The organism is Roseomonas nitratireducens (assembly GCF_017813355.1).
Classification (GTDB): domain Bacteria; phylum Pseudomonadota; class Alphaproteobacteria; order Acetobacterales; family Acetobacteraceae; genus Neoroseomonas; species Neoroseomonas nitratireducens.
The window spans coordinates 1-112,738 of the sequence record NZ_JAGIYZ010000002.1; the positions used below are offsets into that span (position 1 = coordinate 1).

Consider the following 112,738-nt stretch of genomic DNA (forward strand, 5'->3'; position numbering starts at 1 on the left):
CCCCCGCCGCCGCGCCAGCCGGACCCGCCGCCCGAGCCGCCCCGGCCCGAAGAGCCGCTGCCCCTGCCGCCGCCCGAGCCGCCCCCGCCGCCGCCCGAGCGCCCGCCCCAGCCGCCGCCCGGCACCGAGCCCTGCAACGTGGACACCCAGTCCGGTGGGGCGGGGGAGACGCGGACGCGCCACTTCCTTGGCCCGACGCGCGGCCCCGTGTCGCTCGACTACGACACCCAGACGGTGCCGGACCGGATCGAGGTGCGCTATCGCGGTCGCGTGATCGCCTCGACCCCCGGCATGGTCAGCGGCCGCGGGCGGATCGGCTTCGACTGGCAGCCCCAGGGCAACGACTACGTGGTCGAGGTGGTGGTGATCGGCCCCTTCTCGAACACTCGCTGGCGCTATCGCCTGAACTGCCCCAACTGATGTCGCGCGCAGCGATTCCCGTCGGCTTGGCGCGGCACGTTGCGCTGCGGCACAATCCGGCGCACGGAAAGCCATGTCCATGAGCGCGACCTCCGCCGGCCTCGTCAGCCTGGTGCCATCCTCCGGCATCCAGTTCCTCGACATCGACTTCGACATGGACCGGCTGCCGCGCGGCGCCCGGTCCTTCTGGGAGGAGACGCTGCGTGAGCAGGTGGACCATGAGGGCAAGTCCCCCACCATCCTGCGCATGCTGGAACAGGATGCGGACGGCAACCTGGCCGACCCGGTCACGCGCCAGGTGCCGCCATCGGACGAGACCTACGCCGTCTCCCGCGCCCAGGCGCTGGAGCCCTTCCTGAACAAATGGGTACCGCTGCCCTATTTCCGCGTCCATGCCCGCGGGGCGGACGGGAAGGAGGTGTACGACCGCGGCCCGTCCAACTGGGCGCGCGCCTATGTCGCCGAGAAGCCGGCGCGGGATGCGGAGGGGCGGTCGCACCGCCTCGTTCTCGCCTTCGACACGGCGCTGATGCCGCGCGTGGCCGAGCGCCCCTATGTCGCGCCGGCGCCCGAGGACAGCGCCCGGCAGCAGGAATTCGCGCCGGTCTGCGGCCATGCCGAGAATGCCTGGTTCCTCAACGAATCCTGGGTCGGGCAGTGGCTCGAGGAAGGGTTCCGCGAATTGCGGCAGGCGCAGCGCGGCGGGCGCCCGCTGCGGCCGGAGGACTTCCCCCATGCCTGCGAGCATTGGGCGCGCTACCTGACCTTCCTCGGCCTGATCGAGGGCATCGGCATCCTGCCCCGCGTGCGGCTGGTCGACGTGGTGTCCGACAACCGCGGCTATGCGCCGATCAACGTCGACCTCGTGCTCGACATCGGCAATTCGCGCACCTGCGGCGTGCTGGTGGAGGAAGGGCAGGACGCTCCTTCGCTCAACAACTCGCAGGTGCTGGCGCTGCGCGACCTGTCGCGGCCGGAGGAGACATATGCGCGGCCCTTCGAGAGCCGCGTCGAATTCGCCGTCGGCGCCTTCGGGCGGGACGCCATCTCCCGCCGCTCGGGCCGCGCGAACGCCTTCCGCTGGCCATCGCCGGTGCGCGTGGGGCCGGAGGCGATGCGCCTTGCCGCCGCGACGCAGGGCAATGAAGGGGCGACGGGCATATCGAGCCCGAAGCGATACCTGTGGGACCGGCGGCCGAACGTGCAGGGCTGGCGCTTCAACGGCCGCGCATCGGATGGCGTGACGACCGAGCCGCCCGTCTCCGGCCCCTTCATGGCGCATGTGACGGAAACCGGGGAATCGCTGCGCATGATGCGCGGCCGCGGGCAGCCCGCGGTGCGCGCGCGCTTCTCCCGATCCTCGATGTTCACCTTCCTGCTGACCGAGCTGCTCATGCAGGCGGTCAGCCAGATCAACGCGCCGGCGACGCGCGCGGCGCGCCGCTTCGCCGACGTTCCGCGCCGGCTGCGGCGCGTGATCCTGACCCTGCCGCCGGCCATGCCGCTCGCCGAGCAGAAGATCCTGCGCGAGCGGGCCGAGGGCGCGGTGAAGCTCGCCTGGGACCTGCTCGGCTGGACCGAGGCCGGCGGGGCGGCGCCGCCCGAACCGCGCGTGCTGCTGAACCTGGATGAGGCGACGGCGACGCAGGTGGTCTGGCTCTACACCGAGATCACGCAGCGCCTGCAGGGCGATGCGCAGGGGATGTTCGAACTGGCTGGCCGCGTGCGGCCGGAACGCGGGCCGAATCCCTGCCTGCGCGTGGCTTCCATCGACATCGGCGGCGGCACGACGGACCTGATGGTCGTCACCTGGTCGGTCGAGAACCGCGATACGATCGTCCCCCGCCAGGAATTCCGCGAAGGCTTCAAGATCGCGGGCGACGAGGTGCTGGAGGGGCTGATCACGCATCTGGTCCTGCCGCAGGTCGCCGATGCGCTGCGCGCTGCCGGCATGGCGGACCCGCAGGCCTTCCTGCGCCAGACGCTTGGCGGGGATCGCGGCGGGCAGAGCGAGGTGGAACGCCATCTCCGCCGGCAATTCGTCGCGCAGGTGCTGGAACCGGCCGGGCTCGCGGTGCTGCACGCCTATGAGCGGATCGAGGGCCGCGACATGGGCGAGGTGTTCCGCGCCACCATCGGCGCGGTCCTCGGCGCCGCGCCGCAGCCGCCGAACCCGCGCGCCGTCGCCTTCTTCGAAACCGCGGCGCGCCAGGCCGGCGCCCGCGGCTTCGCCATCGCCGATGTCGAGATCGCCGCCGATGCAAGGCGCGTGGAGGCGGTGGTGCAGGCCACGCTCGGGCCCGTGCTCGCCGATCTCTGCGAGGTTGTCTGGCACTACGATTGCGACGTGCTGCTGCTGTCCGGCCGGCCGTCGCGGCTGCGTGCGGTGACCGACATCGTGCTGGCCAAGTCGCCCGTGCCGCCGCACCGGATGGTGGGCATGCATCGCTACGCGGTGGGCGGCTGGTACCCCTTCCGCGACGCCAATGCGCGGATCGAGGACCCGAAGACCAGTGCCGCGGTGGGCGCGATGCTGTGCGCGCTGGCGGAAGGGCGGCTCGAATCCTTCCTGATGCGCACGAGCCAATTGTCCATGCGCTCCACCGCGCGCTTCATCGGGCGGATGGAGATCTCCGGCCAGATCCGCGAGCAGGGCGTGCTGCTGTCGGAAGTGGACCTTGAGAAGCGCCCCAACCCGGGCGACGAGGTCGCCTTCACCATGAGCTTCGCCGCGCCGACCTTCCTCGGCTTCCGGCAATTGCCGATCGAGCGCTGGCCCGCGACCGCGCTCTACGCGCTGGAATTCGCCAATCCCGAAAGCGTGCCGCGCATGGCGCTGCCGCTGCGCGTCAAGATCCGGCGCGCGGACATGGACCCCGACGCGCCGGGGCAGGAGGAGAAGCGCGAGGATTTCCGCGTCGAGGAGATCGAGGATGCGGAAGGCACCGCGCTCCGGCGCACCGATGTCGAGATCAGGCTGCAGACGATGAAGAGCGAAGCCGGATACTGGCGCGACACCGGCGTGGTGGGGCTGGCATGAGGCTTGATTCCAGCAGCGATGCGAGCCTGGCCGCCGCGGCGCGCAACACCGCGGAAGCCGCCGCCGAGGCGGTCGGCTGGCTCGGTGACAACCGCGCCAAGGTGCGCGAGGAAGCCCAGGCGATCGCGCGCGACTTCCGCAAGTTCGCCCGCCGCGCCCGCAAGCTGGAGGCCGCCGCCGAGCGGCCGATGTGCGTGGCGGTCTTCGGGCCCTCGCAATCCGGCAAATCCTACCTGATCAGCGCGCTGGCGCGGCGCGGGCAGGAACCGGTGACGGCGCTGTTCGAAGGCCGCGCGCTGGATTTCGTCCGCGACATCAACCCCGAAGGCGGGCAGGAGGCGACCGGCCTCGTCACGCGCTTCACGCTGCGCCCGCCCTCGGCGCTGCCGGGGCATCCCGTCGCGCTGCGCCTGCTGTCGCAGACGGATGTCATCAAGATCCTCGGCAACACCTTCCTCGAGGATTTCGACCCGGCCGAGGTCGACATCCCGTCGCCGGAGCTGGTCCAGTCCCATTGCGCGCGCTTCGCCGCGCGCGCCGGTGCGGAGCCCATCGACCGCCTGACCGAGGACGATGTCGACGACCTGCGGGAGTATTTCGAGGGGCTGTTCCGCGGCCATCCGCTGGTCCCCGGCCTCGGTTCTGCCTTCTGGATCCAGGCGGCGAACATCGCGCCGCGCCTGCCGGTCGCCGAGCGCGCCGCCTTCTTCTCGATCCTGTGGAACGGGCATGAGGCCTTCACCGGCGCCGGGCGGGAGTTGCTCGCGGCGCTCGCCGCGCTCGACTTCCCGGACGAGGCCTTCGCGCCGCTCGAGGCGCTGTCGCCGCGCGAGACGTCGATCATCGACGTGCGCACGCTGTTCGCGCTGGGCGATCCGTCGGACGGCAAGCTCGCGGTGCGCACGCGCGCCGGGCGGCAGGCGATGCTGCCGCGCGCGGCGCTCGCCGCGCTGGTCGCGGAGCTGACCATCGCGCTGCGCGACAAGCCCTGGGATTTCTTCGACGTCACCGACCTGCTCGACTTCCCCGGCGCGCGGTCGCGCGAGAAGCTGACGCAGCCGGGCCGGTTCCTGGCGGAAAAGGGCAAGCTTCCGGGCCTCTTCCTCCGCGGCAAGGTCGCCTACCTCTATCAGCGCTACTGCGCGGAGCAGGAGATCACCTCCATGCTCCTGTGCATCGGGCCGTCCAACCAGGAAGTCCGCACCCTGCCGCGCATGATCAAGGACTGGGTGGACGGCACGCTCGGCGCGACGCCGGAGGAACGCGCGCGCCACCGGAACGCGCTGTTCCTGGTGCTGACCAAGTTCGACACCGAGTTCGAGGAGAAGAAGGGCGCGACGGAGGGCACGGGCAGCCGCTGGACCATCCGGCTCAACGCCTCGCTGCTCGACTTCTTCGGCAAGGAGCATGACTGGCCGCGCAACTGGGCCGCCGGCGCGCCTTTCGCGAACACCTACTGGCTGCGCAATCCGAACGTCGCGGCGAAGCACATCCTCGACTATGACGAGCATGGCCGGGAGGCCGCGCTGCGCCCTTCGGAATCCGCGCGCATCGCGCGGCTGCGCGACGAGTTCCTGGCCAACGAGGACGGCCGGCGCCACTTCGCCGACCCCGCCCGCGCCTGGGACGCGGCGATGACGCTGAACGACGGCGGCATCTCCCACCTCGCGGAAAGCCTGCGTCCGGTCTGCGACCCCGCGATCAAGCGCGGGCAGATCGTCGCGCGGCTGGAAGCGCTGCGCGCCGACATGGCGGTGCGCCTGACGCCCTATTTCCACTCGGGCGACCTCGCCGCGGAACTGGCGAAGCGGCGGGAGGAAGCGCGCGTGGTCAGCCGGGCGCTCGTCGCCTGCGCCGCCGCGCAGGGTTTCGGGCGTCTGATCCGCAGCCTGCAGGTGACGCCGGAGGAACTGACCTCCGCCTGGTGGCGCATGCAGACGGAGCCGGCCGAGGAAGCCCCCGTCGGCGCCAGGGCGGGGGAGGAGGACTACCTTGCCGAGCTCGGCGACCTTGTCGCGCCCGCGGCCGGGGGCGAGCACCGCGCGCGCGACGCCTTCGAGCGCTACGCCGACATGGCCGTCGCGGAGTGGATGGAGAAGATGCATCGCGCGGCCGCCGAGCCCGAGACCGCCGAGCAGCTGAAGCTGCCGCGGGAGGCAGCGAACGTGCTGGTCGCGCAGATTGGCGCCGGCGCTCGGCGCACCGCCCTGTCCGCGCGCATCGCTCAGCGGCTGCGCGAGGCGGCGTCCTATCGCCAGAAGCTGTCCGAGAGCGCGAGCAAGCCCGTGCTGGTCGCCGAAGGGATGGTGAACCGCTACGTCCACACGCTCGGCTATGCGGAATTGCCGCCTGAGCAGCGCCCGCGCGCTGGGCGCACCGACCGGCCCGTCTTCGCCCCGCGCCCGCCGGTCAACGGCATGCCGCATCTCGGCCCGCAGCCGGAATCCTACGACAAGCAGTTCCATGTCGACTGGATCAGCGCCTTCGCGCGGCTGGTGGAGGAGAATGCCAGCGCGCCCGGTGGGCAGGAGGTGGATGTCGCGCAGAATGCGCGGCTGGCGAAGATCCTGACGGCGCTCGGCCAGGCCGCATGACGGAGGTGCTCGCCGCCGCCGATCCCGCGCATCCGGAAGGCGGCCATGCCGTGCTTCTGCTGCGCGGCGTGGCCGAACTGCCCGCCGACCCGCGCTTCCGCATCCTGCGCGAAGGCTGGACCAAGGGCACGCTGGGCCCGGAAGGCTGGCAGGTGGGCGACGCGCTGCTGAGCCCGGATCGCGTCGAGACCTCGCCGCAGGGCGTGCGGCTCTATCTCGGCCCGCATGTCGTGGATTGGCTGGAAGCCGGGCCGGTGCAGTTCCGCCTGCCCGCCGCGCGGATCGAGGCGCCGGTCTTCTGGCCGGACATCGCGCCGCTGCATGGCGGCAGCGGGAACGCCATCGCGGGGCCGCCGCCCGCGCCGCGCGCCGCGCCGCCACCGCCCCCTCCGCCGCCGCCGCCCCTGCCGGGCATGGACACGGACGCGACGGTGATGATGGCGCCGCGCGCCGCGCCGCCGCCGCCCCCGCTGTCCGTGCCGCAGCCGGCGGCGCCGGCGAAGGGTGGCTCGGCGCTGCCCTGGATCCTGTTGCTGCTTCTGCTGGTGGTGGGTGCCGGCGGCGGTGGTGCCTATTGGTGGTTCGTGCTGCGGGACCAGGCGCCGGTCGTGGCCGAGGCGCCGCCGCCCCCGCCTGCAACGCCCACGGCGCCGCCGGTCGCGCCACCCGCGCCCGAACCGCCCCGCGCCCCGGAAGCGCCGCTGCCGCCCGTGCGGCCGCAGCCCGTGCCGGCCGCGCCTGCGTCGCTCGACAGCCTCTCGGTGCCGGAGGTGATCGCCCGCGCCCCGTCCCCCACGGCGATCGCCGCGGAAGCCGCGCGCCGCTTCGAAGCGGGTCGCCATGACGATGCGCTGCTGCTGTGGGAAGCGGCGGCGCGCGCGGGGCACGCGGCCTCGATCACGCGGCTCGCGGGCCTGTACGACCCGGTCGGCTTCCAGCCCGGCCGGCCCTTCCGCGACCCCGATCCGCGCCAGGCGGCACGCCACTACCGCGACGCGATCGCGGCCGGCGACGCCGCCGCGGCCGAACCGCGCGCGCGCCTGCGCCGCTGGCTCGAGGACCGGGCGCGGGAAGGGGACATCAACGCGCCGCTCACGCTTCGGGATTTCTGGCAATGACGCCGCGCCGCCTTCTGCTTCTCGCCTCCGTCGCCCTGCTGCCCTTGGCGGCGGAGGCGCAGACCGCCGATACGCGGGCGGTGCGCCCAGGCACGCGCCAGCCGCTGCTGATCCCCGGCAAGACGACGCTGTTCCAGCGCGTGATCCTTCGCCCCGGCGCGACGCTGCATGCCCAGCCCGGTGCGGCGCAGGGCCGCCCGCTCGCCGGCTTCTCCGTCGCGCATGTCTATGCGCGACGCGATGGCTGGATCGAGATCGGGCGCGAGGCCGATGGCCGCGTCGATGGCTGGGTGAGGGAGGATCGCGCGATCGACTGGCGCCACGCCATGGTCGGCGCCTTCACCAACCCCGCGGGGCGGGAGCGGGCTATGTTCCTGCGCGACGCGGCGAGCCTGCGCGGCCTGCTCACCTCCCCGCAGATCGGCCCCGAGGCGGCGGCGCTGCGGGCCGCGGCCGGCCAGCCCGGCAGCCCGGTGCTGGCGATGGAGCCCGAGACCTTCATCGACATCCAGCGCAACTTCTACCTGCTGCCGATCCTCGAGGCGGAGACCGTCCAGCGCCGCGACGGGACGCAGATGCGGATGCTCGAGGTGATCTCCGCCCCGGCGGAACTGCGCCAGGCGCCGCAGCAGGCGGACCCGGCGCGGCTGCGCGACTTCCGCGGGGCGATCGTGTTCGTGGTGGACACCACGATCTCCATGCAGCCCTACATCGACCGGACGCGCGATGCGATCCGCCGCATCGTCGGGCGCATCGGCGACACGGCGGTGCGCGACAATTTCCGCTTCGGAATGGTAGCCTACCGGGCCGACATATCCGCCCGCCCGCAACTGGAATACGTCACGCGGCTGGTCGCGGCGCCCGACCTTTCCCGCCCGCCGGCGGCGATCCTGCCGGCGCTGGAAGGCGTGCGCGCGGCCACCGTCTCGACCGAGCAGTTCGACGAGGACGCGATCGCCGGCCTTCGCGTCGGGCTCGATCAGGTGGACTGGCCGCAATTCGGCGGCCGCTACATGGTGCTCATCACCGATGCCGGCGCGCTGGATGCGACCGACCCCAAATCCCAGACACGGCTCGGCATTCCGGAAATCCGCGCCCTTGCCGATGCCCGCGGCGTGGCGCTGTTCACCATCCACCTGCTGACGCCCGAAGGGCGCGCGAACCATGCCCAGGCGCGCGCGCAGTACACCGAATTGACGCGCGCGGGGGCCGCGGGCTCGCTCTACTTCCCCGTGGAAGGCGGCAGCCCGCAGGCCTTCGAGCGCGTGGTGAACGGCCTGACCAACGCGCTGTTCCGCCAGGTGGCGGACACCGTCGGGCGCCCGGTCGGCGGCGTGGAGCCCGCCCGCACGCCGGAGGCCGAGCGCATCGCCCAGCAGGTCGAGATCGTCGCGACGGCGATGCGGCTTGCCTATCTCGGACGGGAAGGGGGCACGACGGCGCCCGACGTGGTGCGCTCCTTCGTGACGGATCGCGACCTCGCGGATCCGACGCTCGCCGCGCTCGATGTGCGCGTGCTGCTGACGCGCAACCAACTGTCCGACCTGTCGCAGGCGCTGACGCGCATCCTCGATGCGGGGCTCGCGGGGCGGACCGATCCGCGTTCCTTCTTCGGCCAGCTGCGCGCGGCCTTCGCGGCGACGGCGCGGGACCCGCAGCGGCTGGGCAACCTCGCGCGCGTGGGCCAGGCACTTGGCGAATACCTGGATGGACTGCCCTACCAGAGCCAGGTGATGGAACTGACCGAGCAGGAATGGCTCGCCATGGGTGCTGCCGCGCAGCGGGAACTGATCAACGGTATCGAGGCCAAGCTGCGCCTGTACCAGGAATTCGCCGCGCGGCCGGACCTGTGGGTGACGCTCGACGGGCGGCCGGGGGGCGAGGCCTTCTTCCCGGTGCCGCTCGAAGCCTTGCCGTGAGATTTTGCCCGCCTCAGGCGCCGGCGCAGCTTTGCCCGCCTCAGGCGCCGGCGCCGCCATCCGGCGGCCTGGCTTGCGCGCCGGGCGCTGGAGCGTTGGGCGCGGCGTTTGGTCTGGGCGCGGTCGCGCTGTGCGCTCCCGGATCGAGGCGCGGCCTCGATCCGCTTCTCGTTGCGCCCCGGGCGCCGGACGAGGGCGGTGTGGGCGCGTCGGTTGGTCTGCCGCGCGCGCCCGCGTCGCGGCTGCGCGTCAATTCGCTTGCATCGCGCAAAGCGGCGTCGTGCAGGCGATGACCGCGCTCCTCTCCCTGCGCGGCGCGCGCAAGGCCTATCGCGGGGATGCGGCGCCCTTCGCGCTGGAGGTGCCGGCGTTCGACCTCGCGGAAGGGGAGGCGCTCGCCATCGCCGGGCCGTCGGGCAGCGGCAAGTCCACGCTGCTGATGATGCTGGCACTCGCCGCACCGCCGGACGCGGCGGAGGTCTTCCGCTTCGCCGGCCAGGACATCGCGGCGCATTGGCGCGCCGGGCGGCGGGATGCGCTGGCCGATCTCCGCGCGCGGCGCATCGGCGTGGTGCCGCAGACCGGCGGGCTGCTGCCCTACCTCACCGTCGGGGGGAACATCGCCCTGCCGCAGCGCATCGCCGGCCGCCCGGATCCGGCGCGGGCGCGCGCACTGGCGGAGGAACTCGGCATCGGCGCGCATTGGGCGAAGCGGCCGGCGGAACTTTCGGTGGGCCAGCGGCAGCGCGTGGCGATCGCCCGCGCGCTCGCCCATCGCCCCGCGCTGGTGCTGGCGGATGAACCGACCGCCTCGGTGCACCCGGAACTCGCCGATGCGGTGCTCGCGCTGCTCAAGCGCGAATGCGCCGCCGCGGGTGCGGCGCTGATCGTCGCGACGCATGATCCCGACCGCGCCATCCGCGCCGGCTACCCGGTGCTGGCCTGCGAGACGCATGCGCCGGGCGCGGATGGCGTCGCGCGGTCGGTCTTCGCGCGCGCCATGGCGGCGGAGGCCGCCTGACCATGCTGCGCCTGGCACTCGCCGACCTGTGGCACGAAAGGGTGCTGTTCCTCTGCTCCGCGCTCGGCTGCGCCGCGGTGCTCGCGCCGCTGATCGTGCTGTTCGGGCTGCGCCAGGGCGTCGTCGCCGGGCTGCGCGCCGAATTGCTGGAAGACCCCCGCGCGCGGGAAGTGGTCTCGATCGTCAACCGCACGCTGGAACCCGCGGTGTTCGAACGCCTCGGCGCCGATCCGCGCATCGCCTTCATCGTGCCGCGCACCCGCGCGCTGTCCGCCACCATCGTGCTGGAGAACCCGGATCGCCAGGGCGGGGGATCGCGCGTGGAATTGCTGCCGACGGGCGAGGGCGATCCGCTGCTGCCGGGGCTCGGCGCCATGGAAGCGGACGCGCTGGTGCTGTCCGCCGCGGCGCAGCAACGGCTCGGGCTGCAGGTGGGCGGGCGCGTGCTGGCGTCCGTCGCGCGCAGCCGCGACGGGCAGCGGGAGATCCTAACCCTGCCGATGCGCGTCGCCGCCGCCGCGCCGCTGTCGGCCGCCACGCGCGAAGCCGCCTTCGCGACCCTGCCGGTGCTGCTGCTGGTGGAGGATTTCCTCGATGGCAGAGCGGCGCCGGATGCGCGCCCGGGCGATGCGATGGCGGCGCGCGCGCGCCCCTTCGCCGGCTTCCGCCTGCATGCCGCGCGGCTCGAGGATGTGCCCGCGCTCGATGCCGAGCTGCGCCTCGCCGGCATCGAGGTCGCCTCGCGCGCCGAGGCGGTGGCGGGGCTGCTGCGGCTCGACCGGAACCTGGCGCTGCTGTTCCTGGCGATCGCCGGCGCGGGCGGGGCGGGGTATCTCGTAAGCCTCGGCGTCGGACTCTGGGCGCAGGTGGAACGCAAGCGGCGGGACCTGGCGCTGCTGTCCCTGCTGGGAATGAAGCGTCGCGCGCTGCTGGCGCTGCCCATCATCCAGGCGGCGGCGGTGGCGCTGGCTGGCGCCGCGATGGCGTTCCTTGTGGCGGCGGCGGTCGCGCATGTGCTGAATGGCGCCTTCGCGGGCACCGTCACCGGCGATCGGCCGGTCTGCCTGCTGACCGCGCGCATGGGGCTCGCGGCGGCGGGCGTGACGCTGGCGGGCGCGGTGCTCGCGGCGGTGCTGGCCGGGTTGCGCGCGGCATCTGTGCCGCCCGCGCAGGGCCTGGCGGAGGGCTGAAGGATGCGTGCCGCGACACTTGCGATGCTGGTGCTGCTCGCCGCGCCGGCGGCCGCGCAGGCCCCCTGGCCCGAGGATTTCTCAAACCCCCGCGCCGCGGATGGCGACCTTGTGCTGCCCATGCCTTGCGGCGGTGCGATGGCCTTCCGCCCCGTCGCGACACCCTCCGGTCCCGGCGCGCTGGATGACCGGCCGGTCACGCTCGGCACCACCGACCCCGCCGGCGGCATCGCCGAATTCGCGCGGCGGGAGGCCGTGGCCGGCCCCTTCGCCGCCGAGGGCCGGGAGGGTGCGATCTTCTGGATCGGCAAGTACGAGGTGACGCGCGACCAATACGCCGCGGTGATGGAGGAGACCTGCCCGGCGCCGTCCGCCGCCGGCCGGCTGCCGGCCGCGACGCTGTCCTGGTTCGACGCCGTCGCCTTTTCCCAGCGCTACACTACCTGGCTGATGCGCAACGCCGCGCCGCGGCTGCCGCGCGCCGACGGCACGCCCGCCTTCGTCCGCCTGCCGACCGAGGAGGAATGGGAATACGCCGCGCGCGGCGGTGCCGCGGTCAGCGAGCTCGACTTCCTCGCGCGCACCTTCCCGATGCCGGAGGGCACGGCACGCTACGCCTGGTTCCAGGGGCCGCGATCGGCCTCGGGCCGCGCCCAGCCGGTGGGGATGCTGGAGCCCAATCCGCTCGGCCTGCACGACATGCTGGGGAATGTGGGCGAGATGGTGCTGGAACCCTTCCGCGCGGTGCGCGTCGGGCGGCTGCACGGGCAGGCGGGCGGCGTGGTGGTGAAGGGTGGCGACTACCGCACGCCGGAAGCCGCGCTGCGGTCATCGCTCCGCATCGAGATCCCGCCCTATGACGCGACGGACGGGCAGCCGACGCGGCTCGCCTCGGTCGGCTTCCGCCTCGTCCTCGCATCCCATGTGACGACGAGCCTGCGGCGGGCCGAGGCGCTGAACCGCGCCTTCGAGGAGGAAAGCCGCGCCAGCGGCACGGAAGCCGAGCAGGTGCGGCGGCAGATCGCCTCCCTCCGCGAAGGGGCCGATGCATCTTTGCGCCAGCGCCTGGACAGGCTCGAGGCCGGGCTGATGGCCACGGAGCGCGCGCGGCTGGAGCAGGAACGCGCCGGCGTGCGCGCGCAGCTGGAAGGGGCCGCCGTGCTGGGGCGGTCCGCCGTGCTGTCGCAGCGGCGGCTCGATGGTTTCCAGGCGTTGCTCGATGGCGGCGACGTGGTGCAGGCAAGCCCCGAGATGCGCGCCAACTGGGCGCGTGCAGCCGAGGGGCTGCGCATCGAGCGTGAACTGGCGCTGGATGGCTATGCGCGCATCGTCGCCGATCTGGGGCGCGGCGCCGACCGCGCGACGCTGACGACCGAGGCCGGCGTCGTGGCGCGGGAGACGGAGGCGCGCGGCGTGCCGGAACTGCGGCCCTACCTGGATGTCGCGACGCGGCACGCGGCGGATTCGCGCGACCGGGGCATGCCTCCGCGCGAGCGGATGCGGGAGGAGGTACTGGCGGCTGGGCGCGGCATGCAGCCGCCCGCGGCCCAGGCCGCCGCGCCGCCGGCCGCGGCCACGCCCCCTGCGCAGCAACGCCCGCCGCAGGCTGCACCCGCCACGCCGACGCCCGCGCCCGTTGCCGCGGCGCCCGCCGCGCGCCCGCCCGTCGCAACGCCGCCGCCCGTCGTGTCCGTCGTGCCGCCGGTCCCGCCGCCCACGCGACCGCCCGTGACAGCGGACCCAGAGCCGCCCGTCGCGGCGCGCCCCTCCCAGGCCGCGCAATCGCCGCGCCCCGCCGCGCCGCCGCCTGCCCAGCCCTTCCGCGAAGGGCCGGGGGCGAGCGTCAAGCCGCCGATCCAGCGCGGCGGGCCGCCGCCGGGCTTCGACCCGGGGAAGCCGCCCGGCCTGCGCTGATCACTCGTCGTCGGAGCGCGAGGGCGGGCCGGCGAGCACGCCGCCATCGATCACGATCGTCTGCCCCGTCATGAACGACCCGGCGGCGGAGGCGAGGAAGACCGCCGCACCCGCGATCTCGTCCGGTTCGCCGATGCGCTTCAGCGGCGTGTCCTTGGTGCGCTTCTTGTAGATCCCCGGATCCTCCCAAAGCGCGCGGGCGAAGTCGGTGCGGATCAGGCCCGGCGCGATGGCGTTGGCGCGCACGTTCCGCGGCCCCCATTCGACGGCCAGGTTGCGCACCAGCTGCATGTCGGCGGCCTTGGAGATGGCATAGGCGCCGAGCACGGGCGATCCGCGGAAGCCGCCGATCGAGGAGACGACGATGATCGAGCCGCCGCCGCGCTCGGCCATCCCCGGCGCGGTCATGTGCGCGAGCCAGAGGTTCGACTTGATGTTGGACGCCATGATCTTGTCGAAGATCTCGTCCGGCATCGTCACGGCAGGCCCGAAATGCGGGTTGATCGCCGCGTTGCAGACCATGACGTCCACCTGGCCCCAGGCGGCGATGGTCGCATCGACCAGCGCCTGGCATTCGTTCTTGCGGCCGATGTTGCAGGCGACGGCCATGGCGGTGCCGCCCTTGGCCGTGATGGCGTCCACCACCTCCTGGCAGGCATCGACCTTGCGGGAGGAGACGACGACCTTCGCCCCGTGTTCCGCCATGCGTTCGCATATGGCGCGGCCGATGCCGCGGCTGCCGCCGGTGACGATGGCGACCTTGCCGGCGAGGTCGAAGAGGGACATGCGCGTTTCTCCCAATGGTCTGCGTTGGGCGCAGGGCAGCATGGGAGGCCGGGGACGGCAACGGGGCGCGGCGCGCTTGCCCCGGGGCCGGTTCTGCCGGACACTCCGGCCCCAAGAAGGGCCGGGCAGGCCCGTGAATGAGGTGAGGGAGTGACGCCCGTGTCCGACTTCGTCCAGCACGCCACGCATGGCGACGTGCATGTGCTCCGGCTGAACAATCCCCCGGTGAATACGCTGCGGACGGAGATCCGCGCCGGGCTGCTCGCCGGCATGAACGCGGCCAAGGCCGGGGGCGCCAAGGCGGTGGTGCTGATCGGCACGGGGCGCATGTTCTGCGCCGGGGCGGAAATGACCGAGTTCGGCAAGCCGCGCGTGCCGCCCTCGCTGCCCGACGTGTTCGACGCGATCGAGGGCTTTCCCGGCATCGTGGTGGCGGCGATCCACGGATCGGCGCTGGGCGGCGGGCTGGAACTCGCGCTCGCCTGCCATGCGCGCGTGGCGGTGGCGGATGCGCAGGTCGGGCTGCCGGAGGTCAAGCGCGGCTTCGTCCCCGGCGCGGGCGGCACGCAGCGCCTGCCGCGCATGATCGGGCCGGAGGCGGCGGCGAAGATCATCGTCTCGGGCGATCCGATCAAGGCGAGCGAGGCGCATCGGCTCGGCTTCGTCGACGCGATCATCGCGGGCGACCTCGAGGCCGGCGCCGTTGCCTGGGCGCGGGCGAATATCGGCAAGTCCTTCACGCTGGCGCGGAACCGGACGGACCGGATCGCGGGCCAGGATGCGGCGGCCTATGACGCCGTGATCGCCGGGCTGCTGAAGCGCACGCGCGGGCAGGAGAGCCCCAAGGGCTGCGCCGAGGCGGTGCGTGCCTCCTTCACCGTGCCGTTCGAGGACGGGCTGAAGAAGGAGCGCGAGCTGTTCTCGACCCTGGTGGCGGGCGAGCAGTCCAAGGCGCTGCGGCACATCTTCTTCGGCGAGCGCGAGGTGCTGCGCATTCCCGGCATGCCCGCCGATGCGAAGTCGCTGCCGGTGGAGCGGCTGGTCGTGATCGGCGGCGGCACGATGGGTGGCGGGATCGCCATGTCGGCCGCCAATTTCGGCGTGCCGGTGACGATCGTGGAGATGAGCGAGGAGGCGCTGCAGAAGGGCCTCGCGCGCTGCCATGCGAACTGGGAGCGGACCGTCGCCTCGGGCCGGCTTTCGCAGGCCGAGTACGAGAAGCGCAAGGCCCTGCTCACCGGCAGCACGGATTTCGAGGGCACGGTCGCCAAGGCCGACCTGGTGATCGAGGCCGTCTTCGAGAACATGGAGGTGAAGAAGCAGGTCTTCGCCCGGCTCGACAAGGCGGCGCGGCCGGGCGTGGTGCTCGCCTCCAACACCTCGACGCTGTCGATCGACGAGATCGCGAGCGCGACCTCGCGGCCGGAACTCGTGGTCGGGATGCACTTCTTCTCGCCGGCGAACGTCATGCGGCTGCTCGAGAATGTGCGCGGCGCCAAATCCTCCTGGCCGGCGATCGCCACCGCGACGGAATTCGGCAAGCGGATCGGCAAGCTGCCGGTGCTGGTCGGCAATTGCGACGGCTTCGTGGGCAACCGCATGACCGGCAAGCGCACGCCGCAGGTGGAGAAGCTGCTGCTGGAAGGCTGCCTGCCCGCCGACATCGACAAGGTGATGGAAGCCTACGGCATGGCGATGGGGCCGCTCGCGACGGGCGACCTTGCCGGGCTCGACATCGGTGCGGCGGTGCGCAAGGCGCGCGGGACGGTCGCACCCGTGGCCGACGCCATCGTCGCGCAGGGGCGCTTCGGGCAGAAGACCGGCAAGGGCTGGTACATGTACGACGAGAAGCGCAACCGCCTGGTCGATCCCGAGGTCGAGCGCATCATCCTCGACGTCGCGGAGAAGATGCAGGTGCGGCGGCGGAAGATCTCGGACGAGGAGATCCTCGAGCGGCTGCTGCTGCCGATGGTGAACGAGGGCGCGCGGATCCTCGAGGAAGGCGTCGCCTACCGCCCCATCGACATCGACGTCATCTTCATCAACGGCTTCGGCTGGCCGGCCTTCCGCGGCGGACCGATGTTCTGGGCCGACACGCAGGGCCTGAAGAACGTGCGCGACAAGCTCGCGCGCTATGCCGAGTCGACGGGCGACGCGAACCTGAAGCCGACGGCGCTGATCGAGAAGCTGGCGGCGGAGGGCGGGACCTTCGCGGCCATGGGCGCGGCCGCCAAGGCCGCCTGAGACATCGAACGGGAGAGAACGGGATGGACCTCCGCTTCACCGACGAGGAGCGCGCCTTCCGCGAGGAAGTCCGCGCCTGGATCGACGCCAACCTGCCGGCCGAGCCGCGCGAGCGCATGGCGTCGGGCCGCACGCCGACCAAGGCGATGCAGGTCGACTGGCAGAAGCGCCTCTACGCCAAGGGCTGGGCGGTGCCGCACTGGCCCGTCGAATGGGGCGGCCAGCCCTGGAGCGCCATCAAGCGCTTCATCCTGAGCGAGGAGATCCAGTCGACGCCGGCGCCATCCCCGCTTGGCTTCAACTGCAACATGCTCGGGCCCGTGCTGATCGCCTTCGGGACGGAGGAGCAGAAGACGTTCTTCCTGCCCAAGCTCGCGAGCCTCGACCTGTGGTTCTGCCAGGGCTTCTCCGAGCCCGGCGCGGGGTCGGACCTCGCCAGCCTGAAATGCGCGGCGAAGCGCGAGGGCGACCACTACATCGTCAACGGGCAGAAGACCTGGACGACGCTCGCCCAGCATGCCGACTGGATCTTCCTGCTGGTGCGCACCGACCCGGGTGCGGCGAAGCAGCAGGAGGGCATCTCCTTCCTGCTGGTCGACATGAAGACGCCGGGCATCACGGTCCGCCCGATCATCACCGTCGACGGCGCGCATGAGGTGAACGAGGTCTTCTTCGACGACGTGAAGGTGCCGGTCGCGAACCTGGTCGGCACCGAGAACCGCGGCTGGGATTGCGCGAAGTTCCTGCTTTCGAACGAGCGCACCGGCCAGGCGCGCGTCGGCGCATCCAAGGAACGCATCCGCCGGCTGAAGCTGATCGCCAAGGAAGCGCCGGGCGGCGCGCGGCCGGTGATGGAGGATCCGCGCTTCCGCTCCCGCCTGACCGAGGTGGAGGTGCAGCTCAAGGCGCTGGAGATGACGACGCTGCGCGTGCTGGCGGACGAGAACCGCGCGCTCAGCCAGCGGAAGCCGAACCCGGCGTCGTCGGTGCTGAAGATCCGCGGGACGGAGCTGCAGCAGGCGATCAGCGAATTGTACGTGATGGCGGCGGGCCCCTACGGCCTCGTCTCGGCCGATCCGGAAGCCGATCGCTGGAACGAGCCCGAGGTGGCGCAGGACTGGCAGACGCTCGCGCAGGCGACCTACTTCAACTGGCGCAAGCAGAGCATCTACGGCGGATCGACCGAGATCCAGAAGAACATCATGGCCAAAGCGTTCCTGGGGCTCTGAACGAAGATGGATTTCGATCTCTCCGAAGACCAGCGGCTCCTGCAGGACAGCCTGGGGAAGCTGCTGAAGGACAAGTACGGGTTCGAACAGCGCAAGGCGATCATCAAGTCCGGCGCGGGCTGGTCGCGCGAGGTGTGGGCGGCCTATGCCGAGCTTGGACTGCTCGGGATGCCCTTCGCCGAGGAGGATGGCGGCCTGGGCTACGGCGCCGTCGAGACGATGATCGTGATGGAGCAGATGGGCCGGGCGCTGACCCTCGAACCCTTCCTGACCACCGTCGTGATCGGCGGCGGCTTCCTGCGCCATGGCGCGACGGCCGCGCAGCGCGGGGCGATGGTGCCTGAGATCGCGGCCGGCAACCTGCTGCTGGCCTTCGCACATACGGAACCGCAGTCGCGCTTCGACCTGCATGACGTCGCGACGACCGCGAAGAAGGACGGCGGGGGCTGGGTGATCGAAGGCCGCAAGGGCGTCGTCGTGCATGGCGACACGGCGGACCAACTGATCGTGACCGCGCGCATCTCCGGCGCACGGCGCGACCGCGACGGCATCGGCGTCTTTCTCGTGCCGGCGACGGCGCAGGGCGTCACGCGCCGCGGCTTCGGCACGACGGACGGGCAGCGCGCGGCCGACATCACCTTCGACGCGGTGAAGGTCGGCGCCGATGCGCTGCTGGATGGCGGCTTGGCGCTGGTGGAACGCGTCGTGGACGAGTGCATGGCGGCGCTGGCGGCCGAGGCGATCGGCTGCATGGAGGCGGCGAAGGACCTCACGGTCGACTACCTTAAGACCCGCAAGCAGTTCGGCCGGCCGATCGGGTCCTTCCAGTCGCTGCAGCATCGCGCGGCGGAGATGATGGTCTGCCTCGAGCAGGCGCGCTCGATGGCCATGCTGGCGGCGATGATGGCGGCGGAACCGGATGCCGCCGAGCGCCGCCGCCAGATGCGCGCGGTGAAGATCGAGGTCGGCCGCAATGCCCGCTTCGTCGGCCAGCAGACGGTCCAGATGCATGGCGGCATCGCCATGACGATGGAGTATGCGGGCGGGCACTACCTCAAGCGCCTGACTGTCATCGAGAACATGTTCGGCGACATCGACCACCACCTCGCGGCGCTGAGCGAGGAAGGCGGGGTGTTCGTCGCGGCCTGAGGGCCGGGGCGGGGGCGCTTCGCGCTTCCGCCCGCCACTGGTAGGGAGCGCGCCATGAAGGTTGCCGTGATGGGGGCCGGCGCGATCGGCTGCTTCTATGGCGGTCTGCTGGCGCGGGCCGGGGCGTCCGTCACGCTGGTCGGGCGGGCGCAGCACGTCGATGCCATCCGCGCGCGCGGCCTGCTGCTCGAGATGGGTGGCGAGACGCACGGCGTGGCGGTGGCAGGCGCCGTCACCGCGGATGGCGTCGCCGGCGCGGAGCTCGTGCTGTTCTGCGTGAAGTCGGGTGATACGGAGCAGGTGGGGCGGGAGATGGCGCCGCATCTGCGGCCGGATGCCGTGGTCCTGTGCCTGCAGAACGGCGTCGACAACGCCGATCGCCTGTCCGCCGTGCTGGGCCGTCCTGTGGTGCCGGTGGCCGTCTATGTGGCGACCGAGATGGCCGGCCCCGGCCATGTCCGCCACCACGGCCGCGGGGAGTTGCTGATCGGCCCGACGGGGCGGGACGAGGCGATCCTCGCGCTGTTCGCCGCCGCCGGGATTTCAGCGCGCGTGTCGGCGGATGCGATCGGCGCGCTGTGGGGCAAGCTGGTCGTCAATTGCGCCTACAATGCCCTGTCGGCGCTGACCGGGCTGCCCTATGGCCGGATGATCCGCGTGCCGGGGGTCGAGGCCGCGATGCGCGACGTGGTCGCCGAATGCACCGCCGTCGCCCAGGCATCCGGCATCGCGCTGCCCGAGGGCATCCTCGACGCGGTGCTGGGCCTGGCCGCCAGCATGCCCGCGCAATTCTCCTCGACCGCCCAGGACCTGCGCCGTGGCCGGCCAACGGAGATCGATCACCTGAACGGCTTTGTGGTCGCGCGCGGCGAGCAGTTGGGCATCCCCACCCCCGTCAACCGCCTGCTCCAGACGCTGGTCCGCGCCGCCGAAACAGCGAAAGAAGGTTGAGGGGGGCAGGGGAGAGAAGTTCCCTTCTCCCCCCTTCTTTTTCCCCTATGCGTGAATCGCCGCCCAGACGCGCTCCGGCGTCGCCGGCATGTCGATATGCCGTCCGCCCAGCGCATCGGAAATCGCGTTCATCACCGCCGGCAGCGACCCGGCGCAGCCCGCTTCGCCGCATCCCTTGGCGCCGATGGGGTTGGTGAGGCACGGGCTCGGCGCGCTCTCGAAGCCGAAGGATGGCAGGTCGTCCGCGCGCGGCAGGCCGTAATCCATGTAGGAGCCGGTCAGGAGCTGTCCGTCCTCGGAATAGGCGACGTGCTCGATCAGCGCCTGGCCGATGCCCTGCACGATGCCGCCATGCGCCTGCCCCTCGACGAGAAGCGGGTTTACGATGACGCCGAAGTCGTTCACCGAGACGTAGCGGTCGATCCTCACATGGCCGGTGTCGGGGTCGATCTCGACCTCGCAGACATGGCAGCCGTTCGGAAAGGCCATCGGCGCCTGGTCGTAGACGGTGCGGCTGTCGAGCGTGTTGGGCACGTCCTGCGGCAGGGGGCCCATCGCGTGGAGCCTGGCCGCGAGGTCCATGATGCCGATGGCGCGGTCCGTGCCGGCGATGGCGAAGCGGCCATTCGCGAACTCGATGTCCTCGGCCGCCGCTTCCAGCACGTATCCCGCCGCCTTGCGCCCCTTCTCGATCACGATGTCTGCCGCCTGCAGGATCGCGGCGCCGGAGGCCATGAGCGACTTCGATCCGCCCGTGCCGCCGCCGGCGACCAGCCGATCGGAATCGCCCTGCACGAGGCGGATCTTCTCGAAGGGCACGCCGAGCTTCTGGTGCAGCACCTGGGCGAAGGGCGTCCAGTGGCCCTGGCCGTAGTCGAGCGTGCCGGTGACGATGGTGACGGTGCCGTCGGCCTCGAATACCAGCTCGCCCTGTTCCTTCATGGGCGGGGCGGTGCATTCGAGGAAGTTGCCGAGCCCGCGTCCGCGCAGCATGCCGCGCGCCGCGCTTTCGGCCTTGCGCGCTTCGAAGCCGTTCCAGTCCGCGGCTTCCAGCGCCTTGTCCAGCAGCGCGGAGAAATCGCCGGAATCGTAGACGGAACCTGAGGGCGCGCTGAAGGGGAACTGCTCCGGCCGGATGTGGTTCAGCTTGCGCAGCGCGATCGGGTCGCGGCCGGTCTCGCGCGCCGCCGTCTCGATCAGCCGCTCCATGAAGTAGTTGCCCTCGGGCCGGCCGGCGCCGCGATAGGCCGAGACGGGCGTGGTGTTGGTGACGACGTTCTTCGTCTCCACCAGTAGCAGCGGCGTCGCGTAGTTGGACTGGATGTTCTTCGAGAAGTTGCCGGTGCCCATCAGGTTGCCGACGGTCGACAGATACGCCCCCATGTTGCCGTAGGAGACGAGCTTCACCGCGAGGAAGCGGCCCTCGGCGTCGAGGGCGAGGGAGGCCGTCGTCTCGTGGTCCCGCCCATGGCAGTCGGAGAGGAAGGCGCCGGTGCGCTCATCCGTCCACTTCACCGGCCGGCCGAGCATCTTCGCCGCGTGCAGGATGCATGTGTATTCGGGATAGGCGCTCGCCTTCATGCCGAAGGACCCGCCGACATTGCCGGTCAGGATGCGGACCTTCTCGACCGGCACCTTGAGGATGTCGTTCGCCATCTGGTTGCGCAGGCCGAAGACGCCCTGGCTGCCGACGCGCAGGATGTAGCGGCCCTCGGCCGCGTCCCATTCGCCGATGGCGCTGCGCGGTTCCATCGCGCAGACGACGATCCGGTTGTTGCGGATGGACAGCGTGGTGACGTGCGAGGCCCGGGCGAAGGCGTCCTCGACCTTCGCCGCATCGCCGTAGCGGAAGTCGAGCACGACGTTGCCCGGCACGTGGTCGTAGAGCTGCGGCGCGCCGGGGGCCGCGGCGGCGGAGGCCTCCGTCACCGCGGGCAGCATGTCGATGTCCATCTCGACCGCCTCGGCGGCGTCCTTCGCCTGGGCCTTGGTCTCGGCCACCACGAAGGCGACCGGGTCGCCCACGAAGCGCACGCGGTCGGCGGCGAGCGGCCCGCGCTCGATGTTGATCAGCGGGCTGCCGTCCTTGTTCTTGAGCGGCAGGACCGACCGCATCGGCCCGTATTCCGCCATGTCGGCGGCGGTGTAGACACCGAGCACGCCCGGCATGGCGCTGGCCGCATCCGTGCCGATGCCGCGGATGACGCCATGGGCGTAGGGGCTGCGGACCATGACGCACCAGACCTGTCCGGCGACCGCGATGTCGTCGGTGTAGCGGCCCTGGCCCTGGAGGAGGATCGGGTCCTCCTGCCGCGGGACGGGCTGGCCGACACCGAATTTCAGCGAGGTGGGATCGGCCAGGTTCGTGTCGGGCATGGGGACCTCGGGGATGCTTCGGGGTCTTAGGTTAGGGGCGCTTTGCTGCACCGCAACCCGGGCCGCGCCGCTTGACCCTGGCCGCCGCGCGCGGGAGCGTCCGGCGCATGGCCCGCCTGCTCGTCATCGGCTCCTACAACCGCGACACGGTGCTGCGCGTCGCACGCTTCCCGAAGCCCGGGGAAACGCTGGCGGCGACGGGCATGGACCGCTTCCATGGCGGCAAGGGCAGCAATCAGGCCGTCGCGGCCGCGCGGGCGGGGGCGGAGGTGACCTTCGCCGCCGCGGTCGGGGCAGATGCGGCGGGGGTGGCGGCGCGGGATCTCTGGGCGGCCGAGGGGATCGCGCCCGCGCCCATCCCGCCGCGGGACGGCACCCCGACGGGGGAGGCGCTGATTCTGCTCGACGCCGCCGGGGAGAACGAGATCGTCATCGTGGCCGGCGCGAACGGAACGCTCACGCCCATGGAAGCCCTGGCCGGGCTGCCCGGCGCGGCGATCGTCCTGGCGCAGCTGGAAACGCCGGTCGAGGCGACGCTCGCCGCCTTCGAGGCCGCGCGCAGGGCGGGCGCGCGCACGCTGCTGAACGCGGCGCCGGCCCAGACGCTGCCGCCGGCGCTGCTGGCCGCGACCGACATCCTGATCGTGAACGAGACGGAGGCCGAGCGCCTCGCCGGCCGGGGCGGCACGCCGGAGGCGCTGGCCGCCGTGCTTCTTCCGCTGGTCGCGGAGGGCGTGGTTCTGACGGCGGGTGCGACGGGCGCCCATTGGGCGGGCCGCGACGGATCGCGGCTGCATGCCGCGCCACCGCCGGTCAGCGTGCGGGACAGCACCGGCGCGGGGGACGCCTTCACCGGCGCCTTCGCCGCGGCGCTGGCGGAAGGGATGGGCATCCCGGCAGCGCTGCGGCGCGGCGTGGTCGCGGGCGCGCTCGCCTGCCGCGTGCTGGGCGCCGTGCCGTCCCTGCCACGCCGGGCGGAGATCCTCGCGGCCGGCGGCTAGCGGTCAGTAGCGGTAGGCGTAGGGGTCCGGCGGAGGATAGCCGCCCTGGTAGGGCTGCGGCTGCCAGTAGGATCCGGGCGGCTGCTGGTAGGGCTGCTGGTAGGGTTGCTGGTACGGCTGCTGATAGGGCTGCTGCATCGGATAGGGCGCGCTGACATATCCGCCGCCCTGCGGGGCGTAATAGGGCTGCGGGCCGCCCTGCGGCGCGTAGTAGGGCTGGGGCTGCTGCTGCGGGTAGTAGCCCTGGCCGCTGCCATAGCCACCGTAGCCGCCATATTGCTGCGGCGGCGGGGTCGGCGTGGTCGCGGCGCCGATCGCCGCGCCGCCGAGACCGCCGGCCAGCGCGCCGAACGCCGCGCCGCCGCGCCCGCCTGCCGCGCCGCCGATCACCGCGCCGGTGCCGGCGCCGATCAGCCCGCCGCCGAGCGCGCGCTGCGTCGGGTCGTAGGGGTTGGTGCAGCCGGCTGCGAGGAGCACCGCCAGCATCGCGAGAAGTCCCTTGCGGGCCATGGTCCGTTCCCGTCCGAGAAAGGGCGCCGCGCGACTCGCGCCGTGCCTAAGGTCATCATCGCGCGCCAGCGTGGCGGGGCTGTGGCACGTCGATGCGCTGGGGAAACGCGCGGCACCGCGCGCCTCGTCCCTCACCAGCCGCGCGGGCGGCCATAGGTCGGCGGTGGCGGGGCGCTCGGCGGACGGCCGACATAGGAGCCTTCGGGCAGCGGTCGTTCGAAATACCCGTTGCGGGGGGAGACGTAGGGCGCGGTGTCCTGCGGCGGGCCGGGCCGGCGCCAGGCGGGCGGCGCGCGGTCCCAATAGGGCGGCGCGCCCCAATAGGCCTGCGGCGGGATGTAGGCCGGCCCCGATTGGTAGGTGAGGCTGCCCTGCGGCGCCGCGGGCGGCGGCAGCGCTCGCGGCGGCAGCGGCGCGGGCGCCGGGGCCGCGCGGCGCTGCTCCGGCTCCGGTCCCGGTGCGCCGTAGAGCACCTGGGGCAGCGGCGTGCCGTACTGCACGCTCGGCAGGCGCTGGTCCTGCGCCGCCGCCGCGCAGGGCAGGGCGAGGATCAGGGCGGCGAGCAGGCGGCGCGGCGCGGTCATGGCCCGCGCATCCTAGCCGCTTTCGTGGCGGCCGTGGGGCGTCGCGTCAGACCGGGCGGTCGCCCTTCTCGACCTTCAGCGTGCGGTTGTCGACGCCGGGCAGCATCCGCGCCGGATCGCGCGTGACGATCACGTCGAGGATGGTGGGGGATGAGGTGTTCTCCAGCCCTTCCCGGATCGCGCCGGCGAGCTTCGCCGGGTCCTCCACGCGCACGCCGTGGCAGCCGAAGGCGCGGGCCGCGGCGGCGTAGTCCGTCTCGGCCAATTCGGAGGACTGGTAGTTGCCCGGCCCGTAGACCGCGTGCTGCAGCGCCTTCACGTAGCCCGAGGCCGCGTTGTTGAAGACGCAGAGCACGTAGTTCGCCCCCGCGCGCCGCGCCGTCTCGATCTCCCCGATCGTCATGTTGAAGCCGCCATCGCCGGTCAGGCCGACGACGCGCCGCTTCGGTCCGGCCGCCATCTGCGCGCCCATCGCCCCCGGCGCGCCATAGCCGATGGAGGCGAAGCCGCGATCGGCGATGAAGTGGCGGCCTTCCTTCTTGGTGTCGAACAGCAGCCCGCCCCAATGGCCCGCGAAGCCGCCATCGGCGACGAGGATGTCCTCCTCCCCCATCGCCAGGTTCAGCTCGTTGATCAGGCGGCCGACATTGATCGGCGTCTCGTTCGATTCCAGCCGGTCCGCCGCCCCCGCGCGCCAGGCGGCCATGCGCGGGGCGATCGCCGCGGCGAAGTCCGCGCGGCCTTCGGGCAGCGGGCCCGGCGGCAGCGCGGCGAGCAGGTCCTCGAGCGCGAGGCGCGCATCCGCCGCCATCGCGACATCGGCGCGGGTGGTGCGGCCGATCTCCTCCGGCACGATCTCGATGTGGATCAGCGGCACGCCGGCGGGCATCAGGGAAAAGCGCTTCGTCGCGATCTCGCCCAGCTTGCAGCCGACCACGATCAGCAGGTCCGCTTCCGCGATGAAGTCGTTGGCGATGCGCGAATAGCGCCCGAAGACGCCGAGGGAGAGCGGATGGGTGCAGGCGATGGCACCCTTGCCCGACATGGTGTGCGCGACGGGGATGGCGTGCGCCTCGGCCAGCGCGCGCAGCGCGGCATGCGCGCCGGAGACATGGATGCCGCCGCCCACCAGCAGCAGCGGCCGCTTCGCCCTGGCGAGCAGCGCGGCGGCACGGTCGAGTTCCCGCCCATCGGGGCGCGTGCGCCGCGCCTGGGCCATCAGCGTGCCGGGGTCGGCCCAGATCTCATCTGCGCCGAATTCGTGCTCGCCATGCGCGACATCCTCCGGCACGTCGAGCACCACGGGGCCGGGGCGGCCGGAGGTGGCGACGGCGAAGGCGCGGCGGACGAATTCCGGAATCCGCTTGGTGCTCTCGACGCGCAGCAATTCCTTGCAGGCGGGGCGCAGGATCTCCACCTGCCGCGCTTCCTGCGTCATGTTCTTCCAGGCGTGGTCGCGGTTGGCGTCGCCGGTGATCGCCACCAGCGGGATGCCGGCATTCAGCGATTCCACCAGTCCCGTGACGAGGTTCGTCGCCCCCGGCCCGAGCGTCGCATCCACCACGCCCGGCCGGTTCGTCACCCGCGCCCAGGCATCGGCGGCGAAGGTGCCGCAGCGCTCGTCGTTGATCAGGTAGTGCTTCAGGCCGAGCGCGCGCACGGCCTCGTAGAAGGGCAGCAGCTGGAAGCCGCCCATGCCGAACATCGGGCCGACCTGGTGCGCCTGCAGCATGCGCGCCAGCGCCTCGCCGCCGGTGATCTTCAGGGTGGTGTTGGAACTGGTCACGCGCGTCGGTCCTTTTCGATCGCCTCGGCGAGGATGGTGATGGCGGCCCGCACCGTGCCGCCGGGTGCGACGCCGAGCGCGGCCGCGCGGGCGTTCACGGCGCTGACGATGCCGGTCTCGACGGCGGAGCGGCCATCGCCGATCCGCGCCGTCCAGGCGGAATAGGTGGCCGCAGCGATGCCGCGCGCATCGAGCGCGGCCAGGCGCGTGAAGCCGGCGCCGTCGATCCCGCCATCGGCGTCGTTGTAGAGCGCGGCGAAGACATTCGCGCGCGCCGCCGTCTCCGGCCGGCCGCCGAGCAGCGCGCCGTGGCTGCCGGTGACGACGATGGTGCCGTCGTCGTCCGGACCCATCAGGGAATTGGAATCGATCGCGCTGGCGCGGGCCCGGCCCGCCACCTCGATGGGAAAGCGGCTTTCCGCGCTCTCGGGCGGATCGGCGGGCGTGAGCGGCGCGGCGGCCAGGCGGCGGGCTGCCTCCCGGCACCACATGCCTGGCTCGATGCCGAGCGCCGCGGCGGCGCGGTTCGCATGGCTGATTATGCCGCGGCCGAGCAGGTCGAAGCCGTCGCCGATGCGCGCGCTGCGGTGGGAACAGCAGGCGGCCGGCACGCGGAGCGGGTCGAGCCAGGCGAGCCCCGCGATGCCGGCCCCGTCGAGACCGATCCCCGCATCGTTGAGCAGCACCCCCGCGACGCGCGCCTTCGCCGCGAGGTAGGCCGCGTAGATCCCGCCATGGGACCCGCCGACGATGACGCGCCCTTGCGCCTCCGGCCCCAGCCGGGTGACGCTGTCCACCACGATCAGCCGGTCCAGCATGGCGTTCCTTCTCCCTCGCCGGGAGTAGAGCGCGCCCGGGGGGCTGGCAACAGGGGGAGGGGACCCGCATGTCGGGCACGTCCAACGAGACGGCGCGGCGCATGGCCATGCTGCGCGACATGGCGCGCATCCGCGCCTTTGAGCGCGAGGCCGTCGCCGCGATGCGGGAAGGCAAGGCGCCAGGCGTGGTGCATCCTTCCATCGGGCAGGAAGCGGTCGCCGTCGGCGTCTGCGCGAACCTGCGGCGCGCGGACCGCATCACCAGCACCCATCGCGGCCATGGGCACGCCATCGCCAAGGGCGCCGATGCGCGGGCGATGATGCTGGAACTGCACGGCCGCGCGGGTGGGTCCTGCGGCGGCAAGGGCGGGTCGATGCACATCGCGGATTTTGCGGTGGGTATGCTCGGCGCGAATGGCGTGGTCGGCGCGGGCATCCCCATCGCCTGCGGCGCGGCGCAGGCGATCCGCCTGACGAAGGAGGACGCGATCGTCGCCTGCTTCTTCGGCGACGGGGCGGTGAATCGCGGCCCCTTTCTCGAGGGGATGAACTGGGCGGCGCTCTATCGCCTCCCGGTGCTATTCGTCTGCGAGGACAACGGCTTCGCCGCCTTCACGCGCAACAGCGCGGTGACGGCCGGCGGCGGCCCGGCCGTGCGCGCCGAGGCCTGCGGCGTGCCGGCGACGGGCGTGGACGGGGAGGATGCGATGGCGGTCGATGCCGTCGCGGCGGAACTCGTCGCGCGCATCCGCGCCGGCGCGGGCCCACAATTCCTGCACGCGAAATGCTACCGCTGGGAAGGGCATACGGGGACCGATGCCGCCGCCTATCGCCCCGCCGAGGAAGCGGCCGTGGCGCGGCAGCGCGACTGCATCCGGCGCCTCGCCGCCCTGCTGGAAGGGGCGGGTGTGACGGCGGGCGAGATCGCCGCGCTGGAAGCCGAGGCGGCGGCCGAGATGGCCGGCCACCGCGCCGCGGCGATGGCCGCGCCCTGGCCGGATCCGGGCGCGGCCTTCACGGATGTCCAGGATGCGGGGGCGCCGGCATGACCCGCATGAGCTTCGCCGAGGCGACGCGCCGCGCGCTCGCCGACGAGATGCGCCGCGATCCGCTGGTCTGGGCGCTGGGCGAGGATTTGGTGCAGGGCGGCATCTTCGGCCAGTACAAGGGGCTGGCGGAGGAGTTCGGCCCGGACCGCATCGTCTCCACGCCCATCAGCGAGAGCACGATCATGGGCGCGGGGCTCGGCGCTGCGCTGTGCGGCACGCGGCCGATCGTGGAGATGCGTATCGCCGACTTCACGCTCTGCGCCATGGACGAGCTGGTCAGCCAGATCGCCAAGGTCCGCTACATGTTCGGTGGGCAGGGGCGCGCCGCGCTGGTGGTGCGCATGCCGCAGGGGATGTGGCGCAATTCCGCGGCCCAGCACAGCCAGTGCCTGGAAGCGTGGCTGACGCACATACCGGGCTTGGTCGTCGCGGCCCCCGGCACGCCGGCGGATGCGGCCGGGCTGCTGAAGGCCGCGATCCGCAGCGACGATCCGGTCGTGCTGATGGAACCCAAGAACCTTTGGACCTCGGAAGGCGAGGTGGCGGAGGAGATCGCGCCGATCCCGTTCGGCGTGGCGCGCCACGCCGCCGCGGGCGACGCGGCGACGGTGGTCACCTGGTCCGCGACGGTGCCGGTGGTGGAGCAGGGGGCGCGGGAGAGCGGCATCGCCTGCGACGTGTTCGACCTGCGCAGCCTCTGGCCCTGGGACGAGGCGGCGGTCATCGCCTCGGCGCGCCGCACGCGGCGCCTGCTGGTGGTGCATGAGGCGGTGACGGTCTCGGGCTTCGGGGCGGAAGTGGTCGCGCGGGTGGTGGAGGCGCTGGGGCCTGCCGGCCTGGCGGCGGTGGAACGGCTCGGCGCACCGCGCGCGCCCGTGCCCTTCAGCCCGCCGCTCGAGGACAGCCTGCGCATCACACCCACACGCGTCGCGGATGCGATCCGGCGCCTGGCGGCGCGGTAGCAGATTCTTTCCGCGCGGCACGTGAGGCGGAGAATCCGGCGCTCGTTCCGCATCCGCGCGCGGCGAGCGGAACCTTCTGCTTGCGGCGGGCGTGCGCGCGTGGTCGCCTCCGCGCCTACTCGGTAGGGAGACACCGCCATGAGCATCCAGATCGGCCAGGCCGCGCCCGATTTCGAGGCCGACACGACCCAGGGCCGCATCCGCTTCCATGAATGGATCGGCGATGGCTGGGCGATTCTGTTCAGCCACCCGAAGGACTTCACGCCCGTCTGCACGACGGAACTCGGCACCATGGCCGGGCTGAAGCCGGAATTCGACAAGCGCAACTGCAAGATCATCGGCCTGTCCGTCGATCCGGTCGAAAGCCACCATCGCTGGGAAGGCGACATCGCCGAGGTGACCGGCCATGCGGTGACCTATCCGATGATCGGCGACCCGACGCTGCAGGTCTCGAAGCTGTACGGGATGCTGCCGGCCGATGCCGGCGCCACCTCGGAAGGCCGCACGGCGGCGGCGAACCAGACGGTGCGCGTCGTCGTCTTCATCGGGCCGGACAAGCAGGTGAAGGCCTATCTCGCCTATCCGATGACGGCGGGGCGGAACTTCGACGAGGTCCTGCGCCTGCTCGACAGCCTGCAGCTGACGGCGAAGCACAAGGTGGCGACGCCGGCCAACTGGACCCGCGGGCAGGACGTGATCATCGCCGGCTCGGTGTCCAACGAGGACGCCAAGGCGCTGTTCCCGCAGGGCTGGAAGGAACCCAAGCCCTATATCCGGATCGTGCCGCAGCCCGGCGGCTGAACGACCGGGGCCGGGGGCGCCGAATTCGCTGCCCCCGGCCGGCAAGGCGTTGCTAGGCTTCCCCCAACAAGACTGGGAGGAAGCCGATGTCCGGAGCGTTCACCACGCCTCGTCGCCTTCTGCTGGCGGGCGCCTCGGCGCTTCTGGTCCGACCGTCGCTCGCGCAGGGGCGCTATCCCGACCGCGCCATCCGCGTGCTCGTGCCCTGGACGCCGGGCGGGGCGACCGACATCCAGATGCGATCCTTGTGCGAGCAGGCGGCGCGGCGGCTCGGCCAGCCGGTGATCGTGGAGAACAAGCCCGGCGCCTCCGGCACCCTCGGCGCGCTGCACATGGCGCGGGAAGCGCGGCCGGATGGCTACACGCTCGGCCAGATGCCCAACGGCGTGTTCCGCATGCCGGCGATGCAGGAACGCCCGCAATGGGACCCAACGCGGGACTTCTCCTGGATCATCCGCCTGGTCGGCTACATGGGCGGCGTGGTGGTGCGGCCCGACGCGCCCTGGCGTACGATGCAGGAGCTGGTCGCCCATGCCCGCGCCCATCCGGGCCGGCTGAACTACGGCACGCCCGGGGCGAACACGACCGACATCCAGATGACGCGCCTTGCGCGGCTGGCCGGCATCGACTGGCAGGCGGTGCCCTTCCGCGGCGCGGCGCCGAACCTGCAGGCGCTGCTGTCGGGCGACATCCACTTCTCGGCGGAGACCAGCGCCTGGGCGGACATGGCGCTGGAAGGGCGCGTCCGGCCGCTCGGCGTCTGGATGAGCGAGCGCGCGCGCCGCTTCCCCGACGTGCCGACCTTCCGGGAGGCGGGCTACGACGTGCTCGGCGAAAGCACCTATGGCATCGCGGGGCCGCGCGGGATGGACCCGCAGGTGGTGCGCATCCTGCACGACGCCTTCAGGGAGGCGCTGTTCGACCCCGTGCATCTGGCCACCGTCGCGCGCTTCGACATGCCGGTGCGCTACCTGAACACCGAGGACTACGCCACGGCGGCGATGATGCAGAACGAGGAGGAACGGCGCACCGTGCGGGAGCTCGGCTTGCGGCTCTCCTAGCCGAGGCCCATCACGCGGGGCAGCCACAGGGCGATGTCGGGGAACACCACGACGAGCGCCAGCGCCACGAACATCGCGAGGATCATCCACACCACCCAGGGGATGGTCGATTCCATGCTGACGCCGGCGATGCGGCAGGAAACCATGAGGTTCACGGCCATCGGCGGCGTGAACTGGCCGATCGCGATCTTCATGGTCAGGATCACGCCGAACCATGTCAGGTCCCAGTTGAAGGAATTCGCGATCGGGATCAGCACGGGCAGCAGGATGAGGAAGGTCGAGACGCCATCGAGGAACATCCCGATGACGATGAGCACCAGCATCAGCAGCCCGATGGTGCCGTATTCGCCGAGCCCGAGGCCCACGACCCAGGCGGCGATCGGCTGCACGATGCCGAGCGTCGAGGTCGACCAGGCGAAGACGCTGGCCAGTGCGACGACGATCAGGATGATGGCCGAGAGTTCCCCCGCCTCCACCAGCATTTCGTAGACGTCGCGCAGCGTCAGGCTGCGATAGACGACGAAGCCCACGAACAGCCCGTAGGCGACGGCGAGCACTGCTGCCTCGGTCGGCGTGACGAAGCCCGACCGCATGGCGCCGAGGATGACGACGGGCGCCATCAGGCCCCAGATCGCCTCCTTGAAGGTCTGCCAGACGCGCAGGCGTTCCTCGGCGCGCGCCTTGCCGCCGAAATCCTTGATCATCGAGATGACGACGATCGGGACGATGATGGCCAGCCCCGCCAGGATTCCCGGGAACATCCCCGCCATGAAGATCGCCGGCACCGAGACGCCGGGGACCAGCACCGCGTAGATGATGAAGGCGATGGAGGGCGGGATCAGGATGTCCGTCGCCGCCGCGGCGCCCACGGTTGCCGCGATGAAGGGCCGCGGATAGCCATCCGCCACCATGCTGCGCGTCACCACTTGGCCGACCGCGGCCGAGGTGGCGGGGCCGGAGCCCGAGATGCCGCCGATGACCATGGCCACCAGCACCGCGACCGAGGCGAGCGCCCCGCGCCCGGCGCCCACGAGCGCGGTCGCGAAGCGCACCAGCCGCAGCGCCACGCCGGTGCGGTCGAAGACGCTGCCCACCAGGACGAACATCGGGATCGCGATCAGCGGATATTTCGCGATGCCGGCATAGACATTGGTCGGCATGGCGAACAGCGACTGGTCGGCCAGGACGATCGCCGCCGCGCCGGCGAGGCCGAGCGCGATCGCGATCGGCACCGCGCCGAGCAGCATCAAGGTGAACAGCGCGAAGAGCACGACCCCGATCATGTGCCTACCATTCCCCGCCGCGCAGCACGCGCGCGAGCCGCCCGGCCGCGCGCGCGATCACCACGAGCGAGAGAAGTGGCAGCCAGCCCGTGTAGATCCAGTTCGGGTGGCCGAGGCCGTTCGAGAGGACCTCGAAGCGGTATTCGTCCCAGGTCAGCCGCGCGCCGTACCAGGCGAGCAGCCCGAAGCACAGAATGGTCAGCACCATCGCCGCCGCCTCCGCCATTCGGCGATGGGCGGGCGAGAGCCCGTCGACCAGGACCCCGATGCGGATGTGCCGGCCGGTTGCGGTGGCGAGGGCCGTGCCGAGCAGTGCCACCACCACCATCAGCGCCACCGAGTATTCCTCGGTGAAGGCGAGGGAGACGTTGCTCAGGTACCGCGTCACCACGTTGGCCGCGGTGATCAGCGCCATCGCGGCCATGGCGGCCGCAATGAGCACTTCCTCGATCCGCAGCGGCACCAGCGTCCGCGGATTGGTCCTCTCGAGCGTCGGGTCGGGCTCGGCGCTCACTGTCAGGCGACCGCGCGTGCGACCGCAGCCTCGGCCTTCTGGACCAGCGCCGTGCCCACGGTCTGCGCCCACTTGTCGTAGACCGGGCGGGTGACGCGGGCGAAGGCCTCCTTCTCGGCGGGCGTCAGCTCGGCCACCGTGACGCCGCGGCGCGCGCATTCCTCGAGCGCGGAGCGATCGCCGCCGATGCCGATGCCCTTGCGGCTCTCGGCGATCTGCTTCTGGGCGGCTTCCCGCGCGCAGGCGATGACCAGGTCGCGGTCCGCCGGCGCGAAGCTGTCCATCACCGACTTGGCGACGACGAAGGCGCCCGCATCGGCGACGTAGTTCCAGATGGTCAGGTGCTTCTGCGCCAGCGTGTCCATGCGGAAGGCGAGGAAGAGGTTGACCGGGTTCTCCTGCCCGTCGACCGCGCCGGTGGATAGCGCCGGCTGCAGGTCGGCGAAGGACATCTGCAGCGGGTTCGCGCCCATGGCGGTGAAGATCTCGCTGAAGATGGCGCCGGCGGCAAAGCGGATCTTCATGCCGCGCAGATCCTCGGGGCGGCGGACGTCGCGCCGCGAGTTCGAGAGCTCACGGAAGCCGTTCTCGCCCCAGGCAACGGGCACGACGTCGCGCGCCGCGAGGGTGCGGAACAGGTCCTGCCCGACCTCCCCGTTGATGATGGCGTCGAAGCCGCGATGGTCGCGCAGCAGGAAGGGCAGGGAGAAGATGTTCATCTCGCGGATCTGCGGCGAGATGTTGATGGTGCTGAACACCGCCATGTCGATCACGCCCTGGCGCATGGCGACGAGTTCGCGCGTCTGGTCGCCGCCGACCAGCTGGCTGCCCGGATAGACCTTCATGTTGATGCGCCCGCCCGAGCGCTGGGTGACCATGTCCGCCCAGTCGAAGGCACCGCCCGAGAGCGGGATGGGCCGGTTGCCGACGACCGAGACCTTGTACTCAGGCCGGTACTGCTGCTGCGCCCGGACGCGCAGCGGCATGCCGAGGACGGTGCCCGCGGCCGCGAGCAGGAGCGTGCGGCGCGAGCCGCGGAGGCGGGTTTCGGTCATCTGGCGAATCTCCCTGACGGATCGTTCATCTGCGCGCCCTGGCGGCGCTTGGTTGCAGGATTGCCCGGGCGCGGGCCCCGCCGCAAGCGCCGGCATGCTTGCGGGGTGGCGCGGGGCGCGGCAGACCAAGGGGCGGAGGAAGCGCCAATGATCCCGACCTCGAACCTCGCGAGCCCGTTGTTGCAGACGGCGCGGCGGCTGCCGGACCATCCCGCGCTGGTCTGGCGCGAGCGGACCTGGACCTGGGCCGAGGTCGCGACGCGCGTGACGGCGGCCGCGGCGGGCCTTCGCGCGCGCGGCATCGGCGCGGGCGACCGGGTCCTCGTTCATGCCCGCAACGGCAACGCCATCTTCGAATCCTGCTGGGCCTGCTGGTTGATCGGCGCCGTCTGGGTGCCGACGAATTTCCGGCTGAGCCCGCCGGAGGTCGCCTTCCTCGCGGCCAATGCCGGCTGCCGGGCGCATCTCTTCGACACAGGCTTCCCCGAGCACCGCGCCGCGGCGCGCGCGGGCAACGCGGCCTGCATGGTCGAGGTCGCGATCGGGGAAGGCGCGGGGCCGTCATGGGAGGATCTCGTCGCGGAGGGAGCGGCCTCGCCGGTGACCGAGACCGTCGCCGTCGATCGCGACCATCCGGCCTGGCTGTTCTACACCTCCGGCACCACGGGGCGGCCCAAGGGCGGCACGCTGACGCATGGGCAACTCGCCTTCGTGGTCGTGAACCACATCGCGGACCTGATGCCGGGGCTGAGCGAGCGCGATGCCTCGCTGGTCGTCGCGCCGCTGTCGCATGGCGCGGGTATCCATGCGATGGCGCAGGTGGCGCGCGGCGCGGCCTCGGTGCTGCTGCCGGGGGAGCGGCTGGACGTGCCGGAAGCCTGGCGGCTGGTGGAGAAGCACCGCGTCAGCAACATGTTCACCGTGCCGACGATCCTGAACGCGCTCTGCCGCGACGCGAGCGTCGATGCGCATGACCATTCGAGCCTGCGCCACGTGATCTATGCCGGCGCGCCGATGTACCGGGAGGACCAGAAGCACGCGCTGCGCAAGCTCGGTCCCTGCCTGGTGCAGTATTTCGGCCTGGGCGAGGTGACCGGGAACATCACGGTCCTGCCGCCCGAATGGCACAGCCTGGAGGACGACCCGGCCTTCCCGATCGGCTCCTGCGGCTATCCGCGCACGGGGATCGAGGTGGCGATCCTCGATGCGCAGAACCGCCGGCTGGCCGCCGGGGAGACGGGCGAGATCTGCGTCCGCGGCCCTGCCGTGATGGCGGGCTATTTCGAGAACCCGGTGGCGAACGAGAAGGCCTTCGCGGGCGGCTGGTTCCACACGGGCGACCTGGGGCATCTCGACGCGCGCGGGTTCCTGCACATCACCGGCCGCCAGTCCGACATGTACATCTCCGGCGGATCGAACGTGTATCCGCGGGAGGTGGAGGAGGTGCTGCTGACGCATCCGGACGTGGCGGAGGCCTGCGTCGTCGGCGTGCCGCACGAGAAGTGGGGCGAGGCCGGCATCGCCGTGCTGGTGGCCGCGGAAGGCGGCGCCATCGACCCGGCGTCGGTCATGGCGCATCTCGATGGCCGCCTCGGGCGGTACAAATGGCCGTCGCGGATCGTGGTGTGGGATGCGCTGCCGCGGTCCGGCTACGGCAAGGTCCCCAAGGCCGAAGTGAAGCGCCTGCTCGCCGAGCGCGGCGACATCTGAGTCGCCGTTCGCCGAGGGCGAAAATTCAAGGAAGGGAGGGGGCTCGGGGGAGGTTCACCCTCCCCCGACCTTGGTTCAGCCGCGCCCTTCGAACGGCATCTTCGTGGCCTTGATCGTCAGCGTGAAGATGTTCGATTCCAGCGGCAGGTTGGCCATGTGCAGGATCGCCTGCCCGACATGGTTCACGTCCATGGTCGGCTCGACCGCGACGGAGCCGTCGGCCTGCTTCACGCCCTGCGACATGCGGCGCGTCATCGGCGTCGCGGCGTTGCCGATGTCGATCTGTCCAGCGCAGATGTCGTACTTGCGGCCGTCCAGCATCAGCGACTTGGTCAGGCCCGTGATGGCATGCTTCGTCGCGGTGTAGGGTGCGCTGTCCGGGCGCGGCGTATGCGCGCTGATCGAGCCGTTGTTGATGATGCGCCCGCCCTGCGGCGACTGGTCCTTCATGATGCGGAAGGCGGCCTGGGCGCAGAGGAAGGAGCCGGTGAGGTTCACCGCGACCACGCGCGACCAGTCGGCGTAGGTCAGGTCCTCGAAGGGCATGCCCGGCACGTTCTGGCCGGCATTGTTGAACAGCAGGTCGAGCCGGCCGAATTCCTGCTTCACCGCGCCGAACAGCGCGTCCACCGAAGCCGGGTCCGCGACGTCGGCGGGGATGGCGCGCGCGCGCGGCGCGGCGTCGCCGGCGAGCGCGATGGTCTCCTCCAGCGCATCCTTCCGCCGGCCGGTCAGCACCACGGCCCAGCCGCCGCCGAGCAGGGCAAGGGCGGCGGCGCGGCCGACGCCGGTGCCGGCGCCCGTGACGACGGCGATCTTGGTGGGTGAGGTCATGGTCGTTTCCCCGATGGCGGAGGTTGGATGGCCGGCAATGTGCGCGGGCCCGATGCCTCTGGCAACGCCGGTTGCCCGTCCCGCCGGCCGCTGACATCCTTGGCCCGAGGATACGCCGGGAGGGACGCATGGCAGGCTGGCCGCAGGGCAGCGCGTGGGAAGGCTTCGTCGCCCGTTGGCAGGCGGCCTGCGCCGAGGATGCGGTGCTCGCGGAATGGCGCCAGGGCGTCGCGGTGCGGTTCGCGATCGTGAGCGGCGAGGCGCGCGCGGTCTTCGCCTTCGGCGGCGCGACGGGCCCGGAGGCCTTCGCGCTGGAGGCGACGCCGGAGATCTGGGCGAAACACCTCGAGCCGATCCCGCCGCGGCACCACCACGCGATCTTCGCCATGCGCCATCGCGTGCCCGGCTTCCGCGTGACCGGGGAGGAGATGGACTTCCTCCGCCACTGCCACCTCGCGCGGCGCGTGCTCGAGATCGGGCGCTGGCTGGTGCTGCGCGGGAACGGGCCGGTGCCGGCCTTCCCGCGCCCGTCGCTGCCCGCCGCGCCGCAGGCCGATCCCATCGGGCGCTACCTCGACGTGAAGGCGGACGGGCGTGACTGGCGGATCTATGCCGAGCAGGCGGGGCAGGGCAGGGACCTGCTGGTGCTGCACACCGCGGGCGCCGACAACCGCCAGGCGCATGGGCTGATGGCCGATGCCCGCATCACGAAGGACTGGCGCATCACCGCCTTCGATATGCCCTGGCACGGCAAGAGCCCGCCGCCGGCCGAGGTGCCCGGCGCCTGGCGCCTGACGACGGACCGCTATGTCGAGATCATCATGGGCGTGGTGAAGGCGGCCGGGCTGAAGCGGCCCGTGCTGCTCGGCGCATCCATGTCGGGGGAGATCTGCCTGGAGGTCGCGCTGCGCCATCCGGAGGCCTTTTCCGCCATCATCGCCTGCGAGGCCTGCGACCAGGTGGCCGGCCGGCGCAGCCCCTGGGCGGACGATCCACGCATCAACCAGGCGATCTTCGTGCCCGAATGGATTCACGGGCTGATGGCGCCGCAGAGCCCTGCGGAATGCGCCGCCGCCATCTGGTGGCACTATTCGCAGGGCGGCTACGCCACCTTCGACCGCGACATCGGCTTCTATTCCGGGGAGTGGGATGCGCGGGACCGGGTGCACCGGATCGACACCGCCCGCTGCCCGCTCTTCATGCTCACAGGCGAGTACGACTACTCCTGCACGGCCGAGATGAGCGAGGCGACGGCCGCGAAGATCAAGGGCGCGCGCTTCACCCGCATGAACGGGATCGGGCACTTCCCCTTCACCGAAAACCCGCCGCTCTTCGCCGAATACCTGCTGCCGATCCTGGCCGAGGTTCAGTAGACGGCGCGCCCGCCGGAGATGTCGAAGACGCCGCCGGTCGAGAAGGAGCATTCCTCGCTCGCGAGCCAGCAGGCCATGGCGGCGATCTCCTCCACTGTCACGAAGCGATCCATCGGGATCTTGGACCGCATCCAGGCGATCTGGTCCGGCGTCATCTGCTTGAAGAGGTCCGTCTCCGCTGCCGCAGGCGTGATGCAGTTCGCCAGCACGCCGGTCCGCGCCAGTTCCTTGCCGAGCGACTTGGTGAAGCCGATGAGCCCGGCCTTGGAGGCGCTGTAGTGGGAGGCGTTCGGATTGCCTTCCTTGCCCGCGATCGAGGCGATGTTGACGACCCGCCCATAGCCCGCCGCGATCATGCCGGGCACCACGGCGCGCGTGACGAGATAAGGGGCGACGAGGTTCACCTCGACCACGCGCTTCCACTCGGCGACCGGCAATTCCCAGGACGGGGCGTTGCCGCCGGTGATGCCGGCATTGTTCACCAGGATGTCGATGCGCCCGTGCGCGGCGAGCGTCGCGGCCTGCGCCGCGCGGATCGCCGCCTCGTCGGTCAGGTCGAGGACATGGGCGCTGGCGCGGCCGAGCGATGCCGCCGCGGCCTCGGCGGCCGCGCGGTCCATGTCCCAGACCGCGACGGTCGCGCCCGAATCGACGGCCCGTCGCGCGATCGCGAGCCCGATGCCGCGCGCGGCGCCGGTCACGACCGCGACGCGTCCTGCAAGATCCAGCCTGTTCATGGGCGCCTGTCCTCCGATGCTTCAGTGTCGCGCGGGCGCGGTGCCGCGAAAAGAGGCGGTAACCATGCGGTTCCCAAGCCGACGTTTTCGCCCCTATAGTTTCGGCACAGCCGGCACCAAGCCGGCGCATCGGAGGGAGAAACCGACCATGAACCGTAGGCAATTGCTCGGTGGCGCGGCCGCCGGCGCGGCGTTGCTCGCAAGCCCGCATGTCGCGCGCGCGCAGCAGGCCATCACGCTGAACGGCGCATCGCAGTTCAACGACGATCATGTCTTCACCCGGGCGCTCGTGCGCTTCGAGGAACTCGTGAAGCAGTACTACACCGCCGGGCCGGTGAACTTCGTGCTGCACAAGAACTCCAGCCTCGGGCTCGAGAAGCAGTATTTCGAGTACATGTCCGCCGGCCGCGGCGCCGTCGACTATGGCATCGTCTCGCCCGCCCACATGTCCACCTTCAGCCGCGCCGCGCCCTTCGTCGACGCGCCGTTCCTGTTCCGCGACCTCGCGCATTGGAACCAGGTGCTCGACCAGGACCTTTTCGGCCCCGTGGCGCAGGAGATCGAGCGCCGCGCCCGCGTCGCGTTAATCGGCTATGCCGGCGGCGGCGTGCGCAACATCTTCGCCAACAAGCGCGCGACGAACATGGCGGAGATCCGCGGCTTGAAGGTCCGCGTGCAGGGCGCGCCGATCTGGTCGCGCACCTTCCAGGCGGCGGGGATGTCGCCCTCGGTCATCGCCTACAACGAGGTCTACAACGCGATCCAGAACAACGTGATCGAGGCCGGCGAGAACGAGGCCGCGGGCGTGGAGGCGATGCGCTTCTACGAGGTGGCGCCGAACCTGCTCATGACGCAGCACGCGATCACGATCCGCCCGCTCTGCTTCTCGACCCAGACGCTCGCGCGCCTGCCCGCCCCGCTGCAGGAAGCGATCCGCCGCGCGGGCCGCGAGGCCGGCGTCTTCGGCCGCCAGGCCGAGAGCTCGGAGGATGGCCAGAAGATCGAGTCGCTGGAGCGCGCGGGGCGCCTGCGCCGCATCGAGTTCACCGAGCGCGCCGCGCTCAAGCGCGCGGTCGACCCGGTGATGCTCGCCTACGCGCGCGAGGTTGACGCGGAAGGCATCTACACGCGCATCAACGCGCTGTCCTCGTGACCGCGCACGGCCGGGGGAAGCGCTTCCCCCGGCCGGCCTCCTGCCTCGCCCGGAGCGAACCATGACCCCGACCGGCCTGCGCGGCGCGGTCCGACGGGCATCCGACATCTATGGTCGGGTGCTGTCCGGACTGCTCGCGATCTCCGTCCTCATTCTCGTCTTCCCGGTGACCCTGCAGGTCGTCTCGCGGCAGACGGACCTCATCCCGCACTACATCTGGACGGAGGAGATGGCGCGCTTCCTTCTCGTCTACACCGTCATGATCGGCGCCATCGTCGGGCAGCGGGAAGGGATCCACTTCATCGTGGACCTCTGGCCGGAACTGAAGGGCCGCGCGCGGGCCTTCATGGACATCGTCTCCGGGCTGTTCGTGCTGACCTTCGGCGCCGTCTTCCTCTGGTTCGGGATCGAGTTCGTGGACTTCGCCTGGTTCCGGATCAGCGAGTTGGCGGAGCTGCCGCTGTGGCTCATCCACCTGCCATGGCCGATCCTCGGCTTTTCCTGGCTGCTGTTCGCCGGGGAGAAGTTCGTCGACGACGTCCGCGTGCTGATCCATGGGGAGACAGCCTGATGGGCGGCAACGCGCTCGCCGCCTCCGAGGCGGCCTGGATCCTGTTCGGCACCTTCTTCACCCTGCTCGCGCTGCGCGTCCCCGTGGCGGTGGCGCTCGGCCTCGCCTGCCTGCCGGTGCTCGTGCTCGAGACGCGACTCGGGCCGATGGTGCTGATGCAGGAGACGTTCAACGCGTACAACTCCTTCATCCTGCTTGCCGTGCCCTTCTTCCTGCTGACGGCGAACCTGATGAACGTGGGCGGCATCACGGACCGCCTGATGACATTGTCGCGCAACATGGTCGGGCATTTCCCCGGCGGCCTCGCGCAGATCAACGTGGTGCTGTCGATCTTCTTCGCCGGCATATCGGGGTCCTCCACCGCGGATGCGGCGTCGCAGTCCAAGATCTTCATCGAGGCGCAGCGGAAGGAGGGCTACGACGACGGGTTCTCCGTCGCGATCACGGCGGTGTCGGCCGTGCTGGCCGTCATCATCCCGCCTTCGATCCTCATGATCGTCTGGGGCGGTGTGCTGACCGTCTCGATCGGCGCGCTGTTCCTGGCCGGGATCGTCCCGGGCCTCCTCATCGGCCTGGTGCAGATGGCGACCGTCCACGCCTATGCGAAGGCGCGCGGCTACCCGACCTATCCGCGCGCGGGCTGGGGCGAACTGATGAAGTCGCTCGCCGTGTCGATCCCGGCGCTGATGACGCCCGCGATCATCATCGGCGGCAAGGTCTTCGGCTGGTTCACCGCGACGGAAAGCGCCTGCATCGCGGTGCTCTATGCCGGCGGCCTCTCGCTGCTCTACTACCGCGAGATGGGGCTCAAGGAGCTCTGGGGCGCGCTCGGGGAGACGGGTCGCCTCGCGGCCGTCGCGCTGTTCTGCGTCGGCACGGCGTCGGCCTTCGGCTGGCTGCTCGCCTACTACAAGATCCCGGACGCGATCCTGTCGGGGGTCTCGGCCTGGGGCATGGGCAGGATCGGCACGGGCCTGTTCATCGCCGGCGTCTTCCTCGTCGTCGGCTGCTTCCTCGATGCGATCCCGGCGATCATCATCGTCGGCGCCATCCTCCAGCCCCTCGCCGCCGGCGTCGGGATGGACCCGGTGCATTTCGCGATGATCGGGATCGTCAGCCTGGCCTTCGGGCTGGTGACGCCGCCCTATGGGCTATGCCTGATGATCGCATGCCATGTCGCGGGGATGCGGATCGCGGACGCGCTCAAGGACACGATGATCATGCTGCTGCCGATGCTCGGCGTGCTGCTGCTGGTCATCCTCTGGCCGGATGTCGTGCTGTTCCTGCCGCGCCTCGTCTCGCCTGACTTTCTCGATTGAGCACAGGCGGCGGCCTCGCTTGACCTGGGCGAGGCCGCTTGCCAGTTTCGGTGCGAAGACGTAACGGGATCGTGGCCCTGTTCCGGGGCCCGTTGTCTCGCACCGGAAGTCGCCCATGCCCGCCCCGCGCCCGCCGCGCATCTTCATCGACGGCTACAACCTGGCGCTCGAACAGGGCACGGGGGTTGCCACCTACGCGCGCAACCTTTCCTTCGGGCTGCGCGACATCGGCGCGGAGGTCGGCGTCCTCTACGGCACCAAGACCTCGACCATCAGCGCGAGTCCGCTGATCCGCGAGATCGGCTTCTTCGACCCGCGGGTCGGGCGCCCGTCGCGCGTCGCGGAGGCGGTGGATTTCACCCGGCGCGCCTTCAGCACCCCGTTCGGGGAGATCGCGACCCAGGTGCCGATCACCGGGCGCGTGGTGCGCGACGCCTTCCGATCCCGCCTGCCGCATTTCGATCATGTGTGGAACGTGCAGAACCTGTTCGAGGCGCAGCGCGTCCATTTCAAGCTCTACCGCCGTCCGATGAACGTGTTCTTCCGGCAGCCGCCGCAGGTGATGCACTGGACCTACCCGCTCGCGATCCGCGCGCGCCGGTCGCGCAACATCTACACCATGCACGACCTGGTGCCGCTGCGCCTGCCCTACACCACGCTCGACAACAAGCGGCTCTACTACCGGCTGGTCATGCAGCTCGGCCGCAAGGCCGACCACATCATCACCGTCAGCGAGGCGTCCCGCCGCGACATCGTCTCCCTTCTCGGCGTGCCGGAGGAGCGGGTGACCAACACCTACCAGGCGGTCGAGATCCCCCGGCGCTACGCGGAAAAGCCCGTCAGCGACGTGATGACCGAGATCGAGGGGACCTTCGGCCTCGCCCACAAGCGCTACTTCCTGTTCTTCGGCGCGATCGAGCCGAAGAAGAATGTCGGTCGGCTGATCGAGGCCTATCTCGCCTCCGGCGTGCAGGACCCGCTCGTCATCCTCGGCAAGAAGGCCTGGAAGTCCGAGGAGGAACTGCGCCTGCTCGCCGACAACGAGCATGTCCGCTACCTGCTGTCGCGCGACGGGCGGATCGAGACGCGCTACCGCGTCCAGCACATCGACTACGCGCCCTTTCCGCTGCTGGTGAGCCTGATCCGCGGCGCGAAGGCCGTTCTGTTCCCCTCGCTGTACGAGGGCTTCGGCCTTCCGGCGCTGGAGGCGATGCTGCTCGGCACGCCGGTGATGACCTCCGACACCTCCTCCATGCCCGAGGTCGTGGGGGATGCCGCGATCAAGGTCGATCCCTACGACACGCGGGCGATGGTCGAGGCGATCCGCGCCCTGGACGCGGATCCGGATCTCCGCGGGCGGCTCGCCGAGGCGGGGCCGGGGCAGGCGGCCCTGTTCTCCCCGGAACGCTACCGGGCGCGGCTGCGCGATGCCTATGCGCGCCTCGGCGTCCGGTTCGAGGCGTGAGGACGGAAGCATGACCGGCACGACCGAAAGCGACCTCGCCCGCGCCGACCAGTATCGCGACCAGCGCCTGTGGGATGCGGCCATCACGGCCTATCGCGCGCATCTCGCGGCACGGCCGCAGGACTGGCGTGCGCGCATCCAGCTCGGCCACTGCCTCAAGGAGGCCGGGGACCCCTCGGCCGCCCTGGTGGCCTATCGGGACGCCGCGGCGGTCGCGCCGCACAGCTCCGACGTCCATCTGCAGATCGGCCATGCGCTGAAGCTGGCGGGCGAGGGCGCGCAGGCCTGGCGCGCCTACATGCGCGCGCTGGAGCTCGAGCCCGACAACCAGGAGGCGGCGCGGGAGGCAGGCGCCCTCGCGCGCCACGCGGCGCCGGTCGCGGCCTCGGCACGCGCGCCGGGGCAGCCGTTGCAGGTCGTCTTCGACAGTTCCGACCTCGTCGCCTACGTGAGTGCGGACCGCACGCCGACCGGCATCCAGCGCGTGCAACTCAGCGTCACCGCCCGCGCGCTGCTGGACCCGATCGAGGGCGTCGCGCCCGCCGTCGTCGCCTTCGACGAAGCCAGCGGCGCCTGGCGCGAGATCGGGCGCGACCTGTTCCTGCGGCTGTGGCGGCTGTCCCGCACCGGGGGCGAGGCGACCGCGCCGGCCTGGCGCGCGGTGGTCGAGGAGGTGCGCGACGCGCTGCGCGAAGGGCCGGACTTCACCTTCGCGCCCGGTGCGAGCCTCGTGAACCTCGGCACCTCCTGGTGGATCAAGGACTACTTCCTGCGCGTGCGGCACCTGGTTCGCCATGTCGGCGTGCGCTACGTGCCGCTGATCTATGACTGCATCCCGCTGGTCACGCCCGAGCATTGCCAGCGCGCGCTGGTCCAGGAATTCGCGCAGTGGTTCTCCGGCATGGTCGCGCTGGCCGACCATGCCTTCGCCATCTCCGAATGGTCGGCATCGGATGCGCGGCGCATCGCGGCGGAAATCGCGCCGGAGCGGCCGCTGCCGATCACCGTCGTGCCGCTGGATGCCGACCTGCGGCAGGACATCGGCGCGGCGGCGGCCGCGGACTGGCCCGCGCGCCCGGACCTGCCGGACCCTGGCGAGCCCTTCATCCTCTGCGTCGGCACGATCGAAAGCCGCAAGAACCACCTGATGCTGTTCCAGGCCTGGCTTGCGCTGATCCGCCGGCACGGGGCGGCGCGGGTGCCGCGGCTGGTGTGCGTGGGCAAGGCCGGCTGGCTGGCGGAGGCGGCGACGACGCTGCTCGCCAATTCGCCCGACCTGCAGGAACGCGTCTCGATCGCGCATGGCGTGCCCGACGTGGCGCTCGCCGCGCTCTACGCCAAGGCGATGTTCACCGTCACCAACAGCTTCTACGAGGGCTGGGGTCTGCCGGTGACGGAAAGCCTCTCCTTCGGCCGCATCCCGCTTGTCGCGCGCAACACCTCCCTGACCGAGGCGGGCGGAGAGGCGGCGGTCTATTTCGAGCCGCAGAACGTGCCGGACCTCGTCTCGGCGCTGGAAGGCCTGATCTTCGACGCGTCGGCGCGCGAGGCCCGCGAAAGGCTGATCGCCGAAACGGTCCGTCTGCGCAGCTGGGGCGACATCGCCGACCAGGTGATGCGGGACGTCGCGGCTCGGGCGAGGGCAGGGGCCGCGCAGACGATGCCTTTCCCGGTCCAGCCCGGCCGGACCTACCCGCTCGGCCTTGCCGGGGGTGGCAAGGCCAGCCGTGCGAAGGCCATGGCGGACCAGCTGCGGGACGGGCTGGCCTGGCATCCGCTCGAGCCCTGGGGGTGCTGGACGCGTCCCGGCGTCGCGCGGCTGCGCCTGCCGCTGCCCGCGGGCAGCGAGGGTCCGCTGCGCCTGTATATCGGCTGCGTCGCGCCTGGCCCCGACGCGACCGTGCGGCTCCGCGCCCATGCGGAGGGGGAGGCGCCGCCGCGCTTCGCAACCCTTGCCGCCAGCGGGGCGAAGCCCGCCGCCTGCGTCCTGGAACTGGACGGCGCGGGCGCCGACATCCTTGTCGAGATCGACAGCGGAGAGGGCATCTTCCTTCCCGATCGTCCGCTCGAAACCGTCGTGGCGGCCGAGGGCGACGAGCCGCCGGAGGACCCGCCGCCGCCGCCCGGCCGCATGGTCGGCCTCGGTGTCACCGGCGTCATGGTCTGCCGGCCGGACGACGCTGCCGCGCGGCTCGATTTCCTCGAAAGCCAGGCTTTCCGCATCCTCCGCCCGGAATGACGGCGGCGGGCGCCTTGCGCACAAGCCCGGGCGGGGCCAGTAAGGCTCAAGGGGGCCAACCCCCCGGGAGCAGGGAGCGGGATCGATGAGCGGGATGATGATGGGCCGGCGCGGCCTCATGCTGGCTTCGGCTGCCGGGCTTTCGGCGCCGCGTGTGGCGGGTGCCCAGGCGCCGGCCGTCAAGCTCGGCATCCTCCAGCCGGTCACTGGCGCGTTGTCGCAGGATGGCGAATACGGGCGCCTCGGCGCCGAACTCGCGATCAACGAGATCAACGCCTCGGGCGGCCTTCGCGCGCTCGGCGGCGCGCGGATCGAGATGGTGTTCGGCGATGCGCGCTCGAACCCGGAAGGCGGCGTGGCCGAGGTCGAGAAGATGCAGGCCGAGGGCGTCGTCGCCGTGGTGGGCGGCTTCGCGAGCCCGATCTGCCTCGCGGCCTCCCAGGCGGCCTCGCGCTACGACCTGCCCTACATCGTCGATGTCGGCGTGTCGGACCAGATCGTCAGCCGCGGCCTGACCAACACCTTCCGCTTCGGCCCGGGCTTCGGCGTGGTGACGCAGACCGCGCTCGACAACCTAGTCGCGCTGAACGACGCCGCCGGCAAGCCGGCGCGCACCGTGGTGATCGTGCATGAGGACGGGCTGTTCGGATCCGGCATGGCCCGCCTCCTGAACGCGGAGCTGCCCAAGCGCGGGTTCGAGGTGATGGAGACCATCGCCCACCCGACGCCGGCGCGGGACATGAACAACGTCGCGCTGCGCATCCGCGCGCTGCGGCCGGACCTCGTGATCCCGTCCTCCTACTACGCCGAGTTCGTGCTGCTCTCGCGGACCATGCAGCAGCAGCGCATCCGACCCAAGGGCATCTACTGCGTGCTGAACGGCGCGGCGTCCAACTTCCGCTTCGTCCGGGAATTCCCCGACGCGGCGAACCTGGTCATGGACTGCAACCACTGGGCCGATCCGCGCAAACCCAAGACGGCCGAGCTGCGCCGCGCGGTCGAGGCGCAGAACCGCTTCTGGCTGTACAACACGCCGCTCAATTACTCGGCGGTCATGCTGGTGGCCGATGCGCTGGAACGGGCCGGGCGTGCCGACCGCGCCGCGGTTCTCCAGGCGCTGGCCGCGACCGATGGCCGCTTCGAGCGCCACATCATGCCCTATGGCGCGACACGCTTCGTGAACGGCCAGAACCAGGCCGGCCAGCCGGTGAACACGCAGGTGCAGGGCGGCGACATCAAGGTGATCTTCCCGCGCGACTTCGCCGACGCGCAGCCGGTCTTCCCCGTCACCGGCTGATCCGTGGGCTTCCCGCCTGAGATCATCCTGGAGGCCGTGCTGAACGGCCTCCTGACCGGGGCCGTCTACGGGCTGGTCGCGCTCGGCCTCACGCTCGTCTACGGCGTGCTGCACATCATCAACTTCGCCCATGGCGCGCTGCTGACGGCGGCGATGTACGCCGCCTATGTCGCGCGCACCGCCTTCGGCATCGATCCCTATGTCGCCGCGCTGCCGCTCGCGGCACTGTTCTTCGCGCTGGGCTACGGCGTGCAGCGGCTGGTGATCGGGCCGGCGAGCCAGGGGAAGGACGAGAACATCCTGCTGGTGACGCTCGGCCTGTCGATCATCATCGAGAACCTGATGCTCGCGATCTTCCGGTCCGACACGCGCAGCATCGACGTGCCCTATGCGATGGAGGTGGTGGAGTTCGGCCCCGCCCTGCTGTCCTGGCCGCGGCTGATCGGCTTCGGCGCGACGATCCTGGTCGGCATCGCGCTGTTCGTGCTGATGACGCGCACGGCGACGGGCAAGGCCATCCGGGCGGTCGCCAAGGAGCGGACCGGCGCCGCGCTGGTCGGTATCGACGTGGCGCATATCTACGCCGTCACCTTCGGCATCGGCACCGCGTGCCTGGCCATCGCCGCCGCACTGCTGCTGCCCTCCTTCTACGTCTCCCCGCGGGTCGGCAACGCCTTCGTGCTGGTCGCCTTCACCATCGTCGTGCTGGGCGGCATGGGCAGCGTGGTGGGGGCGCTGGTCGGCGGGCTCGTGATCGGCGTCGTGGAGAGCCTCTCGGGCCTCTATCTCGGCGACAGCCTCGGGCAGATCGGCATCTTCCTGATCTTCATCCTCGTGCTGCTGGTCCGGCCGACGGGACTGTTCGGGGCGCGGGCATGACGCCGCGAGACCTGCTGCCCATCCTGGCCTTCGCCGCCGTCGTGGCGCTGGCGCCGCTGCTCGTCACCAGCAACGTGGTGCTGAACTTCCTCGTCTTCACCATGATCATTGCCCTGGCCGCGCAGGGGTGGAACCTGCTTGGCGGCTATGGCGGGCAGTATTCCTTCGGGCATGCCGCCTTCTTCGGCACCGGCGCCTATCTGACCGCGATCCTGCAGGTCCGCTACGGCATGAACGCCTATCCCGCCTTCGCGGCAGGGATCGGGGTCGCGGCGCTGGTCGGGCTCGCGATCGGCTTCCTCGCCTTCCGCTCGGGGCTGCGCGGATCCTACTTCGCCCTGGTCACGCTCGCCTTCGCCGAGGTGTTCCGCGTGCTGGCCAATGCGTCCGAGGTGACGGGCGGCGCGGCGGGCATCCTGATCCGCCTGCGGGCCGACCCGGCCAATTTCCAGTTCGCGGAACGCGGAACCTTCCTCTGGGTCGCGCTCGCGCTCGTCACCCTGGCGCTGGTGGCGACGCTGATGCTGGAGCGTTCGCGCCTCGGCGCGCAGTTGGTCGCGGTGCGGGAGAACGAGGCGGCGGCCCAGGCGCTCGGCGTCGACGTGCTGGCGGTGAAACTGCGCGCCATCGCGTTGTCCGCCGGCATGACCGGGGCGGCGGGCGGGCTCTACGCGCAGTACTTCCTCTATCTCGACGCGAACATCGCCTACGGCACCTGGATCTCGGTGGAGGCGCTGCTCGCCCCGATCGTGGGCGGCGCGGGCACCGTCTTCGGTCCCGTGCTCGGCGCGGTGATCCTGCACGGCCTGGCGGAGGCGACGAAGTCCATCGCCGGCAGCATCCCGGGGATCGATCTCGTCGTGTTCGGCATCGTGCTGATCCTCGTCGTCCGCTACCCGCCGCGCGACCTGCCGGGGCTGCTGCGGCGCCGGAGGCGGCCATGACCGGCACCGGTCCCGATCCCGCCTTCCTTGCCGTGCGGGGCGTGACCAAGCGCTTCGGCGGGCTGGTCGCGGTGAACGACGCGACGCTCGACGTGGCGGAGGGATCGATCACCGGGCTGATCGGCCCCAACGGCGCGGGCAAGACGACGCTCTTCGCCGTGGTCGCGGGCTTCGAGAAGCCGACCGCCGGATTGGTTCTGCTGGAAGGGGAGGACATCACCGGGCGGCGCCCGCACGAGCTCGCCCGCATGGGCCTCGCGCGCACCTTCCAGATCGTGCAGCCCTTCGCCGGGCTGACGGTACGGGAGAACATCGCCGTCGGCGCCTTCCTGCGGGAGCCGAAACGCAGCGCCGCGCTGGCCGTGGCGGAGGAGGTCGCGCTTCGCGTCGGCCTCGCCGACCAGCTCGACAAGCCGGCCGCCGCGCTGACGGTCGCCGGCCGCAAGCGGCTCGAGGTCGCGCGTGCGCTCGCGACGCGCCCGAAGCTCCTGCTGCTGGATGAGGTCCTGGCCGGCCTCAATCCTTCCGAGGTGCGCGACATCGTCCCGGTCGTGCGCGCGATCCGCGACACGGGCGTGACGGTGCTGATGATCGAGCATGTGATGCAGGCGGTGATGAACCTCTGCGATCGCGTGCATGTCCTGGCGCAGGGGCGGATCATCGCCTCCGGCACGCCGGCGGAGGTGGTGGCGGCGCCTGAGGTCGTGGAAGCCTATCTCGGCCATGGCGCGGCGGCGCGGCTGAAGGGCGGCGCCCATGCTTGAGATCCGGGGCCTCGAGGCCGGCTATGGGTTGACGACGGTGCTGCGCGGCGTCGATCTCTCGGTCCCCGCCGGCCGGATCGTCGCGGTGCTCGGGGCCAACGGCGCCGGCAAGACGACGCTGAACATGGCGATCAGCGGGCTGGTCAGGCCCGGCGCGGGCAGCATCACCTTCGATGGCCGGCGCATCGACGGGCTGCCGCCGCCCGCGATCGCCGAGGCCGGCCTGGTGCATGTGCCGGAGGGCCGCAAGATCTTCCCCAACCTGACGGTGCGGGAGAATCTCGACCTCGGCGCCTATCGCCGCGCGCGCGGCAACCGGGCGCGCAACATGGAGCGCGTCTTCGCGACCTTCCCGCGCCTGAAGGAACGCGCGCGGCAATTCGCCGGCACGCTTTCGGGCGGCGAACAGCAGATGCTCGCGATCGGGCGGGGGCTGATGGCGGAGCCGCGGCTGCTGATCCTCGATGAGCCCTCGCTCGGCCTCTCGCCGCTGCTGGTCGAGGAGATGTTCGCCCTGATCCGCCGCCTGCACGGGGAAGGGCTCGCCATCATGCTGGTCGAACAGAACGTCGCGCAGAGCCTCGAGGTCGCGGACGAGGCGCATGTGCTCGAGAACGGCGTCTTCGTCCTCGGCGGCGCGGCGGCGGATGTCCGTGCCGATCCCCATCTCCAGCGCGCCTATCTCGGATTGTAGCCATGCCGATCGACCCCGTGACGCTGGCCGTGCTGAAGGGCCGGCTGGAGCAGATCGCCGACGAGATGGACGCGACGCTCTATCGCAGCGCCTTCAACCCGATCATCGCCGAGGCGCGCGACGCCTGCCACGGCCTCTATCACGCCGAGACCGGCGATACGCTCGTCCAGGGCACCAAGGGGCTGCCGATCTTCGTCGGCGCCATGGCCTTCGCCGTGCGGGCTGTGATCGCGAAGGTCAGCGCGGAAGGCGGCCTAGTGCCGGGCGACACCTTCCTGTTCAACGATCCCTACGACGGCGGCACGCATCTGAACGACTTCCGGCTGGTGCGGCCGGTGTTCCGCGATGGCCGGGTCTTCTGCTGGCTGGCGAGCGTCGGGCATTGGCTCGACATCGGCGGGAACGTGCCCGGCAACTACAATCCGCGCGCGACGGAAAGCCACCAGGAAGGCGTGCGCTTTCCACCGGTGAAGCTGGTCCGCGCCGGAGTCATGCAGCAGGATATCCTCGATATCCTCGCCGCGAACTCGCGCGTGCCGCAATCCAACTGGGGCGACCTGAACGGGCAGCTGAACGCGCTCGACCTCGGGGAACGGCGGCTTGGCGACCTGCTGGCGGAATGCGGCGACGCGGCACTTGCCGAGGCCTTCGGCCTGCTCATGGATCGCGCCGAGGCGCTGATGGGGGCCGAGATCGCCGCCCTGCCGGACGGCACCTACAGCTTCGAGGACTTCCTCGACAATGACGGCGTGGTCGATGCGCCGCTGCGCATCGCGCTCGACATGCGCATCGATGGCGGGCGGCTCGTGCTGGATTTCTCGCGCTCCTCCCCGCCCTGCGCGGGCCCGATCAACATCTCGGTCGCGACCACCGTCGCCGCCTGCTACGTCGCGCTGAAGCATGCCTTCCCCGATGTGCCCGCCAATGCCGGCGTGCTGCGGCCGGTCGAGGTCATCGCGCCGCCCTCGACGCTGCTGGGAGCGACGGCGCCGCGGCCGGTCGCGGGCTACACCGAGACGATCCTGCGGCTGATCGGCGTGATCTTCGGGGCGCTCGGCCAGGCGCGGCCGGATCGTGCGACCGCGGCGCCCTTCGGGACGATCAACGCGTTGTCGCTGTCCGGCCAGCGGGCGGATGGGACGCGCTGGGTGATGTTCTCCTTCTTCGGCGGCGGGCTCGGGGGCAATCCGGAGAGCGACGGTCTGCACCACGCGAACAACCCGATCTCGACGGCGACCGTCCCGCCGGTCGAGATCCTGGAAGCCGCCAACCCCGTGATGTTCACGCAATGGGCGCTGCGGCCGGACAGCGGCGGGCCCGGGCTGCATCGCGGTGGCGTCGGCGCGGTCTACGAGATCGAGGCGCTTGCCCCTGGCCGGACCGAGATCGCGCTGCTCGGCGAACGGGGCCGCTTCGCGCCCTTCGGCGTGACGGGCGGCGGCACCGGCGCGACCAACGCCTTCTGGTGGGAGGCGGCCGAGGGCCGCGCGACGCCGCCGATGGCGAGCAAGGTCGTCGGCGTCGCGATCGGGCAGGGGCAGCGCCTGCGTCTTGAAAGCCCGGGCGGCGGTGGCTGGGGCGACCCGCTGCAACGGCCGGTCGAGGCCGTCGCACGCGACATCCGCCTTGGTCATGTCGGCGTCGATTCTGCCATTCGCGACTATGGCGTCGCCGTCGCGCCGGATGGGAGCGTGTCCCGGTGAGCGGGCCGATCGTTGGCGTGGATGTCGGTGGCACTTTCACCGACCTGTTCCTGTACGACCCTTCGGCTGGCGGCTTTCGCACCGCGAAGGTGTCCTCGAACCGTGGCGACGAAGCGTCCGGCTTCCTTGCCGGCCTGCGCGCGCTCGGCGGCGCGGCGGGCATGGAGGCGATCGTCCACGGCACTACCGTCGGCACGAATGCGCTGCTGGAACGCAAGGGCGCGCGGCTCGGCGTCATCACCACCGCGGGTTTCCGCGACGTGCTGGAGATGCGCCGCCGGGACCGCCGCCACACCTGGGGCCTCTGGGGCGACTTCACGCCGGTTGCCGACCGGGACCTGCGGCTGGAGGTGCCGGAGCGCACGCTCGCCGACGGGACGATCCGCACGCAGGTCGACCTCGATGCGGTGCGGGACGCCGCGCGGCGCCTCCTCGCCGCGGGTGCGGAAGCCTGCGCCATCGTCTTCATCAACGCCTATGCGAATGCGGCGAACGAGCACGCGGCGGCGGCGGCCGTGCGCGCGGTCTGGCCCAACGCGCATGTCTCCGTCTCCTCCGAGATCCTGCCCGAAATCCGCGAGTTCGAACGCGCTTCCACCGCCGCGCTGAACGCCTATCTCCAGCCCGTCGTCGCGGGGTATCTCGGGCGGCTGGAGGGCGCGCTCGCGCAGGAGCGCTTCGCCGGACGCTTCCACATCGTGCAGTCGAATGGCGGCATCATGTCGACCGCCACGGCGCGACGCATGCCGGTGCGCACGGCGCTGTCCGGGCCCGCGGCGGGCGTCATCGCCGCGGCCGCGATCGCCCATGCGGCGGGCTTCGAGAACGCCATCACCTGCGACCTCGGCGGCACCTCCTTCGACGTCTCGGTCGTCGCGGGCGGGCGGATGGAACTGGCGGCGCAGGCGACGATCGACTTCGGCCTCGTCATCCGCTCGCCGATGATCGAGATCACCACCATCGGCGCCGGCGGCGGCTCGATCGCGCATGTCGACCGCGGCGGGCTGCTCCAGGTCGGGCCGGAGAGCGCGGGCAGCCGGCCGGGGCCGGTCTGCTACGGGCAGGGCAACGACCGGCCGACGCTGACCGACGCGAACCTGGTGCTCGGGCGCATCAATCCGGCGCGCCCCATCGGCGGGGCTCTCACGCGCCTGGATGTCGAGGCCGCGCGCGAGGCGATCGCGCGCCATATCGGCGATCCGCTCGGCCTCGATGCCTTCGCCGCCGCGGAAGCGATCCTGCGCGTCGCGAATGCGAAGATGGCCGGCGCGATCCGGCTGGTCTCGATCGAGCGCGGGCACGATCCCGGCCGCTTCGCCGCGCTGCCCTTCGGCGGCGGCGGAGCGCTGCATGTCGGCGCGCTGATCCGGGAGGTCGGGCTCAAGGCCGCGCTGGTGCCGCGCTATCCGGGCGTGACCTCGGCACTTGGCTGCATCATCGCCGATGTGCGCCACGACCAGGTGCGGACGCTGAACCTGTCGCTCGACACGCTCGACGCCGCGGCGCTCGATGCGCGCATGGTGGCGGAAGCGGACGCCGCGCGCGCCGTGGTCGGCGAAGCCGGCCTGCCGCTCGAGCGGATCGACACCGTCTTCGAACTCGACATGCACTACGCGGGGCAGACGCACACCGTCGCGGTCCCGCTGCCGGTCAGCCTCGGCGAAGGCACCACAGGCGTGACGGCGCCGATCGTGCGCGCGGCCTTCGAGGATGCCTATGGCCGCGCCTTCAGCCGCCTGCTGCCGGGTCTCCCGGTGCGCATCGTCACGCTGCGCACGGCGGCGATCGGCCGGCGTCCGCATTTCGACCTGGCCATGCTCGCGCCGGGGGCGGACGCCTCCATGGCGACGGCGGCGCGGGGCAGCCGCCCGGTCCGCTTCGACGGCGCATGGCACGAGGCGCCGGTCTTCGCGCGGCTCGACCTGCCCGTCGGCGCAGTGGTCACCGGGCCGGCGGTTCTGGAGCAGCCGGACGCGACCATCGTCGTCGATCCCGGCCTCGTCGCGCGGGTCGACCGCTTCGGCAACCTGATCATCGAAAGGGCCTGACATGGCGGGCGTGCCCATTCCCATCGCCGAGACGGCGCTGCTGCTCTGCGACCTGCAGAACGACTTCATCCATCCGCGCGGCGCCTATGGGCGCGCCGGGCAGTCCGCGCCGGCCATCGCCGCGCTGCCTGCGCGGCTTGCGCCGCTGGTCGCCGCGCTGCGCGCCAGGGGCGGCTGGATCGCCTCGACGCATTTCACGCTGGTGCCCGGCCGCGGCGGGGAGCCCTTCATCTCCGAGCATCTGCGGCGGATGCGCCCTTTCCTCGGCAAGGGTGACTTCGCGCCGGGCTCCTGGGGCCAGGCGCTGGTGGACGAACTCGCGCCGTCGGACCTGCCGGTCGAGAAGCTCGGCTACGATGCCTTCTGGAACAGCAGGCTCGAATGGGTGCTGCGCCGGGCGGGCGTGCGGAAGTTGCTTGTCGCCGGCATCGTGACGAATGGCGGCGTGGCGTCGACCGTGCGCGGCGCGCATGTGCGGGAATTCGAGGTGACGCTGCTCGAGGATGGCTGCGCCGCCTTCTCGGAGGAAATCCACCACGCCGCCGTCGAGGGCCTGCGCCCGGTCGCGGAGGTCACGACCGTCGCGGAAGCGCTCGCCGCGCTCGGCTGACCCCTGGACAAGCCGCGCGCGCTCGGCATCTATCCGGCGCGACTCTCCGGGGGTTCAGGACATGGACAAGTTCGGCATCGGCCAGCCCGTGCGACGGAAGGAGGATGTGCGCCTCCTCACCGGCCGCGGCACCTATACGGACGACATCGACCGTGCCGGCCAGGCCCATGCGGCGATCCTGCGGTCTCCGCACGCGCATGCCCGCATCGTCTCGATCGATGTGCGGGAAGCGATGGCCGCGCCCGGCGTGCTCGCTGTGCTGACCGGCGCCGATGCGGATGCCGACGGGCTCGGCCTGCTGCCCGTGCAGGTCGATGTGCCGGGCAAGGAGAAGCCGCTCTTCTGCCCGCCGCGGCGCATCCTGCAGACCGACTGCGTGCGCTTCGTCGGCGACCCCGTCGCGCTCGTCGTCGCCGAGACGCGGGAGCAGGCGATGGATGCCTGCGAGTTGATCGCCATCGACTACGACATCCTGCCGAGCGTCACGGAAACGGCGAAGGCGCTCGACCCCGACGCGCCCGTGATCTGGGAGCAGAACGGCAGCAACCTCTGCGTCCATTGGGACAGCGGGCGGGCGGAGATGGCCGATGCCGCCTTCGCCGGCGCGCATCGCGTCGTCGCGGTCGACCTGGTGCAGAACCGGCTCGTCGGTAATCCGATGGAACCGCGCGTCGCGCTCGGCGAATGGGATGGCGAACGCTGGACGCTGACCTCCCCGACCCAGGGCGTGATCCGGGTGCGGGAAGGCCTGGCCAAGATCGTCTTCAAGGTGCCGCTCGAGAAGGTGCGCGTCGTCTCGCCCGATGTCGGCGGCGGCTTCGGCCTGCGCGGCAAGCTCTTCCCGGAAACGGCGATGGTGCTCTGGGCGGCGAAGCGGCTGGGGCGCCCCGTGAAGTGGCGCGCCGGGCGGACCGAGACCTTCCTGTCCGACCCCCATGGCCGCGACCATGTGACGCATGCCGAGATGGCCTTCGACGCGAAGGCCAAGGCGCTCGGCGTGCGCATCCGCACGACGGCGGCGATGGGGGCCTATCTGCTCGATTTCGGGCCGCGCATCCCGACGCTCGCCGGCGGGCGCATCAACGGCACCGTCTATGACATCCAGGCGCTGAACGTGCAGGTGAAGTGCGTCTTCACCAACACCGTCTCCACCGACGCCTATCGCGGCGCCGGGCGGCCGGAGACGGCCTATGTGCTGGAACGCCTGCTCGACCAGGGCGCGGCCGCCTTCGGCATCGGGCGCGACGAGATCCGGCGGCGCAACTATGTCCGCCCCGACCAGATCCCCTACGCGAACGCCGCCGGCAACGTCATCGATTCCGGCCGCTTCGAGGAGACGCAGGAGATGGCGCTGCAACTCGCCGACTGGGCGGGTTTCGAGGCGCGGCGGGCGGAAGCGGCGAAGCGCGGCAGGAAGCGTGGCATCGGCCTCGGCTACTTCATCGAGGCCTCCGGCGGCCAGCCCTTCGAATGGGCGCGCGTCGCGCTCACGCCCGAAGGCCGCGCGAAGCTGACCGTCGGCACTTTCAGCCACGGCCAGGGCCACGAGACCGCCTATGCCCAGGTGCTGAGCGAGAAGCTCGGCATCCCCTACGACAGTATCGACCTGGTGCAGGGCGACAGCGACGTGGTGCAGAAGGGCGCGGGCACGGGGGGGTCGCGGTCGTCGCAGATGGGCGGCGTCGCCATCACCCGGACCGCGGCGCTGGTGCTCGCCAAGGCGAAGCGCATCGCCGCGCATCTTCTCGAAGCCGGCGTGGCGGACATCGAGTTCGCGGACGGGCGCTTCAGCGTCGCGGGGACCGACCTTGCGGTCGGATGGCCCGCCGTGATCGCCGCGGCGCATGATCCCGCGCGCCTGCCACCCGGGGAGGCGCCGGGCCTCGACGAGAACCTGACCTATACCCGCGACACGGAATGCAACTTCCCCAATGGCTGCCATGTGGCGGAGGTGGAGGTCGACCCCGACACGGGGGAGGTCGCGCTCGTCAACTACGCTGCGGTCGACGATGTGGGCGTGGTGATCAACCCGATGCTCGTCCACGGCCAGTGCCATGGCGGCATAATGTCCGGCATCGGCCAGGCCATGCTGGAACATGCGCGCTACGATGCGGAGAGCGGCCAGTTCCTGACCGCCACCTTCCAGGACTACTGCATGCCGCGCGCGGGCGATGCGCCGTCCTTCCGGCTCGGCCTCAACATCGTGCCCTGCCCGTCGAACGACCTCGGCGTGAAGGGCGCGGGGGAGGGCGGGGCCTGCGGCGCGCCGCCGGCGATCGTCTCGGCTGTGTGCGACGCCCTGGGCGTCGCGCATGTCGACATGCCGCTGACGCCCGAAAGTGTCTGGCGCGCGCTGGCGGGCTGACCCGGTCGCATGGGTTGGACGGAGCGTGTTCGAAGGGGGCCAGAATGTCGGTCGAATACGCGCCTGACGGCCTGCTCGGCGTCCTGACGCCGCAGGCGAACACCACCGTCGAGCCTGAATTCGCCATCCTGCTGCCGCCGCGCGTGACGATGTTGGCCGCACGGCTGACGAGCCCCAAGCCGACCATCGCCGCGCGTCTCGTGGATTATGTGGAAGGGCTGGACGCCGCCGTCGCGCAATTCGCCAATGCGCCGCTCGGCGCCATCGCCTTCGCCTGCACCGGCGCCTCCTACCTGGTGGGGCGGGATGCGGAGGATGCGGCGGTGGCGCGGCTGGAAGCGCGGAGCGGCATTCCCTTCGTGACCGCGGCGCGGGCCGTGTGCGACGCCTTCACCGCGCTCGGCGCGTCTCGGATCGGGCTCGTTTCGCCATACCCGGCGGATCTCACCGAGGCCTCCGTGGCCTACTGGTCCTCGCGAGGCCTCACGGTCGGGCGCGTCGTCGCGGCGGCGCCGCCCGGCGATTCCTTCCACCCGATCTACGCCATGTCCGCCGGCAGCGCGGCGGAGGCGCTGGCCGGGATGCGCGGCGCGGGGGTGGATGCCGTCGTCATGCTCGGCACCGGCATGCCGACGCTGAAGCCGATCCTCGACTGCCCGGCGGTCGATGGCGCGCCGGTCATCTCCTGCATGACGGCGCTGGCGTGGCGCAGCCTGGTCGCGCTGCGCGGCACGGCTCCGGATGGCGCGGGCCTACGCCGCTGGATCGCCGGCGAGGGCTGGCGCGCGCGCTACGCGCAACGCATGGGCGGCTAGGGCGACCTCGCCGGCGTCACGCCGATCATGGAATCGCGCGTGACGAGGGCGGCGAGCCGGTCCTCGCTCCAGCCCTCGGTCCCGGCGGGCCGGGCCGGGATGACCATGTAGCGAAGCTCGGCATTGCTGTCGTGGACGCGCAGCTCGACATCCTCGGGCAGATGCGTGCCGAATTCGGCGAGGATGCCGCGCGGGTCGCGCACCGCACGGGCGCGATAGGCTCGCGACTTGTACCAGGCCGGCGGCCGGCCGAGCACGCTGCGCGGATAGCAGGAACAGAGCGTGCAGACGACGAGGTTGTGCAGCCGGTCGGTGTTGAACAGCGCGGTCAGCACCGTCTCCCCGCCCGACAAGCCGAGTTCGCCGACGGCCTTCCCGGCATCGGTCGCGAGCCGCGCGGCGAAGCCCGGGTCCGCCCAGGCGCGGGCGACGACACGCGCGCCGTTGTGCGGGCCGCGGCTGTCCATGCGCTCGATCTCGGCGCGGATCTCCTCGGCCGTCACGATGCCCTTGGCGAGCAGAAGGTTGCGCACGGCGAGCCCGCGCAGGCGGAGCGGCGGAAGTTCCTCCAGCGCCGCGTCGTCATCCTCCTGGTAGGGATGATCGTCATGATCGTGGTCATGGTCATGATCGTGGTCGTGATCATGGTGATGCTGCCCCGCGGGCGCCCCTTCCACCCGGTGCAGGCCGGCCGCGCGCAGGCGCGCCTCCTCCGCCTCCATCTCCGCCAGCGGGATCACGCCCTTGGCGTCGAGCAGGGAGGAGAAGGCGAGGATCCAGCGCTGGTAGTAGGGCATGGACCAGTACTGCGGCGCGTCGAGCCCTTCCTGCACGCGCCGGCTCTCGTCCGTCGTGAAGAAGTGGCGCTTCCGGTCGGCCAGCAGCATGCGGATCGCGTCGGCCTCCTTCTCCCAATGCGCGGGCTCGTGCTCCTCCCGCGCGATGGGGCCGGAGAAGCGGCCGCCGGCGTCATGCGGCGGATGGTCGGGCGGGGCGATCTCGGTCATGCGGCGCATCCTGCCAGGGGCGTCGCGGACGGCAAGCGGCATCTCGACAGCCCGTTCGGGCGCCCGCATCCTGGCGCGCCGTCACCGGGAGACGCCACATCATGCCAGCCATTGCCCGCCGTTCCGTGCTCGCCCTCTCCGCCGCGCCGCTGGCTGCGCCGGCGTTCGGGCAGGGCGCCTGGCCGCAGCGCGACCTTCGCCTGATCTGCCCCTTTCCGCCGGGCGGGACGACGGACGTCGTGGCGCGGCTGGTCGCCACCGCGATGCGCGAACCGCTCGGCCGCGCCGTCGTGGTCGAGAACCAGCCGGGCGCGGGCAGCACCCTCGCCGCCGGCCGTTTCGCCAGGGAAGCGGATGACCATGCATTGTTCCTCAGCCAGATCGCCTCGCACGCCATCGGCCCCGCGCTCTATCGCAACCTGCCCTACGATCCGGAGACCGATTTCCGCGCCGTGACGCTGCTCGTCACCGTGCCGAACGTGCTGGTGGCCAATCCGCGCAAGGTGCCTTCCGGCGACATCCGCGACTTCCTGCGGGCGGCGCGGCGCCAGCCCGGAGAGCGCAACTTCGCCTCGGCCGGCAACGGGACATCAACCCACCTGACGGGCGAGCTGATCGGCCAGCTCGCTGGTGCACGGCTGACGCATGTTCCCTATCGCGGCGCGGGCCCGGCCATGACGGCGGTGGTGGGCGGGGAGGTCGACACGCTCATCGACAACCTGCCCACGGCCCTGCCGCAGATCCGCGCCGGGACAGTGCGCGCGCTGGCCGTCACCGCCCGCACGCGCGTGCCGGACCTGCCCGACGTGCCGGCGCTGTCGGAACTCGGCGCCGAATTCGGGCTCGAGGGCTTCGAGGCCGAGGCCTGGTTCGGGCTGCACGCGCATCGCAGCGCGTCGGACGCGGTCGTCGAGCGGATGTCCGCCGCCGTGCTCGCTGCGCTCGCCGATGCCGGCGTGCGCCAGCAGTTGGCAAGCCGGGGGACGACGCCGCGCGGCGGGCCGCCCGCGGACTATGCGCGGCTGGTCGCTTCCGAGCGCGCGCGCTGGCTGCGCGTGGTCCGCGACGGCAACGTGCAGGCCGACTGAGCCGGGTTTGACCACGGCGGGCCGCCGCCCGATGCTGGCGGCCCGGAGGAGACACCGACATGACAAGCTACCCCTTCACCGCCGCGGATCTCGAGGCGCTGCGCCAGTGGGACACGCCCACCATCTGCAACGCGCTCGAGGTTGTCGCCCCGCATCGCCGCGGCTACGGCTTCACCGTACGCCCGATGACCGCGGTGTTCCCGAAGCTGCCGCCGATCTGCGGCCTCGCGCGCACCGGCACGCAGCGTGCCGCCTTCCCCTCGGGCCGCAGCAAGCAGGCCGACAAGGAGATGCGCATCGCCTGGTATTCCTACGTGGCCGATGCCGCGCTGCCGACCATCGTGTGCCTGCAGGACCTCGACGACACGCCCGGTGTCGGCGCCTTCTGGGGCGAGGTGAATTCCGCCGTCCACAAGGGCCTCGGCGCGCAGGGCGTGGTCACCAACGGCTCGGTGCGCGACCTCGACATGTTCGCACCGGGCTTCCAGGGCATCGCCGGCGTGGTGAACCCCTCTCACGCGCATGTTCATATCGTCGCGGTGAACGTGGAGGTCACCATTCACGGCATGCAGGTAAAGCACGACGATGTCGTGCATGCCGACCTGCACGGCGCGGTCGTGATTCCGCATGACGTGGTGACCAAGATCCCCGCGGCGATCGACCTGCTCACGCGCAAGGAGAAGGTCATCCTCGACATGGCGCGCGCGCCCGGCTTCAACATCGAGCGCCTGAAGGAAGCCCTCTCGCAGTCCGAGGATATCCACTGACCGCGCGCGCGCCGCTCTGCCACGTGCTGCCCGGATGGGTCGACCATTACGGGCACATGAACCTCGCCTACTACCTGGTGGCCTTCGACCTTGCGACGGACGCGTTGTGGCCGTCGCTCGGGCTCGGCAAGGGCTTCCAGGACAGGGGCCTCGGCACCTTCGCGGCCGAGTCCTGGCAGGCCTACACGCGGGAGGTGACGCAGGGCGCGCCGCTGGCCTTCGAGAGCGAGGTGCTCGCCTTCGATGCCAAGCGGCTGCTCTGCCGCCACACCATGTTCCATGCAACGGAAGGCTGGCAGGCGGCGGAGAACGAGGTTCTCTACCTCTGCGTCGACCTCACCGCGCGGCGCGTCGGCGCCTGGCCCGATGACGTGCTGGCGCGTTTCGCCGAACGCGCCACCGGGGCCGCGGCGAAGCGGCTCGCGCTCAGGCGCTAGGCAGGCGGCAGCACGCCCGCCGCGCGGTAGCCCTCGACCTGGCGCGCGAACATCGCCCAGCTGTCGACGAAGCCCGTGAAGCCCGTGGCGCGCGCTGCCGTCATCGACGACAGCACGTCGTAGTCCATGCCCAGGAAGAAGTCGGCGAAGGGCCAGTTCGCCACCTCGGCCAGCGGCAGCCGCAGCCCGTGGCGTGCGCGGATCGCCTCCCACACCGGCTCCTTGTCCGCCATCCAATGGGGCATGGACATTGGGCGCGGCCGGCCGCAGGGCAGGCCGAAGCGGTCGGCCAGGAAGGGCCACAGGTCGCACCAGCGGAAGGCATCGCCATTGGTGATGTTGAAGGCGCGGTTCGCCGCGCGCGGGTCCCGCACCATCCACAGCACGCCGTCCGCGAGCAGCGTCGCCTCCGTCACCTCGTGCAGCGCCGTCCAGGCGCCGGGGCGGCCCGGGAAGTCGAAGGGCACGCCGAGTTCCCGGCAGATCGCCGCATAGGCGCCGAGCGTCGAGACCATGTTCCGCGCCCGCCCCGGCGCGACATCGAGCACGAAGTTCGGCCGGCTCGCGCTCCAGGACCAGGCGCGCCCCGCCTGGCGCGCGACCACCAGGTCCTGCTGGTCGTAGTAGAAATTGGGCGGCATGTGGCGCGGATCGTCCTCCCGCGCCGGTGTGCGGAAGGGCCCGATATGCAGCCCGTACCACTTGCCGCCATGGATCAGGTGGATATGCGCGAAGCGCGGCAGCGATGCCTCGGCGGCATCGAGCAGGTTGCGCAGCATGCGGGTGTTGGCGGGCACGTCCTCGACGCCGCTTTCGCCATGCGGCGCGCGGGATGCGTAGACGATGCGCGTGATCTCCGGATGCGCCGCGAGTGCGCGCTGCAAGTCATCCGCATCGAACAGGTCGGCTTCGATCCAGGCGCCGGCGCCTGGGGGGCGGTGGCGTGAGAGGCCGATCACCGCGAGGTCGGGCATGGCCCGCGCGCGTTCCATCACGCGCGTCGCGGCCGCGCCGCTGGCGCCGACGACGAGAAGCGTTTCCATGGCCTTCAGCCCTCCCTGGCCACGCGCGCGAAGATGCGCGCCGGCGCGCCGTCCGCCCCAGCCAGCGACAGGGCGCCGAACACGAATTCCGCCCGCTGGCCCGCGAGCGGGCGCGGTCCGCGCAGATGCTCGCAGATCAGCACGCCGTCCCGCAGCAGCACCTGGTGCACGGGCCAGTCGAAGCCCTGGAGCGGGCGGCGATGCACGGGAAGGTCGGGCGTCGCGAAGTCGAAGGCGACGAGCTTCACCCGCTGCGCGACGATCCAGGCGGCGGCCTCGATGCTGAGGCAGGGGTGATGGTCGTAGGCATCGGTGCCCGCGACATCCGACCAGCCGGTGTCGAAGGCGAGGATGTCGCCCGGCCGCAGCCTTGGGCGCGCGGCTTCCAGGTGGTGCGGCTCGATCAGGGAATCGGGCGGCAGGTCCAGGCGCCAGACGACGCCCGTGCCGCTGAGGCGTTCAGGCGGGATCGCCTCGAAGGTCGGGCCGTCGTTGAAGAAATGGAAGGGCGCGTCGAGATGCGTGCCGGTGTGCACCACCATGCCGAACTCGGTCACGTTGAGCGGGTCCGCAGGCAGGCACATCAGCCGACGGATCGTCGGCGGCGGGAACATCGGCACGCGCGGCATGGCCGCGGAAACCGGGTGCGAAAGGTCGATCCAGGGACCCGCGGGGACGACCGGCGATGGCGGCGGCAGGTCGATCCAGCCGCGCCATCCCGTTCCGCGCGGCGGTGCCGTGTCGCACATGGGGCGTTCCTCCGTTGCGAGGATGCTCGCAGCGTGGCGGTCGCGCCGTCAACCGGGGCGCCTTGCGCCATGCGGTCGGCGCGGCCACGCTGCCCGGCAAGCAAGGAATGGAGGAACGCCATGACCACCCGCGCGCTTGCGGAGTTCGTCGCCGCGCTGAAACCGGAGACGCTGCCACCCGTGGTGATGGCGCAGGCGGCGCGCGTCGTGCTCGACGCGGTGGGCTGCGCCGTCGCGGCCTGGACGGAGGATGCGGAAAAGTCGCGTGTGGCGCGGGAGATCGCCGCGCTCTATCCGGCGAGCCCCGGCGCGTGCGTGATCGGCGCGCCGGGCGTGTCCGCGCAGCCGGCCTTCGCGGCGCTCGCCAACGGCATCCTCGTGAATGCGGCGGACAATGACGACACGCACAAGCGCGCGCTGCTGCATGTGGGATCGGTCGTGGTGCCCGCCGCCTTGGCGCTGGCGCAGACGCGTGGCCTGACGGGCCGCGCCATGCTCGCCGCGCTCGTCGCGGGCTATGAGGTCGCGGTGCGCGTCGGCATGGCGGTGATGCCGACGCATTACCGCTTCTGGCATTCCACCGCGACGAACGGCACCTTCGGCGGCGCGGCGACGGCGGCGCATGCGATGGGCCTCGATGCCGATGGCGTGCAGCGCGCGCTGGGCCTGGCCGGGACGCAGGCGGCCGGGCTCAACACCTTCTTCGAATCCGGCGACATGACCAAGAGCCTGCATCCCGGCAAAGCGGCGCTGAACGGCGTGCTCTCGGCGCAGCTCGCAGCGCTGGGCATGACCTCGCCGCCCGGCATCCTCGAACACCCCAAGGGCTATCTCGCGGCCTTCTCGCTCGACCCAAAGGAGGCGGCGCTGACCGACGGGCTCGGCACGACGTGGGAGATCCTGCAGAACGGCTTCAAGTTCTTCCCCTCGATCCTCGCGAGCCATTCGCCCATCCAGGCGACGCTCGCGATCGTCGCGAAGCACCGTCCGGACCCGGCGCGCATCGCGCGCATCGTGAACGAGACCTACGAGACGGTGCGCACGCATTTCTCGAACAAGGAGGTCGCCTCGGTCATGGCGGCGCGCGTCTCGGTGCCCTACTGCATCGCCGCCGCCGCCGTGGATGGGCGGCTGACCCAGGCGCAGTTCGCGCCGGCCCGCATCGCCGACCCGCTGATGCGTCGGGTGCTGGAGCGCACCGAGGTGGTCGCCGATCCGGAGCTGAACCGCCTTTATCCCGCGAATTTCCCGGCACGCGTCACCATCACGATGGAGGACGGGCAGTCCTTCCAGGAGACGGTGATGCTGCCCAAGGGCGATCCCGGCGCGCCGCTCTCGGATGCGGAGCTGGAGGACAAGTTCCGCGGCAATGTGGAACCGGTCGTCGGCGCCGAGCGGGCGACGCGCCTGCGCGACGCGATCCTGCGCTTGGCGGAAGGCGGGACGGTCGCGGACGTCTCGGCGCTGGTCTAGCCGAGCCGGTCGCGGATGCGGGCGATGCCGGCCTCGGCGCATTGGTCGTCGAGGTTGCCGCCCGGCGCGCCGCCGACGCCGATCGCGCCGACCACCTCGTCACCCACCCGGATCGGCAGGCCGCCGCCGACGACGAGGAAGCCCTCGATGTCCGGCAGCCGTGCCGCGCCGGGGTTGGTCCGCACCGTCTCCAGGATCTGGCTGGTGCCGGCGCGCATGCTTGCCGAGGTATAGGCCTTGGCGCGTGCCGAGGCGACGGTGTGCGGCCCGGCGCCATCGGCGCGCAGCAGGGCGCGCAGGATGCCGGAGCGGTCGACCACGGCGGCGGTGACGCGATGGCCGCGCCCGGCGCAGGCCTCGACCGCTGCGGCGACGGCCTCATGCGCGAGCGCGGCGCTGAGCGTGCGTTCGGTCACCAGCCCCTGCGCCAGGGCAGGCGGCGCGGCGAGGGCAAGGCTGGCAAGCAGGAGAAGGCGGCGCATGGCGGGATCTTTCGGCAAAGCGTGCCCGCCTGTGTCGCATGGCGCGTGGCCGCCGGGGAAGGGGGCTCAGGCGCGATGGCGGATGACGCCGCCGACGACGGTCGCGCGCACCTGTGCCTGCCGGATCGCGGCCGGATCGCCGCCGAGGATGTCCGTGTCCAGCACCGCGAGGTCAGCGAGCTTGCCGATCTCGAGGCTGCCTTTCTCCTGCTCCTCCCGCTGCGCCCAGGCACCCAGGGTTGTGTAGGCGGCCAGCGCCTCGCGCGGCGTCACCGCCTCATGCGCGTCGAGCTCCGCGCCGCTGGCGGTCCGTCGCGTCACCATCGCGCCGAGCGCGGTGAAGGGGTTGACCCGGCAGACGGCGAAATCCGAATGGCCGGGCGCGGGGATGCCGGCATCGATCAGGCTGCGATGCGGCCACATGTGGCGCATGGCGGCCTGGCCGCGATTGGCGACATAGGCTTCCCCGAGCTCGTCCATGAAGCCGGTGGCGGAGGAATCGACGAAGCCGCCGCGCTTGAGCCGCGCGAGGATGGGCGGCGTGACGTAGCAGCAATGCTCGACCCGCATGCGGTGGTCCGAGACGGGATGGGCGGCGAGCGCCGCTTCCATCACGTCCAGCGCGAAGTCGATGCCGCGGTCCCCCACGCCTTCGATCATCACCTGCAGGCCGGCCTTGTGGGCCGCCGTCGCGCGCGCCGTCAGGTCGTCCTTCTCGTACAGCAGCATGCCCGTGTTCGGCACGGGTTCCCCGGGCACCGGGGTGCCGATGTAGGGGTCCCAGTAGGCCGCGGTGCGGCCGGAGGTGGAGCAGTCCGGGCACCATTCCACGCCGATCAGCCGGAGCCATTCGTCGCCGAAGCCGGAGCGGATGCCCGCGCCGATCAGGTGCGGGATCAGCGGTTCGTCACGGCCGCTCGCGATGATGCCCATGCGCATCCGCCAGCGCCCGTCGCGCCGCATCGCCTGGTAGGCGCGGATGGCCTTGGAGGGCGTGAGGGAATTGGCGACCGAGGTGATGCCCCAGCGCAGGCATTCGTCCTGCACCTGCTCCATGCCTTCGGCGATATCGGACTCGCTGTCGGCGCCGTGGACGGCATTGAGGAAGATATGCGCCGCGGTCTCCCGCACCAGGCCGGTGAAGGCGCCGGTCGCGGGGTCGCGGTCGAAGGCGCCGAAGGGCGGGTCGGCGGCGTCGGCGGGCACGCCGCAGGCGGCGAAGGCGGCGCGGTTGGCGAGGCCGAGATGCCCGTCCGTGCGCAGGATGAAGACCGGATGCCCCGCGCTCGCCGCGTCCAGGTCGTCCAGCGTCGGATAGCCGCCGGAGGCGCGCTCGTTCAGCCGGTAGAAGGCGCCCCAGCGGCCGGGCGGCAGGGCCTCGCACACCCGGCGGATGGTGCCGAGCAGCTCCTCGCGCGTCCTCACCCGGTCGGGGGAGACGAGCGTCCAGCTGCGCAGCCGGACCGCATAGGCGTCCGGATGCGCGTGGCTGTCGACGATGCCGGGGATGACCCGGTGGCCCTCGGCGTCCAGCACGGTGGTGCCGGGGCCGACGTGGTCGCGCATGGCGGCGCTGCTGCCGATGGCGACGATGCGCCCGCCATGGGCGGCGAGCGCCTCGGCCTCGCTCCCCGTCGTATCCATCGTGGCGACGCGGCCGTTGAGCAGGACGAAATCGGCGTTCATGCGGCCACCCGGTCGATATGGTCGCGCAGCCGGTACCAGCCGCCGACGATGGGAAGGAACCAGTTCGGATTGCCGTTGTAGAGCGGCGGCGCGGGGAAGGTCAGCCCGTCCAGCGCGAAGGGTTCGTTCTCCGCGCCCGCGATCTTCAGCGCGGCGCGATGGCCGAGCCAGGTCGCCATCGCCACGCCCGATCCCTGGCAGCCCGCGGCGTAGTGGATGCCGTCCTGCACGCCGATATGCGGCAGGAAGTCGAAGGTGAAGGCGACGTTGCCGGTCCAGGCGTGGGTGATCTGCGCCTCCTTCAACTCGGGAAACACCGCCGTCATGAAGCCGTGCAGCACGGGCGCGGCGGTTTCGGGCGGGGTGGGCCCGAAGCTCGCCCGCCCGCCCCAGAGCACGCGGTTGCCGTAGGGGGATGGGCGGAAATAGTTCAGCACGCGCTTGGTGTCGCTGATCATGCGCCGGCCGGGGAACAGCCGGTCCATCGTCTCGGCCGGCAGTTCCTCGGTCGCGATGATGTAGGAGCCGACCGGGATCATGCGGCGCGCGAGCCAGGGCAGGGCGGCATTGCCGTGCGCGTCGCGGGAATAGCCGTTGGTCGCGACCAGCACTGCATCCGCGCGCATCTGGCCGCGGTCGGTGGTCAGGCGGAATCCCGCGCCATCATGCCTAATGCCGCCGACGCGCACGCCGTCGACCAGCCGGGCGCCTGCGCGTTCGGCGGCCTCCGCGAGGCCGCGCGCATACTTGCCGGGATGCAGGCTGCCCGACGCGTCGGCGAGCATGCCGCCGTGGTAGTGGTCGCTGCCCAGCGCCTCCCGCTGCCGCTCGCGCGGGAGCATGCGGGTCGGCAGGCCGGTGACCTCCGCGATGAAGTCGGCCTTCGCCGCCAGCGCGTCGTAGTGCTTGCGCGTCCAGGCCGGGACGAAGCGGCCGCAGCGGACATAGTCGCAGTCGATCGCCTCCCGCGCGATCGTCTCCTCGATGAACGGAAAGGATGCGGCGGCGGCGGCGGCGATGGCGCGGGCCTTGTCGGCCCCATGCGCCTTCTCGAGCGCGCCTGAGGCGACCTTCAGCCCGCCCGAGACCATGCCTCCGTTGCGGGAGGAGGCGCCCCAGCCGATCCGCTCGGCATCCAGCACGGCGACGTCATGGCCCAGGCGGCGAAGCGTCAGCGCGGCGGACAGGCCTGCATAGCCGCCGCCCACGATCGCGACGCCGGCATGGTCCGGCAGCGCGCTGTCGCGCTGGGGCGGCTCCGCCGCATCCCACCACCAGGGCGCCGTCTTGAAGCCGGAAGCGAATATCCCTGTCGCGAGGGTCATTGCCGGATCATCCTGCCCATGGTCAGATTTCGCCGGGAGAGTTCACGCCGGCGCATCGGCCATCGCAAGTGGGGATGCCACGGCGGGGCATGGCGACGTGCCCGTCAGGCATCGGCCGGCGCCCCCTGGCGTCCGGGCAGGGTGAGGAGAGACGGTGATGCAGACCTTCCAGCAGGATTGCGTGGACCTCGCGGTGCGGAAGTACCGGCGCGGGGAGATCGGGCGGCGCGGACTGCTCGCGGCGCTCTCGGCGCTCGGCGCGGTACCCATGCTGGGGGGCGATGCGGCGGCGCAGGCGGCCCGGCAACTCGTGATGGTGAACTGGGGCGGCATCGCCAACCAGGGCTTCGGCCGCTTCTACGGCGAGCCCTTCATGGCCGCGAACCAGGGCGTGACGGTGGTGCAGGACAGCACCGGCCCCTCGGCTGGCCGCATCCGATCGATGGTGGAAAGCGGTCGCGTCACCTGGGACCTGTGCGATTCCTCGGCGTCCTCCTCTAACCTGCTCGGGCGGCAGAACCTGCTGACGCGCGTCGACTATTCCATCGTGAAGCGGGAGGACACGCTGCCGGTGGGCTTCGCCCTGGAATACGGCGCGGCGCCCTATTCCTTCAGCAGCGTGCTCGCCTATGACAGCTCGAAGTTCCCGCAGGGCGGGCCGACCTCCTGGGCGGATTTCTGGGACCTGCGGCGCTTCCCCGGTACGCGGCTGATGCGGCGCGACGCGCTCGCGACGCTGGACGCGGCGCAGATGGCGCTCGGCAAGGATCCGGCGAACCTCTACCCGCTCGACATCCGCGCCTGCCTGCGCAAGGTGGCCGAGCTGCGTCGCAACGCCGTCTACTGGAACAGCGGCAGCGAGAGCGAGCAGTTCCTCCGCACCGGCGAGGCGGTGATGGGCCAGATCTGGCACACGCGCGCGACGGTGCTGGAGCGTGAATCGAACGGCCGGATCAAGTTCATCTGGCCGCAGGGCCTGCTGCAGGCAGGCATCTTCGTCATGCCGCGCGGCAATCCGGGTGGCGAACTGGCGCAACGCCTGCTCGCCTCCATGCTCGCGAACCCGGAACCGCAGGTCGGGCTGCTGACGCTGCTCGGCAACGGTCCAACCAATCCGCGCGCGGCCGCGATGGTCCCGCAGGAGCTTCGCCGGAACAACCCGACCGATCCGGAGAATGCGCGGGTGCAGGTGGTGCTGGACGGCAACTGGTGGGGCCAGAACTACCAGCAGGCCAATGCGGACTTCATCGACACCATCACGGGCTGATCCGTCCCCGTGATCCTGCTGGTGAAGTCGGGGGGCGAGGGCGCCCTCCCCGAATGGAAGGCGCATTTCGCCGAATTCGCGCCCGGGCTCGAGTTGCGTTGGTGGGACGACCCGGCGCTCGACCCCGAAGCGGTGGATTTCGCGCTGGTGTGGGACCCGGAACCCGGGCGGCTCGCGCGGTTTCCACGCCTGCGCGCGATCTTCGGCTCGGGCGCGGGGGTGGACCTCATCACGGCCGATCCCGGCCTGCCGCGCCACGTGCCGCTGGTGCGCTGCGTGCCGCCGGAAGCGACGCAGCGCATGGGCGAATTCGTCTGCTGGGCGGTGCTGTCGCTGAGCCGCGACGCTCGGCGCATGGCGATAGCGCAGGCACGCGCGACCTGGGACTACTTCGAGGCGCCCTTCGCCGCGGCCGAACGGACCGTCGGCATCATGGGCCTCGGCGCCATGGGGCAGCGTGCGGCGGAGATGCTGCGCGGCCTCGGGGTGCCGGTCATCGGCTGGTCGCGCACGCCCAAGGAATTGCCGGGCATCGAGACCTTCGCCGGGGCCGCGGGGCGCGACGCCTTCCTCGCGCGGAGCGAGGTCCTGGTCTGCCTGCTGCCGGCGACGCCGGAGACGCAGGGCATCCTCGCCGCGCCGCTGCTGGCGCGCCTGCCGCGCGGCGCGGGCCTGGTGCAGGTCGGGCGCGGCGCGCAGCAGGTGCTGCCGGACATCATCGCGGCGCTCGACGAGGGGCAGTTGTCGGGCGCCGTGATCGATGTGTTCGAGCCGGAGCCGTTGCCGCCTGAAAGCCTCGCCTGGACGCATCCCAGGATCATCGTCACGCCCCATGTCGGCAGCCTGCCGAACCGGCGGGAAAGGGCGCGCTACGTCGCCGACTGCATCGCGCGCGTGACGCGCGGCGAGGCCCTGCCCAACCTATACGATCCAGCGCGAGGCTATTGATGCCCCTGCCGCCCCCGCCGATCCGCCCCGACCCCGACCGCACTCCGACCGAGCGGGAGGTGCGGGAGGACCTCGCCGCCGCCTATCGCCTGGTTGCCCTGTTCGGCATGACCGACCTGGTCTTCACCCATCTCTCGGCACGCCTGCCGGGGGAAGGGCACCGTTTCCTTGTGAACCCCTACGGCATGCTGTTCGAGGAGATCACGGCGAGCAGCCTTGTGGTCGTCGACGCCGATGGCGAGCCGATGCAGGAGACGGCCTGGCCGGTGAACCCCGCCGGCTTCGTCATCCACTCCGCGGTCCATCGCGGGCGCGACGACGCGATGTGCGTCATGCACACCCATACGCTGGCCGGCATGGCGGTGGCGGCGCAGACTGGCGGGCTGCTGCCGCTGAACCAGATGAGCATCGAGTTCGACGGCCGCGTCGCGATCCACGACTACGAGGGCATCGCGGCGGACGACAACCTGTCCGAGCGCGAGCGCCTCGTGCGCGACCTGGGCGACAAGCCCTGCATGATCCTGCGCCATCACGGGACGCTCACGGTGGGCCGCACGGTCGCCGAGGCCTTCTACTGGATGTACTACCTGGAACAGGCCTGCCGCATCCAACTCGCGGCGCAGTCTTCCGGCGTGCCTTTGTCGATGCCGCCCGCACCCGTCGTTCGCCGCGCGCGCGACCAGTTCGGGGAGGGGCCGACCAAGGGTTGGCTGCCCTGGCAAGCGCTGCGGCGAAAGCTCGATCGCGAGCAGCCGGACTACCGGGCATGAGCGATCCCGGCGGCCATGCGCTCGCGCTCAGCGGCCTGACCAAGCGCTACGGCGACTTCACCGCGGTGGACAAGGTCAGCCTCGATGTCGCGAGTGGGGAGTTCCTGACGCTGCTCGGCCCGTCGGGCTCCGGCAAGACGACGATCCTGATGGCGGTGGCCGGCTTCGTCGCGCCCAGCGAGGGGGCGATCCTGCTCGACGGGCGCGACATCACGCCCCTGCCGCCGGAAAGGCGCGACTTCGGGATGGTGTTCCAGGGCTACGCCCTGTTTCCCCACATGACGGTGGCCGAGAACGTCGCTTTCCCCTTACGCGTGCGCGGCCTTTCGCGCGCCGACCGCGATGCGAAGGTGCGCGCGGCGCTCGACCTCGTGCAACTCGGCTACTTCGCCGACCGGCTGCCCAAGCAGTTGTCCGGCGGGCAGCAGCAGCGCGTCGCCCTGGCCAGGGCGCTCGTCTTCGACCCCAACCTGCTGCTGCTGGACGAACCGCTCTCCGCCCTGGACAAGAAGCTGCGGGCCGAGCTGCAGGAGGAGTTGAAGGCGCTGCACCGCCGCGTCGGGCGCACCTTCATCAACGTGACGCATGACCAGGAGGAGGCGCTGTCGCTGTCCGACCGCATCGCCATCCTCAACCACGGCAAGCTCGTGCAGGCCGGCGCGCCGACTGACCTCTACGAGCGGCCACGCACGCGCTTCGTGGCGGATTTCCTCGGCAAGTCGAACTTTCTCGAGGGCGATGTGCGCGCGGTCGTGCCGGGCGGCTTCGCGCTCGAGGCGGGTGGAACGCATGTGGTCGTGGCCATGCCGCCGGGCATCGACGCGCCGCGCGCCGGCGGGCGCTGCGTCGTCTCACTGCGGCCAGAGAAGGTTTCGCTGCTGCTCGATGGCGAGACCGCCGACAACACGGTGATCGGGCGCATCGCCGGCTTCGCCTATCTCGGTGCCGGCTTCGCCCTGCGCGTCGACGTGCCGGGCCTGGGCGAACTGCGCGCGACGCTGCCGGCGTGGAAGGCGCCGATCGCGCCGGCGGAAGGGCTGACGATCCGCCTCGGCTGGGCAGCGGAAGCCGCGGTGGCGGTCGAGGAGGACGCCGCGTGACCGCCGCCGGCCGCGCGAGCGCGGGCTGGTGGTGGCTGATCCTGCCCGCCTTCCTGCTGCTGGTCGTCTTCTACATCGCGCCCATCGTCCAGGTGCTGGCGATCAGCGTGACGGAGCCCGAACCAGGCCTCGGCAACTACGAAAGGCTGTTCACCTCGGGCGCCGTGCAGCGCGTCATCCTGACCACGCTGCGCATCTGCGTCATCACCACGGCGCTGGCGCTGCTGCTCGGCTACGCGATCGCCTACGCCATCACGCTCGCCACGCCGCGGGCGCAGGGATGGTGGATCCTCGCCGTGCTCGTGCCGCTCTGGATCTCGGTGCTGGTGCGCGCCTTCGCCTGGGTGACGCTGCTGCGCCGGCAGGGGCTGGTGAACAACACGCTGATGGAAGCCGGGCTGATCGCGGAGCCGCTGCCGCTGGTCTGGAACGAATTCGGCATCGTCGTCGGCATGGTGCACTACATGGTGCCCTTCGCGGTGCTGCCGATGCTCGCCAGCATGAAGGAGATCGACCCGCGGCTGCTGGCGGCCGCCCGCGGCCTGGGCGCCTCCCGCGGCGCGGTGTTCCGCCGCGTCTTCCTGCCGCTGTCGCTACCGGGCGTCATCGCGGCCGGCGTGCTGGTCTTCATCTTCTCGCTCGGCTTCTACATCACCCCGGCGATCCTCGGCGGGGGCAAGACGCTGATGGTCGCGGAATGGATCGGGCTGCAGATCCTGGACCTGATCCGCTGGGGGCTGGGGACCATGATGGCGACCATGCTGGTGGTGGCGATCCTGGTGACGCTGGCGATCTTCTCCCGCATCGTCGATCTGCGACGCATCTTCGGGGCGGGAGCCTAGGGCGATGGACGGCACCTATCGCCCCGGACCCTTCGGGCGTGGCCTGGCCTGGGCCACCGCGCTCTACCTGGTGCTGCCGATCCTGATCGTGGTGCCGGTGGCGCTGACGGACCAGCGCTTCCTGTCGCTGCCGCAGGAAGGCATCTCCTTCCGCCACTTCCAGACCGTGCTCGGGTCCTCGGAATGGCTCGGTTCTATCTGGCAGTCCTTCACCATCGCCCTTGCCGCGACGGCCCTGTCGGTTGTGGCGGGCACGCTCTGCGCCATCGGCTGCTGGCGCATCTCCCGCCGCGCGACCGACCTGGTGCGCGTGCTGATGCTGCTGCCGCTGATCATCCCCTCGATCGTCTATGCCATCGGGCTCTACCGCTATTTCGGGCCGCTCGGTCTGCTCGACCGCTTCCTCGGCGTGGTGATCGCGCATGGCGTGACGGGCATTCCCTATGTGGTCATCACCGTCTCGACCGCGCTCGCCGCCTTCGACCCGCGGCTCGAACAGGCGGCGCGGGGGATGGGGGCTTCGCTGTCGCAGACGCTGCGCTGGGTCATCCTGCCGCGCATCGCCCCGGGCATCTTCTCCGGCGCCATCTTCGCCTTCATCCATTCCTGGGACGAGCTGGTGATGGTGCTGTTCATCGCGTCGCGCGACGTCTTCACCCTGCCGCGCCGGATCTGGGACGGCATCAACGAGAATCTCGACCCCGCCATGGCGGCGGTCGCGGTGCTGCTCATCCTGTTCACGCTGTTGCTGCTGCTGGCCGACCGGGCGCTCCGGCGGCGCACCGAGGGAGGCTGACGCCATGGCCCAGGCGATGAGCGAGTTCGACCACCGCTACAACATGCTGATCGAGCGCTTCCATTCCGAAGCGGAGCCCGCCTTCAACAGCGCCGCCGAGCAGGAATTCGGCTGGGGCCGCCGCTGGGGCTGCAATTCCGACATCGGCCGCCTGCGCGCGGTGCTGATGCACCGGCCCGGGGAGGAGATGAAGGTCCTCGAAGGCCTGCCGCTGATCCCCGAGCTCGGCGCCTATGGCGATCCCGCTACCGGCGCCTATTGGCGCGGCGAAGTCATCCCATCGCTGACGGAACAGCAGGCGCAGCACGATGCGCTCGCCGCCGCCCTGCGGGAGGAAGGGGTGGAGGTGGTGATGCTGAACCGCGCCGCCCCCGGCCGGCACAAATCCATCTACACGCGGGATTCCTGCGTCGCCCTCGATGGCGGGGCCGTGGTGACGCGCCTCGGCCCGCGCATCCGGCGCGGGGAGGAACGTCCCGTGACGGAAACGCTTGCCGCCATCGGCATGCCGATCCTGCGCACCATCGCAGGGACCGGGCTGATGGAAGGCGGGTCCTTCGCCTACATCCGCCCGGATGTCGCGGTGATCGGCGTCTCCTCCCGCGTCAACGAGGAAGGCGCGCGGCAGATGGAGGAAGTGCTGGCGCTGCAGGGCACGCGACTGATCCGCGTGCAGATCCCCGGCTTCCGGCTGCATATCGACGGCGCCTTCGTAATGCTTGACCACGATGTCGCGCTGGTGAACCCCGTGATCCTGCCCTTCGTCTTCATGGAGGAACTCAAGCGCCTCGGCATCCGCATGATCGCGCTGAACCACGAGGATCCGTCCTGGGCGGTCAACTGCCTCGCCGTCGCGCCCGGCCGCGTGCTGATGAGCGACCAGGTGGGGCCGCGCACGCAGCACGCGCTGGACAAGGCCGGCATTTCCGTGCGCCTCGTCGCCTACGACAAGGTCTATCTCGGCGGCGGCGGCATCCATTGCTCCACCGCGCCGCTGGTGCGGGACCCGATCTAGCCGGGCAGCACGCGCTCGAAGGCGATGCCGCGGCAATCCATCTCGTAGTCGAGGCCCTCGACCGGCGGGCGGCAATCCTGCCAGGTCAGCCCATGGCGTGCCGCGCCCCGCGCCACCAGATCGTCCGTCAGCGTCGGCGGCATCGGGTGCACGGTGTAGGCCTGCACGCCGGTCGTCGCCGCCCAGCCGAAGCCGAGCAGGCCCATGCGGCATTCCATCTCCCCCAGCACCCAGCGGCCCTTCGCCAGCATGCCCGCCGGCGAGGTGTCGTCGAGCGCGACGATGTGGTCGCGGTAGTTGCCCTTGCCCTCCGGCGCTTCCCCGCTGCCGGCGACCGCGAAGGACGGCGCCGCGCCGGCTTCGGGCACGGTGTAGACGAAGGCGTGGAAGCAGGGCTCGCCGGGCGGAGACAGGCGGGGGCAGACATTGCTGCGCGCGACGGGGTTGCGCCCCTCCCGGATCACGCCCCATTCGCCGAGCACCCCGGCATAGGCCGCGTTGAAGGTTGCGAAGCCGGCCTCGGTGAAGGGGGCGGGCGATCGCAACTCGCAGGCGGCGAAGGCGGTGCGGGGGCGGCCGATCCCGTCGAGGAACGCCGCGATCCGCCGCCAGCCTTCGGCGAGCGGAACCGGGTTCGCGAAGCGCGCGCGTTCCAGCCGGAAGCCCGGCAGTGCAGCGACGCCGCCCGAATACTGCATGACGGCGGGGATGAAGCGGTAGCCCGCCTCGGCGATGTCGATCGTGCCCATGCGCCATGTTCGCCCGATGCGCGGCCGGAGGGAAGCCGCCTGGACGAAGCGGCGCGGGCGGCCTTGAATGCGGTCATGACCTTTTCGCTTCTCGGCCGCTGCGCGCGCACCGGCCAGTTCGGCGCCGCCGTCACCACTTCCTCCATCGCGGTGGGCACGCGCGTGCCCTTCCTCGCGGCAGGCATCGGCGGCGTGCTGACGCAGCACCGGACGGATCCGCGCCTCGGTCCGCGCGGGCTCGACCTGCTGCGGTCTGGCTGTTCGGCCGAGGAAGCGATCGCGGCGCTCGTCGCCTCCACGCCGCATCATCGCTGGCGGCAATTGGCCGTGATGGACGCGGCGGGCCGCACCGCGCATTTCGACGGGGCGAACGTCAAGCCCGAACGCGGCGTCGCGCATGGCACCGACGTGGTCGCGCTCGGCAACATCCTCTCGAGCCCGCGCGTGCCGGAGGCGATGGCCGCCGCCTTCCTCGCTGCCCCCGACCAACCCCTGACGGAAAGGCTGCTCCGCGCGCTGGAAGCGGGGGAGGAGGCGGGCGGAGAGCATGGCGACGTGACCTCGGCCTGCCTGCTCGTCGTCCATCGCGAATGCTTCCCCTATGTCGATCTCCGCATCGACAAGGATCCGCGCCCGCTGCCGGCGCTGCGCCGGCTGTGGGAGGAATACGCCCCGCTTGCCGACGGCTTCGTGCGCCGCGCCGTCGACCCCGACGACGCGCCGATCATCTGAGGACGGGCGCATGGCACGCGCGCCGCTGTTCGATCCCGCCGATTTCCGCATCCCGCCCGGCATCGTGCATGTCTGCGCGGCCGGCGAGACGCCCTTCCTGAAGCGCCACGACGCCGCCTTCGCCGCCTATGCCGAGGACAAGTCGGCTGGTTCGCCCGGGCGCGCGCGGCAGGAGGCGGCGATGGAATCGGCCCGCAGCCGCGCCGCCGCCCTGTTCGGCGTGGCGCCGGAGACGATCGGCTTCGTCTCCTCGGTCGCCGAGGGCGTCTCCATGGTGGTGGAGAGCCTCGACTGGCGGCCCGGCGACAACGTGGTCGTGGACCCGGACGAGTATCCCTCGGTCGTCGCGCCCGTCGCGCAGCAGCGCCATCCGGAGGTCGCGCTGAAATTCGCGCGGATCGCCGATCCCGCTTCCGTCGCCGCGGCGGTTGACGAGCGCACGCGGATCGTGGCGGTCAGCGCGGTCTCCTTCCTCACCGCCGCGCGGTACGACCTGGCCGCGCTGCGCGCCGCGGCGAACCGCGTCGGCGCCCTGCTGGTGGTCGATTTCACGCAAGCGGCGGGATGGATGCCGATCGCCGCCGATGTCGCCGACTTCGCCTTTTCCGCCTGCTACAAATGGGTGCTCGGCTGCACGGGTGTGGGCATCGGGTACTGGAACCGTGCGCGGCAGCCGGGCTGGGCGCCGAGCACGGCGGGGTGGCATTCGATCGCCTCGATGGCGCGGCCGGACTGGTCGGCGCGCCCCGCGCTGCTGCCCGACGCCGGCGTCTTCACGCGCGGCAATCCGGCGCATCTCGGGCTCTATGTGCTGGATGGCGCGCTCGACTACCTGGCGCGCTTCGGCGCCGCGCGGATCGAGGCGCATGTGCAGGCGCTGACCACCGGCATGCTGGCCCGGCTGGCCGAGGCGTGCATCGCCTCGACCACGCCGCCCGATCCCGCGCGCCACGGTGCGAGCGTCTGCGTCGCAAGCCCGCAGGCGGCCGCGATCTGCGCCGGGATGGAACGGCGCGGCGTGCTGGCCTGGAACGGGCGGGGGCGCGTCCGCGTCTCCTTCCACGGATACAACGGTGCGGAGGACATGAACCGCGCCAGCGACGCGCTGATCGCAGAATGGCGCGCCGCGCATACGGAGGACACCTGACCATGCGCATGAAGGCCGCAATCCTGTTCGAGCAGGGCAAGCCGCGCCCCTACGCCACCACCCGCCCGCTGGTGGTCGAGGAGGTGGAGATCGACCCGCCCGGCCCCGGCGAGATCATGATCGAGGTCGCCGCCGCGGGCCTTTGCCATTCCGACCTCTCCACCATCGAGAACCAGCGGCCGCGCCCGCTGCCCATCGTCATCGGGCATGAGGGCGCGGGCATCGTGCGGGAGGTCGGGCAGGGGATCACGGACCTCAAGCCGGGCGACCATGTGATCACCGTCTTCGCCTCCTCATGCGGGAATTGCCGCTACTGCGTGCGTGGGCGGCCGAACATTTGCCCCTCCGGCAATTCGGCGCGCGCCGCGGGCACGCTGGTCACGGGCACGAAGAAGCTGCGGCGGCTGGACGGCACGCCGATCAACCACAATTCGGGCCTGTCGCTCTATGCCCAATACGCCGTCGTCGCGCGGCGCTCGGCGGTGAAGATCGGCAAGGACATCCCGCTCGACGACGCCGCGATCTTCGGCTGCGCGGTGATGACCGGCGCCGGCGCGGTGCTCAACACCGCCAACCTGCAGGCGGGCGACGCGGTGGGCGTCATCGGCCTGGGCGGCGTCGGCATGAATGCGCTGTTCGCCGCGGTCGCGGCGGGGGCGGAGCGGATCGTCGCCATCGACACCAACCCGATGAAGCTCGAACTCGCGAAGCAATGGGGCGCGACGGACACCTTCCTCGCCGGCAATGAGGATTGCGCCGCGCAGGTGCGGGAGGCGACGGATGGCGGGCTCGACACCGTCATCGAGACCGCGGGCAGCGTGCCGGCGATGCAGCTTGCCATCGCCATCACGGCGCGCGGCGGCAGCACGATCAGCGCCGGGCTGCCCAACATCAACGCGCAGGTCTCCTACCTTCACGCCAGCCTGGTCAGCGAGGAACGCTCGATCCTCGGCTCCTACATGGGCTCCTGCGTGCCGGAACGCGACCTGCCGCGGCTGCTCGGCCTCTATCGCCGGGGAAAGCTGCCGGTGGACAAGCTCAAGACCAGCAGCATCACCTTCGACCAGATCAACGAAGGCTTCGACCTTCTGTCGGACGGCGCGGTGCTGCGGCAGATGCTGCGGCCGAACGCCTGATCGCGCGGCAACGCCTGCCCATTCCTTGGGCGCGCGCGGCCCGCTTGCATCGCGCCGCGCGCGTGGCAGGTTGAGGGCATGGGGATCGTCGCCGCAGCACCGAGGCATCAGCGCGCGAAGGGCGGCTGCGCGCTGCGCTTCACCCATGCGCGCGGCGACACGCGCCTCGCGCATCTCGACCAGGCCTCCCCGATGCGCATCCTGTTCCCGACGCCGGAGCCGGGCGAGATGCCGCTCGCCGCGCTGGTGAACACGGCGGGCGGGCTTGCGGGCGGGGACGAGGTCGCGATCGAGGTGACGATCGATCCCGGCGCGCGGGCTACGCTGTCCACCCCGGCGGCCGAGAAGATCTACCGCAGCCTGGGTCCCGAGACGCGCATCGCCACGCGGCTCGTGGCGGAGGCGGGCGCGCTGCTCGAATGGATCCCGCAGGAGACGATCCTGTTCGAGGGCGCGCGGCTGGACCGGCGCATCGAGGTCTCGATCGCCGCGGATGCGACGCTGGTGATGGCGGAGATGCTCGTCTTCGGCCGCCGCGCGCGGGACGAACGCTTCGCGACCGGCAGCCTGAACGATTCCTGGCGCGTCGCCCGCGACGGCCGCCTGCTCTGGGCCGATGGGCTTGCCCTGGGGCCCGCGCCCGTCGCGCAGATCGACCGCCCCTTCGGGCTTGGCGGCGCCGAGGCGCTGGCCACGCTGCTTCTCGCCCTGCCGGGCGACAGCCTGGCGGCACGCGACGTGCTGCGCGAGGGGGGCATGCCGGCGACGATCCCCCGGCCCGGGCTGGTGCTGCTGCGCTGGCTCGGCGCGGCGACCGCGGTACGGGAGAGCCTCGGCGCCGCGATCCGGCAGGTGCGGCGGGACGTGCTCGGCCTGCCGGCGGTGCTGCCGCGGCTGTGGACGTGCTGAGCGGAGAACGGTCATGATGACACGAGAACGGCGAGGGAGCGGCCCCGTATGAACCTGACCCCGCGCGAGAAGGACAAGCTCCTGGTGGCGATGGCGGCGATCGTCGCGCGCCGCCGGCTGGAGCGCGGCCTGCGCCTGAACTTCCCCGAGGCGGTTGCGCTGATCACCGACTTCGTCGTGGAGGGCGCGCGCGACGGGCGCAGCGTCGCCGAGCTGATGCGCGACGGCGCGGGCGTGCTGACGCGCGTCCAGGTGATGGACGGCATCGCGGAGATGATCCACGAGATCCAGGTCGAGGCGACCTTCCCGGACGGCACCAAGCTGGTGACGGTGCACAACCCGATCCGTGACGCGGTCGCGAAGCCGGCCAAGGCGAAGGCCAAGGCGGCGGCGAAGCCCAAGCGGCAGGCCGCCGCGAAGCCGAAGCCGGTGGCAAGGACGAAGGCGAAGCCAAAGGCCAAGCCGAAGCCCGCCGCGAAGAAGCCCGCCACCAGCCGCAAGGGAGCACGCCGATGATCCCGGGCGAGATCATCCCCGCCGCCGGGGACATCGAGTTGAACGCCGGCCGCGCGGCCATCGAGCTTGAGGTCGCGAACACCGGCGACCGGCCGGTGCAGGTCGGCAGCCACTATCATTTCGCCGAGACGAACCCGAAGCTGCGCTTCGACCGCGCCGCGGCGCGCGGCTGCCGGCTCGACATCCCTGCCGGCACGGCGGTGCGCTTCGAACCGGGCCAGTCGCGCAAGGTGCGCCTCATTCCCTATGCCGGCGCCCGCGTGGTGCACGGCTTCCGCGGCGAGACGGAAGGAGCCCTCTGATGGCCACGCGCATCTCCCGCGCCGCCTATGCCGGCATGTACGGGCCCACGGTGGGCGACCGCGTTCGGCTCGCGGACACCGACATCATCATCGAGGTGGAGCGCGACCTCACCACCTATGGGGAGGAGGTGAAGTTCGGCGGCGGCAAGGTGATCCGCGACGGCATGGGCCAGTCCCAGGCCACGCGCGCCGAAGGGGCGATGGACACCGTCATCACCAATGCGCTGATCCTCGATGCGGTCGCCGGCATCCTCAAGGCCGATGTCGGGCTGAAGGACGGGCGGATCGCGGCGATCGGCAAGGCAGGGAACCCGGACACGCAGCCGGGCGTCACCATCGTGATCGGCCCGGGCACCGAGATCATCGCGGGGGAGGGCCGTATCCTGACGGCCGGCGGCATCGACCCGCATATCCACTTCATATGCCCGCAGCAGATCGAGGAGGCGCTCGCCTCCGGCGTCACGTCGATGTTCGGCGGCGGCACGGGGCCCGCGCATGGCACGCTCGCCACCACCTGCACGCCCGGGCCATGGCACATGGCGCGGATGCTGGAAGCGGCCGAGGCCTTCCCGATGAATCTCGGCTTCCTCGGCAAGGGCAATGCCGCGCTGCCCGCGGGGCTGGAGGAACAGATCCGCGCCGGCGCCTGCGGCCTGAAGCTGCATGAGGATTGGGGCACGACGCCGAAGGCGATCGACACCTGCCTGTCCGTCGCGGATGCGATGGACATCCAGGTCGCCATCCACACCGACACGCTGAACGAGAGCGGCTTCGTCGAGGAGACGATCAAGGCGATCCGCGGCCGCACCCTGCAGGCCTTCCACACGGAAGGCGCGGGCGGCGGCCATGCGCCCGACATCCTGCGGCTGGTGGGCGAGGGCAACGTGCTGCCGAGCAGCACCAACCCCACCATGCCCTACACGGTGAATACGGTGGACGAGCATCTCGACATGCTCATGGTCTGCCACCACCTCGACCCGCGCATTGCCGAGGACGTCGCCTTCGCCGAGAGCCGAATCCGCAAGGAGACGATCGCGGCGGAGGACATCCTGCACGACATCGGCGCGATCAGCATGATGTCGTCCGACAGCCAGGCGATGGGGCGCGTGGGCGAGGTCATCATCCGCACCTGGCAGACCGCGCACAAGATGAAGGCGCAGCGCGGACGCCTGCCGGAGGAACGCGGCGACAACGACAACCAGCGCGCGCTCCGTTACATCGCGAAGTACACGATCAACCCCGCGATCAGCCAGGGCGTCGCCGACCATGTCGGCAGCATCGAGGTCGGCAAGATGGCCGACCTGGTGCTCTGGAGCCCGGCCTTCTTCGGCGTGAAGCCGGAGATGGTGCTTAAGGGCGGGGCGATCGCCATGTCGCTGATGGGCGACCCGAACGCCTCCATCCCGACGCCGCAGCCGGTGCATTACCGCCCGATGTTCGGTGCCTTCGCCGGCGCGCGCCGCGCGACCTCCGTGACCTTCGTCTCCCAGGCGGCGATCGAGGCCGACATCGCCGGGCGGATCGGGCTGTCGCGGCCGCTCGCGGCGGTGCGCAACTGCCGCGGCGGCATCGGAAAGCGCAGCATGCTGCGCAACGGCACGCTGCCGCGCATCGAGGTCGATGCCGAGACCTACGAGGTGCGCGCCGATGGCGTGCTGCTCGTCTGCGAACCCGCCAAGGTGCTGCCCATGGCGCAGCGCTACTTCCTGTTCTGAGGACACGCATGGACCAGGAGAGCATCCCCCGCGCCACCGAGGTGCATCGCGCCGGCACCTGGCCGGAGGCGGAGGCGCGCGACGCCGTGCTCGTCGATTTCGACGACCGCTACCGGCGCCGGAAACTCTACACGGGGCAGGGGGGGCTCGCCTTCCTGCTCGACCTGCCGGAGGCGACGGTGCTGCGCGAAGGGGATGGGCTGGCCCTTGCCTCGGGCGGCTTCGTGCGCGTGAAGGCCGCGCCCGAGCCGCTGGTGGAAATTCGCGCATCGAGCCACGAGCATTTCGCGCGCCTCGCCTGGCATCTCGGCAACCGGCACTTGCCGACGCAGATCAAGGGCGAGCGCATCCTGATCCGCGACGACCACGTGATCGTGCACATGCTCGAAGGCCTCGGCGCGACGCTGCGCCGCGTGGAGGCGCCCTTCGACCCGGAGGGGGGTGCCTATGGCGAGCACAACCACGCGCCCGGCCTCCAGCGCCACCACCATCACCACCATGATCACGACCACGACCACGAGCACTGCGATCACGACCACCACCACCATTGAGGCGCTGTACCGCCTGCTCGCCTGGCTGTCCCCGGCCTATCCGGTCGGCGCCTATACCTACAGCCATGGGCTGGAGACGGCGGTGGAGGACGGCGCGGTGCGGGGGCGGGATGATCTGGTCGCCTATGTCTCGGCCGCGCTGACGGAGGGCGCAGGGCGCGTCGACGGCGCGCTGCTCGCGGCGGCGCACCGGGCGATGACGAAGGGCGATGCGCGGGCGCTCGATGCTACGACGGAACTCGGCGCGGCGTGGCGCGGGACGGCAGAGACGGCGTTGGAGGCGGAGGCGCAGGGCACCGCCTTCCTGTCCGTGACGCTCTCCGCCTGGCCGGAGCCCCGGCTCGCCGCCTTCGCCGCGCGGCATCCCCGGCGCATCCCGCACGCCGTCGCCTTCGGGGCGGCGGCGGCGGCGCACGGCATTCCGCTGCGCGAAGCGGCCTTCGGGTTCCTTTCCGCCTTCGCCGCCAATCTCGTCTCGGCCGGGGTGCGCCTGGTGCCGCTCGGCCAGACGGATGGGCAGGTCGCGACCGCTTCGATGTTGCCCGTCGCGTCGGCCGCGGCCGACGCTGCGCTGGCGGCGGACCTCGACCGGCTCGGCACGGCCGCGGTTGCGCTCGACATCTTCTCCATCCGCCACGAAACCCAGTACACGAGGCTCTTCCGCTCATGACAAAGCCCGCCAACGGCCCCTTCCGCGTCGGCATCGGCGGCCCGGTCGGCTCCGGCAAGACCGCGCTGACGGAACGGCTGTGCCGGCACTTGCGCGACCGGCACGACATCGCCGTCATCACCAACGACATCTACACGAAGGAGGATGCGGAGTTCCTGACGCGCGCCGGCGCGCTCGACCCCGCCCGCATCGCCGGCGTCGAGACCGGCGGCTGCCCGCACACCGCGATCCGGGAGGATGCCTCGATCAACCTCGCCGCCGTGCATGACATGGTGGAGAAGTTCCCCGCGCTCGAGGTGCTGTTCATCGAGAGCGGCGGCGACAATCTCGCCGCGACCTTCAGCCCCGAGCTCGCCGACCTGACCATCTACGTCATCGACGTGAGTGCGGGGGACAAGATCCCCCGCAAGGGCGGGCCCGGCATCACGCGATCCGACCTGCTGGTGATCAACAAGATCGACCTCGCGCCGCTGGTCGGCGCGGACCTGTCGGTGATGGACCGCGACGCGCGGCGGATGCGCGGCCAGCGGCCGTTCGTCTTCACGAACCTCAAGGAGAACAAGGGCGTGGCCGAGATCGCGGACTTCGTCCTGCGCCACGGAGGGATCGCGGCATGAGCGCGCCGCGCCACGCCATCGTCCTCGGCATGGGGCTGATGGGTTGCGACATCGCCGCGATCTTCCTGGCCGGCGGCTGGCGCGTGACCGCCGTCGAGACGAACGAGGCGCGCTGGCCCGAGGCGATGGCGCGCGTGCGCCTGTCGATCACGCAGCTGCAGGCGGACGCGGCGCTGGCCGCCGGGCTGACGCTGGTCGCCGATATGGCGGCGCCGGACTACGCCTCGGCCGAGATCGTCGTCGAGGCGGTGCCCGAACGCCTCGCGCTGAAGCAGGAGGTGTTCCGCCGGCTCGACACGCTCGTGCCGGCGCAGATCCCCGTCGTCTCCAACGCCTCGGGCTATCGCATCACGGATATCGCGGGCGAGATCGCGACGCGCACGCGCTGCGCCAACCTGCACTTCTTCCTGCCGGCGCATCTCGTGCCGGGGGTGGAGGTCGTGCAGGGTGAGCACACCGACCCCGCCGTCTGCGACGCGGTCGCGGCGATCATGGACGGGCTCGGGCGCAAGGTGATCCGCGTCGCGCGGGACGTGCCGGGCTTCCTCGCCAACCGCATCCAGCATGCGCTGATGCGGGAGGCCTTCGCGGTGATCGACCAGGGCCTGGCGACGGCGGAGGATGTCGACAACGCCGTGCGCTACTGCTTCGGCTTCCGCTACCTCGCCGCCGGGCCGATCCTGCAGAAGGAGTTGGCTGGGCTCGAGACGCAGTTGGAAGCAGGGCGCACCATCTACCCTTCGCTCTGCAACAGCCCCGATCCGAGCCCGACGCTGGCGCGCCTGGTCGCCGAGAACCGCCTCGGCCCGAAGACGGGCAGGGGCTTCCGCGACTGGCCGCCCGAGGTCACGGCGAAGGAGCGCGCGCGCTACGAGAAGGCGCTGCTCGCGACGGTCCGCATGATGCGGGAGATCGAGTGACCCTGCGCGCTTGACGCCCCGGCGCCCGGGCGCCCACCCTCCGCGAAACCCGCAGGGAGAGGCGCGCATGGCGGATCCGGTCCCGTTCCTTCCGGTGGCGGCGGGCAGCCAGCCACCGCTCGACCAGCCCTCCTACATCAGCACGCGTCGCCGGCATCCGGATGCCGCGCCGCTGCGCATTCCGGCGACGCTGACGGAAGCCAGCGCGCCGCGCTTCGAGCCACGCTGGTACGCGCCGCAGGCCGACCTTTCCATCACCGAGGGCAAGGCGGCGCTCGGCGAGCGCATCATCGTCACGGGGCGCGTGACGGACGAGAACGGGCGAGCCGTGTCGAATGCGATGGTCGAGGTCTGGCAGGCCAATGCCGCCGGTCGCTATGCCCATGCGCGCGACGCGCATGACGCGCCGCTGGATCCGAACTTCTCGGGGCGCGGGCGCATCTTCACCGATGCGGATGGCCGCTATGCCTTCGTCTCCATCCGGCCCGGCGCCTATCCCTGGCGCAACCCGGGGCCGGGCTGGCGGCCGATGCACATCCATTTCGGCCTGCATGGCGCGGGCGCCGCGCAGCGACTGATCACCCAGATGTACTTTCCCGGCGATCCGCTGCTCGCCTTCGACGCGATCTTCCAGGGCAGCGGGGATGAGGATGCGCGGCAGCGCCTTGTCGCCGCGCTCGATCCCGCGGTCGGGCGTGACGACTGGGCGCTCGGCTACCGCTTCGACATCGTGCTGCGCGGCCGCGCGGCGACACCCTTCGAGACCGCCTGAGATGAGCCGAGCGACCGCGAGCCAGACCGCCGGGCCCTACTGGCATCTGATCGACTTCCCCGAATGGGCCGACCTGCTGCGACCTGGAGGCCCCAATGCCGATGCCGCGGGCGAGCGCATCGCGCTGACCGGCACCATCACCGACGGTGCCGGCGCTGTCGTGCCCGATGCGATGGTCGAGATCTGGCAGGCGGGTCCGGATGGTCGCTACGACGGCGCTTTCCATGGCTTCGGCCGCTGCGCGACGGATGCGGGCGGGCGCTTTCGCTTCGTCACGCTCCGGCCCGGCGCGGTGCCCGGGCCAGGCAACGCGACGCAGGCCCCGCATGTGATGATCACCATCTTCGCGCGCGGACTGACGCGCGGCGTTTCCACGCGCGCCTACTTCGCGGGCGACGCGCTGCTGGCCGAGGATCCGATTCTCTCGCTGGTGCCGGACGCGCGCCGAGGCACGCTGCTGGCGCAACCTGCGGGTGCAGGCGAATGGCGGCTCGACATACGGCTGCAGGGGGATGGCGAGACGGTCTTCTTCGAGGTCTAGTCGCGCTGCGTCGCAGCATGAATGCGTGCATTGCCGACTGCGCTTCCTTCGTGCCAGCATCCCTTCAGCCGTCGAAGACGGCGGGGAGTGGACGCACAGGAATGATGACGGCGCTGACGCAGCGACCGATCCCTGATCGCAGATGGGCCGCGGCGGAATGACCGTCCGTGCCTTCTCCCTGTTTCGGAAACATCCCGGCGGGAGGAAGCGCGCGTGAAGCCGACGGACATCTCGTCCCCGGACCACTTCCACAAGGTCGTCGATTGCCAATGGGCGTGTCCGGCCCATACGCCCGTCCCGGAATACATCCGGATGATCGCGGCGGGACGCTACGCCGACGCCTACATGGTCAACTGGCACTCCAACGTCTTCCCGGGGATTCTCGGCCGTACCTGCGACCGGCCCTGCGAACCCGCCTGCAGGCGCGGCCGCGTCGAGGAGGAACCCGTCGCGATCTGCCGCCTGAAGCGGGTCGCGGCCGACAACAAGGGCGATGTCTCCGGCCGCATGCCGCCGATCCCGAGCGAGCGGAACGGCAAGCGAATCGCCTGCATCGGCGCCGGACCTTCGAGCCTGACCGTCGCGCGCGACCTCGCGCCGCTCGGCTACGAGGTCCATGTCTACGATGCCCAGGCCAAGGCCGGCGGCTTCATCCGCCAGCAGATCCCGCGCTTCCGCCTGCCGGAGGAAGTGATCGACGAGGAATGCGGCTACATCCTCGACCGCGGCGGCGTCGTCACGCATTTCAACCGCCGTATCGATAGCCTCAAGGAGCTGCTCGAGGAAGGCTATGACGCGGTCTTCGTCGGTTCCGGCGCGCCGCGTGGCCGCGAGCTCGACGTGCCGGGCCGCCGGGAAGCCGCGGCCAACATCCATCTCGGCATCGACTGGCTCGCCTCCGTCTCCTTCGGGCATGTGAAGTCGGTTGGCCGGCGCGTGATCGTGCTGGGCGGCGGCAATACGGCGATGGATTGCTGCCGATCCGCCCGCCGCCTGGGCGGGGAGGATGTGAAGGTCGTCGTCCGCTCCGGCTTCGAGGAGATGAAGGCCAGCCCCTGGGAGAAGGAGGACGCGATGCAGGAAGGCATCCCGATCCTCAACTTCCTCGTCCCCAAGCGCGTGCTGCATGACGATGGCCGCCTGACCGGCATGGTCTTCGAGAAAGTGGCCGCGCAATACGACGAGAAGGGCCGCCGCAACCTGCTGCCGACCGGCGAGCCCGAGGTGGTCATCGAATGCGACGACGTGCTCGTCGCGATCGGGCAGGAGAACGCCTTCCCCTGGATCGAGCGCGACGCCGGCGTGGAGTTCGACCGCTGGGGCATGCCGAAGCTCGACCCGAAGACGCTGCAGTCGACCAATCCGAAGGTCTTCTTCGGCGGCGACGCGGCCTTCGGCCCCAAGAACATCATCTGGGCCGTGGCGCATGGGCATGAAGCCGCGGTCTCCATCGACCTGCTCTGCCGCGGGGCGGCTGTGGCGGACCGCCCGCCGCCCGACACGCGGCTCGCGAGCCAGAAGATGGGCATCCACGAATGGGCCTATGACAACGCGGTCTCGCCGGACCTGCGCTACAAGGTGCCGCACATCCCGCCCGAGAAGGCGCTGCGCGACATCACCGTGGAGGTCGAGCTCGGCTTCGACAGGGAGATGGCCTATCTCGAGGCCGAGCGCTGCCTGAACTGCGACGTGCAGACGGTGTTTTCCGCCAAGCTCTGCATCGAATGCGATGCCTGCGTGGACATCTGCCCGACCGACTGCATCACCTTCACCGACAATGGGGAGGAGGATGACCTGCGCACGCGCCTGAAGGCGCCCGCGGTCAACCTCTACCAGGACCTGTACGTGCAGGACGGGCTCAAGACCGGCCGCGTCATGGTGAAGGACGAGGATGTCTGCCTGCATTGCGGCATGTGCGCCGAGCGCTGCCCGACAGGCGCATGGGACATGCAGAAGTTCCTGCTCGAGACCGCGAAGCCGAAGGCGCACGCATGCCACAGCCGATAGTCGCGACGAACGACTTCGTCGTAAAATTCGCGAACGTGAACGGATCGGGCTCCGCATCCGCCAACGGGCTCTTCGCGAAATCCGTCCTGCGCATGGGCGTGCCCATCGCGTCGCGCAACATCTTCCCATCCAACATCCAGGGCCTGCCCACCTGGTTCGAGGTGCGGATCTGCGAGGCGGGCCACATGGGCCGGCGCGGCGGCGTCGACATGATGGTCGCGATGAACCCGCAGACCTGGGACCGCGACGTGGCCGAGATCGAGCCCGGCGGCTACCTGTTCTACGATTCGACGCGCCCGATGCCGCGGTCCCGCTTCCGCGACGACATCACCGTCATCGGCGTGCCGCTGACCGAGATCACCAACGCCGCCTATTCCGATCCGCGGCAGCGGCAATTGTTCAAGAACATCGTCTATCTCGGCGCGCTCTCCGCGCTGCTCGACATGGATGTGGAGGCGGTGAAGGGCGCGATCGCCGCCCAGTTCAAGGGCAAGGAGAAGCTGATCCCGGCCAACTTCGCGGCGCTCGAGATGGGGCGCGGCTGGGCGCAGGAGAACCTCGCCTGCCCGATCGGGCTGACGCTGAAGCGAGCGGACGCAGTCGGCGATCGGATCTTCGTGGATGGCAACCAGGCCGCCGCACTCGGCGCCGTCTATGGCGGCGCGACGGTCTGCGCCTGGTATCCCATCACGCCCTCCACCTCGCTCGCCGAGGCCTTCGAGAAGTACTGCAACCGGCTGCGCAAGGACCCGGAGACGGGCGCCAAGCGCTTCGCGATCGTGCAGGCCGAGGACGAACTCGCCTCCATCGGCATGGTGGTCGGCGCGGCCTGGAACGGGGCGCGGTCCTTCACCGCCACCTCGGGGCCGGGCATCTCGCTGATGCAGGAATTCCTGGGGCTCGCCTATTTCGCCGAGATCCCGGCGGTGGTCTTCGACGTGCAGCGTGCGGGGCCGTCCACCGGCATGCCGACGCGGACCCAGCAATCCGACCTGCTGTCGGCGGCCTATGCCAGCCATGGCGACACCAAGCATGTCCTGCTGCTGCCCGAGGATCCGGCGGAATGCTTCGCCTTCGGCGCGGACGCCTTCGACCTCGCGGACCGGCTGCAGACGCCGGTCTTCGTCATGCTCGACCTCGACATCGGCATGAACGACTGGCTGTGCGCGCCCTTCGCCTGGGATCCCGCGAGGAAGATGGACCGCGGCAAGGTGCTCGATGCCGCGGGCCTCGACGCGGCGGCGTCCTTCGGGCGCTACCTCGACGTGGATGGGGACGGCATTCCCTATCGCACCTGGCCCGGCACGCACCCCGAGAAGGGCGCCTTCTTCACGCGCGGCACCTCCCGCGACCGCTATGCGCGCTACACCGAGGAAGGCGCGCCCTATGTCGACAACATGCAGCGCCTGCTGCGCAAGTTCGACACGGCGAAGTCGATCGTGCCGCACCCCGTCGCCATTCCGGCGAAGGAGAAGGCGCGGGACGGCGTGATCTTCTACGGCTCATCCGCCGCCGCGATGCGGGAAGCGCTCGCGGCGCTGGAAGCGCAGGGCATCCACCTCGACGCCCTGCGCATCCGGGCCTTCCCCTTCCACCAGGACGTCGCCGCCTTCGTCGCGGCGCATGACCGCGTCTTCGTCGTCGAGCAGAACCGCGACGCGCAGCTGCGCACGCTCCTGGTCAACGAGGAGGAGATCGACCCGGCGAAGCTGATCCCCGTGCTGCACTACGACGGCACGCCGATCACCGCCCGCTTCATCCAGGCTGCCATCGCCGAGCGCGCATCGGCGGCCAACATCCTGCCCTTCCGCAAGGCCACGCCATGAGCTACCTGCCGAAGCCCAAGCTTCACCATCCGAAGCTGCCGACGAACGCGATCGGCCTGACGCGGCGCGACTATGAAGGCGCGATCAGCACGCTCTGCGCCGGCTGCGGGCATGACTCGATCAGCGCGGCGATCATCCAGGCCTGTTTCAACCTCTCCCTGCCGCCGCATCGCATCGCGAAGATGTCGGGCATCGGCTGTTCGTCCAAGACGCCGACCTACTTCCTGGGCGCGGCGCACGGGTTCAATTCCGTGCACGGGCGCATGCCGTCGGTGCTTACGGGCGCCTATCTGGCGAACCGGGACCTCGTCTATCTCGGCGTGTCGGGGGACGGGGATTCGGCCTCGATCGGCTTCGGGCAGTTCGCGCACAGCATCCGCCGCGGCGTGAACATGACCTACATCGTCGAGAACAACGGCGTGTACGGGCTGACCAAGGGGCAGTTCTCCGCGACCTCCGACCTCGGGTCCGTCGCCAAGAAGGGCACGGTGAACACCGACCAGCCGATCGACCTGGCGGCCATCGCCGTGCAGCTCGGCGCGACCTTCGTGGCGCGCTCCTTCTCCGGCGACAAGGACCAGCTCGTCCCGCTGATCGAGGCCGCGCTGCTGCATGAGGGTGCGGCCTTCCTCGACGTGCTCAGCCCCTGCGTCGCCTTCAACAACCACGCCGGCAGCACGAAGTCCTACGACTACGTGCGCGAGCACAATGACGCGCTGAACAAGCTCGACGTGATGCTGAAGCGGGACGAGATCACCGTCTCCTACGCGCCGGGCGAGGTCACGGAGGTCACGCAGCATGACGGTTCGCTGCTGCGCCTGCGCAAGCTGCATGCCGGCCACGACCCGACCAACCGCGCCTCCGCCATGCATCACATCCTGGAGCGCAAGGCGGCGGGGGAGATCGTGACGGGGCTCATCTACGTGGAGCCCAATCCCTCGGCGTTGCATGAGCATCTCGGCACGGTGCCTGGGCCGTTGAACGCGCTGGGCGATGCGGATCTTTGCCCCGGCGTCGACGCGCTCGAGCGGATCAACGCAAGCCTGCGCTAGGGCCGTGCCCCGCCACCTTCCCCTGTTTCGCGACCGGCGCGATGCGGGGGAAAGGCTGGCGCCTTTGCTGCGCGACCTCAACCTGGACCGTCCGCTGGTCTTCGCCTTGCTGCGCGGCGGGGCCGCGGTCGCCGCACCGATCGCGGCGGCGCTCGGCGCGCCGCTCGTGCCGCTGCTGGTGCGCAAGCTCGGCGTCCCCTGGCATCCGGAACTCGCCTTCGGTGCCCTGGCCGAAGGGATGACGGAACCGGTGCTGAACCGGGACATCGTCGCCTCCTGCGGCCTGACGGTCGCCGACATCGCGCGCGTCGAGGCGTCGGAGGCGGCGGAACTCGAGCGCCGCAGCCGCGTGTACCTTGCCGGTGGCGCGCGCCCCGATCCGCGCGGCCGTCCCGCAATCCTCGTCGATGACGGCCTGGCGACCGGCGCCAGCGCCCGGGCCGGCTTGCGGGCGCTGCGGGCGGCAGGCGCCGCGCCTCTCATCCTCGCCGTGCCGGTCGCGCCGCAGGAGGCGATCGACGCGCTCGCGCCCGAGGCGGACCGGCTCGTCGTCGCCGAGGTCGCGGACATCCCCTTCGGCATCGGTGGCTGCTACGCCGATTTCCACCAGCTGGGCGACGAGGAGGTCGTCGCGCTGCTCAGAGGAACTTGCTGACCACGTCCGTCGAGGACCGCACGCCGATATCGTCGAAATGGGCGGCCAGGAAGGCATCCGCCCGCGCGACGCCGAGTTCGCGCAGGTGGCGCAGGAAGCCGATGCTGCCGTTCATCTTCGAACTCGCGTTGAAGGCGGCGAGTTCCTCCTCCGCATCCACGCTGTGGATGAGGCAGCGCATGTACTTCCCCGCCGGAAGGTCGCCCCGGTCGATCAGGTCCGTCACGAAGCGGATCATCCGCATCTCGCGCATCAGCGACGAATTGAAGGCGAGGGTGTTCATCCGGTCGACGATGGCGCGGATGTCGCGCGGCACCTCGGGGATGTTGATCGGGTTCAGCTGCACGATCACGATGTCGGCCGACCCGCCCATGTAGATCAGCGGGAAGATCGGCGGATTGCCGCAATAGCCGCCATCCCAGTAGTGCTGGCCCTCAACCTCGACGGCATGGTGCAGCAGCGGCACGCAGGCGGAAGCCATCACCGCCGCCGCGGTCATCTCCGCACGTTCGAACACGCGCAGCCGGCCCGTCAGCACGTTCGTCGCGCAGACGAACAGCCCGGGGCCCGCCGCCGCGCGCAACCGCTCGAAATCGACCATCGCCTCGATATGCTCGTGCAGCGGATTGCCGTTCAGCGGGTTCAGCTCGTATGGCGAGAACTGCCGCATCAGCACGTCCGCCATCCGCCAGGCCGGCGAGAAATCCATGTTGCCGGCGCTGAACATCATGTCGATGGGCGTCGGCTGGATGGGCGAGAGGGTGAACATCCCGCCCACGCCTTCCCAGAAGGTGTCGAGCCGGCGGCGCGCTTCCGCCGCGCCGCCGGCGATCAGCCCGTCGACCACGACGGCGGCGTTCATCGCGCCGGCGCTGGTGCCGACCACGGCCTCCACCTCCAGCCGGTCATCCGCGAGCAGCCTGTCCAGCACGCCCCAGGTGAAGGCGCCGTGCGATCCGCCGCCCTGCAGCGCCAGCTTGATCCGCTTGCGGTTGGCCTTGGCCATGCCGGGCTACTTGCTCTCGAGCCGCGTGACGGGCGACCAGCCAGGGGGCGGCCCGCCGGGATGCCGTGCGAGCCGTTCCGCATAGGCGGCCAGGAGAGGGTCCCGTGCCGGATCGCCCGCCTCGCGGAACGCCTCGGACGCGCGGGCGAACTGCCCGGCGCGGAACGCCCGGATCGCGTCGCCCCAGGCGGGCAGGCGCGCGACCAGCGCGGGGTCGGCGAGCAGCGGCCGGTCCCGCTCCTCCGCCGCGACGGAGAGCCCGACCAGCTCATGCACTTCCAGCGGGTCCTGCGTGCCCTTCGCCAGCACCAGGTCCACCGGGCGGAAGACGAAGGCGCTGCCGGCGCCGATGCGCGTCTGCTCCGAGACCAGGATCTGCGTGCCGTACATCTTGTTCATGCCTTCGAGGCGGGAGGCGATGTTCACCATGGATCCAATCGCCGTATAGGCCATGCGGTCGGACGATCCGACATTGCCCACCACCGCATCACCGCTGTGCACGCCGAAGCGCGTGTGCAGGCGCGGCCAGCCGCGCGCGGCGAAATCTTCCTCCAGCCGCAGGGTCAGGCGGCGCGCGTGCAGCACCGCGTGGCAGGCATGCATCGCATGCGCCAGGTCCCGCTTCGGCGCGTTCCAGATCGCCATCACCGCATCGCCGATATACTTGTCGATGGTCGCGTGGTGCTGCAGCAGGTCGTCGGTCAGCGCCTGGAAGTAGGAGGAGGTGATGCGCATCAGCTCCTCCGGGTCCATTCGCTCGGCGATGCTGGTGAAGCCCTGCACGTCGCTGAACATCACCGTCAGGCGCCGCCTTTCGCCGCCAAGCTCGGCCTCCGCGCCCTCCGCCATCAGCTTGCGGACGAGATCGCGCGGGACATAGACGCTGAACAGGCGGAGCGCCGACTTCATCCCCTCCATTGCCGTGGCGAGGTTCTGCACCTCCGCCACCGCGCCGCCCGCGGCCGGGGAGGGATCCAGATCGAGCCGGCGCACGCGGTCGGCCTCCTGCTCGAGCAGCGCGAGGGACCGTCCGATCCGGCGCGCGATCAGCAGCGCGCCGCCGATGCCGACGATTGCGCCCGCGCCGGCGAGCACCAGCGCTGCGAGCGGCGCGCCGCCCGTGGTCTGCGCCGCCGTGAGAACGAGCGCGCCGAGCATCAGCAGCGAGACCACCGCGACAAGTCCGCAGAGAAGCAGGGGCAGCCTGGGCCCGCCCGGCGCGTGCTGACCCGCGCTCATCCGCCCCGCCCCGCCTGGGCGAGCAGCGCCGCCGCATCGGCGGCGTCCATGGCATCGAGCGCCGCCGCCGCCGCTTCCGCCGAGCCTGCCCCAAGCTGCCGCGCCACGGCCGCATAGGCCGCGATCTGCGCGTCGCGCGCGGCGTCGAGGCCGAGCGCCTGCGCGGCCTCGGTCGGCTGGGGCAGTGTCCGCAGCAGCCCGATCCGCGCGGCGTGGGATGCGACCGAAGCCGCGTCGGCTTGCCCCGCGGCTGCGAGTTCGCGCGCGAGGCGACGGGCGAGCGGCATGCCGAGCGTGGGCAGGGTGCTGGCGAAGAGGTCGGCTTCCCGCGCGAGCCGGCAGGCAAGATCCGGCGCTTCCGCTTCCTCCCACGGCCAGGTGGTGGCGAGGATGATGCGGCCGATTTCCGCGCGGCCCTGCGCGTCCACGCCGCAGATTGCCGCGACCTCGTCGGCCGCCGCGGCGGAACGGCGCTCGAGCTCGCCGCGCGGGCCGCCGGCGGAACCGTCATGCAGCAGGTCGTGGCCGGCCATCGCGGCGACGGCGCGCGCCGCCCCGCATGCGTCGAGCAGGCCGAGCCGCCGCGCCGCGCCCGCGAGCCAGCCCATGGCGAGGATCGCCTCCGCCTGATGATGGCGGTCGTGATAGGCGGGTTCCTGCCCGGGCGGGAAGGATGCGCCGTGGCGCTCGACCAAGCTCGCCAGGGCGAGCGCGGCGCGACCTTCCGGCGTCATCGTCGCGTCCGGGCCCGCGGCCTCATGCAGCGCGGCGCGCGTCGCGGCCTCCACTGCCGGATCGCCGTCGCGGCGCGCGAGCAGGAAGGCCTCCGCCGCGGCGAGCGCGCGCGCCGGCGATCCCTCGTCGATCGCGAGTCCGATCACGCGCGGTGCGCTGCCGGCGGGCGTGCCCATGGCCTCCGTCGAAGGCGGTCGCATGCAGTCTAGACCGGGCGATGCGGGGGCGGGGAAGCCCCTGCGTCACACCCGGCGTCTTCGTGTCAGGCGACCGCCGCCGCCTTGGGGCCAAGGCCGAGCGTCGTGCGCATGCGCCCGAGCATCTCGCGGGCCTTGTCGCCGAGTTCCTCGTCGGGCCCGGCGACATGCTCGACCGCGGCCAGCGCCTTGCGGCGGTCGGCGGCCGAGGGCAGCAGCTTCGGCAGGGCGGCGAGCGCTTCCTCCCGCATCAGCGTCACGATCACCGTCTGCTCGCGGATGACGGCCTGACGGGCGGCGGCGCTCATGCCGACGAAGGGTGCCTCGGTCGTCAGCAGCGTGTTGGACCGCGCGAGGCGCGACCGGCGCACGCCGCCGCGCGCATCGGCGAGAAGGATCATCATGCGGATCACCGCTTCCGCGTAGCCGCCCGTGGCGACCCGCGCGCGGGCCTCCCCATGATGCGCGGGCTCGACGGAAACGGAACGGCGGGCGGCCTCTGCCTCGGCGGCCGTGTCGTCCCCGGTCACGCCGACGGCCGCGAGGCCGCCATAGATCGCGTGGAAGGCAGTCTCCATCCAGCCGTCGCGGACATCGCGCCAGGCGTCGAGGCTGCGCTCGACCCCGTCCGCCCAGGCCTTCTCCAGCGCCACGAAGGGGTTGTCGGCGGCCGCCGGCGCGCGGTGCTGGCGGGCCATGTTGGCCATGGCGCGCACCGGCATCATGAAGGGGTTCATGTCGCTGAACATGTAGCGGCGCGTACGCATCGGGCTGAGCTGCCGGCGCGCCTCGGCCCCCGCCTCGGTCGCCATCTGGCGCACGAGCGGGGAGACCAGCACGTCATACAGGTGCTGGTTCATCTCGGAGATCTTGGCGACGGCCGGGAAGGCCTCGTTGCTCGCCTCGCCCGAGAGGGTGCGGATGTCGGCGATCTTCCGCTCGACGAGCTCGACCTGCCATTCCTCATTGGCGCCGGAGCCGCCATGGCCGGTGATCATCATCTCGTAGAGCCCGGGGGCGACGGCCTCGATCATCTCGAGCGTCGTCGCGATCTCGCTGTGCTCCTTCTTCGCCACCGCGCCGGAGACGAAGATGCCGAGGTGCCCGATCTGGTCGTGCACCAGGTAGACGATCGTCTGGCCGAGCGACTTGATCTCCTGCTCGTCGCGATAGACGTCGGCGATCCAGCGCAGCGCCTGGCCCGGTGGGGTGATGTTGTCGCCGGCCGAGGCGAAGACGATGACCGGCGCCTTCACCTCGCGCATGTTGAAGGTCTCGCCGCCACCGGAGGCGATGGTGCCGGAGGAGAAGCGGTTGCCGATGAAGAGGTTGTCGACGATCCAGCGGATCTCGTCGCTGGTCATCAGGAAGTAACCGCCCCACCAGCGCTCGAATTCCAGAAAGCGGTCGGCCTCGCTGTCCACCTTGGAGTAGAGGTCGAAATACTTCTTGAACCAGGTGTTACCCGGGGAAAGGCTCTCGAAGTTCGCGACCAGGGAGGCGCCGTCGAACTTGCCGTTGCCCAGGTCCGCCATCAGCGCCGCCGGCCAGCCGCCGCCCGCGAGGCCACCCAGGTAGCGCATCGGGTTGCGCCCCTTCTCGCCGGCCCAGTAGGACAGCGGCGCGCCGTTGAGCACCAGCGCGCCGACGGCATCCGGCGCCGCGGCGCCCAGCATCATCGTCGCCCAGCCGCCCTGGCAATTGCCGATCACGACGGGCTTCGGCGCCTTCGGATGATCCTCCGCGATGCGCGTGAGGAAGGTCGCCTCCGCCGCCGTCACGTCGAGGATCGTCTGCCCCTTCTCCGGCTCGCGGAAGAAGATGACGAAATAGACCGGATGGCCTCGGCGCAGCGCGACGCCCACCTGGCTGTCCGACTTGAAGCCGCCGATGCCGGCGCCGTGGCCCGCGCGCGGGTCGATGATGACGAAGGGGCGCAGCTTCGCGTCGGTCGGCAGGTAGTCGGCGGGCGGGACGATCCGCACCAGCGCGTAGTTGACCGGGCGCGGCAGGGTGCGCCCGTCCACCACCGTCTCGAAGTCGAAGACGAGCACCGGCGGGCAGCCGGCGCGCTCATGCTCGACGAAGTTGTTCCCCGCTTCCCGCATCACGTCCCAGAACAGGATCAGGCGCTGCGCGGCGTCGGTGGCGTAGGCCTGCGCATCCTGGGCGAGCGCCGCGGGCGTGCGCGCGAAGCGCGCGGCGAGGTCCTTCGCGGCTTCCCCGGCGGCGGCGCCGGGGGCGGACGGCATGAGGGCCGCGGCATGACGGCCCGTCACATCCGTCAGGGCGCGCACCTGGTCCAGGATCCGCGCCGTCGTTTCGGCGGCCTTCTCGATCATTTCGCGCGCCGGCGAGGAGGGCAGGGGGGGCATGGCGGTAACTCCCGTCTCTGGGGTTCTTCTGCGCCCGGCGGCAGGGCGGTTCAAGCCTTATTGCTGCGCCGCAGCAAGTCGAGGACATGCCGCGCGATCATGCCTTCCTCATCCGTCTGTCGCACCAGGACCCGGGTCGCGGCCCCGGGGGGCGAGATGACCGGCGCGTTGGCCGCGTTCCGCTCCGGATCGACCGCGATGCCGAGGAAGCCGAGCCCCTCGCACACCCGGGCGCGGATCCCGCGCGCGTTCTCCCCGATGCCGGCGGTGAAGACGAGCGCGTCGATGCCGCCGAGCGCCGCGGCCAGCGCCCCGACTTCCCGCCGCACGCGCCAGCAGAAATGGGACAGCGCCTGGGCGGCGCGCGGGTCGTCGCTCGCCTCGAGGTCCCGGACATCCTGGCTGATGCCCGACATCCCCTTCAGCCCCGCATTGCCGTAGAGGAGCTTCTGGACGTCCTGCAGCGCCAGCCCCTCGGTGCCGAGCAGGTGCAGCAGCACGCCCGGATCGATCTGCCCGCTGCGCGTGCCCATCGGCACGCCGTCGAGCGCGGTGAAGCCCATCGTGCTGTCCACGCTGCGCCCGCCATGCATCGCGCAGAGCGACGCGCCGTTGCCCAGATGCGCGACGACGACGCGCCCGGCGGCGAGCGCCGGATCCTCCTCCGCCAGCCTGCGCGCGATGTATTCGTAGGACAGGCCATGGAAGCCGTAGCGCCGGATGCCGCGGGCGTAGAATTCGGGCGGCAGGGCGAAGGTGTCGGCCTCCCACGCATGGGCGCGGTGGAAGGCGGTGTCGAAGCAGGCCACCTGCGGCACGCCGGGGAAGCGTTCGGCCGCCGCGGCGATGCCGGCGAGGTTGTGCGGCTGGTGCAGGGGCGCGAGCGGCGCGAGCTCCCGCAGCCTCTCCATCACCGCGACATCGACCAGCACCGGCGCGGCGAGGTCCGGCCCGCCATGCACCACCCGGTGGCCGATGGCGGCGACGCGCCGGCCGGCCAGCACGCCGTCCAGCCAGTCGATGATGACGCCGAGCGCGGCGCGGTGGTTGGCGGGCGCCCCGCCATCGTCCCAGCGCCGGTCGGCCAGCCTTGCGCCGGCGGCATCCTTCGCGACGAAATGCGGCGCCGCGCCGATGCCCTCGACCTGCCCGGCAAAGCGCGCGACCGGCGCCCCGGCCACCTCGAACAGTTCGAACTTGATCGAGGAGGAGCCGGCGTTGAGGACGAGGATCGCATCGCGCTCGTTGATCATGCGCCCATCTCCGCCAGCCGCGAGCGGCCGGTGCGCCGCCAATGGCCGTAGAGCACGGCGAGCGCCGAGGACATCAGCCGCGCATGCTCGTCATCCGCCCGGCTGGTCAGCATCACCGGCACCTTCGCGCCGAGCACGATCCCGCCCGTATCGGCCTGCGAGAGGAAGACGAGCTGCTTGGCCAGCATGTTGCCCGCTTCGAGGTTCGGCGCGATCAGCACGTCCGCCCGCCCGGCGACCATCGAATGGATGCCCTTGGTGCGCGCCGCCTCCAGGTCCACGGCGTTGTCCATGGCGAGCGGCCCGTCCACCAGCCCGCCCTTGATCTGCCCGCGCTCGGCCATCTTGGCGAGGGCGGCGGCATCCACGGTGGAGGGGATGGCCGGGTTGATCGTCTCGACCGCGGAGAGGATGCCCACGCGCGGTTCCACGATGCCGATGGCGCGCGCGAGGTCGATCGCGTTCTGCACGATGTCCGCCTTGGTCATCAGGTCGGGCAGGATGTTGATGGCCGCGTCCGAGATGATCATCAGCCCCTCGTGCCCCGGGATGTCGAGCACGAAGGCGTGGCTGATCCGGCGGCCGGCGCGCAGGCCGCCGTCGGATTTCGTGACGTGGCGCAGCACCTCGTCGGAATGGATGTTGCCCTTCATCACCGCCTCGGCGCGGCCCTCATGCACCAGGCAGACGGCGCGGGCAGCGGCGTCATGCGCATCGCCCACCGGGTCGATCGCGACACCCGCGAGATCCCAGCCGATCTTCGCGGCCGCGGCGCGGATCTCGGCCTCGGGCCCGACGAGGATGGGCGAGATCAGGCCTTCCTTCGTCGCCTCCCACGCGCCGCCGAGGGAATTCTCGTCGGTCGGCGCGGCGATGGCGGTGGGCATGGGCGGCAGGTCGCGGCAGGCTTCCAGCAGGCGATGGAACTTTCCGCGCGGCACCAGGGTGAGTTCGGGGATGGCGACGCCGTCGGTGACGATGCGGTTCTGCGGCGGGCTGATCTCCGCCGTGCCGTCGGCGACGAGCGCGCCGTTCTCCTTCTCGAGCCGGCAGTCCATCACCAGCATGTTGCCCGGCAGCTTTTCCCGCACCGTGACCGTCGCGATCACCGCCTCCCCGGCCTGCACCCGGTTGTGAAAGCGGAGGGTCTGCGAATGGTAGACCGTCCCCGGGCCCGGCAGCCGGTTGCCGAACACCGCCGAGAAGAGCGAGCCGCACCACATCGCCGGCGCGACCGGCAAGCGGCCCGTCTCCTGTTCCGCCTCGCCCGGGATGTGGACGGGGTTCAGGTTGCCCGAGGCATGGGCGAAGACGATCAGGTCGTTCGGCGTGCAGACGCGCGTGATGCTGGCGCTGTCGCCTTCCTTGATGTCGTCCCAGGACCGGCCGACGAGCGCGGGGGCGGTGATCGTCACAGGGGCATCTCCGGAATGATGTCGGGCAGGATGAGGCGGGCGGTGGTGGCGGCGAGGATCTCCTCCACCGTCACGCCCGGCGCGCGTTCGCGCAGGACGAGGCCCTCCGCGGTGGGCTCGATCACCGCGAGGTCGGTGACGACGAGGCTGACCGGCCGCGCGGCCGTCGGCGGCAGCGTCAGTTCGGGCACGATCTTCGCCTCCCCCTTCGCCGCATGCTGCATGGCGACGACGACGCGCTTGGCGCCGGCGACGAGGTCCATCGCCCCGCCCATGCCCGCGACCATGCGCCCGGGCACTTTCCAGTTCGCCAGGCGCCCCTTCGCATCCACCTGCAGCCCGCCGAGCACCGTCATGTCGAGATGCCCGCCGCGGATCAGCGCGAAGGAGGTCGCGCTGTCGAAGGCGAAGGCGCCGGGCAGCGCGCTGATGAAGCCGCCGCCGGCATCGGTCAGGTTCGGATCCTCCATCCCCTCGGGCGGACGGGCGCCGAAGCCGATGATGCCGTTCTCGCTCTGGAAGGCGACGAGCATCCCGGCGGGCACGTGGTGCGCGACCAGGGTCGGCAGGCCGATGCCGAGGTTCACCAGCGTGTTGTCGCGCAATTCGCGCGCAACGCGGCGCGCGATGATCTCCTTCGCGTCCATCTCACTGCGGCCTTTCGACGAGGTGGGTCACGAGGATGCCGGGCGTGCGGACGTGGTCGGGCGGGATGACGCCGATCGGCACCACCTCGTCGGGCTCGGCGATCACGATGTCGGCGGCCATCGCCATCACCGGGTTGAAGTTTTGCGCGGTCAGCCGGTAGGTCAGGTTGGCGTAGTAGTCGGCCTCGTAGCAGTGCAGCAGCGCGACATCGGCGCGCAGCGGCGTCTCCAGCAGGAAGTCGCGGCCATCGACGGTCACGACCTGCTTGCCGTCCGCGACGCTGGTGCCGAGCCCGGTGGGCGTGAGCACGCCGCCGAGGCCGGCGCCACCGGCGCGGATGCGTTCGGCCAGAGTCCCCTGTGGGACGAGGTCCACCTCCATCTCGCCCGCCAGCATCTTCTGCTGCGTCACCGGGTTGGTGCCGATATGGCTGACGATCGCCTTCGCGACGCATCCCGCCGAGACAAGCCTGCCGATGCCGAGGTCGGGCCGCCCGGTGTCGTTGCCGATCACCGTGAGGCCCTTGGCGCCGCGCGCCACCAGCGCGTCGATCACCCGGCGGGGGGAGCCCACGCCGAGGAAGCCGCCGATCATCACGCTCGCCCCGTCGGGCACCAGCGCCGCCGCCTCCGCGGCCGTGAGAGCCTTGCGCCGCATCGTTCAGGCCACGTTGTGCAGGCCGGCGTCGACATAGATCGTGTCGCCCGTCATGCCCGAGGATGCGCCGCCGACGAGGAAGGACACGACGCGCCCGACCTCGGCGATGTCGACCAGGCGATGCTGCGGCGCGCGTTCCTGCGCCATCTGCACGAGCTCGTCGAACTGCGCGATGCCGGATGCCGCGCGGGTCTTGAGCGGGCCGGGGGAGACGGCGAAGGCACGGATGCCCTTCTCCCCCAGCTCGGCCGCGGCGTAGCGCACCGAGGCCTCCAGCGCCGCCTTCACGGGCCCCATCATGTTGTAGTTCCCGACTACCTTGTCGGCGCCGTAGTAGGACATGGTGACCAGCACGCCGCCCCTGTCCATCAGCGGCTCCGCCAGCTTCGCCATGCGCAGGAAGGACCAGCAGGACACGTGCATGGCCTGCGCGAAGCCCTCCGCGCTGCAATCCACGACGCGGCCGTGCAGATCCTCCCGCGGGGCGAAGGCGATGGAGTGGATCACGAAGTCGAGCCGGCCCCATTCCCGGGCGATGCGCTCGAACAGCGCCTCGAGTTGCCCGGGCTGCTGCACGTCGAGCGGGGCGACGATCTCGGCCTGCAATTGCTCGGCCAGGGGGCGGACATATTTCTCCGCCTTCTCGTTCAGGTAGGTCACGGCAAGGTCGGCGCCGAAGGCGCGCAGCTTCACCGCGCAGCCATAGGCGATGGAACTGTCGTTCGCGACGCCGACGACGAGGCCACGCTTGCCCTTCAGCATGTCTCCCACGCGGCTGGCCGGGTCCCAGACGGTCGGCAACGGGTCGATCGGGCGTGGCTGCTCGGTCACGGGCGCTCTCCATTGGGCGGAGGCGAAGCGATGGCACGCGCGCCGCCTTCCCCCGTTGACGTAGATCAGATCGGCGGCCGCCGCAGCAGAAGTTTGTGCGTCGCACCAAAGGGCCACGGGCGCAGGGTTGCGTGGCGGCCGCGCCCGGCCGAAGGTGCCGCCCGCGCGTGAAGAGGAACCGCCATGTACATCGAACACCGGCAATACACCTTCCATCCCGGCAAGCAGCCGCAATGGATCGAGGCCTTCGGGAACCACGGCTTCCCCTCCTCGGTCCGCACGCTCGGCGCGCCCTCCCTCGGCACCTTCACGGCCGAGGTCGGCCCGATCAACCGCTTCGTCTTCATGCGCGGCTGGGATGACATCGACACCCGCGACGCCGGCCTCGCCGCCCGGGAAGCCGACCCCCAATGGGCCGACTTCAAGAAGGCCTCCGCCGGCTGCCTGATGGCGCAGGAGGTGAAGTTCCTGAAGCCGACCTCCTTCTCCCCCATCCAGTCCGCGAAGGATTTCGCCTTCAAGCGGGAGATCGGCGGGACGGGGATGATCGTCGACCACCGCACCTATGATTTCCATCCGGGCAAGATGCCGCTCTGGCTGAAGGCTTACGAGGAACTCGGCCTGCCGGTGCAGAAGCGGCTGCTCGGCCAGTTGCTGATGTTCGGCGTGACCGAGATCGGGCCGATCAACCAGGTGGTGTTCTGCTGGCTCTACGAAGGCTTCGGCGATCGCGACCGGCGCCGCAGCGCCATGGCGAACGACCCGCAATGGCAGGAGTTCGGGAAGGTCGTGGGCGGCCTCGGCGCGCTGAAGCAGCAGACCGTCATGGCGCTGAAGCCGACCGCCTTTTCCGTCGTGAAGTGACGCGGCGACCGGGCGGGGCTTCGGTCCCGCCCGGACCGCACCGGCCTGGACAGCACCCCGATGACCCTTCCCATTCCCGAGGCGGGCGCCGCGACGCGGGCGGAAATCCTCGACTGGCTCGACCGCTTCGCCGCCTGCGTGCGCGATGTCGACTTCCGGTCGGCCTACCCCTTCTGGCACGACGACATCGTCATCTTCGGCACCTTCCAGGAACTGGTCCGCAGCCGGCAGGCCTGGACCGACACGCAATGGTCCAACGTCTGGCCGCGCACGAAGGAGTTCACCTTCGACCTGGGCAATACCGAGGTGCTGGCCTCCCCGGACGGGGCGATGGCCATCGCGATCACGCCCTGGACCAGCATCGGCTGGCATCCCGACGGGCGGGAATTCGACCGGCCCGGCCGCGCGACCATCGTGCTGCAGAAGCAGCCGGATGGGCGCTGGCTTGGCGTGCACAGCCACATGTCGCTCGGTCGCGGCGTGCCGCAGGACAGCCACGGCGCAAGGCCGATCAAGGCGCGCTGACCGGCGGCCAGCGTTAAATCGCGGACGGAATGGCTGCGCTTCATTCCCGCTTAAGGCCCTGCGGCGAGGATGCTCTACCGCCCGCGTTGCAGGACCCATGCTGGACACACCCCGCCTGCCGGAGATCTCCGCCGCCGACCGGTTCCTGACCTTCGCCTTCGCGGCGGCGGAACTCCTGGTCGAGACGGATGCGCATGGGCGGATCACCTTCGCCGAGGGCGCCTTCCGCGCGCGCTTTGGCAAGCCCGGCACCGAATTCATCGGCCGGAAGGTCACCGACCTGGTGGCGCGGGAACTCCGCTCCGGCCTTGGCACGGCACTCGAACTGCTGGCCGCGACGGGCCGGCTCCGGCCGACCGCCATCCGCCTGTCGGATGCAGGGCGGGCCCCCTTCAGCATCGCGGGGCTTGCCGCGCCCGGGCGAACCGGACGCTTCTGCCTGACCCTGGCACCCCTGCCGCATGAACTGCCGGGCGGACCCATGCCCGGCGGTCCGGGGCTCGCCCGGGCGGCGGAGGACCTCATGCGCGCGGGGGACTCGCCTGGCGCCGTCACGCTCATCGAACTGACCGGCGATGGCGGGCCGATCGCCCCGCGGCCCGAACTCGCGGCGCGAATCCAGGAAGCGATCGCGCAGGGTGGCGGCGCGGGCTCGATCGCGACGGACCTCGGCCCCGGGCGCTACGGCCTGGTCAAGGGCGACGCCATGCCGGACCTCGGCGCGCTCGCCAACCAGGTGGCGGGGCTTCTCGCGCGCCATGGCCTGCCGGGACGCGTCGGCACCCGCGCGCTGCCGCTCGCCGACCAGGGGCTGAACCCCGTCCAGGCCACGCGCGCGCTGCGCTTCGCGCTGTCCGCCTTCGCCCGGGGCGGGGAGGCGGAACTCGCCAAGGCGGGCTTCGCCGGCGGCCTTGCCGGCTTCGTCGCCAGCGCCGCCGAGCGCGCCGCCGGCCTCCGGCGCACCATCGAGGAACGCCGCTTCCGGCTCGCCTTCCAGCCCATCGTCCTGCTCGCCGACCGCACGCCGCACCATTACGAGGCGCTGCTGCGCCCCATCCCGACCCCCGGCACGCCCTTCGACCAGGCCTCCGAATTCATCGCCCTGGCCGAGACGGTCGCGCTCTCGGAAGACCTCGACTGGGCCGTGGTCGAGACCGCCTGCGAGGCGGCGCGGGCCGCGAGCGGGGCGCGCATCGCCTGCAACCTCTCGGGCCTGTCGCTGCAATCCCCGCCCTTCCGGGAAAAGCTCTGCGCCATGCTGGCCGCCATTCCGGAAGTCGCCCGGCGCCTGCTGGTCGAGATCACGGAAACCGCCGAGATCGAGGACGAGGCCGAGGCGCGGCGCACCGTGGACGCGCTGCGCGAACTCGGCCTGCCCATCTGCATCGACGATTTCGGCGCCGGGTCCGCCGCCTTCCGCTACCTGCGCGCCTTCCGGGTGGATTTCGTGAAGGTCGACGGGACCTATGTCGCGAACGCGCTGGAAAGCGAGCGGGACCGCGGCTTCATCGCCGCCATGGTCGACCTCGCCCGCGCCGTCGGCGCCCAGGTGGTCGCCGAGCGGATCGAGACCGAGGCCGAGGCGGCCCTGATGCGCGACCTCGGGGTCGCCTTCGGCCAGGGCTACCTGTTCGGCCGGCCAGGGGCGCTGCCCGGCGGCTGACCGCGCCCGGCGCTTGCCCTTCCGCGCCGGCCGGCGCAGGAAGCGACGGCCATGACCGAGCCCGCCCCGCCGCGCCTTGCCGTGGTGATCCCCTGTTACAACGAGGCGCCCAACGTCGCGCCCATGGTCGCGCGCCTGGACGCCGCACTCGCCGGCATCGCCTGGGAGGCGATCTTCGTCGACGACGACAGCCCGGACGGCACGGCCGCGCGCGCCAAGGCCATCGCCGCACGGGACTCGCGGGTGCGCTGCATCCGCCGGATCGGCCGGCGCGGCCTCGCTTCGGCCTGCGTCGAGGGTATCCTGTCGACTGCCGCGCCCTTCGTCGCCGTCATCGACGGCGACCTCCAGCACGACGAGACGATCCTGCCGCGGATGCTCGCGGCGCTCGAATCGGGCGCCGCCGAGATCGCGGTCGGCAGCCGCAATGTCGAGGGCGGGGAGATGGGGGAGGGGTTGTCGCCCGTCCGGCGGCTCGTCTCAAACGCCGGCGCGGCGCTCGCCAACGCCGCGCTGCCGGTGAAGGTGGCCGACCCGATGAGCGGCTTCTTCGCCCTGCCGCGCGAACTGTTCGAGGAGATGGCGCCCCGACTGACCGCCACGGGGTTCAAGATTCTGCTCGACATCCTGCTCTCGGCTGGGCGGCCGCTTCAGGTGGCCGAGATCCCCTACACCTTCCGCGCCCGGGAAGCGGGGGAAAGCAAGCTCGACGCCACGGTGCTGCTGGAATTCGCCGGGCTGCTGGCGGACAAGGCGCTGGGCGGCATCGTGCCGCTGCGCTTCATGGCCTTCGCGCTGGTGGGGGGCATCGGGGTGCTGGTGCACTTGGCCGTGCTCGGGCTGCTGCACGGGGTCGGGCCGGTAGGCTTCGGCGCGGCGCAATGGGCCGCGACCCTGGTCGCCATGACGGCGAACTTCCTGCTCAACAACCGCATCACCTATCGCGACCGGAAGTTGCGCGGGCCGCGGCTGCTGCGCGGGCTGGTGCTGTTTTACGTCGTGTGCGGCATCGGCGCCGTCGCCAATGTCGGCATCGCCGGGCTGCTGGTGCGTGACGGCGTCGCGGGCTGGGGCGTGGCCGGGGCCGCGGGGGCGGCGCTGACGGTGGTGTGGAACTACGCCGTTTCCTCGACGCTGGTCTGGCGGCCGCGCTGATGCCCTGGCTGCTGGCGCTGGCCGCGCTGACGCTGCTGCGCCTGTGGCTCGCCGCGATCCTGCCGCTGGCGCCGGACGAGGCCTATTACTGGGTCTGGTCGAGCGGGCTGCAGGGCGGCTACCTTGACCATCCGCCGATGGTGGCGATCTTCATCCGCGCGGGCACCCTGCTGGCGGGGGAGACGCCGCTCGGGGTGCGGCTGCTGGGGCCGCTCTCGCTCGCGCTCGGTTCCCTGCTGCTGATGCGCGCGGCGGAGGACCTGTTCCCCGGCCGCCGCGCCGGCCCCTGGGCGGCCGCGCTGCTGAACGCGACGCTGCTGGCCGGCGTCGGCGCCATCGCCATGACGCCGGACACGCCGCTGCTGTTCTTCTGGACGGCGACGATCTGGGCGCTGGCGCGGCTGCACGCGACCGGGGATGGCCGCTGGTGGCTTGTCGCGGGCCTGCTGGCGGGCCTTGCGCTGGCCAGCAAGTACACCGCGGCGCTGCTGGGCCTGGGCATCCTTTTCTGGCTGCTGGCCGACCCGGCCATGCGGCGCTGGCTGCTGCGCTGGCAGCCCTGGGCGGGCGGGGTGCTGGCGATGCTGGCCTTCGCGCCGGTCATCGCCTGGAACGCCGCCAATGGCTGGGCGTCCTTCGCCAAGCAGGGCGGCCGCGCGGGCGACGGTGATGGCGATGTCGGCGACGCGCTGCGCTACCTCGGCGAACTGATCGGCGCGCAGGTCGGGCTCGCGACGCCGCTCGTCTTCCTGCTGTGCGTCGCGGGGGCGGCGGCGGCGGCGCGGCAATGGTGGCGCGGGCGCGATGCGGCGGCGCTGCTGCTGGCGGCGCTGATCCTGCCCGGCGCGGCGATCTTCCTCTGGCAGGCGACGGGCAGCCGGGTACAGGGCAATTGGCCGGCGATCCTCTATCCGGCGGCGGCCATCGCCGCGGCGGCGCTGCTCGCCGCGCCGCGCTGGATGCGGCTGCGCGTGCCTGCCCTCGTGCTTGGCGGCGCGATGACCGGGGCGGTCTATCTCCAGGCCGCGGCGGCGCCGCTGCCGCTGCCGCGCGGGGCCGACCCGACGCTCGCGCGCCTGGCCGGGTGGGACGCCTTCCTGGGCGATGTGGAGGCCGCCGCGGCGGCGCAGGGCGCGGCCTTCGTCGCGGCCGAGGAATATGGGCTCGCTTCCGTCCTGGCCTTCGGCCTGCCGCCGGGGCGCGTGGTGGTGGCGATGGACGGGCGGTGGCAGCATTTTTCGCTCCCCACCCCGCCGGCGGGCGTAACCGGCCTGCTGGTCCGCAGCGAAAGACGGGGGGAATGGCCGCCAAACTGGCCCGGGGCGGAACCCATCCCGGGCGAGGACGGTCGCCTGGTCCGGCGGCGCGGCGGGGTGACGGCGGAGGCCTATCGGCTCTGGCGCGTGGTCCCGGCGCCGGGCCAGCCCCCGGCCGCGGTCCTGCCGCGGTCCGGAGGAGGTTGAAACAGCGGGGAAAGGCCCGATTTCCCGGGCAGTAGGGAGTATCGCCGATGCCGATCCGCATTCCTCGCGGCTGGGAGATTCCGGAAAGCCGCGTCACGCCGGAACACCTCGTGTTCGGGCGCCGCAAGGCGATCGGCCTGGGCGCGGCCATATTCGGCGCCGCCCCCGCGGCGCTGGCGCAGGGCACGCTCGCCCCGCTGCCGGCCATGCGCAACACGCGCTACGCGCCGGGCCGCGACATCACCGCCGAGCGCGAGGCGACCACCTTCAACAATTTCTACGAATTCGGCAGCCACAAGACGATCAGCCGCGAGGCCCAGCGCCTGCCGCAGCGCCCCTGGACCGTGAAGGTCGAGGGCATGGTCGAGACCCCGCGCGAATTCGGCATCGAGGACCTGCTGACCACCATGCCGCTCGAGGAGCGGGTCTACCGCCTGCGCTGCGTCGAGGCCTGGTCGATGGTCGTGCCATGGACGGGTTTCCCGCTCTCGGCGCTGCTCGGCGTGGTCAAGCCGCTCGCCTCCGCCCGCTACGTCGTCTTCGAGACGGCGGCGATCCCCTCCGTGATGCCTGGGCTCCGGCAATCCTGGTACCCCTGGCCCTATATCGAGGGCTGCACCATCGCCGAGGCGGCGAACGAACTCTCGTTCATGGTGGTCGGCGCCTACGGCAAGCAACTCGCGCCGCAGAATGGCGGCCCGATCCGCTTCCACCAGCCCTGGAAATACGGCTTCAAGGCCGGCAAGAGCCTGGTGCGGATCACGCTGACGGACCGCCGCCCGGTGTCCTTCTGGGAACGCATCCAGCCGCAGGAATACGGCTTCTGGGCCAATGTGAACCCCGAGGTGTCGCACCCGCGCTGGAGCCAGGCCAGCGAACGCGTGATCGGCACGAATGAGCGCATCCCGACGCGGCTGTTCAACGGCTACGGGGATTTCGTGGCGGACCTTTACACCGGCCTCGGGAACGAGCGACTTTGGGCCTGAGATGGTCCTCAAGACAGTCGCACTGCTGTTCTTCGCCTCGGCACTGATGCTGGCGCTCACGCTTGGCGCGTGGTGGCCGCTCGGGGCGCTGCTGTTCCGAATCAATCCCGCGGCGCTGAACAGCTTGCAGGCGGGGGTGCAGCGATACCTCTTTCCCGAACTCTGGGACGGGCTGTTCGTGCCGCTGCTGAACACGCCGGCCTGGGTGCTGCCGGCGCTGATCGGCGCCTGCTTCCTTCTCGCCGCGTCGCTTCGCCCGGGCCGGGGCTGAAGGGATGCCGCAGGCGCGGCTCCTCCTCGTCGAGGATACCCTTTCGCTCGCGACGCTCTATCGCGAATACCTGCGCGGGGAGGGGCATGCGATCCAGCACGCCTCGACGCTCGGCGCGGCGCGGGAGGCGCTGGCGGAACGACCCCCGGATGCCGTGCTGCTCGACCTCCGCCTGCCCGACGGCGATGGGCTCGGCCTGCTCGCGGAAATCCGCGCGGCGCCCAATCCGCCGCCGGTCGTAGTGATGACCGCGCATGGCTCCGTCTCGGTCGCGGTGGATGCGATGCGGGCCGGCGCGTCGGACTTCCTCGTCAAGCCCTTTCCGGCCGAGCGCCTGGTCGTCACCGTCGCGAACGTGCTGGAACGCGCCGCGCTGCGGCGGGAAGTCGCGACGCTGGCCGCCGGCGCGCCGCGCGGGGGCTTCGCCGGCTTCATCGGCGCCGCGCCGGCCATGCAGACCGTCTATCGCATCCTGGAGAACGCCGCGCCGTCGCGCGCGACGGTCTTCGTGACGGGCGAGAGCGGCACGGGCAAGGAACTGGCCGCGGAGGCGGTCCACGCGCTGTCGCCACGGTCCGGCGGCGCCTTCGTCGCGCTGAACTGCGCCGCCATCCCGAAGGACCTGATCGAGAGCGAGATCTTCGGCCATGTGCGCGGCGCCTTCACCGGCGCGGTCGCCGACCGCCCGGGCGCGGCGCGGGCGGCGGATGGCGGCACGCTGTTTCTCGACGAGCTGTGCGAGATGGACCTAGCGTTGCAGGGCAAGCTGCTGCGCTTCATCCAGACCGGCAGCTTCGTGCCGGTGGGGGCGAGCAAGCCGCTGCGCACGGATGTCCGCTTCGTCTGCGCGACCAACCGCGACCCGCTCGAGGAAGTGCGCGCCGGCCGCTTCCGCGAAGACCTCTACTACCGCCTGCACGTGGTTCCGGTCGCCCTGCCGCCGCTGCGCGAGCGGGGGGAGGACGTGATCCTTCTCGCCGACGCCTTCCTTGCCCGCAGCGCGGCCGAGGAAGGCAAGCGCTTCGCCCGCTTCGCCCCGGATGCGCTGGCGCTGCTGCGCGCGCATCGCTGGCCGGGCAATGTTCGGGAACTGGAGAACGCCATCCGCACCGCCGTCGTGCTGCACGATGCGGAGGAAGTGACGGCCGCCATGCTGCCCGTCACGGTCCATGGCGGCGCGGCCCCGCCCGCGGCCGCGCCCGGCGGACGCGCGAGCGACCCGGCGCGCCGCATCCGCCCGCTTGCCGAGGTGGAGCGGGAGGCGATCGAGGAAGCGGTGCGCCTGTGCGGCGGCAACATCCCGAAGGCGGCGGCCTTCCTGGGCGTCAGCCCTTCCACGCTCTATCGCAAGCGGGAAGCCTGGGGCGGCCAGCGCGGCTGAGGCGAGCTACTCGATCCGCGCGCCGGAGATCTCGACCATCCGCTGCCAGCGCGGGATCTCGCCGCGGATCATCTGCGCCGCGGCGGCGGGGCTGTCGCTCAGCACGATGCCGTAGCCGAGCGGGCGGAGGCGCTCGATGAACTCGCGCTGGCGCGCGATCGTCTGCACCGCCTCGAACAGCCGCTGCACGACGGGCGCCGGCGTGCCGCCGGCCACCGAGACGACGTTCCAGTTGATCAGCGAATGATCGCCCAGGCCGAGGTCGGCGAAGGCCTTCATCCCCGGCACGTTGGGCAGGATCGCCAGCGGGTCGGCGGAGGAGACGGCGAGCGCCTTGAACTTCCCGCTTTCGACATGCGGCATCAGCGCCGGCATCACGTCGAACATCATGTCGATCGTGCCGGCGAGCAGGTCGTTGATGGCCGGCCCGCCGCCGCGATAGGGCACGTGCAGGATCTTCGCGTCGGCGAAGCGGTTGATGGCCGCGATGTTGAGGTGGGAGGAGGTGCCGGAGCCCGAGGAGCCCATCCGCACCTGCTCGGGATTGGCGCGCGACCACTGCACCAGCGCGCGGAAATCCGTCCAGCCGCGCGTCTGCGCCGTCTGCGCGTTGACGACGCAGAGCCGCGCGCCGTCGGTCAACTGCGTGACGGGCAGGAGGTCGCGCTGCGTATCGAAGGGCATGCGCGCATGCATGAACTGCGCGGCGCACCAAGTGGTGGCGCTGAGCAGGCCGAGCACGCTGCCGTCCTTGTCTCCCTTGGCGATCGCGTCGGCGCCGATCAGCCCGCCGGCGCCGGCGCGGTTTTCCACCACCACGGTCTGGCCGAGCGCGGGCCCGAGCCGCTCGGCGAAGAGCCGGCTCGTGATGTCCACCGCGCCGCCGGGCGGGAAGGCGACGATGACGCGCACGGTGCGCCCGCCTGCGACGGCCTGCGCGCGGGCCACCCCCGGCGTGGCGAGGACGCCTGCGGCGCCGGCCATCAGGATGCGGCGCCGGATCGGGGATGCCTCGGTCATGCTGCGGTCTCCGGCTGTGCTGTTGGGGGCAGCCTGCCGCGCCGGAGACGTGGAGGGAAGGGCCCGCTCAGCGGCAGCGGCAATTCCCGCCCACATCGGCGCGCAGGTTCTGCCGCACCCAGGTGACGCCGTCCGGCTGGAAGTCGAAGGACGGGCCGATGATGCAGATCTCGGAATGGCCGCGGCCGCTCTGCATCTGCGACATGGTGGCGCGCTCGACCATGATGCGGTTGTTGACGCAATAGACGGTGGCCGGGGTGCTCTGCGCCACGGCGGCGGGCGCGGCCAGGCTGGCGAGGACGGCGAGCATCGCGGCAAGGCGCTTGGTCATGGACGTCGTTCCCGCATCAGGTTGAGCGGCGACCGTGCGGCGTTCCACGTCGTGCCGCAAGCCGCCGGGCGTGGCGTTACGCGCGCGAAAGAACGGCCTTGGCCGCGGCGATGGCGCGATGCGTCTCCGGCGTCAGGTCGAAGGCAGGAAGATCGGCGGGCAGCGCCCAGGCGACGGCGGAGACATCGTCCGCCGCGATCGCCTGGCCGCTCACCCATTCCGCCGCGAAGTCGATGATCGTGTAGTGATAGAGCGCGCGGCCCTCGGCATCGCGCGTGATGGCGTCGACCACGATGGCGAGTTCCATCCGCCCGACCTCGATGCCGGCTTCCTCGCGCAATTCGCGCCGTGCCGCGTCCTCGGCCCGCTCGCCGACATGCTGCGCGCCGCCGGGCAGGGACCACTTGCCCATGCGCGGCGGCTTGCCGCGCTGCACGAGCAGCACCGCATCGCCCTTGAACACGATGCAGCCGATGCCGACCCAGGGCCGGTCGGGATATTCGCGTCCCGTCACTGCGGGCGGGGCGGGTCGGCGGGCGTCTCGGCCTCGGGCGCCTCGGCCGGCGGTTCCTCCTGCCGGCGGAGTTCGGCCAGCGTCGGGGCGAAGGCCTTCTCCTTCCACTGGCCGACCTGGTAGGCCCAGCCGCGCCAGCGGGCGTTGAGCCGCGCCGCCTCGTCGTCGCCCTCGGCGGCGAGCGTGACCCAGATCGCCTCGCCATCCTTGCGCGGCCGGACCACGATCGCGAGGTTGTCGGTCAGCTCGAAGCGCGCCTGGCCGAGCGGCGTTCCGGGGATGTCGGCCTCGAGCCGTACATCGAGGAAGGTCAGGAATTCGAAGGCGCGGCCGACCTCGTCCAGCGTCGCCTCGTCGGTCGGCGGCGCATCGGCGGGCGCGGTCACGGCCAGGCGCCCGTCCGGCCCCTCGCCGCGGGTGAGTTCGAGCGGCGCCTCCCCCGTGCGCGCGACCGCCACGCGGCGCACGCGTTCCCGCGGCAGGTTGGCGATGTCCCGGTCGATCCAGAGCTGCTGGTCGGCATCGACCGGGATGCGCCCTTCGGCGAGCCAGGCCTGGTTTTCCGCCGGGCGGCGCACATAGGCGCTTTCCGGCACGTTGCCCTGGGTGCGGACGCGGCGCCGGCCGATGACCAGTTCCGCGATCGGCGCGCCCTGTGCATCCAGCACGCGCAGCAGGGTGGAGGTGGCGCCCGCGCGGGCCGGATCCTCGAGCCCCAGCCGGTCGAGCAGGTCGGGATTCGCGGTGCGCGGTTCGGTCAGGCGCAGCTCGGTCAGACCGACGAGCAGTTCGCGCACCTTCTCCTGCCGCACGGGATAGCCGCCGCGCGTGGGCAGGACCCAGGTCTCGCCGCGGCGGGCGATCTCGATCGCGCCGTCATGGCGGCGTGCCTCGATCCGCGCCGCGCCCTGCAGGCGCTGGGCGAGGCCGGGGAAGGCGAGTTCCGCGTTCGCCGGGGATGGCGGCGGCGGCGTGCCGGGGGCGAGCAGCAGCGCCCCGCCGATGGTCGCGGCGGCGCCGCCGCCGAGCAGAAGCAGCATCCGACGATCCATGACCGCCTCCTCAGGCCCGTGCCGCGGCGCGCCGGCGCGCGCGCGCCACGCCGAGGCCGATGGCGAACAGCGCGAGCATCAGCGGAACGCCGGCGATGTTGAGGATGCGCAGCCAGGTTTCCATCCCCTCGATGTCGCGGCGCAGGTCGAGCTGGACGGCGCGCAGTTGCTGGCGCGTCTGCAGGATCTGCGCCCGCGCCGCGTCGATCTCGGCGCGCTGCTCGGGCGTGATGACCGCGCTCGACTGCCCCTGGCCCTGCTGGCCCTGGCGCAGTTCGCGCAGGCGGCGTTCGGTCTGCTGCAGGCGTTCCGTCAGCTCGCGCTCCGTCTGGCGGAAGCGGGCATCGGCATCGCGGCGGATGTCCTCGACCACCGTGAAGGGGCGCAGCGATTCGCCGCGGGACCGCAGCGAGATCAGCGCATCCCCGCCCGAGAGCGTGTCGACCAGGTTCGCCACCATCGCGCCATTGTCGCTGATCGGCGTGGCCACCTGCTGGCCGAAGAAGTCCTGCACCCGGACCCAGTAGCGGTCCTCCAGCACGTCGGCATCGGCGAAGACGACGAAGTTCGCCGGGCCGCTGCTGCGCGCGACGTGGGCGGGGAAGCCTTCAGGCCGCTCGGCGCCTTCCGGCGGGGCGGGCGGACCCTCG

General features: G+C 71.4%; 101 protein-coding genes and 1 pseudogene (1 of these 102 cut by a window edge). 70 read left to right on the plus strand and 32 right to left on the minus strand.

Features of this window, described 5'->3' with window-relative positions; all coding sequences use genetic code 11:
• The 8 genes from J5Y09_RS02425 to J5Y09_RS02460 form a co-directional block, all read left to right on the plus strand.
• Nucleotides 1-420 (plus strand): hypothetical protein (locus J5Y09_RS02425; protein ID WP_209350162.1); only part of this gene is annotated, 420 nt, incomplete at its 5' end.
• 79 nt (nt 421-499) lie between these two features.
• A complete protein-coding gene (locus J5Y09_RS02430) occupies nt 500-3,460 on the plus strand; it encodes a virulence factor SrfB (RefSeq protein WP_209350163.1) in 2,961 nt (986 codons plus the stop codon).
• Nucleotides 3,457-6,054 carry a virulence factor SrfC family protein gene (locus J5Y09_RS02435; protein WP_209350164.1) on the plus strand — a complete coding sequence of 866 codons (2,598 nt, stop codon included), beginning with the start codon at nt 3,457-3,459 and terminating at the stop codon, nt 6,052-6,054. Before J5Y09_RS02430 ends, J5Y09_RS02435 begins: the two co-directional genes overlap by 4 nt.
• Nucleotides 6,051-7,172 (plus strand): hypothetical protein, encoded by a 1,122-nt coding sequence (locus tag J5Y09_RS02440; RefSeq protein WP_209350165.1) that lies wholly within the window; start codon nt 6,051-6,053, stop codon nt 7,170-7,172. Before J5Y09_RS02435 ends, J5Y09_RS02440 begins: the two co-directional genes overlap by 4 nt.
• Complete coding sequence (locus J5Y09_RS02445) at nt 7,169-9,091, plus strand: vWA domain-containing protein (protein ID WP_209350166.1); 1,923 nt, start codon at nt 7,169-7,171, stop codon at nt 9,089-9,091. The genes J5Y09_RS02440 and J5Y09_RS02445 overlap by 4 nt, the downstream gene beginning before the upstream one ends.
• A gap of 289 nt (nt 9,092-9,380) precedes the next feature.
• Complete coding sequence (locus J5Y09_RS02450; RefSeq protein WP_209350167.1) at nt 9,381-10,112, plus strand: ABC transporter ATP-binding protein; 732 nt, start codon at nt 9,381-9,383, stop codon at nt 10,110-10,112.
• Between the two features lie 2 nt (nt 10,113-10,114).
• On the plus strand, nt 10,115-11,302 hold the full coding sequence (locus J5Y09_RS02455) for an FtsX-like permease family protein (RefSeq protein WP_209350168.1): 1,188 nt from the start codon (nt 10,115-10,117) through the stop codon (nt 11,300-11,302).
• 3 nt (nt 11,303-11,305) lie between these two features.
• The gene (locus J5Y09_RS02460; RefSeq protein ID WP_209350169.1) at nt 11,306-13,216 is read left to right on the plus strand and encodes a formylglycine-generating enzyme family protein; all 1,911 of its coding nucleotides are present in this window, start codon (nt 11,306-11,308) and stop codon (nt 13,214-13,216) included.
• On the opposite strand, the gene J5Y09_RS02465 is transcribed toward J5Y09_RS02460, so the two are convergent.
• Nucleotides 13,217-14,002, minus strand: a complete 786-nt coding sequence (locus tag J5Y09_RS02465) for an SDR family NAD(P)-dependent oxidoreductase (RefSeq protein WP_209350170.1) — start codon at nt 14,000-14,002, stop codon at nt 13,217-13,219. It lies immediately after the preceding gene.
• Nucleotides 14,003-14,161: 159 nt separating this feature from the next.
• On the opposite strand from J5Y09_RS02465, the gene J5Y09_RS02470 reads away from it, so the two are divergent.
• Genes J5Y09_RS02470 through J5Y09_RS02485 form a run of 4 tightly spaced genes read left to right on the plus strand, consistent with a single transcriptional unit; the run spans nt 14,162 to nt 19,575 of the window.
• Nucleotides 14,162-16,246 (plus strand): 3-hydroxyacyl-CoA dehydrogenase NAD-binding domain-containing protein, encoded by a 2,085-nt coding sequence (locus tag J5Y09_RS02470; protein WP_209350171.1) that lies wholly within the window; start codon nt 14,162-14,164, stop codon nt 16,244-16,246.
• A 23-nt stretch (nt 16,247-16,269) separates the two neighbouring features.
• A complete protein-coding gene (locus tag J5Y09_RS02475) occupies nt 16,270-17,475 on the plus strand; it encodes an acyl-CoA dehydrogenase family protein (protein ID WP_209350172.1) in 1,206 nt (401 codons plus the stop codon).
• A 6-nt stretch (nt 17,476-17,481) separates the two neighbouring features.
• Nucleotides 17,482-18,624 (plus strand): acyl-CoA dehydrogenase family protein, encoded by a 1,143-nt coding sequence (locus J5Y09_RS02480; protein ID WP_209350173.1) that lies wholly within the window; start codon nt 17,482-17,484, stop codon nt 18,622-18,624.
• A gap of 54 nt (nt 18,625-18,678) precedes the next feature.
• On the plus strand, nt 18,679-19,575 hold the full coding sequence (locus J5Y09_RS02485; RefSeq protein ID WP_209350174.1) for a ketopantoate reductase family protein: 897 nt from the start codon (nt 18,679-18,681) through the stop codon (nt 19,573-19,575).
• 45 nt (nt 19,576-19,620) lie between these two features.
• On the opposite strand, the gene J5Y09_RS02490 is transcribed toward J5Y09_RS02485, so the two are convergent.
• Nucleotides 19,621-21,951 carry a xanthine dehydrogenase family protein molybdopterin-binding subunit gene (locus tag J5Y09_RS02490; protein WP_209350175.1) on the minus strand — a complete coding sequence of 777 codons (2,331 nt, stop codon included), beginning with the start codon at nt 21,949-21,951 and terminating at the stop codon, nt 19,621-19,623.
• Nucleotides 21,952-22,058: 107 nt separating this feature from the next.
• On the opposite strand from J5Y09_RS02490, the gene J5Y09_RS02495 reads away from it, so the two are divergent.
• Nucleotides 22,059-22,952 carry a ribokinase gene (locus tag J5Y09_RS02495; RefSeq protein WP_245216787.1) on the plus strand — a complete coding sequence of 298 codons (894 nt, stop codon included), beginning with the start codon at nt 22,059-22,061 and terminating at the stop codon, nt 22,950-22,952.
• 3 nt (nt 22,953-22,955) lie between these two features.
• On the opposite strand, the gene J5Y09_RS02500 is transcribed toward J5Y09_RS02495, so the two are convergent.
• The 4 genes from J5Y09_RS02500 to J5Y09_RS02515 all read right to left on the minus strand — a co-directional run bounded on the left by J5Y09_RS02500 (nt 22,956) and on the right by J5Y09_RS02515 (nt 26,650).
• Nucleotides 22,956-23,462, minus strand: a complete 507-nt coding sequence (locus J5Y09_RS02500) for a YMGG-like glycine zipper-containing protein (RefSeq protein WP_209350176.1) — start codon at nt 23,460-23,462, stop codon at nt 22,956-22,958.
• A 131-nt stretch (nt 23,463-23,593) separates the two neighbouring features.
• Entirely contained in the window at nt 23,594-24,046 is a 453-nt protein-coding gene (locus J5Y09_RS02505; protein ID WP_209350177.1) for a hypothetical protein, read from the minus strand.
• A gap of 46 nt (nt 24,047-24,092) precedes the next feature.
• Nucleotides 24,093-25,832 (minus strand): thiamine pyrophosphate-binding protein, encoded by a 1,740-nt coding sequence (locus J5Y09_RS02510; RefSeq protein ID WP_342451386.1) that lies wholly within the window; start codon nt 25,830-25,832, stop codon nt 24,093-24,095.
• A complete protein-coding gene (locus J5Y09_RS02515; RefSeq protein WP_209350178.1) occupies nt 25,829-26,650 on the minus strand; it encodes a hypothetical protein in 822 nt (273 codons plus the stop codon). Before J5Y09_RS02515 ends, J5Y09_RS02510 begins: the two co-directional genes overlap by 4 nt.
• Before the next feature lie 68 nt (nt 26,651-26,718).
• On the opposite strand from J5Y09_RS02515, the gene J5Y09_RS02520 reads away from it, so the two are divergent.
• The 4 genes from J5Y09_RS02520 (at nt 26,719) to J5Y09_RS02535 (ending at nt 30,523) form a co-directional block, all read left to right on the plus strand.
• The gene (locus J5Y09_RS02520; protein WP_209350179.1) at nt 26,719-27,699 is read left to right on the plus strand and encodes a thiamine pyrophosphate-dependent dehydrogenase E1 component subunit alpha; all 981 of its coding nucleotides are present in this window, start codon (nt 26,719-26,721) and stop codon (nt 27,697-27,699) included.
• On the plus strand, nt 27,696-28,661 hold the full coding sequence (locus J5Y09_RS02525; RefSeq protein ID WP_209350180.1) for an alpha-ketoacid dehydrogenase subunit beta: 966 nt from the start codon (nt 27,696-27,698) through the stop codon (nt 28,659-28,661). The genes J5Y09_RS02520 and J5Y09_RS02525 overlap by 4 nt, the downstream gene beginning before the upstream one ends.
• Before the next feature lie 138 nt (nt 28,662-28,799).
• The gene (locus J5Y09_RS02530; protein ID WP_209350181.1) at nt 28,800-29,462 is read left to right on the plus strand and encodes a peroxiredoxin; all 663 of its coding nucleotides are present in this window, start codon (nt 28,800-28,802) and stop codon (nt 29,460-29,462) included.
• 86 nt (nt 29,463-29,548) lie between these two features.
• Nucleotides 29,549-30,523, plus strand: a complete 975-nt coding sequence (locus tag J5Y09_RS02535; RefSeq protein WP_209350182.1) for a tripartite tricarboxylate transporter substrate binding protein — start codon at nt 29,549-29,551, stop codon at nt 30,521-30,523.
• Here the strand turns inward: J5Y09_RS02535 and J5Y09_RS02540 are convergent.
• The 3 genes from J5Y09_RS02540 to dctP are packed head-to-tail and all read right to left on the minus strand — an operon-like array spanning nt 30,520 to nt 33,375.
• Entirely contained in the window at nt 30,520-31,806 is a 1,287-nt protein-coding gene (locus J5Y09_RS02540) for a TRAP transporter large permease (protein WP_209350183.1), read from the minus strand. The genes J5Y09_RS02535 and J5Y09_RS02540 overlap by 4 nt on opposite strands.
• A gap of 4 nt (nt 31,807-31,810) precedes the next feature.
• Nucleotides 31,811-32,320 (minus strand): TRAP transporter small permease, encoded by a 510-nt coding sequence (locus J5Y09_RS02545; RefSeq protein ID WP_342451388.1) that lies wholly within the window; start codon nt 32,318-32,320, stop codon nt 31,811-31,813.
• Nucleotides 32,321-32,322: 2 nt separating this feature from the next.
• Nucleotides 32,323-33,375 (minus strand): TRAP transporter substrate-binding protein DctP, encoded by a 1,053-nt coding sequence (gene dctP / locus J5Y09_RS02550; RefSeq protein ID WP_209350184.1) that lies wholly within the window; start codon nt 33,373-33,375, stop codon nt 32,323-32,325.
• Nucleotides 33,376-33,522: 147 nt separating this feature from the next.
• Here dctP and J5Y09_RS02555 point away from each other — a divergent pair, with 147 nt between their 5' ends.
• A complete protein-coding gene (locus J5Y09_RS02555; protein WP_209350185.1) occupies nt 33,523-35,085 on the plus strand; it encodes an acyl-CoA synthetase in 1,563 nt (520 codons plus the stop codon).
• A 75-nt stretch (nt 35,086-35,160) separates the two neighbouring features.
• On the opposite strand, the gene J5Y09_RS02560 is transcribed toward J5Y09_RS02555, so the two are convergent.
• Complete coding sequence (locus tag J5Y09_RS02560; RefSeq protein ID WP_209350186.1) at nt 35,161-35,919, minus strand: SDR family oxidoreductase; 759 nt, start codon at nt 35,917-35,919, stop codon at nt 35,161-35,163.
• A gap of 128 nt (nt 35,920-36,047) precedes the next feature.
• On the opposite strand from J5Y09_RS02560, the gene J5Y09_RS02565 reads away from it, so the two are divergent.
• A complete protein-coding gene (locus J5Y09_RS02565; RefSeq protein ID WP_209350187.1) occupies nt 36,048-37,292 on the plus strand; it encodes an alpha/beta fold hydrolase in 1,245 nt (414 codons plus the stop codon).
• On the opposite strand, the gene J5Y09_RS02570 is transcribed toward J5Y09_RS02565, so the two are convergent.
• On the minus strand, nt 37,286-38,029 hold the full coding sequence (locus J5Y09_RS02570; protein WP_209350188.1) for an SDR family NAD(P)-dependent oxidoreductase: 744 nt from the start codon (nt 38,027-38,029) through the stop codon (nt 37,286-37,288). The genes J5Y09_RS02565 and J5Y09_RS02570 overlap by 7 nt on opposite strands.
• Before the next feature lie 148 nt (nt 38,030-38,177).
• Between J5Y09_RS02570 and J5Y09_RS02575 the strand changes: the two genes are divergently transcribed.
• The 15 genes from J5Y09_RS02575 (at nt 38,178) to J5Y09_RS02645 (ending at nt 56,895) form a co-directional block, all read left to right on the plus strand.
• The gene (locus J5Y09_RS02575; protein WP_209350189.1) at nt 38,178-39,182 is read left to right on the plus strand and encodes a TRAP transporter substrate-binding protein; all 1,005 of its coding nucleotides are present in this window, start codon (nt 38,178-38,180) and stop codon (nt 39,180-39,182) included.
• A 61-nt stretch (nt 39,183-39,243) separates the two neighbouring features.
• Entirely contained in the window at nt 39,244-39,753 is a 510-nt protein-coding gene (locus J5Y09_RS02580) for a TRAP transporter small permease (protein ID WP_209350190.1), read from the plus strand.
• Nucleotides 39,753-41,072 (plus strand): TRAP transporter large permease, encoded by a 1,320-nt coding sequence (locus J5Y09_RS02585; protein ID WP_209350191.1) that lies wholly within the window; start codon nt 39,753-39,755, stop codon nt 41,070-41,072. Before J5Y09_RS02580 ends, J5Y09_RS02585 begins: the two co-directional genes overlap by 1 nt.
• A 115-nt stretch (nt 41,073-41,187) precedes the next feature.
• On the plus strand, nt 41,188-42,537 hold the full coding sequence (locus tag J5Y09_RS02590) for a glycosyltransferase family 4 protein (RefSeq protein ID WP_209350192.1): 1,350 nt from the start codon (nt 41,188-41,190) through the stop codon (nt 42,535-42,537).
• Nucleotides 42,538-42,547: 10 nt separating this feature from the next.
• Nucleotides 42,548-44,776, plus strand: coding sequence for a glycosyltransferase family 4 protein (locus J5Y09_RS02595; protein WP_209350193.1), 2,229 nt, complete (start codon nt 42,548-42,550; stop codon nt 44,774-44,776).
• Nucleotides 44,777-44,861: 85 nt separating this feature from the next.
• Nucleotides 44,862-46,073 (plus strand): ABC transporter substrate-binding protein, encoded by a 1,212-nt coding sequence (locus J5Y09_RS02600; RefSeq protein WP_209350194.1) that lies wholly within the window; start codon nt 44,862-44,864, stop codon nt 46,071-46,073.
• A gap of 36 nt (nt 46,074-46,109) precedes the next feature.
• Nucleotides 46,110-46,952 (plus strand): branched-chain amino acid ABC transporter permease, encoded by an 843-nt coding sequence (locus J5Y09_RS02605; protein WP_209350195.1) that lies wholly within the window; start codon nt 46,110-46,112, stop codon nt 46,950-46,952.
• On the plus strand, nt 46,949-47,896 hold the full coding sequence (locus tag J5Y09_RS02610; protein ID WP_209350196.1) for a branched-chain amino acid ABC transporter permease: 948 nt from the start codon (nt 46,949-46,951) through the stop codon (nt 47,894-47,896). The genes J5Y09_RS02605 and J5Y09_RS02610 overlap by 4 nt, the downstream gene beginning before the upstream one ends.
• Entirely contained in the window at nt 47,893-48,660 is a 768-nt protein-coding gene (locus J5Y09_RS02615; protein ID WP_209350197.1) for an ABC transporter ATP-binding protein, read from the plus strand. Before J5Y09_RS02610 ends, J5Y09_RS02615 begins: the two co-directional genes overlap by 4 nt.
• On the plus strand, nt 48,653-49,354 hold the full coding sequence (locus J5Y09_RS02620; protein WP_209350198.1) for an ABC transporter ATP-binding protein: 702 nt from the start codon (nt 48,653-48,655) through the stop codon (nt 49,352-49,354). The genes J5Y09_RS02615 and J5Y09_RS02620 overlap by 8 nt, the downstream gene beginning before the upstream one ends.
• 2 nt (nt 49,355-49,356) lie before the next feature.
• Nucleotides 49,357-51,057 carry a hydantoinase B/oxoprolinase family protein gene (locus J5Y09_RS02625; RefSeq protein ID WP_209350199.1) on the plus strand — a complete coding sequence of 567 codons (1,701 nt, stop codon included), beginning with the start codon at nt 49,357-49,359 and terminating at the stop codon, nt 51,055-51,057.
• Nucleotides 51,054-53,105 carry a hydantoinase/oxoprolinase family protein gene (locus J5Y09_RS02630; RefSeq protein ID WP_209350200.1) on the plus strand — a complete coding sequence of 684 codons (2,052 nt, stop codon included), beginning with the start codon at nt 51,054-51,056 and terminating at the stop codon, nt 53,103-53,105. Before J5Y09_RS02625 ends, J5Y09_RS02630 begins: the two co-directional genes overlap by 4 nt.
• A gap of 1 nt (nt 53,106) precedes the next feature.
• On the plus strand, nt 53,107-53,715 hold the full coding sequence (locus J5Y09_RS02635) for a cysteine hydrolase family protein (RefSeq protein WP_209350201.1): 609 nt from the start codon (nt 53,107-53,109) through the stop codon (nt 53,713-53,715).
• Nucleotides 53,716-53,776: 61 nt separating this feature from the next.
• On the plus strand, nt 53,777-56,080 hold the full coding sequence (locus tag J5Y09_RS02640) for a xanthine dehydrogenase family protein molybdopterin-binding subunit (protein WP_209350202.1): 2,304 nt from the start codon (nt 53,777-53,779) through the stop codon (nt 56,078-56,080).
• Between the two features lie 44 nt (nt 56,081-56,124).
• Nucleotides 56,125-56,895 carry a maleate cis-trans isomerase family protein gene (locus tag J5Y09_RS02645; protein ID WP_209350203.1) on the plus strand — a complete coding sequence of 257 codons (771 nt, stop codon included), beginning with the start codon at nt 56,125-56,127 and terminating at the stop codon, nt 56,893-56,895.
• On the opposite strand, the gene J5Y09_RS02650 is transcribed toward J5Y09_RS02645, so the two are convergent.
• The gene (locus tag J5Y09_RS02650) at nt 56,892-57,902 is read right to left on the minus strand and encodes a nitrile hydratase subunit alpha (RefSeq protein ID WP_209350204.1); all 1,011 of its coding nucleotides are present in this window, start codon (nt 57,900-57,902) and stop codon (nt 56,892-56,894) included. The genes J5Y09_RS02645 and J5Y09_RS02650 overlap by 4 nt on opposite strands.
• Before the next feature lie 101 nt (nt 57,903-58,003).
• Here J5Y09_RS02650 and J5Y09_RS02655 point away from each other — a divergent pair, with 101 nt between their 5' ends.
• From J5Y09_RS02655 to J5Y09_RS02665, 3 genes are read left to right on the plus strand one after another with little or no spacing between them, the layout of a single operon-like run.
• Nucleotides 58,004-58,990, plus strand: coding sequence for a Bug family tripartite tricarboxylate transporter substrate binding protein (locus J5Y09_RS02655; protein WP_209350205.1), 987 nt, complete (start codon nt 58,004-58,006; stop codon nt 58,988-58,990).
• A gap of 59 nt (nt 58,991-59,049) precedes the next feature.
• Nucleotides 59,050-59,757 carry an RraA family protein gene (locus J5Y09_RS02660; protein WP_209350206.1) on the plus strand — a complete coding sequence of 236 codons (708 nt, stop codon included), beginning with the start codon at nt 59,050-59,052 and terminating at the stop codon, nt 59,755-59,757.
• A 23-nt stretch (nt 59,758-59,780) separates the two neighbouring features.
• Complete coding sequence (locus J5Y09_RS02665) at nt 59,781-60,194, plus strand: acyl-CoA thioesterase (protein ID WP_342451390.1); 414 nt, start codon at nt 59,781-59,783, stop codon at nt 60,192-60,194.
• Here the strand turns inward: J5Y09_RS02665 and J5Y09_RS02670 are convergent.
• Nucleotides 60,191-61,237: an SDR family oxidoreductase gene (locus tag J5Y09_RS02670; RefSeq protein ID WP_209350208.1), complete on the minus strand. Its 1,047-nt coding sequence runs from the start codon at nt 61,235-61,237 to the stop codon at nt 60,191-60,193. The two genes, J5Y09_RS02665 and J5Y09_RS02670, sit on opposite strands and share 4 nt — an antisense overlap.
• Nucleotides 61,238-61,242: 5 nt before the next feature.
• On the minus strand, nt 61,243-61,986 hold the full coding sequence (locus tag J5Y09_RS02675; protein WP_209350209.1) for a cyclase family protein: 744 nt from the start codon (nt 61,984-61,986) through the stop codon (nt 61,243-61,245).
• A gap of 120 nt (nt 61,987-62,106) precedes the next feature.
• On the opposite strand from J5Y09_RS02675, the gene J5Y09_RS02680 reads away from it, so the two are divergent.
• The gene (locus J5Y09_RS02680) at nt 62,107-63,459 is read left to right on the plus strand and encodes an MmgE/PrpD family protein (RefSeq protein ID WP_209350210.1); all 1,353 of its coding nucleotides are present in this window, start codon (nt 62,107-62,109) and stop codon (nt 63,457-63,459) included.
• Here J5Y09_RS02680 and J5Y09_RS02685 read toward each other — a convergent pair.
• The 3 genes from J5Y09_RS02685 to J5Y09_RS02695 form a co-directional block, all read right to left on the minus strand.
• Nucleotides 63,456-63,941 (minus strand): GlcG/HbpS family heme-binding protein, encoded by a 486-nt coding sequence (locus J5Y09_RS02685; RefSeq protein WP_209350211.1) that lies wholly within the window; start codon nt 63,939-63,941, stop codon nt 63,456-63,458. The two genes, J5Y09_RS02680 and J5Y09_RS02685, sit on opposite strands and share 4 nt — an antisense overlap.
• A gap of 66 nt (nt 63,942-64,007) precedes the next feature.
• Nucleotides 64,008-65,627 (minus strand): amidohydrolase, encoded by a 1,620-nt coding sequence (locus J5Y09_RS02690; protein ID WP_209350212.1) that lies wholly within the window; start codon nt 65,625-65,627, stop codon nt 64,008-64,010.
• The gene (locus J5Y09_RS02695) at nt 65,624-66,952 is read right to left on the minus strand and encodes an NAD(P)/FAD-dependent oxidoreductase (protein WP_209350213.1); all 1,329 of its coding nucleotides are present in this window, start codon (nt 66,950-66,952) and stop codon (nt 65,624-65,626) included. The genes J5Y09_RS02690 and J5Y09_RS02695 overlap by 4 nt, the downstream gene beginning before the upstream one ends.
• Before the next feature lie 157 nt (nt 66,953-67,109).
• On the opposite strand from J5Y09_RS02695, the gene J5Y09_RS02700 reads away from it, so the two are divergent.
• From J5Y09_RS02700 to J5Y09_RS02730, 7 genes are read left to right on the plus strand one after another with little or no spacing between them, the layout of a single operon-like run.
• Nucleotides 67,110-68,219, plus strand: a complete 1,110-nt coding sequence (locus J5Y09_RS02700) for an ABC transporter substrate-binding protein (protein WP_209350214.1) — start codon at nt 67,110-67,112, stop codon at nt 68,217-68,219.
• A 9-nt stretch (nt 68,220-68,228) separates the two neighbouring features.
• Nucleotides 68,229-69,167, plus strand: a complete 939-nt coding sequence (locus J5Y09_RS02705) for a 2-hydroxyacid dehydrogenase (RefSeq protein ID WP_342451391.1) — start codon at nt 68,229-68,231, stop codon at nt 69,165-69,167.
• Nucleotides 69,167-69,937 carry a class II aldolase/adducin family protein gene (locus J5Y09_RS02710; RefSeq protein WP_209350215.1) on the plus strand — a complete coding sequence of 257 codons (771 nt, stop codon included), beginning with the start codon at nt 69,167-69,169 and terminating at the stop codon, nt 69,935-69,937. The genes J5Y09_RS02705 and J5Y09_RS02710 overlap by 1 nt, the downstream gene beginning before the upstream one ends.
• A complete protein-coding gene (locus tag J5Y09_RS02715) occupies nt 69,934-71,037 on the plus strand; it encodes an ABC transporter ATP-binding protein (protein WP_209350216.1) in 1,104 nt (367 codons plus the stop codon). Before J5Y09_RS02710 ends, J5Y09_RS02715 begins: the two co-directional genes overlap by 4 nt.
• On the plus strand, nt 71,034-71,879 hold the full coding sequence (locus J5Y09_RS02720; RefSeq protein ID WP_209350217.1) for an ABC transporter permease: 846 nt from the start codon (nt 71,034-71,036) through the stop codon (nt 71,877-71,879). Before J5Y09_RS02715 ends, J5Y09_RS02720 begins: the two co-directional genes overlap by 4 nt.
• 4 nt (nt 71,880-71,883) lie before the next feature.
• The gene (locus J5Y09_RS02725) at nt 71,884-72,675 is read left to right on the plus strand and encodes an ABC transporter permease (protein WP_209350218.1); all 792 of its coding nucleotides are present in this window, start codon (nt 71,884-71,886) and stop codon (nt 72,673-72,675) included.
• A 4-nt stretch (nt 72,676-72,679) separates the two neighbouring features.
• Nucleotides 72,680-73,690, plus strand: a complete 1,011-nt coding sequence (locus J5Y09_RS02730) for a dimethylarginine dimethylaminohydrolase family protein (RefSeq protein ID WP_209350219.1) — start codon at nt 72,680-72,682, stop codon at nt 73,688-73,690.
• Here the strand turns inward: J5Y09_RS02730 and cnbZ are convergent.
• A complete protein-coding gene (cnbZ, locus tag J5Y09_RS02735) occupies nt 73,687-74,439 on the minus strand; it encodes a 2-amino-5-chloromuconate deaminase CnbZ (protein WP_209350220.1) in 753 nt (250 codons plus the stop codon). The two genes, J5Y09_RS02730 and cnbZ, sit on opposite strands and share 4 nt — an antisense overlap.
• Nucleotides 74,440-74,514: 75 nt before the next feature.
• On the opposite strand from cnbZ, the gene J5Y09_RS02740 reads away from it, so the two are divergent.
• From J5Y09_RS02740 to J5Y09_RS02820, 17 genes and pseudogenes are all read left to right on the plus strand, one after another.
• On the plus strand, nt 74,515-75,171 hold the full coding sequence (locus J5Y09_RS02740; protein WP_209350221.1) for a DUF1028 domain-containing protein: 657 nt from the start codon (nt 74,515-74,517) through the stop codon (nt 75,169-75,171).
• A 10-nt stretch (nt 75,172-75,181) separates the two neighbouring features.
• A complete protein-coding gene (locus J5Y09_RS02745) occupies nt 75,182-76,318 on the plus strand; it encodes an aminotransferase class V-fold PLP-dependent enzyme (protein WP_209350222.1) in 1,137 nt (378 codons plus the stop codon).
• Between the two features lie 2 nt (nt 76,319-76,320).
• A complete protein-coding gene (locus tag J5Y09_RS02750; protein WP_209350223.1) occupies nt 76,321-77,454 on the plus strand; it encodes an alcohol dehydrogenase catalytic domain-containing protein in 1,134 nt (377 codons plus the stop codon).
• Between the two features lie 78 nt (nt 77,455-77,532).
• On the plus strand, nt 77,533-78,363 hold the full coding sequence (locus J5Y09_RS02755; RefSeq protein WP_209350224.1) for an urease accessory protein UreD: 831 nt from the start codon (nt 77,533-77,535) through the stop codon (nt 78,361-78,363).
• Between the two features lie 48 nt (nt 78,364-78,411).
• Nucleotides 78,412-78,711: pseudogene (locus J5Y09_RS24190) on the plus strand (urease subunit gamma); the annotation flags it as partial.
• A 164-nt stretch (nt 78,712-78,875) separates the two neighbouring features.
• Entirely contained in the window at nt 78,876-79,181 is a 306-nt protein-coding gene (locus J5Y09_RS02765; RefSeq protein WP_209350226.1) for an urease subunit beta, read from the plus strand.
• Nucleotides 79,181-80,896, plus strand: coding sequence for an urease subunit alpha (gene ureC, locus J5Y09_RS02770; protein ID WP_209350227.1), 1,716 nt, complete (start codon nt 79,181-79,183; stop codon nt 80,894-80,896). The genes J5Y09_RS02765 and ureC overlap by 1 nt, the downstream gene beginning before the upstream one ends.
• Nucleotides 80,897-80,904: 8 nt before the next feature.
• Entirely contained in the window at nt 80,905-81,447 is a 543-nt protein-coding gene (locus J5Y09_RS02775) for an urease accessory protein UreE (RefSeq protein ID WP_209350228.1), read from the plus strand.
• A complete protein-coding gene (locus J5Y09_RS02780; protein ID WP_209350229.1) occupies nt 81,395-82,117 on the plus strand; it encodes an urease accessory protein UreF in 723 nt (240 codons plus the stop codon). The genes J5Y09_RS02775 and J5Y09_RS02780 overlap by 53 nt, the downstream gene beginning before the upstream one ends.
• Nucleotides 82,114-82,734: an urease accessory protein UreG gene (ureG, locus tag J5Y09_RS02785; protein WP_209350230.1), complete on the plus strand. Its 621-nt coding sequence runs from the start codon at nt 82,114-82,116 to the stop codon at nt 82,732-82,734. The genes J5Y09_RS02780 and ureG overlap by 4 nt, the downstream gene beginning before the upstream one ends.
• Entirely contained in the window at nt 82,731-83,654 is a 924-nt protein-coding gene (locus tag J5Y09_RS02790; RefSeq protein WP_209350231.1) for a 3-hydroxyacyl-CoA dehydrogenase NAD-binding domain-containing protein, read from the plus strand. The genes ureG and J5Y09_RS02790 overlap by 4 nt, the downstream gene beginning before the upstream one ends.
• Nucleotides 83,655-83,721: 67 nt before the next feature.
• On the plus strand, nt 83,722-84,426 hold the full coding sequence (locus J5Y09_RS02795) for a dioxygenase family protein (protein ID WP_209350232.1): 705 nt from the start codon (nt 83,722-83,724) through the stop codon (nt 84,424-84,426).
• A 1-nt stretch (nt 84,427) separates the two neighbouring features.
• On the plus strand, nt 84,428-84,967 hold the full coding sequence (pcaG, locus tag J5Y09_RS02800; protein WP_209350233.1) for a protocatechuate 3,4-dioxygenase subunit alpha: 540 nt from the start codon (nt 84,428-84,430) through the stop codon (nt 84,965-84,967).
• 213 nt (nt 84,968-85,180) lie between these two features.
• Entirely contained in the window at nt 85,181-86,974 is a 1,794-nt protein-coding gene (locus J5Y09_RS02805) for an FAD-dependent oxidoreductase (protein WP_209350234.1), read from the plus strand.
• A complete protein-coding gene (locus J5Y09_RS02810; RefSeq protein ID WP_209350235.1) occupies nt 86,959-88,800 on the plus strand; it encodes a 2-oxoacid:acceptor oxidoreductase subunit alpha in 1,842 nt (613 codons plus the stop codon). Before J5Y09_RS02805 ends, J5Y09_RS02810 begins: the two co-directional genes overlap by 16 nt.
• Entirely contained in the window at nt 88,797-89,852 is a 1,056-nt protein-coding gene (locus tag J5Y09_RS02815) for a 2-oxoacid:ferredoxin oxidoreductase subunit beta (protein WP_209350236.1), read from the plus strand. Before J5Y09_RS02810 ends, J5Y09_RS02815 begins: the two co-directional genes overlap by 4 nt.
• A gap of 4 nt (nt 89,853-89,856) precedes the next feature.
• Nucleotides 89,857-90,507: a phosphoribosyltransferase gene (locus J5Y09_RS02820; protein WP_342451392.1), complete on the plus strand. Its 651-nt coding sequence runs from the start codon at nt 89,857-89,859 to the stop codon at nt 90,505-90,507.
• Here the strand turns inward: J5Y09_RS02820 and J5Y09_RS02825 are convergent.
• The 9 genes from J5Y09_RS02825 to fabI form a co-directional block, all read right to left on the minus strand.
• Complete coding sequence (locus J5Y09_RS02825) at nt 90,491-91,513, minus strand: patatin-like phospholipase family protein (RefSeq protein ID WP_209350238.1); 1,023 nt, start codon at nt 91,511-91,513, stop codon at nt 90,491-90,493. The genes J5Y09_RS02820 and J5Y09_RS02825 overlap by 17 nt on opposite strands.
• A 6-nt stretch (nt 91,514-91,519) precedes the next feature.
• Nucleotides 91,520-92,752, minus strand: a complete 1,233-nt coding sequence (locus J5Y09_RS02830; RefSeq protein ID WP_209350239.1) for an adenylate/guanylate cyclase domain-containing protein — start codon at nt 92,750-92,752, stop codon at nt 91,520-91,522.
• Entirely contained in the window at nt 92,749-93,663 is a 915-nt protein-coding gene (locus tag J5Y09_RS02835; RefSeq protein WP_209350240.1) for a hypothetical protein, read from the minus strand. Before J5Y09_RS02835 ends, J5Y09_RS02830 begins: the two co-directional genes overlap by 4 nt.
• Nucleotides 93,664-93,749: 86 nt before the next feature.
• Nucleotides 93,750-96,059, minus strand: coding sequence for a DUF3141 domain-containing protein (locus J5Y09_RS02840; protein ID WP_209350241.1), 2,310 nt, complete (start codon nt 96,057-96,059; stop codon nt 93,750-93,752).
• Between the two features lie 50 nt (nt 96,060-96,109).
• A complete protein-coding gene (locus J5Y09_RS02845; protein ID WP_209350242.1) occupies nt 96,110-97,312 on the minus strand; it encodes an acetate/propionate family kinase in 1,203 nt (400 codons plus the stop codon).
• Complete coding sequence (locus J5Y09_RS02850) at nt 97,309-98,727, minus strand: bifunctional enoyl-CoA hydratase/phosphate acetyltransferase (protein WP_342451393.1); 1,419 nt, start codon at nt 98,725-98,727, stop codon at nt 97,309-97,311. The genes J5Y09_RS02845 and J5Y09_RS02850 overlap by 4 nt, the downstream gene beginning before the upstream one ends.
• Nucleotides 98,724-99,374 (minus strand): 3-oxoacid CoA-transferase subunit B, encoded by a 651-nt coding sequence (locus tag J5Y09_RS02855; protein ID WP_209350243.1) that lies wholly within the window; start codon nt 99,372-99,374, stop codon nt 98,724-98,726. Before J5Y09_RS02855 ends, J5Y09_RS02850 begins: the two co-directional genes overlap by 4 nt.
• A gap of 1 nt (nt 99,375) precedes the next feature.
• Entirely contained in the window at nt 99,376-100,032 is a 657-nt protein-coding gene (locus tag J5Y09_RS02860; RefSeq protein ID WP_209350244.1) for a CoA transferase subunit A, read from the minus strand.
• Nucleotides 100,033-100,035: 3 nt separating this feature from the next.
• Nucleotides 100,036-100,863: an enoyl-ACP reductase FabI gene (gene fabI / locus J5Y09_RS02865; RefSeq protein ID WP_432761226.1), complete on the minus strand. Its 828-nt coding sequence runs from the start codon at nt 100,861-100,863 to the stop codon at nt 100,036-100,038.
• A gap of 183 nt (nt 100,864-101,046) precedes the next feature.
• Here fabI and J5Y09_RS02870 point away from each other — a divergent pair, with 183 nt between their 5' ends.
• The 8 genes from J5Y09_RS02870 (at nt 101,047) to J5Y09_RS02905 (ending at nt 109,171) form a co-directional block, all read left to right on the plus strand.
• Complete coding sequence (locus J5Y09_RS02870; RefSeq protein ID WP_209350245.1) at nt 101,047-101,727, plus strand: NIPSNAP family protein; 681 nt, start codon at nt 101,047-101,049, stop codon at nt 101,725-101,727.
• A gap of 60 nt (nt 101,728-101,787) precedes the next feature.
• Nucleotides 101,788-102,252 carry a YybH family protein gene (locus J5Y09_RS02875; RefSeq protein ID WP_209350246.1) on the plus strand — a complete coding sequence of 155 codons (465 nt, stop codon included), beginning with the start codon at nt 101,788-101,790 and terminating at the stop codon, nt 102,250-102,252.
• Nucleotides 102,253-102,349: 97 nt separating this feature from the next.
• Nucleotides 102,350-103,915, plus strand: coding sequence for an EAL domain-containing protein (locus tag J5Y09_RS02880; RefSeq protein ID WP_209350247.1), 1,566 nt, complete (start codon nt 102,350-102,352; stop codon nt 103,913-103,915).
• A gap of 51 nt (nt 103,916-103,966) precedes the next feature.
• Nucleotides 103,967-105,070: a glycosyltransferase gene (locus J5Y09_RS02885; RefSeq protein WP_209350248.1), complete on the plus strand. Its 1,104-nt coding sequence runs from the start codon at nt 103,967-103,969 to the stop codon at nt 105,068-105,070.
• On the plus strand, nt 105,070-106,533 hold the full coding sequence (locus J5Y09_RS02890; protein WP_245216788.1) for a glycosyltransferase family 39 protein: 1,464 nt from the start codon (nt 105,070-105,072) through the stop codon (nt 106,531-106,533). Before J5Y09_RS02885 ends, J5Y09_RS02890 begins: the two co-directional genes overlap by 1 nt.
• A gap of 47 nt (nt 106,534-106,580) precedes the next feature.
• Entirely contained in the window at nt 106,581-107,519 is a 939-nt protein-coding gene (msrP, locus tag J5Y09_RS02895) for a protein-methionine-sulfoxide reductase catalytic subunit MsrP (protein ID WP_209350249.1), read from the plus strand.
• 1 nt (nt 107,520) lies between these two features.
• Nucleotides 107,521-107,790 (plus strand): hypothetical protein, encoded by a 270-nt coding sequence (locus J5Y09_RS02900; protein ID WP_209350250.1) that lies wholly within the window; start codon nt 107,521-107,523, stop codon nt 107,788-107,790.
• 4 nt (nt 107,791-107,794) lie between these two features.
• Nucleotides 107,795-109,171, plus strand: coding sequence for a sigma-54-dependent transcriptional regulator (locus J5Y09_RS02905; protein ID WP_209350251.1), 1,377 nt, complete (start codon nt 107,795-107,797; stop codon nt 109,169-109,171).
• A gap of 6 nt (nt 109,172-109,177) precedes the next feature.
• Here the strand turns inward: J5Y09_RS02905 and J5Y09_RS02910 are convergent, their stop codons facing one another.
• The 5 genes from J5Y09_RS02910 to J5Y09_RS02930 all read right to left on the minus strand — a co-directional run.
• Nucleotides 109,178-110,191 carry a Bug family tripartite tricarboxylate transporter substrate binding protein gene (locus J5Y09_RS02910; protein WP_209350252.1) on the minus strand — a complete coding sequence of 338 codons (1,014 nt, stop codon included), beginning with the start codon at nt 110,189-110,191 and terminating at the stop codon, nt 109,178-109,180.
• Between the two features lie 67 nt (nt 110,192-110,258).
• On the minus strand, nt 110,259-110,522 hold the full coding sequence (locus tag J5Y09_RS02915; RefSeq protein WP_209350253.1) for a hypothetical protein: 264 nt from the start codon (nt 110,520-110,522) through the stop codon (nt 110,259-110,261).
• A 76-nt stretch (nt 110,523-110,598) separates the two neighbouring features.
• Nucleotides 110,599-111,036, minus strand: a complete 438-nt coding sequence (locus tag J5Y09_RS02920) for an NUDIX hydrolase (protein ID WP_209350254.1) — start codon at nt 111,034-111,036, stop codon at nt 110,599-110,601.
• Entirely contained in the window at nt 111,033-112,088 is a 1,056-nt protein-coding gene (locus J5Y09_RS02925; protein WP_209350255.1) for a DUF4340 domain-containing protein, read from the minus strand. Before J5Y09_RS02925 ends, J5Y09_RS02920 begins: the two co-directional genes overlap by 4 nt.
• A 10-nt stretch (nt 112,089-112,098) precedes the next feature.
• Nucleotides 112,099-112,738, minus strand: partial view of a GldG family protein gene (locus J5Y09_RS02930; RefSeq protein WP_209350256.1) — the 3' portion only. The gene runs 1,298 nt beyond the window's last position; the window shows 640 of its 1,938 coding nt (coding positions 1,299-1,938); its start codon lies beyond the right edge, outside the window; its stop codon occupies nt 112,099-112,101.

What these genes read in the sequence shown, in the direction of transcription:
- J5Y09_RS02430 (WP_209350163.1), top strand. Translation starts at nt 500, where the DNA reads ATGAGCGCGACCTCCGCCGGCCTCGTCAGCCTGGTGCCATCCTCCGGC.
- J5Y09_RS02435 (WP_209350164.1), top strand. Translation starts at nt 3,457, where the DNA reads ATGAGGCTTGATTCCAGCAGCGATGCGAGCCTGGCCGCCGCGGCGCGC.
- J5Y09_RS02440 (WP_209350165.1), top strand. Translation starts at nt 6,051, where the DNA reads ATGACGGAGGTGCTCGCCGCCGCCGATCCCGCGCATCCGGAAGGCGGC.
- J5Y09_RS02445 (WP_209350166.1), top strand. Translation starts at nt 7,169, where the DNA reads ATGACGCCGCGCCGCCTTCTGCTTCTCGCCTCCGTCGCCCTGCTGCCC.
- J5Y09_RS02450 (WP_209350167.1), top strand. Translation starts at nt 9,381, where the DNA reads ATGACCGCGCTCCTCTCCCTGCGCGGCGCGCGCAAGGCCTATCGCGGG.
- J5Y09_RS02455 (WP_209350168.1), top strand. Translation starts at nt 10,115, where the DNA reads ATGCTGCGCCTGGCACTCGCCGACCTGTGGCACGAAAGGGTGCTGTTC.
- J5Y09_RS02460 (WP_209350169.1), top strand. Translation starts at nt 11,306, where the DNA reads ATGCGTGCCGCGACACTTGCGATGCTGGTGCTGCTCGCCGCGCCGGCG.
- J5Y09_RS02465 (WP_209350170.1), bottom strand. Translation starts at nt 14,002, where the DNA reads ATGTCCCTCTTCGACCTCGCCGGCAAGGTCGCCATCGTCACCGGCGGC.
- J5Y09_RS02475 (WP_209350172.1), top strand. Translation starts at nt 16,270, where the DNA reads ATGGACCTCCGCTTCACCGACGAGGAGCGCGCCTTCCGCGAGGAAGTC.
- J5Y09_RS02480 (WP_209350173.1), top strand. Translation starts at nt 17,482, where the DNA reads ATGGATTTCGATCTCTCCGAAGACCAGCGGCTCCTGCAGGACAGCCTG.
- J5Y09_RS02485 (WP_209350174.1), top strand. Translation starts at nt 18,679, where the DNA reads ATGAAGGTTGCCGTGATGGGGGCCGGCGCGATCGGCTGCTTCTATGGC.
- J5Y09_RS02490 (WP_209350175.1), bottom strand. Translation starts at nt 21,951, where the DNA reads ATGCCCGACACGAACCTGGCCGATCCCACCTCGCTGAAATTCGGTGTC.
- J5Y09_RS02495 (WP_245216787.1), top strand. Translation starts at nt 22,059, where the DNA reads ATGGCCCGCCTGCTCGTCATCGGCTCCTACAACCGCGACACGGTGCTG.
- J5Y09_RS02500 (WP_209350176.1), bottom strand. Translation starts at nt 23,462, where the DNA reads ATGGCCCGCAAGGGACTTCTCGCGATGCTGGCGGTGCTCCTCGCAGCC.
- J5Y09_RS02505 (WP_209350177.1), bottom strand. Translation starts at nt 24,046, where the DNA reads ATGACCGCGCCGCGCCGCCTGCTCGCCGCCCTGATCCTCGCCCTGCCC.
- J5Y09_RS02515 (WP_209350178.1), bottom strand. Translation starts at nt 26,650, where the DNA reads ATGCTGGACCGGCTGATCGTGGTGGACAGCGTCACCCGGCTGGGGCCG.
- J5Y09_RS02520 (WP_209350179.1), top strand. Translation starts at nt 26,719, where the DNA reads ATGTCGGGCACGTCCAACGAGACGGCGCGGCGCATGGCCATGCTGCGC.
- J5Y09_RS02525 (WP_209350180.1), top strand. Translation starts at nt 27,696, where the DNA reads ATGACCCGCATGAGCTTCGCCGAGGCGACGCGCCGCGCGCTCGCCGAC.
- J5Y09_RS02530 (WP_209350181.1), top strand. Translation starts at nt 28,800, where the DNA reads ATGAGCATCCAGATCGGCCAGGCCGCGCCCGATTTCGAGGCCGACACG.
- J5Y09_RS02535 (WP_209350182.1), top strand. Translation starts at nt 29,549, where the DNA reads ATGTCCGGAGCGTTCACCACGCCTCGTCGCCTTCTGCTGGCGGGCGCC.
- J5Y09_RS02540 (WP_209350183.1), bottom strand. Translation starts at nt 31,806, where the DNA reads ATGATCGGGGTCGTGCTCTTCGCGCTGTTCACCTTGATGCTGCTCGGC.
- dctP (WP_209350184.1), bottom strand. Translation starts at nt 33,375, where the DNA reads ATGACCGAAACCCGCCTCCGCGGCTCGCGCCGCACGCTCCTGCTCGCG.
- J5Y09_RS02555 (WP_209350185.1), top strand. Translation starts at nt 33,523, where the DNA reads ATGATCCCGACCTCGAACCTCGCGAGCCCGTTGTTGCAGACGGCGCGG.
- J5Y09_RS02560 (WP_209350186.1), bottom strand. Translation starts at nt 35,919, where the DNA reads ATGACCTCACCCACCAAGATCGCCGTCGTCACGGGCGCCGGCACCGGC.
- J5Y09_RS02565 (WP_209350187.1), top strand. Translation starts at nt 36,048, where the DNA reads ATGGCAGGCTGGCCGCAGGGCAGCGCGTGGGAAGGCTTCGTCGCCCGT.
- J5Y09_RS02570 (WP_209350188.1), bottom strand. Translation starts at nt 38,029, where the DNA reads ATGAACAGGCTGGATCTTGCAGGACGCGTCGCGGTCGTGACCGGCGCC.
- J5Y09_RS02575 (WP_209350189.1), top strand. Translation starts at nt 38,178, where the DNA reads ATGAACCGTAGGCAATTGCTCGGTGGCGCGGCCGCCGGCGCGGCGTTG.
- J5Y09_RS02580 (WP_209350190.1), top strand. Translation starts at nt 39,244, where the DNA reads ATGACCCCGACCGGCCTGCGCGGCGCGGTCCGACGGGCATCCGACATC.
- J5Y09_RS02585 (WP_209350191.1), top strand. Translation starts at nt 39,753, where the DNA reads ATGGGCGGCAACGCGCTCGCCGCCTCCGAGGCGGCCTGGATCCTGTTC.
- J5Y09_RS02590 (WP_209350192.1), top strand. Translation starts at nt 41,188, where the DNA reads ATGCCCGCCCCGCGCCCGCCGCGCATCTTCATCGACGGCTACAACCTG.
- J5Y09_RS02595 (WP_209350193.1), top strand. Translation starts at nt 42,548, where the DNA reads ATGACCGGCACGACCGAAAGCGACCTCGCCCGCGCCGACCAGTATCGC.
- J5Y09_RS02600 (WP_209350194.1), top strand. Translation starts at nt 44,862, where the DNA reads ATGAGCGGGATGATGATGGGCCGGCGCGGCCTCATGCTGGCTTCGGCT.
- J5Y09_RS02610 (WP_209350196.1), top strand. Translation starts at nt 46,949, where the DNA reads ATGACGCCGCGAGACCTGCTGCCCATCCTGGCCTTCGCCGCCGTCGTG.
- J5Y09_RS02615 (WP_209350197.1), top strand. Translation starts at nt 47,893, where the DNA reads ATGACCGGCACCGGTCCCGATCCCGCCTTCCTTGCCGTGCGGGGCGTG.
- J5Y09_RS02620 (WP_209350198.1), top strand. Translation starts at nt 48,653, where the DNA reads ATGCTTGAGATCCGGGGCCTCGAGGCCGGCTATGGGTTGACGACGGTG.
- J5Y09_RS02625 (WP_209350199.1), top strand. Translation starts at nt 49,357, where the DNA reads ATGCCGATCGACCCCGTGACGCTGGCCGTGCTGAAGGGCCGGCTGGAG.
- J5Y09_RS02635 (WP_209350201.1), top strand. Translation starts at nt 53,107, where the DNA reads ATGGCGGGCGTGCCCATTCCCATCGCCGAGACGGCGCTGCTGCTCTGC.
- J5Y09_RS02640 (WP_209350202.1), top strand. Translation starts at nt 53,777, where the DNA reads ATGGACAAGTTCGGCATCGGCCAGCCCGTGCGACGGAAGGAGGATGTG.
- J5Y09_RS02645 (WP_209350203.1), top strand. Translation starts at nt 56,125, where the DNA reads ATGTCGGTCGAATACGCGCCTGACGGCCTGCTCGGCGTCCTGACGCCG.
- J5Y09_RS02650 (WP_209350204.1), bottom strand. Translation starts at nt 57,902, where the DNA reads ATGACCGAGATCGCCCCGCCCGACCATCCGCCGCATGACGCCGGCGGC.
- J5Y09_RS02655 (WP_209350205.1), top strand. Translation starts at nt 58,004, where the DNA reads ATGCCAGCCATTGCCCGCCGTTCCGTGCTCGCCCTCTCCGCCGCGCCG.
- J5Y09_RS02660 (WP_209350206.1), top strand. Translation starts at nt 59,050, where the DNA reads ATGACAAGCTACCCCTTCACCGCCGCGGATCTCGAGGCGCTGCGCCAG.
- J5Y09_RS02670 (WP_209350208.1), bottom strand. Translation starts at nt 61,237, where the DNA reads ATGGAAACGCTTCTCGTCGTCGGCGCCAGCGGCGCGGCCGCGACGCGC.
- J5Y09_RS02675 (WP_209350209.1), bottom strand. Translation starts at nt 61,986, where the DNA reads ATGTGCGACACGGCACCGCCGCGCGGAACGGGATGGCGCGGCTGGATC.
- J5Y09_RS02680 (WP_209350210.1), top strand. Translation starts at nt 62,107, where the DNA reads ATGACCACCCGCGCGCTTGCGGAGTTCGTCGCCGCGCTGAAACCGGAG.
- J5Y09_RS02685 (WP_209350211.1), bottom strand. Translation starts at nt 63,941, where the DNA reads ATGCGCCGCCTTCTCCTGCTTGCCAGCCTTGCCCTCGCCGCGCCGCCT.
- J5Y09_RS02690 (WP_209350212.1), bottom strand. Translation starts at nt 65,627, where the DNA reads ATGAACGCCGATTTCGTCCTGCTCAACGGCCGCGTCGCCACGATGGAT.
- J5Y09_RS02695 (WP_209350213.1), bottom strand. Translation starts at nt 66,952, where the DNA reads ATGACCCTCGCGACAGGGATATTCGCTTCCGGCTTCAAGACGGCGCCC.
- J5Y09_RS02700 (WP_209350214.1), top strand. Translation starts at nt 67,110, where the DNA reads ATGCAGACCTTCCAGCAGGATTGCGTGGACCTCGCGGTGCGGAAGTAC.
- J5Y09_RS02710 (WP_209350215.1), top strand. Translation starts at nt 69,167, where the DNA reads ATGCCCCTGCCGCCCCCGCCGATCCGCCCCGACCCCGACCGCACTCCG.
- J5Y09_RS02715 (WP_209350216.1), top strand. Translation starts at nt 69,934, where the DNA reads ATGAGCGATCCCGGCGGCCATGCGCTCGCGCTCAGCGGCCTGACCAAG.
- J5Y09_RS02725 (WP_209350218.1), top strand. Translation starts at nt 71,884, where the DNA reads ATGGACGGCACCTATCGCCCCGGACCCTTCGGGCGTGGCCTGGCCTGG.
- J5Y09_RS02730 (WP_209350219.1), top strand. Translation starts at nt 72,680, where the DNA reads ATGGCCCAGGCGATGAGCGAGTTCGACCACCGCTACAACATGCTGATC.
- cnbZ (WP_209350220.1), bottom strand. Translation starts at nt 74,439, where the DNA reads ATGGGCACGATCGACATCGCCGAGGCGGGCTACCGCTTCATCCCCGCC.
- J5Y09_RS02740 (WP_209350221.1), top strand. Translation starts at nt 74,515, where the DNA reads ATGACCTTTTCGCTTCTCGGCCGCTGCGCGCGCACCGGCCAGTTCGGC.
- J5Y09_RS02745 (WP_209350222.1), top strand. Translation starts at nt 75,182, where the DNA reads ATGGCACGCGCGCCGCTGTTCGATCCCGCCGATTTCCGCATCCCGCCC.
- J5Y09_RS02750 (WP_209350223.1), top strand. Translation starts at nt 76,321, where the DNA reads ATGCGCATGAAGGCCGCAATCCTGTTCGAGCAGGGCAAGCCGCGCCCC.
- J5Y09_RS02755 (WP_209350224.1), top strand. Translation starts at nt 77,533, where the DNA reads ATGGGGATCGTCGCCGCAGCACCGAGGCATCAGCGCGCGAAGGGCGGC.
- J5Y09_RS02765 (WP_209350226.1), top strand. Translation starts at nt 78,876, where the DNA reads ATGATCCCGGGCGAGATCATCCCCGCCGCCGGGGACATCGAGTTGAAC.
- ureC (WP_209350227.1), top strand. Translation starts at nt 79,181, where the DNA reads ATGGCCACGCGCATCTCCCGCGCCGCCTATGCCGGCATGTACGGGCCC.
- J5Y09_RS02775 (WP_209350228.1), top strand. Translation starts at nt 80,905, where the DNA reads ATGGACCAGGAGAGCATCCCCCGCGCCACCGAGGTGCATCGCGCCGGC.
- J5Y09_RS02780 (WP_209350229.1), top strand. Translation starts at nt 81,395, where the DNA reads ATGATCACGACCACGACCACGAGCACTGCGATCACGACCACCACCACC.
- ureG (WP_209350230.1), top strand. Translation starts at nt 82,114, where the DNA reads ATGACAAAGCCCGCCAACGGCCCCTTCCGCGTCGGCATCGGCGGCCCG.
- J5Y09_RS02790 (WP_209350231.1), top strand. Translation starts at nt 82,731, where the DNA reads ATGAGCGCGCCGCGCCACGCCATCGTCCTCGGCATGGGGCTGATGGGT.
- J5Y09_RS02795 (WP_209350232.1), top strand. Translation starts at nt 83,722, where the DNA reads ATGGCGGATCCGGTCCCGTTCCTTCCGGTGGCGGCGGGCAGCCAGCCA.
- pcaG (WP_209350233.1), top strand. Translation starts at nt 84,428, where the DNA reads ATGAGCCGAGCGACCGCGAGCCAGACCGCCGGGCCCTACTGGCATCTG.
- J5Y09_RS02810 (WP_209350235.1), top strand. Translation starts at nt 86,959, where the DNA reads ATGCCACAGCCGATAGTCGCGACGAACGACTTCGTCGTAAAATTCGCG.
- J5Y09_RS02815 (WP_209350236.1), top strand. Translation starts at nt 88,797, where the DNA reads ATGAGCTACCTGCCGAAGCCCAAGCTTCACCATCCGAAGCTGCCGACG.
- J5Y09_RS02825 (WP_209350238.1), bottom strand. Translation starts at nt 91,513, where the DNA reads ATGGCCAAGGCCAACCGCAAGCGGATCAAGCTGGCGCTGCAGGGCGGC.
- J5Y09_RS02830 (WP_209350239.1), bottom strand. Translation starts at nt 92,752, where the DNA reads ATGAGCGCGGGTCAGCACGCGCCGGGCGGGCCCAGGCTGCCCCTGCTT.
- J5Y09_RS02835 (WP_209350240.1), bottom strand. Translation starts at nt 93,663, where the DNA reads ATGGGCACGCCCGCCGGCAGCGCACCGCGCGTGATCGGACTCGCGATC.
- J5Y09_RS02840 (WP_209350241.1), bottom strand. Translation starts at nt 96,059, where the DNA reads ATGCCCCCCCTGCCCTCCTCGCCGGCGCGCGAAATGATCGAGAAGGCC.
- J5Y09_RS02845 (WP_209350242.1), bottom strand. Translation starts at nt 97,312, where the DNA reads ATGATCAACGAGCGCGATGCGATCCTCGTCCTCAACGCCGGCTCCTCC.
- J5Y09_RS02855 (WP_209350243.1), bottom strand. Translation starts at nt 99,374, where the DNA reads ATGGACGCGAAGGAGATCATCGCGCGCCGCGTTGCGCGCGAATTGCGC.
- J5Y09_RS02860 (WP_209350244.1), bottom strand. Translation starts at nt 100,032, where the DNA reads ATGCGGCGCAAGGCTCTCACGGCCGCGGAGGCGGCGGCGCTGGTGCCC.
- J5Y09_RS02870 (WP_209350245.1), top strand. Translation starts at nt 101,047, where the DNA reads ATGTACATCGAACACCGGCAATACACCTTCCATCCCGGCAAGCAGCCG.
- J5Y09_RS02875 (WP_209350246.1), top strand. Translation starts at nt 101,788, where the DNA reads ATGACCCTTCCCATTCCCGAGGCGGGCGCCGCGACGCGGGCGGAAATC.
- J5Y09_RS02880 (WP_209350247.1), top strand. Translation starts at nt 102,350, where the DNA reads ATGCTGGACACACCCCGCCTGCCGGAGATCTCCGCCGCCGACCGGTTC.
- J5Y09_RS02885 (WP_209350248.1), top strand. Translation starts at nt 103,967, where the DNA reads ATGACCGAGCCCGCCCCGCCGCGCCTTGCCGTGGTGATCCCCTGTTAC.
- J5Y09_RS02890 (WP_245216788.1), top strand. Translation starts at nt 105,070, where the DNA reads ATGCCCTGGCTGCTGGCGCTGGCCGCGCTGACGCTGCTGCGCCTGTGG.
- msrP (WP_209350249.1), top strand. Translation starts at nt 106,581, where the DNA reads ATGCCGATCCGCATTCCTCGCGGCTGGGAGATTCCGGAAAGCCGCGTC.
- J5Y09_RS02900 (WP_209350250.1), top strand. Translation starts at nt 107,521, where the DNA reads ATGGTCCTCAAGACAGTCGCACTGCTGTTCTTCGCCTCGGCACTGATG.
- J5Y09_RS02905 (WP_209350251.1), top strand. Translation starts at nt 107,795, where the DNA reads ATGCCGCAGGCGCGGCTCCTCCTCGTCGAGGATACCCTTTCGCTCGCG.
- J5Y09_RS02910 (WP_209350252.1), bottom strand. Translation starts at nt 110,191, where the DNA reads ATGACCGAGGCATCCCCGATCCGGCGCCGCATCCTGATGGCCGGCGCC.
- J5Y09_RS02915 (WP_209350253.1), bottom strand. Translation starts at nt 110,522, where the DNA reads ATGACCAAGCGCCTTGCCGCGATGCTCGCCGTCCTCGCCAGCCTGGCC.
- J5Y09_RS02925 (WP_209350255.1), bottom strand. Translation starts at nt 112,088, where the DNA reads ATGGATCGTCGGATGCTGCTTCTGCTCGGCGGCGGCGCCGCCGCGACC.